Genomic DNA, 112,375 nt, shown 5'->3' with positions numbered 1-112,375 from the left:
CTGCTTTTTCTTATCGTGAGCACAGTTGCCATCGCATCGGCGCAGACGACCGGCCAATATAATATTAATTTTGTTCCATCCCAGATCCAATGGTATGTCGTCGGGGCCGCCATCATCGCCGTGATGATGTATTTTGATCCCGAGCAGTACAAAAAGGCGGCCTGGATCATCTACGGAGGCGGGGTTTTCCTCCTGTTCATGCTCTTTATCCTGCCCGAAGGGATGGAACTTGTCGCACGGCGGAATAACGCGAAAAGCTGGTTCCACCTGCCGGGACTCGGCAGCATCCAGCCCGCGGAATTCATGAAGACCTTCTATATCATCGGGGCTGCACGTCTCATCACGATGCACAACGAAAACAACCTGAACCGCACACCGCAGACTGACCTGTTACTGCTCGCCAAGATCATGGGCCTCCTGATCGTTCCGCTGTTCTTCATCATGAAACAGCCGGACCTCGGGACCGCCCTCGTCTTTATCGCGATTACCGCAGCGCTCATCCTCGTTTCCGGCATCACCTGGAAAATCATCGTCCCCCTGTATGCGGGAACCGCTGCATTCGGCGCGATCCTGATCTGGATGGCCGTCTACATGCAGGATTTTCTCGTGAAGACGTTCGGATTCAGCGCGTACCAGTTTGCCAGGATCTACTCCTGGCTGGATCCGTACGCCTATCCGTCCGATGAAGGCCGCCACCTGATCACATCACTGAATGCGATCGGTTCCGGCATGATCGGAGGAAAGGGCTTCCAGGGCCGTGAAGTGTACGTCCCGGAAGCCCATACGGATTTTATCTTCGCAATCATCGGCGAGGACTGGGGATTCATCGGTGCAAGCCTCGTCATCAGTCTGTACTTTGTCCTGATCTACCACCTGACCCGGACGACACTCCAGCTGAAGGACCCGTTTTCTACTTATGTGTGTACGGGCATCATTGCCATGATCACGTTCCACGTGTTCCAAAACGTCGGCATGACGATCCAGCTTCTGCCTATCACAGGAATTCCGCTTCCGCTCATCAGTTATGGCGGGAGTTCCATCATGGGCAACATGCTCGCCCTGGGACTCGTCTTCAGCATGAAGTTCCACCACAGGACTTATATGTTCTCGGCTGACCCGGAAGAATAAGGTACAAAAAGCTCCCGCCTCTCATCACTGAGGCGGGAGCTTTTATGAAGCTTAGGTCGTGGGTGCCTGGGAGCCAGAGGGCGGCGCAAGAGCTTTCAGCAAATCGAGGCGCGACTTGGTCAGCGTCACGGGTATGCCTAATGCTGTAATCCGCTCTGCAATCGTCTTGACGTCCTGTTTCTGGGCCATCCGTTCCACCTCTTCCTTCCTTCAATATGACGCGGCAACCGGGGGAAAGTTGCTTTAAAAATGGATGATGCCGAACGTTCTATATACACATCCTTACTATACCACCGGCCCACTGTCTCAAATCTTTCAATCCTGTTACAATTGTTGCCATCAAGTAAATATTTTATTCTGAATAAACGGAGTTCAAATTGTTTGTCCGCATACCCCTTATTGGTATAATAAAAACAGCAAAGGAGGCGGTGCCCATTGACGACCGAGCCAATGGAAATTCCAGTTCAGGACGAGTCCTGCCGGAAAAGCCACCAGACGCCGGAGGTAAAGAAAAACCTCGCCACCCGGCTTAACCGGATCGAAGGCCAGGTGCGCGGCATCCGCGGGATGATCGAGCGGGATGTGTACTGCGACGATGTAATCACCCAGCTCGCGGCGACCCAGTCTGCGCTCAACAGCGTCGCACGGATCCTCCTTGACGGACACCTGAAAGGGTGTGTCCGCGACCGGCTGCTTGAAGGCGACGACGAAGTGCTTGATGAACTGACCGTCACCATCCAAAAACTGATGAGAAAATAAGGAGGAGATCCATAATGGCAACCAATCTTGTACTGCAGGTGGAAGGCATGAGCTGCAACCACTGTGTCAACTCTGTTGAAAATGCGGTCCGCGCACTAAACGGCGCGGATACTGTAAAGGTCAACCTTGAAGCGGGCACCGTGGAAGTCGCCTATAATGAAGACATTGTAAACGACCAGCAGATCAAGGATGCAATCGAAGAACAGGGCTACGACGTAAAGTAACAAACGGTTTAGGGACTGGATGAAATGCAAAGCCGCTCTCCGATTGGAGGGTGGCTTTTTTGAGGTACGCAGGGACGTCGTTCATGCAACCCACTCTCTCCCTCTGATTCATCACTTTCAGCACTCCATTCGTCACTTTCAAAATTCCAATTATCACATTCGCCAATCTATGCGCCGATGCCGCCTTTATTTGTCACTCCCCCACTCTGCGGAGTAGAATGGACGCATCACATGTTTTTCCTGAAAGCGGGTCATCTTGATGAAAAAATCAATTCTCCTACTCATGTCCGTCCAGTTTTTCGTCTATCTGGGATTCGGAATCATCATCCCGGTGCTGCCCGAGGTTGTCGTGGCGCAGGGTTTTGATGAGATGCATGTCGGCGGTCTCCTGACCGTCTATGCGCTGGCATCTTTTTTTACCGCTCCGCTTTGGGGGGCATATTCCGACCGGACCGGCCGCAAGAAGCTGATTGCAATCGGGCTCGCCGGCTTCAGCCTGAGCTTTTTCCTGTTTGCGGCGTTTACCGATTCCCTTGCGCTGATGTACCTGTCCAGAGTGATCGGCGGACTGTTCTCTGGTGCGCTTTACACTGCAGTCACCGGCTTTGTCGCTGACCTGACAGATGAGGAGAACCGCAACAAGTACATGGGACTCCTCGGCATGTCGATCGGCCTCGGCTTTATCTTTGGTCCGGCAATCGGCGGAATCCTTGGTGACATCCGCCTGTCGCTTCCATTTACCGCTTCGGGCATCCTTGTCCTGATCCTGCTCGTTTACGCCATGGCTGTCCTGAAGGAGCCGGAACGAAAGGGCGAAGCGAAAAAGCGCGCGATTGTTCCAGAAGGGGCAAGCCGGCTTTGGGGCTACCGCGTACGCTACCTGTTCCTGATGTCGTTCATGGTGACCTTCCTCCTCGCCGGCATCGAAGCGACGTTCCAGCTTTTCCAGATTCACAAGATCGAAATCACACCGAAACAGATCGGTTACTTGTTCCTCTTTAGCGGTCTGGTCGATGCGGCTATCCAGGGAGGCGTCGTCCGCCGGGTCAAGGACGGCATGGAAACAAAGGTCATCATGATTGCCCAGATCATTACCGCTGCAGGGCTTGTCCTTCTGGTATTCACAGGCAGCCTGTTCTGGGCGGGGCTCTCCCTCTGTGTGTTCACGGCCGGGAATGCACTTGCGCGCACGGTCCTTGTGTCACTCACCACGAAGGAATCTGGCGGCCGATACGGTACCGCCGCCGGCATGAGCTACTCCATGGATAACGTGGGACGCATCGCGGGACCGCTCCTTTTCACTTGGCTGTTCACTCAGATGCCGGACGGCGTCTACTGGATTTCTGCCGCACTTGCCGTACTCTCAGTGGCGCTGATCGTCCTTTACAGGAAATCAGGGAAATCATTGCGGGAATCTGCCGCCTGATATTTGAAAGCCGCTCCGGATTTTTCCGGAGCGGCTTTTTCTGATTGTGGCTGCGTTGCGCCGGACTATCGGACTCTCGCTATAATTGCTTGGACTCCCATTAGTTCCACTTGGACACTCGTTGCCGCTGCCTGGCCTTTCGGCAACCTGGCCTGGTCTTTCGTTGCCGGACAGCTCTCACTCCACAATCCGGTACCGGTTCGGGCCTTCCTGCTTGGCCTCGTACATGGACCGGTCTGCGAGCTTCAGCAGAACATCGGTGGTGGTGCGGCCCGGAGCGGCAAAGGCGATGCCGATGCTGGTGCTGACAGGAATCACATGCCCGCCGGCGACGATCGGCTCCTTGAGGGCAGCGATGATGCGGCCGGCAAGCATTTCGGCTTGCGCGTGGGTCGAGCAGTCCGCAATGAGGATGACAAACTCGTCACCGCCGAAGCGGGCCGCCAGGACATGGTCTGCCGCATCTTCAATGCGGTGGCTAAATGCACGGATCACATCATCCCCGACGCTGTGGCCCCAAGTGTCGTTGACCTTCTTGAAGCGGTCAAGGTCCATCAGGGCGACGGCGAATGGACGGCCCGTCCGGTGATACTCGTTCACCCGATCCTCCAACCGGTTCAGGAACAGTCGCCGGTTCGGCAGGCCGGTCAGCTGGTCATGATAAGCATAATGCTCGAGGCGCTCTTCCTCCGCTTTCTGCCTGCTGATGTCCCGGACGACGATGACCATATGCAGGAATTCACCGTCCGGTCCGCGGACGGGGGACGCATTGAGTTCGGACCAAATCCAATCCCCGTTCTTATGGAGAACCCGGAGACGAATGCGGAAGATATGACGGCCTTCAAGAATTTCTTTATATCCCCTGACCAAATCCGGGAAGTCATCCGGATGGATCAGATCCTCCGTAGCTTTTCCGACGACATCGTCCACTTCGTAACCGTATTGGGGCTTTGCGGACGGCGAGGCGTACAACAGCCGCCAACTGCCGTCGATTGTGACGATGACGTCTCTCACGTTATCGGCAATAATCTTAAACTGGTTCTGGCTTTCCAGATAAAGATCAGCCAATTTGTCGAGTTCACGCATATCCTTCAAGTTTGCATAATAGCCGATCGGCTTTCCATCACGGTCAATCGGTGTGAACTTCAGCAGGCAGCCCACTAGCCCGCCATTTTCGGTCATGACATTGACCCGCACATCCTGAAGCCGGCCATCTGCCGCCAGACTAAAAGCCGCTTCTGCCATGCAGCGATCCTGCTCCGGAATAAGACCGGAAAATAATTTGCCGTCAAGGGCTTCGCTTGAAAGCCCTAAAAGTCGGAGAGCTGCCGTATTTGCCTCAATGATCACACCTGCCGGATCAAGTTCCAGTACGGCGTCGCCATTATTCTCGAATAGTGCCCGGAAGCGGGAAGTGCTTTCCTCAAGGCGGCGGATCATCCCCCGCCGCATGAACTCCCCTTGTTTCCTGCCCGTGATATCCTTGGCGAGCACAGCGATATAACGAACATCCCTTTCTTCGGGTAGCGGCGTCAATGTCACTTCCGTAAACCATTCAGCTCCGTCCGGAGTATAAAAGTGATCTTCATAGACCGCCTGCCCTCCGCTCTCGGCAACTTCCCTATAACGCTCTGTGAGAAGCCCACCGACTTGATCGCCAAGCACGTCACGGACATTGCTGCCGATAGCCTCTTCTCCGAAGCCAAAGTTTTCACGGGCGGGTCGATTGATCCACTCAAACTTGAACTCTCCGTTGCGCTTCCCGCTTACAACAAACAGCATCTCGCCGAGCCCATCCGATAATACCCGTTCCAGTAAGCCAAGGCCTTCCATCTTCATTGATGATCCCCCATCCGAGTCACTTCTTTGGGTTCATTATAGAGGAAAATCTTGCTAGTAAGAAACCGGACGGGCTTCATCACCCGTCCGGCACTCTGATTCGTGTCTATTTTGTTGCAGGGGCCGGGTTCTTCGGACCTCCGGGGCGCTTCCGGACAAGTTCAGGATGCGCTTTCCGCACCACAGACGGACGCGCCAGGGTCAAGACAACAACGATCAGCACGGCCGCTGACACCATGAGGATCCACTCTGCCGGAAGCAGATCGTACAGAAAACCGTACAGTACAGTCCCGAGTGGCATAAGGGCCATCGCCATCGTTTCCAGGATGGCGAAAACCCGACCTTTGTAGTCGTCATCCACACGCTTTTGCATCATGACCTGGATCGGTGTGTTGACGAGAATCATGACCAGCCCGAAAGCGAACATGACCGTCGCATAGAAAATGAAAAGCGCCATATACGGGAGGCTTACCATCAGCGGAAGAGCGACTGACGCCATAATCAGCCCCATCGTGACAATGCCCCACTTGGAGACGAGAAGCGGATACTTCACTTCTTTCCTGACACTCAGGTATACCGACATGAGGAGCATTCCGACCGCAAAAGCCCCTTCCGTCAGGCCGAAGTGCTCTGAAGCCATTTTCATCTTTTCGATGAGGATGTAAGAATAGCCGACCTGAAAAGCTCCGAACAGGAAGTTGATGAACAGCGAGATCCAGATGATGGACATGATGATCGGCTGTGTCTTCAAGTAGTCCAGGCCGGCCTTCATGCTCTGCAGGAGCTTCTCATTCACATGGCCTTCTCCGGTCTCCTCCCCGGCATCCGCCTTGCGGTTAAACAGGCGGAAATTCATCGTCGCCTCCAAAAGGAGCGCTACGGCTTCCGCCGCCATGAAAAGGATGAGGAACAGGTTCATCGAAACCGTACCGTACAGCAGCCCGCCCACCGCAGGCGCTCCGATGGCGGCAATTGAAATCGACATCTGGTTCAGCGACATCGCTTTCTGGATACGCGCCTCATCGACCAGTCCGGTGATCGCCGCGGAAAACGCGACTCCGGAAAACGATGCCGCCAGCGAGATGACGGCAGTCGTAGCATAGATTGCGGGAAGCGAAAGTCCATATGTCATGCTGACCGCAAGCAATCCACCGACAGACAGCACAATTGCCCCCTGGGCCGTCAGGACGATTGTTTTCTTCGGCCAGCGGTCTGCGGCATAGCCGGCAAACGGTGCTGCGATCGTACGCGGAAGGATGCTGCAAATCAGGTTCATCGCAAAGCTCGTCGCAGATCCTGTGAGCTGGAGGATGTAAAAACTGATGGCAAACGTATAGACCTGGGCACCAAATGCCGATATCAGCTTACTCGCCATGAACGTCCAGATGTGATAGGTAGCGCGGCGGAGTTTCACTGCCTGTTCCATAATTTTCGCTCCTCACTATAATCATTAACTAAATCATAGCACCACGTTTTTCCTGAAACAAGAAAAAGTTAAATCTAATTAAACTTACACAACAAAAAAATAAACTTACATCCAACGTCGTGGTTTCAACACTTCCGCACCTGACTTATCCATCTCATAGTAGGACGGTTTGATTACGGGTTTTACATATGTGTTTTGCTGTCCGGATGTTAAAATGAATTTGCTTGCAAGAACCCTTAAGAAAAGTGAAGTTGCCTGGCGCAGACTCATGGAATGTTCTATGCTGTTCTCCTCCTTGTTTAATCTTATTAAACAAAATATAACATGCCTCCTCTTCACAAGCAAGCATTTGTTTAATACAATTAAACTATGCACGATGATTGGAGGTGTTCCCTTTTTGGATACATTGGGTGAACGAATTCGCCGGCTGCGAAAAAACCGTAAGATGACCCTGCAGGAACTGGCCGGCGACAAAATGTCGAAGGGGATGCTTTCCCTGATTGAAAACAACAAGGCCAAGCCCTCGATGGAGAGCCTGACACATATTGCTGCCCAGCTGAACGTATCCCCCTCCGACCTGCTTGAGGAAAGCAGCCGTGAAGAACTGAAGGGGCTGTTGGACCAGGCAGAGGAATATGCTTCGGTCAGGCTGATTGATGAGGGGGCGAAGGAAGCCAGACAACGCCTCGTAAATCTCGTCAGACCACATATCGGCCAAATGGGAGAAGGATACGAATCCGGCAGGCTGCTGGAAATGTACGGGCGGTCCCTCCATTACCTGGAGGAAGACGGATGGGAAGAACCGATCGACCGGGCAGCCGCCATCTATGATTCGCTGAACATCATCCCAAGACGCGCCGCAATCGGAATGTTCCGCGCCCAGGTGCACTTTACGGAGCGTGACTATGATCGTGCGCTCGGGGTGATGCTCAAAGAACGGAAAGCCATCGAAGAAAGGAGACTGTTCATCGAACCGATGACCCGTCTTGACTTTGATTACCTCCAGGCCGTCCTTCTATATGCAGTCGGCCAAACGGAAGAAGCGATGTCGGTCATGGAAAGCGCCCTTGCGTTTTCCCGGGAAAATGATCTCTACTACCATATGAGTGACTGGTACCGCCTGGCTTCGGTCCATGCGCTGATGGCAGGCATGGATGATGAATATGGACACTACCGAAAAAAGCTTCGCCAATACGCAGAGTTTGCTGATGATAAGGAAGCCGGCGGTTTTCTGGCGTTTCTCGATGTTCATGAACTGAACTCTTTCCGTAACGACCATGCCTCAGCACACCTTCAAATCATGGATTGGCCGGAGGATAAGGTTGCCGCCCTGTCGGACCCTCTCCACTCGCCTTATCTTTCACTTGAAGTCGGAAAGGCACTATCCGGACTAGGCCACCACCAGGAAGCGCTCGAGGCGTTTGAACGTGCACTCGTCCCGCGGGAGTACATCCATCACCCGATCGACCTGTCGATTTTCATGGAGGGGGAAGCCTATAAAGCAGAATCCCTCTGGGCAACAGGTAAAACGGGTGAAGCGCTGGACCTGATCCGTGATGTCCATGAGCGTATCGCTTCCCTTCCCGGGACTCCATACAAAGACCGGGTGGAGCAGATACATAAAAAGCTGAACAGCCTATAAAAAAGATGCCGCCCCTTTAAACGGGACGGCATTTTCTTCGGTTTAAGCATCAATTGGCTGTGTGCGGATATCACCGTTATAAACGTCCCGATCGACTTCCTTGTTCACGGATGCAGCGGTGACGCCTGCCGTCATTGAACCGCTGACGTTAAGGGCAGTGCGGCCCATGTCGATGAGCGGTTCAACAGAGATGAGCACACCGGCCAGAGCGACAGGCAGGTTCATGGCCGAGAGGACGAGTATGGCGGCAAAGGTCGCGCCTCCGCCTACGCCTGCCACACCAAACGAGCTGATCGCGACTACGACAATCAGTGTCGCGATGAAGCCCGGATCAAGCGGATTAATGCCGACGGACGGCGCGATCATGACCGCCAGCATAGCAGGATAAATGCCCGCGCAGCCGTTTTGGCCGATTGACAGCCCGAACGATCCGGCAAAGTTTGCGGTCGCGTCCGGAAGGCCCAGGCGGTCCGTCTGTGTTTTGATGTTGAGCGGCAGCGTACCCGCGCTGGAACGGGAAGTGAACGCGAAAAGAAGCGTCTCCGATGTTTTTTTCAGGTACGTGATCGGGTTCAGGCCGTTGAGTGTGATGATCACCAGATGAATCAGGAACATGATGATCAGCGCCACGTAAGAAGCAATGACGAACTTACCCAGGTTGGCGATCGCACCAAAATCAGAGGTGGCAACCGTGCGCGCCATGATCGCCAGGATGCCGTACGGTGTCAGGCGAAGGATCAGTTTCACGACACGCATGACAAGCGCATAGATTGCATCGATCCCCTTTTTCACCATCGCCGCATTTTCAGGCTCTTTTCTTCCGATTCCGAGATAGGCGACACCTAGGAATGCGGCGAAAATGACGACTCCGATTGTCGAAGTCGGACGTGCACCCGTCAGGTCAAGAAACGGGTTGGCCGGGATCAGCTCGGTAATCTGCCGGGGAAGGGTCTTGTCGGCCACTTCCGCCGAACGCTCCTCAAGCGCAGCTCCGCGCTCCATTTCCGCCGTGCCCTGGACGAGCTCGGACGCATCCAGATTAAAGGCAACTGCAGAACCGATGCCGATCGCTGCGGCAAGCGCAGTCGTTCCGACCAGCATACCGAGGATAAGCCCCGCGTTTTTTCCGAAGTTTTTACCGGTCGACACTTTAGTGAATGCGGCAAGAATTGAGATAAAGACAAGCGGCATGACAATCATCTGCAGAAAGCGGACATATCCCGAGCCGATGATGTTGAACCAGTCAACGGAATCGGCCAGCACTCCGGATTCCGTACCGTAGATAAGATTGAGTGCCAGACCGAACAAAATCCCAAGACCGAGACCCGCAAAAACACGGTTCGAGAACGAGACATGCCGGCGCTGCATATAAAACAGGACCCCGACGAGAACGAGCAAGGCGGCGACATTGATGACAACCAGCCAGGTATTCATGATCATTCCTCCATTATGATGATTTCCTCCGGAGAGGAACGGTTTGATTTGAAAAAACACAAGCAACAGAATATAACCTTTAAACCTATAAGTCAAGTAGGTATTATCAGTATCACCCCCCCTCTATTCGTGTTTTCGGCAGGCTAACGGTATACTGTCCTTAGACAGATCATACGCAACTGGAGGTTTTCATGGCACAGTTCATCACGTACACGACGGTCGCGATCTTTATCCTGAACATCTTCCTCGCGATTGCCCTGATCTTCCTTGAGCGGCGCGATGCGACATCAACCTGGGCATGGCTGCTGGTCCTGTTCTTCATTCCTGTCTTAGGATTCTTCATTTACCTGACGTTCGGCAGGCAGCTGCGAAAAAAACAGCTGTTCCGCTGGGAAGACAGGAACAAAATCGGGATCGAGCAACTCGTCAATTACCAGATCGAGGCGATTGAAGACGGCACCTTCGACTTCAGGCTGGATGATACCGCCCACTATCAAGATATGGTCTACCTACACTTGCGGAACAACCATGCCCTCCTGACCCAGGACAACAATATGGAAATCTTCAACGACGGGGGCAAGAAATTCGAAGCGTTGCTGGATGACCTGGAAAACGCCAAAGACCACATCCATATCCAATACTATATTTTCCGGCTCGATAATCTGGGACAGCGTATTTTGGATATTCTCATCCGGAAAGCGAAAAGCGGTGTCAGGGTACGGGTGCTCTTCGATGATATCGGTTCACGCGGATTGAGGAAGCGCCACTTCCGGGAGCTGACCGCAGCCGGCGGTGAGGTCGAAGCGTTTTTCCCGGCAATCCTTCCGCTCATCAATCCCCGGATGAACTACCGGAATCACCGGAAAATCGCCATCATTGACGGGCGCGTCGGCTATGTGGGCGGATTCAACGTCGGTGATGAATACCTCGGCCTCAACCGCAGATTCGGCTACTGGCGTGACACACACCTGCGGATCGAAGGCAGCGCCGTCCATCCTCTCCAGACACGCTTTATCCTGGACTGGAACCAGGCATCCGCCTCCCACGACATCGAGTATCACGAGCGCTATTTCCCGGCCATTCCCCGGAAAGGTTCCGTCGGGATGCAGATCGTCTCGAGCGGCCCGGACGAACAGTGGGAGCAGATTAAGGACGGCTACTTGAAGATGATCCATCTGGCGAAAAAGTACATCTATATCCAGACTCCTTATTTCATACCTGATGCCAGCTTCCTCGATGCACTGCGGATCGCCTGTTTGTCGGGCATCGATGTACGCATCATGATTCCGAACAAGCCGGACCACATGTTTGTCTATTGGGCGACGTATTCCCATGTGGGCATCCTTCTGCGGGCAGGGGCAAAAGTCTATATTTATGAAAATGGGTTCATCCATGCCAAAATGATCGTCGTCGACGACGAAGTGGCGACGGTCGGCACCGCCAACATCGACGTCCGCAGCTTCAAGCTGAATTTTGAAATCAACGCTTTCATCTATGACCGGGAAAAATCCCATGAGCTGGCGGAGCTGTTTGAACAGGATATGCGGCTTTCAACGGAATTGACCTTGGAAGCCTACCAGAACCGGACCACCAATATCCGATTCAAGGAGTCCGTCTCCCGGCTCCTGTCCCCGATCTTATGAACCAATGAAAAAGCCCTCCCGCACGGAGAAAAACGTGCGGGAGGGCTTTCGATTATAATGAGATTTTCCATTCGGGCCGCAGTACTCCAATTCGCACCCTCTTACTCCAAGTCGGACGGCCGCCCTTATTTCTCGGGCTCCGATGGTTCACCGTGGCTGTCCGGAACGAGCAGGTATTCCTCCAAGGTGATGCCCCTCGAGTGGATTCTGCCGGCAACTTCTTTCCCGACATAGCGGTAGTGCCACGATTCGTGCATATAGCCGGTGATGTCTTCCTTGCCTTCCGGATAGCGGAGGATGAAGCCGAACCTGTGTGCATTGGCAAGCAGCCACTGCCCGGCAGGTGTATCCCCAAAGGATTCACGGGCGTAGTGCTCAGGCTGCGTCGCCTCTCCGATATCGAAAGCAAACCCTGTCTGATGTTCTGAATAGCCGGGGCGCGCGCTGTAGCGGTCCGCCGCCTCTGCTCCGTCTCGTTCCACGTACCGATCATACAATTCCTGCTGCCGTTCATAGGTCCTGAATGTACTGAAGGCGTCCAGATCAAAACCTTCCACGAACGCCGCCGCAGCCATTTCTTCGAATGCTTCACGCGCATCCGGATTTTCACCGGGCGCGAAGTCGGCCGGAAGCGGGTACTTTTTGTTGGCCAGCAGGATGCCGCCGATATAGGTCGGCTCCGCTGGCAGCTCCAGCCCTTCCACATATTCGCCGATGCCGGCAAGCGGGTCGGCTTGAGGTTCCGGCGTGCCGCCTGCAGGCAGCGGATCGGCCTCTGGGTTCTCTTCTTCGGCTGCGTTCCCTCCGCCGGCCGGTTCTTCCGTCCCGGCCGGGCCCGCCTCCTCATCCTGTACAGGCGTTTCTCCGCCAAGTGCCCCTTTGATCCGCTCTGCATCCCATCCGTTCATGCCGGCAAAGACTACCGCTCCTCCGACCAGCAGAGCGACTGCAGCGAGAACGGCGATCCAGACGCCTTTCCCTTCACGCTTCTGCTTCCGTGCATTCATTCTGCCCATTCTTGGTGACCCTTCTTTCATGAAAATTCCATTGGTCTATCGTACCATACCAACCCGCATTCCGCGCCTTTATCCGGTGTGCTATGATTCTTTTGTGACAAATCTATTACGTGCGGAGGAACCCAATATGAACTCACGCTGGCTATCCCTGAATTTCTTCGCGTTCTTCTTCACGTGGGGCATTTTCCTTCCCTATTGGACGGGCTGGCTCGTTTCCGAAAAGGGCCTGACCGTCTTTGAAGCTGGCGCGGTTATGGGGGCAGGAATGTTCATCCGGGCGTTTTCAACCCTTTTCCTGTTCCCCGCAGCAGCGAAGCGCTTCCCGATCACCGGTGTGATGAAAGCGGGTGTCGTCCTTTCCTTTATCATCGCTCTGCTTTACATCCCGTCCGGATCCTACACGGCGATCCTCATCATTACCTGCATGTTTAATGTTGTGTATCCGAATCTGCTTCCCGCAATGGAAACCAGCGCTTCCGTCCTGATCCAAAAAGACAACATCAACTACAGCCGCAGCCGGGCTTTCGGCTCTGCAGGCTATATGGTTGCCGTGCTCATCATCGGCGCGGTCACCGCCCTGTTCGGCAATGAAGCAATTCTCTGGACGATGTTCGCCGGACTTTTGTTCATGTTCGCCGCCCAATACACAGCTGTCCCTGCATCTCTCGGCCGCGATGAACCCGGGAAGCCGGCGGAAAAGCGGTCAGGCGCTTTCCGTGAACTGATCCGCGATCGAGGCTTCCTGACGGTCCTGATCGTCTCAGTTCTGTTGCAGGGGTCCCACGCGGCCTACTATAACTATGGCTTCGTCTATCTGGAGGATCTTGGTGTCGCAAGCTTTACAATCGGCCTCGTGCTGAATGTCGCCATCCTTTTCGAAATCCTGTTCTTCGGCGTCGCGGACCGCCTGTTCGGAAAAATGACCGCGTCACGGATGTTCCTGCTGGCCGCAGCAGGCTCGACACTCCGCTGGGTGCTGATCTTCCTTGTGCCGACGGTATGGATGTTCACACTTACCCAGGCCCTGCACGCCGCTTCGTTCGGCATAGCTCACGTTGCCTTTATCAGGTACATTTCCGGGAAGCTTCCGACCCGTCTGATTGCGCCTGCACAGGCATTATATGCGGCATTTGCAATGAGCCTGAGCACTGCATTTCTGACCCTTCTCGGCGGGGCGCTGTACGAGGTGAAGCCGGGCCTGTCATTCCTCAGCATGGTCATCTGTACGATTCCGGCCGCCCTGATTGTTTATGCAACCAGAAAGAGGCACGCTTATTAAGGCACCGGGAGTCGGCATTAGATCTCCCCGAAACCGGCAGGCGCCGATTATTAATCATTCCAGTTGATTCTAAAGTACTATTTTTGTGAAATACGGACAAATGCCCAGGCAATTGTCCGTATAGTTTTGCAAACGAGGACAAAGGGGCATACATATGAAACCAATCTCGATCCAGGACATTCTTCAACTCATGGAAAAGCTGGATGCTTTGCTTGCAGAACGGGAAAACCTTGTCCATAAGATAGGCATAAAAGCAGAAAACGCGCTCGGTCAGAAATGACCGGCGCGTTTTTTCATGACCGGTCAAATAAAGAGCATGACCGCCAGAACGATGAACAGGAGACCGAAAAAACCGGCAAGCAGGTTCATCCACTTCGCTTCTCTCATCATGCCCCGCTCCCTGAACCCCGCAGCGCGCGCTGTATTGGTCAGGACAAACAGGAGCGCCATCGACAGCGCCGCGGCATGCATTGCCTGTCGTACAATAAAGACCAAAGCCAGTATAAAGACTACCGCGATGCCGATTCCAAATAACCACCGCTTATTCTTGGACATCCCCCTCATCCCCTTTTCCTCTGTTTGAATCATAAGCAGAAAAACGGCAGTGCCCAGGCCTCGTATGAGTCCCGGGCCACTGCCGTTTGTTCTGATAGCCGGATGGTTACCCGGTTTATTGCTCCACTGCCTTTTCCGGATTTTCATAGTAGAACTTCCGCCCGATATAGGTCTGGATCACAAGGATTGCACCGCTGACCGCCCAGTAGAGAGGCAGTGCGGACATCGCCGTGAAGGAGATGAACGTGATCATGATCGGGGACATGTAGATGAACATCTTCATCTGCTTTTGCTGCTGTTCAGGCATCGTCCAGAGAGAGACGCGTGCCTGCAGGAGATAGACGACCCCTGCAATCAGGGCCATGATCATGTCAGGAGAGCCGAGATTAAACCAGAGGAACTGGTGTGACTTGACGTCGTCCGAATACAGGATCGCGAAGTAGAGGCCCATGATGATCGGCATCTGGATGAGAACCGGCAGACAGCCCATGTTCAGCGGGTTGACGCCGTGCTTCTGGTAAAGTCCCATCATTTCCTGCTGGAGCTTCATCTGCTCGTCCTTGTCCTTTGTTTCCTTGATGCGCTTCTGGATATCTTCCATCTCAGGGCGGAGAGCATCCATCTTCACCTTCATCGCCTGCTGGGTTTTGTAGTTCTTCAGCATGAGCGGCATGAGGATCAGACGGATGATGACTGTAATGGCGATGATCGCCAGTCCGTAGTTGCCGTTGAAGAATGTCCCGAGAAATTCCAGGGACCAGTCCATCGGCCGGACGAATAGATTATAGAACGTGCCTTCCTTGTTCTCGATGCTGGAGCATCCGCCAAGGAGCAACGCTGCGGCTACCAGTGTAAGGATCAGCCCGATGCGCTTATTCAATCGATTCACCTACAACTTTTTTAGACTATAGAGTAGTATACACCACCCGTTGCAGGCTTTTCAATTTATGTTCGGGCCGCTTCTCCGCTTCCAGGCAAGACTGAGGAGAAGTAATCGATGTCTTTGCGCTCCCTGAACTGCTTCGGCGTCACATTTGTATACTTTTTGAACGTCCTCGTGAAGTAGCTCTGATTGCAGAAGCTGAAGCGGTCCGATACCTCTGCGATCTTCAAATCGGTGTTGCGGAGATAGAATTGGGATTCTTCTATTTTCCGCATGTTGATGTAGTCGATCAGCGTCAGGCCTGCGTGTTCGCGGAAGATTCGTGACAGATGGCTCGTGCTGATGCCGGCCCGCTTCGCTAGCTGCTCGACTGTAATCGGATCCTCGATCGAGGCATCAATGAACTGGATAATATCGTTGACGACCGGATGCGAAAGTTCCGGCTTGTCCCGGCCCTCAAGGACGTGTATGAAGAATTCAACGAGGTCATTGGTCGTTTCTACGATGTCTTTCCTGTCCGCTTTCCGGTCGACGATCCTCATCGCGGTAATGTTTGTCGCGACTGCCCATTCCGGAGAAAACTTCGGGACCATCAGGAAGCGGGCAGTGAGCGCGGCGAAGATAACATAGTAATTCGCGACGTCTTTAACCCACCGGTCCCCCGCGATATCCTTCACCATCGTGACAATCTGGTTTAGTCTGTCCTTCGCTCTGGCTCGGTCCCCTTCTGCCATCGCTTCCAGCAGATCTTTCTCAAGATGATAGAAATCTTCGCTTCGCTCATATGACTTCAGGACTTCCACACGGTCCATGAACAGATTCGTCATGTATTGAAGACCTGATTCTCTCATCCTCCTGCACCTTTTCCACGCATGGTCATTCTCCTTCCTTTATTTCCGGAGCCAGTATATTCAGGTGACCGCGCAGGACCTCGATCGAGACCGGAGTCGTCCCGCATTCGTCACCGTCAATGTTGCAGGCGATCGGCTCATCCGTTTCGATTTTTGCACGGGTTGTCCGGAGTGTTTCGACCGCTCCGTCCTCCTGCAGTTTCCCAAGAAGCAATGCGGCGGACATTTTCAGGAGACTCGGAAGCTTCGTCTGTTTGATCACAGTCAGATGAAGCAGTCCGTCGTCTGTCTTGGCATCCGGGTTCATCTTCTCGAAACCGCCCGTCGAGTTTGTCATAGCCGCCAGAACAAGTGATGCCTGCCCGGTCCATGTACCGCTGTCGTGGGTGATAGTGAATCGGTTCCCATCGTCCGTTATCAGCTTCTGGAGGCCATGTGCCGCGTAGGCTAGCGGGCCAAATTTCGTCTTTTCCTCGACCGGCACATCCATTACCCCTTCAGCCAGGCTTCCGACCGCCAAAATGTTCATAAAGTAGTGGTCACCGGCCAGGCCGATATCCGTCGGCCTCACGACAAAATCCGGCAGTCCGCGTATGGCTTCCCCGGGGTCAAGCGGAATGGAAAGAGCACGCGCAAAATCGTTCACCGTGCCCAGCGGGATAAAGGCAAAGTCCGGCCGTCTCTTTTCTCCTGCCAGGCCATTGACGGCTTCATTCACCGTACCGTCGCCGCCCATCGCGACAACAAGGGGACATCCCGCTCTCGCAGCGTCGCGTGCGAAGTCAGATGCGTCCCCCTGCTTCTCCGTGGCTCGGACCGTGACTGTGTAGCCCATTCCCTCCAGCACCTCTATACAGAGTTCCCGGTATGATTCCGCCTCTTCCTTCCCCGAAGAAGGATTTAGGATAAATACCGCCTCCTGTTTCTCCATAACGCACGTCCTTCCGGATTTCTTATGTACTAATTCTATACCCTTCAGCATTCGTTTTTCACACATTTATGCAAAAAAGATGCCCATCCTGTCATGGATGGGCATCTTTGCCGCTCTAGTATTACAACTTATCCGTATTGATGCGGTTTTCCGTCGTGACTGAATCCGTGTCTTCGTTAAGCTGTTCAGCCGTGTCATCATTGCTTCCGAGGCTGGCTTTTTGCTGGCCTGCCGGCTCGCCGGTTTCTTTTTTGTGATAGAGTCCGTCCTCATCAGGATTCTTTTTCTTGTTCTTCTTGTCCTCCACTTCCTGGTTGTAGTAGTGGACGCTAGTCTGGGCGCCTTCCGCCACCATGTCATTATCCTGGAAGTCATACGGATCGGAATGGCCCGCTTTCGTATCCTCGTAGTTACGGTTCACCTTCTGGGACTCCATGAAGGAATCCACTTTCGTCTTCACGTTATTGAAGGCGACCATCGCCTTGTCGCGGTTCTCCTTTTTGCTGAAATACGCATAAGCTCCTGCCGCGAGACCAGCCAGTAAGAGATTCTTATTTTTGCCTGCCATATCCATCATCCTCCAGTTCGATTTCGGTCGTGATTGGCTTCATAGTGCAGTATACCCCCTCACTCCCAGGCGGAAACCAACAGCAGCATATCCACATGGGGAATCCCGTCTTCATCATATGGCTCGGAAACCGTACGGAATCCGCATGACGCATAGAAGTCTTCCAGATGATGCTGGGCTGATAGGTGCACAGGGAACTCGCCATAACGCGCCGTGACGACCTGCTTTGCCTTTTCGACAAGTTCGCGGGCAATCCCTTTTCCCCGGTGGGATTTCCTGACGATCACCCGGCCGATTGCCGGATGCTCATGCACGTCTCCCGGTTTGAGCACCCTCGCACAAGCCGCAATCGTATCCCCCTCCATGCCGATCAGATGGAGGGCATCCCGGTCGTTTCCATCGATTTCCGGGTAGGGACAAGCCTGCTCCACTACAAACACGTCGACCCTCAGCCTGAGGATTTCATATAGCTCGTCCACCGTCAGTTCCGAAAAGCTTTTGACACTCCAGTTCATAGTCCCACTTCTTTCATTTCATTTTGATTACATTATTCCACAATGTGTATCGGAAGGCTGATTTATTTGTTATAGTTGATGGAAATCATTTGGCGAGGTGACCTTTTCCATGATCCGTTTGATGACACGACATGATATCGAGACCGTCCGGCAGATTGCGGCGGTCAGTTACGATGACACGTATGAAGGCATCCTCCCGGAAGAGGTACAGGAGTCCTTCCTCACACGCGCCTACGCTGCACCGATGATGATGAAACGGCTGGAAAAGACCACGATGCTGATCGCGGAGCATGAGGGCCGGCCGGTCGGATTTGCCAACTTCACCCGTGTGGACGAAGACGGCGATGCAGAGCTGACCGACATGTACCTGCTCCCGGAATATCAGGGAATGGGACTTGGCTCGGCACTGCTCGAAGCCGGCCTCTCTTCACTGGAAGACGGCCGCCAACTGTTCGTCTACGTCGACTGCCTGAATGAAGGCGCCCGCACATTTTATGAAAAGCAAGGTTTCGAGCTTCTTGAAGAATTCGACGAACTGTTCGAAGGCTATCCGACAGTCACAGCTCAATATGTCTATTATCTCAAAGCGCCTGCTCTCGTATGAGCCGGTGCTTTTTTTTGCACATTTGACCTTTTTTTAATCCCTATTTATATCAGCCACTGATTCTCCACTACCACTCCCACATAAATAGAAAAAGCCCCGGCATAGGCCGGGGCAGGGTCGGTCACAGCGGACGCATTGTGTCATTTCCATAGACCGATTCCTCTTCTACAGGCGGCTTGCGCACGAAGCACATGATACCGGCGATGTAGAGCAGGATGGATGTCAGGGAAATAATTCCGGCAAGCACGCCGGCGACGATGAATAGGATTCCGCTCAGTTTGGAGTTCTTACTAAGGTTGATAAGTGCAATCACGATCAGGATCGAACTGATGACCAGGGCAGCGATGAAGAACCAGCCGAAGCTGACTATCCAGTCCATCCCCATATACATCATGTCCACGATGGCCTGCGCATCCGACTCAGTGAGCGTCGGGTCATTCCAGATTTCCGCTTCGAATTCCTGCTGGAATTGCGGATCGTTCGTCAGCGACTTCATCAGGCTGTTCACGACTAGTGTCATAATCACACCGAGAATGTTAAAAACCAGGCCGACGATTCCGAGGACGCGTTCCCCGGTCCGTTTAAAAGGACGGTTAAAGGAGTTCTGTTCCATTTGGCGACACCTCTTTTGATTTTCTTTTATTCTACCTTTCTTCTTACGGATGAAACCACACACGGTTTCAACTTTTTTAGAAGGCTGTAAAATGGAAGGTTTACCCACCTATTTCAAGGGGTACTTTCATAGCATCACACATTTTACAAAGGGGGAGACGAACCCATGGAAAAAAAACTCATCTTTAGTCAGTCCGATGCGATGTATGCCATTGCCGGATCGTCTGTTCTCACGGCAATTCTGATTTTCTTCACATTCTGAGGGAGGACTTTATGACGATCAGCCACTATCAAACATAAAAGCAATCCGCCCGATCAAATCGGAACGGATTGCTTTTTTCGTGTGTTTATTTGGCTTTTACATCTTCATATTCATCGTAGCGGTCAAATGCGGTCACGACATAAGAGCAGACCGCTTCCATCTTATAATTGTTTTCACGTGCATAGTCAGCTGCACGATCAAGCAACTTTTTCGCTACGCCGCCTCCGCGGAGTGAAGGGTCTACGAATGTATGGTCCATGACCATCACATCCCCCATCTTCGTCCAAGTGATCTCCGCATCCCTCTTGCCGTTTTCCTCATGCACGAATGCATAGGCATCGCTGCCCAGTTCTTTCAGTTCAAATTCCATGATCCAACTCCCCTTTCCCCATTTGTGTACCCAAAACGGCGATCAGTCAAGCTCCAAAGGACTGAGTGACGCCTCGATTTCCTGTCGGCGCGGCTCAAGGAAAGGCGGAAGTGCCAGCGTCTCGCCAAGCGAGTCCATCGGCTCATCAGAGTCAAAGCCGGGTTCGTCCGTTGCAAGTTCGAACAAAATACCATTCGGCTCACGGAAATAGATCGACCGGAAATAGTACCGGTCCACTTTGCCGCTTGTCTGGAAACCTGCCCGCTCGAGGTGCTCAAGCCATCTGTCATACTCCTCGAAAGTCGAAACGCGGAAGGCGACGTGATGAACGCTGCCCCTGCCCGGCCGCTCCAGCGGCAGGTCCGGACGCGTCTCGAGGTGCACTTCCGCTCCCGCTCCGCCCTCACCGGTTTCGTAGACGATATAGTCAGGCATGCCGGGCACGTCAGATGGGTAGGTCCCCGCCCTCCTGAAATTCAGCACTTCAGTCAGGACCGTTTCCGTCCGTTCCGGGTGACGTACCGTCAATTTTACAGGACCGAGCCCGACAATCGCAAATTCTTCAGGAATATCAAACTTTTTCCAAGGAACCCCGTACGGAACGCCCGATCCGTCATCTGCAATGAGCATCAGCCTTGAACCTTCATGATCGGTAAAGGCCAGCGTCTTCCGGCCGTTGCGCTCCCTGATCTCTTCGTGGTCCACACCCAATTCATCAAACCGCCGGATCCAGAACGCAAGCGCTTCTTCAGACTTGACCCGAAAACCGGTGCTGCTGATGGAAGAAACGCCAGGATAGGTGCGGCCCGCCATCGGGATTTCAAAATACGTCATATCCGTTCCCGGCGTGCCGACCGCATCGGCATAAAACAGGTGGTACATCGAGGTGCTATCCTGATTGACCGTCTTCTTGACGAGCCGCATGCCGAGTACCCTGGTGAAAAAGTCATGGTTTTTTGCTCCGCTGGCCGTGATGGCCGAGACATGGTGAATTCCTCCGAGTTGCATGTCCGTTCGCTCCTTTTTATCTTGATTTCAAGATACTTTACTTAATCATATACGTCTACTTGCGCTTTTGCAATCTCCAGGCATCCCCGATACACTTGAAAAACGATACCCGATTGGAAAGGAAAAAAATCATGTCACTCATCTTTTGGACCCAGGTGTTCCTGATTGCCCTGTTCGCACTGTTTGCCTACATCATCCTGAAACGCCGCTCCTATATGCTTATTTCCGGATTCGCCACACGCTCCGAAGAAGAGCAACAGCAGCTGATTGAGAACGGCTATCCGCAGGGCGTCGGCCGGATATTCTTCCTTATCGCAGCGGGGCTGCTTCTCCTCATGCCACTCGGCCTTACCGGTTTCCGCTATACATTTGAAGTGCAGATGGCCTTCATGATGCTGGTGCTGTTTGGGGGGCTGATCATCCTGTCCCGCCGCGAAGTCCCGCATAAGAGGAAGCGTTCCCTTCTCATCTCGGTGATCATGACAGTCGTGGTGATTGGCGGGACTGCGGTCCTACTCTTTATCGGGGCCAAACAGCCGGATGTCACATTCGGCGAGTCGGCGATTGAGGTTTCAGGCATGTATGGTGAAAGGATCCTCTACCAGGATATCCGTTCCGCGGAACTGCTCGACACGATGCCGACAGTCCGCTACAAGGAAAACGGATTCGGCTTTGCCGACTACGCTAAAGGCCGGTTTTCCGTCGAAGGCCATGGCTCTTCGCTGTTGTTCGTCGATACAGAGCAGTCCCCTATCCTTCTGATCGAGACAACTGATCGACCGGTTTTCATTACGGGCGGCAATCCGGAAGAAACCGAGTCATGGTACAGGGAGCTGGGACAGCGGATCCGATGACGGCCGGACTGCGGAACGCCTGAGAATAACTCGGGAGGGATTCGTCACTCGAGAAGGGCGAATCGTCACTTTCGAAGGCGGATTCGTCACTTTCGTCGCGACCCTTGCCTTTTAAAAAGCAAAAACGGATGCGCCGGCAAATTTGCCGGGCATCCGTTTTCTATCAGTTGGCGCTGAACAGCGAGCGGACCGAGTCAATCAGGCTGTTGAAGAAGTCTTTGACTTTTTGCCAGAAGCCTTCGTCATTCACCGTCTCGCGGATCTTGTCGCCGTATTTGTCATTGAAATCCTGCGCAAACTGTCCGAGCTGATCTGACCATTGGCCAAAGTCGATATCAAGCTGGCGGATGCGGTCCATCAGATCGATGAGCAGCTGGCGGTCTTCCGGGCTCAGCTCGATCTGGAGCTTGTCGAGCTGCTCGGAAACGATGCGCTCGACATCTTCCTTTGTCGCCGGATTCTGCTCGGCGATCTGCTGTTTAAGCTCGGTGAGGAGCTCCGTTACCTTCTGTTCATCGACGCCCGACTTTTCGGCGAGCTCTGTCGCCACGGTCAGCTCGTCGTTTGCGACATCGGTCCGCTCCGTGTCGAGCGTGCCGCCGCTTGCCTCATAGGCCTTGTAGATCCCCGCAAGCGCCGAATGGCCGGTGACCGGCTTCGGTGCGGCAACGTCCACGTCAGCATCTTCAATTCCCGCTGTCAGCATTGCGTTCGCATACATGTCCGACGTGACCTGCGTGATGTTGTCCGGCGTGACAATCTGGATGACCAGGCCGCTGCCCGGCTCGGTCACGGTGATTTTCGCGGATGAATACATGCGTGCCCGCGGGTTGGAACCCTCGATGTACTTTCCGAGGTCCTGTCCGGAAACAGTGATTTCCTCGACTTCCGCTTCCTCCGCAACTTTTAGGCTCGACTTGACGCTTTCCTTCTGGTCGGCGGTCAGGTCTGCGCCGTATACGACAATCGGAATCCCGAGCCGCTCATCGACCGCAGGCGCAGCAGATATGGCCGGGCCCGCCACCAGCGAAAGGATTAATGCTATGATTGCGGGCAATGCCCATCTCTTCTTCTTGATCATGAGGTTTTCCCCTTTCCTGAATACAAAAGCAACTCCCTACCCATATAACGGGCAGGGAGGGTAAAAAGTTTCATGAATCCCGCTGGGCATCCTTCAAATAAGTCCAGCCGTCTTCCTGTACGATTTTCCGTTCTTTCAGAAGCTTTCCGAGCGCGCGCTTGAACGAGGCCTTGCTCATATCGAACATCTCCTCGATTTCCTCCGGTCTCGACTTGTCGGTGAACGGCATTTTGCCGCCCGCTCCGTTCAGGTATCGAAGGACAGTTTCCGCGTCATCACCGATCCGCTCTTCCTTCCGGGGCAGGAGTGACCCATTAAGCGAGCCGTCATCCCGGATGCCGATGACCCGCACTTCGACTTCCTGTCCGAGTCTGGGCTCAAACTTCATCTCGCTGTGATGGACGAAGATCCTATATTTCTGCGGCTCGCTCAGCATGAACGCCCCGACCGGCAACAGACGGTATGCCCTCGCCTTCAGATTCTTGTTGAAGAGGGATGCGGGTGCGTCCACATATTCTTCTTTGATGCGCTCTTCGGTAATGAGCCGGCCGAACAGATTGCCCCCTTTATCCGTACGAAGCGTCATGTAGAGGCAGTCGCCCGGCTCCGGCCAAAGTTCCTTGAGCTGCGGCATGTCTTTCGGGTTCACGATGACCTCGACGGATGAGCCGATGTCTGTCCGGATACCATCGCGCCCATCTATATCGATCACTTCAGCCCAGCCGTACGAACCGGCCTCTATGCGTGGCAGCCGGCTCGTCGCAACGAGGTTGCCGCGGCGGTCCGGGTGGAGGAAAACTTTCAGCCGGTCTCCTTCATTCAGGTCTTCCGGTGCTTCCGACGCATTCATATTGAAATCCTGTCCGTCACAGGACAGGACCCAGCGGGACCCTTCCCGCCTTTCCGCGAGCGCCTCGATGATTCGCCCGGATTCGGCCTTTGTCATAGTTATCTCTCCCTTTCTTCGTCTGCACGGTCCGCGGCGCGGTTCCGCTCCAGCTGGTCCAGCGTCGCAGGGTTGGCCTCGAGGACACGCACAAGATCGGTGATGCGGTCAATCGCGTCCCAGCTCAGGTGATGCTCGATCCCTTCGACGTCGTTGTAGACATGCTTTTCGTCTACGCCGATCAGCCGGAGAAAGCGTTCGAGCAGCTCATGGCGCCCGGCCAGCTTCCGGCCGAATACTTCACCCTTTGAAGTTAATATTAACCCTTTATAGCGTTCATAAACTAAATAGCCTTCCCGGTCAAGCTTCCTCGCCATCTTCGTCACGGATGACGGAAGGACTTCCAGCGCCTCTGCGATGTCGGAAACACGCGCTTCCCCGGTTGCCGCCGACTTCAGCCAGATCTGCTCCAGATAGTCTTCCATGCTCGGCGTCGCCATATCAGATCCGCCCCTTCCATTGCCTGTCCGTCCATTATAGCACGGACGCCACGGCGCCCGGGCCGGTTTATCCGCGCTGTGCGAGGGGTAGGATTTGATTAACAGACAAGACGGAAAGCGGGTGACCTCATGGGCAAAATCGTTTGGTGGATCATCCTGATCCTGATCGCCTTCTGGCTGATCGGCTTCCTGCTCGACATTTTCGGCGGGCTGATCCACATCGTCCTTATCATCGCCGGTATCATTTTCATCTTCCAGCTGATCACCGGCAGGAACAAACATTGAATAAAGGGATGCCGCACACATATGGCGGCATCCCTTTATGTTTGATCTGAAAGCATTGATCGCGGTTTGCTAAACATTTGCCAATAATCCCGGCGCTGCTCCGCCAAAACCGGCGGCCTTCATTCAGGGACCGCCGTCTAATGCTCTAGTTCACTTTTGCATAAACACTGGTGTCGCGGAGACTGCCGTCTGATGCTACAGCGTCGTTTTTCAGGACACCTTCAAGCTCAAAGCCAAGCTTTTCCGGGATGGCACGGCTCTTTTCATTTTTCGTATCGCACCGGATCTCAACGCGTCGCGCGCCAAGCGTTTCCACGGCGAACTGCGTGATCCGCTCAACGGCTTCCGTAATGTAGCCATGGCCCGTGTAGCGGGTATCAATCCAGTAACCGATCTCGAATTTCGGGACGTCCCAGTTGATGCGATGCAGGCCGGAAGAACCGATAAACGCGCCGTCTTCCAAACGGTAAAGGTGCAGTCTCAGATCTTTCCGTGTGATAAAATCGGCCACCGCTCCCCTCAGACTGTCTTCCACGCCTTCGAGCGTCGGCTTGTCCTTGGCGAACGGAAGCCATTCCTTCAGCTCCGGGTGGGAATAGGTGAGCGCATCATATACATCGGCGGCATCCTCCAGGCGCGGAGCACGTATCAGGAGCCGCTCCGACCGGAACTCATCCGCAAAGCCCGGCGGACGGCCGTGCTCATCTGTTGCCGCGGCGCTTTCCCGGTCGTTCCACTCCACCGGGGTCGTCTTGCCGCTCTCGAAATCCTCCCGCGTGATGCCGTACGTGACGGCATCATAGTAGGAGTCCTCTTTCGGGGAATACCATGATTTCCGGAGATGGCCTTCCTTCACAAAGCCCGCCCGCTCGAACGTCTTCCGCATCGCGGCGTTGTCCTGGCGGGTATGGCCTTCCAGCCGGATCTTCTTGTCCGGCAGGCTGAACACATAGTCACAGATGAGGCGCAGCGCCCTCGGTCCGAAGCCCCTGCCCCGCGCCCGCTCCGCGATTCTCAGATCAAACATCGGAATCTCGTCCTGCATGTCATACAGCTTGACGATGCCGATCTTTTCCCTGTCATCCGTTTCCACCCAGAACGTTTTTACCTCGTCGGATTCATAGCCGCCGTCGTCGATCGCCTTCTCGATCATCTTCCGCGCGGGATGCGGGATGCCATGGTACGGCCAGCTGTTTTCCGTCATGAAGTGGATGAGCTCTTCTTGTTCCTGCATCGTCCATTCCGTCAGTTTCATGCGTGTCCCCCCTGCCGCGCACTGCTCCCGGATTTGCAGGAGGCAGAGCGGCAATTTTATGTCCTAATGAAAACATAATCGTTTTTTTCAATTTACACAACGTTTTCCGGCTTTACTGATGCTCAAAAGCCGCGACGACCCCATTGTATGACCGGCTGTTACAGGAATCAAGGTCAATCAAAACGTTGTTTGATTGTTTTTTCTTTTGGTGCAAAAGGTTTTTCTGCGGCATGGAGGGAATATAGTATTAATATAGAGAACGTTTCCCCGCGTCCGGATGACCGGACGACGGCGGGCGGCTCCCAGCTGCCCATTCCGGAAACCGAAGGAGGATACCGGACTCATGTACGAGAAAATCATTATTGCCGTGGATGGCTCCGCCCATTCCAGACGCGCGGCCAAGCACGGCGCCACCATCGCGGAGGCCACCGGTGCAGCCGCCGACCTGCTCTACGTGGTCGACCATGACCGCTCCCGTCCGCAGGAACTCGAAAACGTCACAAAGGAAGAATTGGATGCGCGCATCCGCGACCAGCTGTCCGAGGTTTTCGCCATTTTCAGTGACAAGGGTATCCGGCCCGGACTTCAGATCGAGTTCGGCGAACCCGGCCCTGCAATTGTCAAATTCATTAATTCGGCCGGCTACGACCTGGCCATAGTCGGCAGCCGCGGTCTGAACGCTTTCCAGGAGATGGTACTCGGCAGTGTCAGCCATAAAGTTGCCAAGCGAGCCGAATGCCCCGTCCTGCTTGTGAAGTGAACCGCTCCCAAAAGGGGGGCGGTTTTTTTATGCACCCATTTGTAATTGAACTTTGAGATAATGGGAGGCAGATCAGGCTCGCAAGGGGGAAAAGCAATGAGAAAAGGAAAGTGGAATGCCATCACGGACGTCGCAGGAGTGTCGGTCGGCCATGTCACGCTTGACCGGCCCTGGGATGGGGATGATTATTTTTGCACAGGGGTGACGGCCATCCTGCCGCACAGGGGCAACTGGTTCGAGGAAAAGCCCGCAGCTGCCTCATTTGTCCTAAATGGTTTCGGCAAGACAGCCGGGCTCGTCCAGGTTGAGGAATTGGGCGTGCTGGAATCACCGATCATGCTGACAAACACATTCAGCGTTGGCGCAGTGCTTGAAGGCACGCTCCAATACATGCTCGATGAGAATCCGGCGATCGGGGACTCCACCAGCTCGCTCAATATCGTGGTCGGTGAGTGCAACGACAGCTACCTGAACTCGATGCGGAAAATGGCCGTGCGGCCGGAAGACGCCGTCCGCGCGATTCGAGAAGCTTCCGGTGGGGAACTGGCGCAGGGCGCGGTCGGCGCAGGCAAGGGCATGATCTGCTACGGGGCAAAAGGCGGCATCGGCAGTTCGTCACGGATCGTCGAGGCAGGCAGCCGGTCATTTACCGTCGGCACGCTCGTACTCACCAACTTCGGCCGGGGCCATGAGTGCCGCTTCCCGGGATGGGTATCGCCGGAAGAGCCGGCCCCCGAAACACCGGTTGCCGATGATGAAAAGCGCCCGGACGGCTCGGTCATCATCGTGGTCGCGACCGATGCTCCTTTGGACGCCCGCCAGCTAAAACGCATTGCCAAGCGCGCCGCAATCGGGCTCGGCCGGACAGGCACCCACATCCACAACGGGAGCGGTGACATCATCATCGCCTTTTCCAACGGGCTGCTGACCCGGCACGGCGGCGAGGACATAACCGTCACCCGGGAAATCATCAAAGACGACCACCCGGTCATGAACGACCTGTTCGAAGCGGCAATCGCCTCGACCGAGGAAGCTGTCCTGCAGTCGCTTCTGCACGCGGAAACGACGACCGGCAGAAAAGGAAGGGTTGTCAGGAAAGCGGAATTCCGGTGATTTTGCGACCTAAGTAAAAAGAGAACTTCCAGATTTGTGGAAGTTCTCTTTTCTTCGCCTCAGAAACCGGTCACGCTATCAAACGGCCGCTGCTCCCCGTTCACCCTGACTTCGATCGTGTCTTGTTTGGCGTCAGTTGTCAGTTCGTAAACGTGGGTGTCTGTACCCGCGCCCTGCGTGCTTACGGTTTCTTCCAGCTTGATGATGACCATATTGTCTTTGATTTCGTAGTCTGCCTCCACAGCCTGCTCGGATTGAAAGACGATGTAGGACTTGTCTTTCGAATTAAGCATCTGAAGGGACAAGGCGGGATCAACCTGTTCCCACGCTTTACCCGGCAACTGATTGACTTCACTGAAACTCGTGACTTCCGGGTCGCTGCAGCCTGCCGCAATGAGACCTGCAACAATCAGCCAACTGAATAAAATCCCCCTCATTCCTTCCCCTCTCTCCGTATAATCTGTCGTCTTACCTTAAGCAGGGCATTCTTATTGCAAGTGCACAAGCCTTATTTCAAATCTGCAGTCCTTGTTGCAATTCCAAGCACCTTATCCCAACTCCACTCTTTACGGCACAAACTTCAGCTCGTCGCCTTCTGCGGTTCCGTCGATCCGTGTTTCGTGATAGTCGCCTTTTACCCAGTCGTCCACCTGGTCATGGAACCAGTCGGATTTGACATGGCCGCTTTGTCCGGGGCCGACGATGTGCCACGTGCCGGACAGGTCGGACAGGTCGGCGACAAACCGCCAGGATGCGCCGTGGTCGGCGGTTCCGTCGTAGTTGAATCCGGCTGCCTGAACGGTGACGTGTGAGCCGGAGACCGGCGTGCGCGGAGGGTTCAGGAATCGCTCAAGGATCGGTGATGCGCCTCCGACCGGGTGTGGAAAGACGAGCTGGTGATAGTCGCCCCATTTCCAGTTGTCCGCATCGTCCCCGTAGGCGTCCGCGATCGACATGACCGCACGCTTGAACGAATCGGTGACCCATGCATCGACTCCACCGTAACCCGTCACCCAGGCACCCGGGTTTCCGGCGTAAGCCTGGCGCATCATTTCATCGGTGATGTGGTTCTTGCCCGGCATGAGAGCATACACATCTCCCGGCATGGAGGGGCGCAGCATCGTCCTCGGCAACTGCTGGATCCACCTGTGGAAGATCAGCGGCGCGCCAAGGTCCTTATCATCCTCGAGGTTCCAGTCTTCAAGCATCCGTACGGCGGATGCGTATTCTTCCGCCGCGCCTGTCGCCTTTAGCGAGCCGATCATGTCATCCAGGAATTCCCGGGCATACAGGTTCTTCACATCCATCTGCAACGCCATCATGTCCTCCGGTGTCAGGTCATCCCCTTCCCGGAGCACTTCTGCAATCCGCTCGTAACGGTAAGGCTGCGCCCAGAATTCTGTGATGTGGTACGGATAGTCCTCCCCGATGACCTGGTTATTCGCGGTGGCGATAAACCCTTCTTCCGGGTTCACGGCACGCGGCAATTCGTCATACGGGATATAACCCTCCCAGCCATACTCCGTCGAATCGCCCGGTACCGGCAGCTGCCCGTCCCCTTTTTTGCGGATCGGGATGTTGCCGTTCGCCTTGTAGGCGATGGTGCCGTCCTTTGCAGCGAAGACGAAGTTCTGCGCCGGCGCGTTAAAGTTTTCCAATGCTTCCTCGAACTCTTCCCAGTCAGATGCCTTATTGTACGTCAGGACGGCCTCAAGCTCCCGGGTCGGCTCAAGCGCCGTCCACTGCATCGACAGCACCGCACCCGGCCCTGTTTCTTCCAACATCAGGTTCGAGATGATCGGCCCCCTCCGTGTGGTGACTGTGTGGTAATCGATGGTTTCCCCGTCCTTCACACGGATCGGCTCATCCCGCACCTCTGCCTGCTCCCACTTTCCGTCATAGAGGAACTGCGTCGGATCATCCGGGTTCGGCTGTTCGATATACAGATCCTGCACATCCGGCCCGACATTCGTCACGCCCCAGGCGATCTCCTCGTTGTGGCCGAGGATGATGCCCGGGATACCGCCGAAGATGACACCGGCGACATTCTGCTCCGGCGATTCCAGATGCATCTCGTACCAGATGGACGGCGTCGTCAGTCCCAGGTGCGGGTCATCCGCGAGAAGCGGCTTGCCGGACGCCGTCTTGTCACCTGAGACAACCCAGTTGTTGCTGCCGTTGAACTCCGGCGGTATCAGCGATGCATCAAACGCACCCGCGACCCGGACCGGGTTTGTGCGGTTCGCTTCAATGATGGAAGGTGCATCCTCCGGATAATGGATAAACAGCTCCTCCATCTTTTCACCGTCAAAGTTATTTACCGCCCAGTGCCGGAATGCCAGCGCCTGCCAGTGGCCCCCAAGGTCGTAGGCCATGAATTTTCCGATTGTGAGGGAATCCAGCGGCGTCCACTCCTCCGGCTCGTACCCGAGCAGGCTGAATTCATACGGCAGGTTGCCGTCTTCATTCGCTTCGTCGATATAGGCGTTCACCCCTTCGGCGAACCACCCAAGCACCTGCCTTGCCTCCTCCCCGTAGCCCTCGTGCGACTGCTCAGCCGCATGCCGGAGGCTGAATGTGCGGAACAGCTTGTCGGAAGGCACCGCCGCCTCCCCGACCACCTCCGCCAGCCTGCCGGAGGCCTGCCTTCTGGCCAGGTCCATCTGGAACATCCTGTCCTGCGCCTGGACATACCCTTGCGCCCTGTATAGGTCGGCATCGGATTCCGCACGGATATGCGGCACGCCCTTTTCGTCACGTACAACCGTGACCTCTGAATCCAGCACCGGCACGCGGAGCTCACCTTCCGTGACTGGAGCGGATCTTCCTATGTAAACGTTTACGAAAATCAGTGCGGCAACACCCAATACCACAACCGCCCCCGCCGCATACAAGGCGAAGCGCAGCCACCTCGGCCACTTGCTCATTCCATCATCCCCCCTGACCAAGAGATTCTCCCTTTACCTGTAAAATCCTTCTCGCCCCTCATGAAGCACTCACCAGAAAAAGCAGATCCGGACGGCCGTCAGCCATCAGATCTGCTTTCATTTTCCTTTTCGGGTTTTCTCTTTGCTTCCTTCTCTTTCCTGGCTTCCTTTGCTTCCTCCAGCTCATCGCCTTGAGAGATGTCGGCCAGCCTGACGCCCGACCTGTGCGCGGCACGGATGATGACGTGCCCGGCTACAGGAGCCGTCAGAAAGACGAATATGATCCCGAGCAGGAGTCGGACACTGATGAATCGGTCGACCGCCCAAAAATAAAGGAATGCACCGAGCAAAGAAAGCAGGACGGCAAGCGTCGAGCTTTTCGTCGCCGCATGGGATCGTGTGTACACATCGGGCAAACGGATGATGCCGATCGCACTGACGACACTCATTATCCCGCCCGTGACCATGAGGATCGCCGCAACGTATTCAACGATTGTGTCTGCGTTCAACGATGATCCCCCTCTCTATGTACTTCGAGAAAGCAATTGTCCCGATAAAGCTCAGGATGCCTAGGATCAGGATCACTTCCATGAAAGCCTTTGTCAGGAGGATGCAGGACACGACCGCAATGGATGCCAGCAGATTCACACCGATCATATCAAGCGCGATGACGCGGTCCGGCTTCGACGGACCCTTGATGATCCGATAGACTGCGATCAGGATCGTGAACGAAAACAGCACCAGCGAGATGAGCATGAGGATTTTCACCATTATCGCGTCACCTCCATGATCGCTTTTTCAAAATTCTTCAACTGGCTGATGAGCGCTTCCTTCGAGGTATCAAGATCCATCGCATGGATGTAGAGTCCCTGCCCGTCTTCCGTCACTTCCATGACGACCGATCCCGGTGTGAGTGTCAGAAGCAGGGAGAGCATGGTGACTTCCACATCACTCTCGAGAATCGTGTCATACCGGAAAATACCCGGCCGGATCTTTAATGTCGGGCTCAGGATCTGCGTGATGACGGACATGCTCGACAAGACAAGCTCCCGGATAAAGATCAGGATGAGCTTAATGATGGCGAACAGCTTGCGCAGGTAGAACTGCGTGCCGAAGAACCGATGCATAAAGAACACGATAAAGATCCCGACGATAAATCCGGCGATGAACGTCGTCGCCCGGAACTGATCCTCATCGAGAAGCAGCATCCAGAGAAACGCGATGAACAGGTTCAGGAGGAACTGGGCAGCTGTCGCCCCGAATCCCTCGTCTCCGGCAAACTTGTTCATGATTCCACCTCCCCAAGGACAGCGTCAATGTAGAGGTCAGGGTTTGCCATCACGCGGGCCGCATCGGAGACGAACGGCTCCAGTGCCTGCGCACCGACTCCGATGCCGATTGTCAGGACCCCGAGAATCGCGATCGGAATCAGCCGCCTCGCAGGATAAAGACGCTGGTCTTCCCGGTTGATAATCGTCTCGCCCCAGAAGCAGTTCATGAAGATCCGGAGCATCGAATACAGCACGATAAGGCTCGAGGCGAATCCGATGAATAGAAGGAAGTAATTACCGCCCTCGACTGCACCGAGGCCGACATACATCTTGCCGATGAATCCGCTGAGCGGCGGAATTCCGGCCAGGCCGAGCGTGGTGAGGAAAAGCAGCCAGCCGAGCACCGGATAATTCCGGATCAGGCCGCTCATCTCGGTGATTTTCGTTTTGCCGGTCAGGTAGACCATCGCCCCGACGATCAGGAAGAGGATCCCTTTGATGACCATGTCATGAATGAGGTAGAAAACGGAACCCTTAAATGCTTCTTCATTAAAGACAGCCAGGCCAAGGACCATGAATCCGACCGCGATGATGACGTTGTACGAAGCAATCTGGCGGATGTCGGTATAGGCGACCGCGCCAAGGCAGCCGGCTATGATCGTCACGACCGCCATCGTGCCGATGATGGTACCCATGATGAAGTCATCATGATAGAACATGAGTGTGAACGTCCTGAACATTGCATACACGCCGACTTTCGTGAGGAGTGCCGCGAACAGCGCGGCAATCGGGCCCGGCGGTGAGCTGTACGAACCCGGCAGCCAGAAGTACAGGAAAAGCCCCGCCTTCAGCGCGAAGACGATCAGGAACACGACCGCCACAGCGCTGAGCAGCGGACCCTGCCCGGCTTCCGCCACGCGGACGGAAACGTGGGCCATGTTGAGCGTACCGACCGTCCCGTAAAGGAATGCGAGTGCGACGAGGAAAAACCAGGACGCCACTACGTTGATCGCGACGTACTTCATCGATTCCGCCAGGCGGACCTTGCCGCCTCCGAGCGTAATAAGTACGTACGAAGCAAGCAACATGACTTCAAAACAGACGAACAGGTTGAACATATCCCCTGTCAGGAACGAACCATTGACACCCGCGACAAGGAAGAAGGCAAAGGGATAAAAGAACATGTTCTCCATCCTGCGCTCCGTCGCGGTGAAGGAATAGGCGATGATCAGGGCGGAGACCACAGAGGCCGTGAGCACCAGGAGCGCGGAGAAGGAATCTCCGACGAACAAAATGCCGAACGGCGGCGCCCACCCGCCGAAATCGAGCCTAAGGATACCTTCATCACTGATCCGGTAAAGGATCCGGCCGGCGATAGCGACCAAAGCCAGGAGAGACAGGAGACTTACAATTTTCTGCGCTTTTACGGAAGGCCGCAGGAAAAACAGCACAAATCCGGTGAGCAGCGGAAGCAGCATCGGGAGGACTAAGATATTATTCACGGTCAATCCTCCTGATGGTGTTCATGTTGTCGGATCCGCTTTCCTCGTACGTCCGGTAAGCCAGCACGAGCAGGAACGCGGTCGTCGCAAAGCTGATGACGATCGCCGTCAGGATCAGTGCCTGCGGCAGTGCATCGGCGTACGGCCCGTCGGACTCCCGGAGGAGCGGGACGCCGCCTTCCCCCGCTCCGCCCATCGTGATGAGGAGGAGGTGTACGGCGTGCGACAGGACTGCCGTGCCGAGGATGATGCGGATCATATTGCGGGACAGCAGCAGATAGACCGCTACGGTCACGAGAATGCCCACCAGAATAATCATATGGAATTCCATCTGCTACACGTCCTTACTGATACTCAAGATAATGGTGACCACCGTGCCGATGACCGTGAGCGCGACACCCGCTTCGAAGATCGTCACCGTAGCGAGTTCGGTCAGTCCGAAGATCGGCAAGTCAAAATAGCCGAAGCCCTGCGTCAGGAACGGTTTGCCCAACACGGCTGCCCCGGTCCCCGACAGGAGGGATATGACGGCGCCGAAAGCCGCAATCTTGCGGAAGTCGAATGGCACACCCTGATGGACGGTTTCGATATCGAAGACTACATATAGAAGGACGAGCGCTGAAGACAGCACAAGTCCACCGACAAAGCCGCCGCCGGGATTGTGGTGCCCCGATAAAAACAGTTCCACTCCGAAAGTCAGAATGATAAAGACGACTGCGCGGGTGACGGTCCGGAGAATCACATCATTTTCCTTCAACGTCATCCCCTCCTTTCTTCGGCTTGAGGGCGATCAGCGTATAGACGCCGATGCCCGCGATAAAGAGGACCACGACTTCCAGCATCGTATCGAACGCACGGAAGTCGCCGAGGATGGCGTTGACGATGTTGCTGCCGCCTGCAAGCTTGTAGGAATCCTCGAAATAGCCCGATATCGATTCGTAGACGTCATACCCTTGGACGGTCAGGCCAAATGCGGTGACCAGCGTACCGGCGCCGACCGCGATGATCCCGTTGACAACTTTGGTCCGGAGCGGAGAATCCTCCGGCTTCCATTCGGGAAGAAAGTGGAAGCACAGGAGGAACAGCACCGTCGTCACCGTTTCAATGACCGTTTGCGTAAGTGCAAGGTCCGGCGCCCGGAAAAAGACGAAAAAGATGGCGACAGAGTAACCGAGCACCCCGTTCAGAAGGGTCGCCGTAATACGCGACCGGACAAACAGCATCGCAATTGCTGCAAACGCCATGATGATGACAAATGATATCTCGAAGATTCCGACCGGTCCCCTGGTGAAGTCAGGATCGAAAGCCCCGGTCAGGAAAAGCATTCCGCCTACAGTAACGAGGAAGAACAGATAGATGAAGGCAAAATAGTCACGGCTTCTTCCGGTCATATATAGATCGGTGAGGATCGTGGAACCTGCCTCCCCGGCCCCGAGCATGCTTCGGTATATGGAGTCCATCGTCCAGCGAAACGGCGCGACACGGTAAACCTTCTTCCAGTGGCGGAACGTAATGAACAGCAGCAGGCCAAGAGCGATGACTCCGAATGTCATAAGAAGCGGCAAGTTGAATCCATGCCATGCCTCTATTTTCGGAACAAGATCCGCCTGGCGGGAGAGTTCCGGGAACATGACGGACATTGCGGGACCGATCACATATTTGCCGACCACATTCGGGAAAAAGAAGATCACGATGACCAGCGCAGCAAGGATGCCGGGAGCGACCAGCATCCCCTTAGGCGCCTCGTGCGGTACACGGTCGATCTTCTCGGGCTGTGATGGGCCCAGGAATGTCCGGTAGACGATGATCGTGCAGTAGACGAACGTAAAGACACTCGCGAGCCAGCCGACAACCGGGAAGAGCACCTCGGCTCCGCCGGCAAACGGCTGGCCGGACGCGACGTCCACAGCTGCCCCGAAGAACATCTCCTTGCTCAGGAATCCGTTAAACGGCGGCAAACCGGCCATCGAGAAGCTGCCGATCACGGCAAAGGTGAACGTCACCGGCATAAAGGACATGAGACCGCCGAGACGGCGGATGTCCCGCGTCCCGATTTCATGGTCGACAATCCCCACGACCATGAAAAGGAGCCCCTTGAAGGTCGAATGATTGAGCAGATAGAAAAATGCTGCAAAGCCGGCGGCCGCGTAGGCCGTCGGATCACCCGCGGCAGACTCAGACAACGCCACGGACCCGAAACCGAGCAGGCTCATGATCAGTCCGAGCTGGCTGATCGTGGAATAAGCGAGCAAGGCCTTCAGATCGTTTTGCTTCATCGCATTGAACGCGCCCCACAGCAGCGTAACGATCCCGGCAATGCTCAGTGACCAGAACCAGGATTCAAGGCCGCCGAACAGAGGCGTGAACAATGCGACCAGGTAAATCCCCGCCTTGACCATCGTGGCAGAGTGCAGATAGGCGCTGACCGGTGTCGGCGCTTCCATCGCGTCGGGCAGCCAGATATGGAAAGGAAACTGGACCGACTTGGTGAACGCCCCCAGGAGAATGAGCACCATCGCAGGAATAAGCAGCGGCGCCCCGGAAAGCGATTCCCGCATCCCGATGATTTCACTGATGCTGAACGTCCCTGTCATGAAGTAGAGCATGAGGAAGCCGGCGAGCATTGACACGCCTCCCATGACCGTGATGAGCATCGCCTTCTGGGCCCCGTAACGGGAACCTTTCCGGTGATACCAGAACGCGATCAGAAGAAACGACGAAATGCTCGTCAGCTCCCAGAACGTATAAAGAAGCATCAGATTATCTGAAAAGACGACGCCGAGCATGGCGCCCATGAATAAGAGCAGGTAGACATAGAAGTGACCGAGTGATTCCCTCGGTGAGAGGTAATAAATAGAATAGAGGGCGACCAGCGTGCCGACCCCGGTGATGAGGAGTGCAAAAATCATGCCGAGACCGTCAATCCGGACGGCCAGATCGATTCCGGCATCCGGAATCCAGGCATAGGAAGCGGAGACGATCTCTCCATCCGCAATCCTCGGGATAAGCCGGACAAGGGCGGCAAAGAGAATAAGCGGCACCGCCATGACATACCAGCCGATCAGGCGATCGCCGATCAGACGGTGGACCGGCGGCAGGAGCGCTGCCATAATGAATGGGAGAAAGATGACAAATACAGCGTACATGGGAACCTCCAATCAGGTCGTGAGCACCTTCCGGGCAAGCCGCCTTGACGTAACGGCCGGCAGGGCGCATAATATGGTGCAACAGCGTCCGGAACCCTTCCGGGAGTCACGGGCTGCAGTTATGTATAAAGGGCATGCGAAACACAGCTGCCGCATTTCTGCGGCACTGATTTCCCACTTAAAAGTATACAGGAAATCTGCCCTATTCGCACTTCATGTCCCCTGTCAGCCGGTCAGGTTGTGTTTTTCTCTGGGATGTCTTATAATGTCTTGGCTTTCGAAGTAGGCGCCGGGCACTATCCCGGCAGCCCAGTTATTATGAACAAGAGGTGACTCACCGCCATGTTGAAAAAGCCGGGAATGGATGAGTGCATTCTCGTTTGTGTCTATTATGGCCCGAACGGCGAGCGGCTGATCCGGAGAGGCCATAAAATGGCCAGCATGCTCAATTGCCCGTTTTATATCCTGACGGTCGACCCCCTGCCGTTCGACCAGTTTGACGCCGACAAGTCCGAATACGTGGAGCGATGGCAGGAACTCTCGGAGGAACTCGGCGCACAGGCGTTCATCCTCCGGGACAGCGAGCGGCTCCCTTCCGCCAAGGTCATCAAGGAAGTGGCCTATGACAAGAATGTCACCCAGATCGTCATCGGCCAGACCGCACAGAGCCGGTGGGAGGAAATCACCAAGGGGTCGTTCATCAACGTCCTGCTCCGTGAAATTCCGTTCGCCGACCTGCATGTCGTCTCCGTCGCCAGGACCATCAAGTCCGTGGAAGAGGACATGTATGAAAAAGGCGTCCGCGCGTACCTGATCAAGGACGGCGAAGACTACCGCGTCAGCTTCACCCAGTCGAAAGGCTGCGAATTCGAAGGGATCTTCTTCAAGGAGATCGGGACCGATTTCAATAACGGCATCTTCAAATTCATGCATGACCACAAGATGTGCCAGGTGCATGTGGATGATGACCGGATTGAAGAATCACGTACCGTCGAACGCATGGCGGAGGAAAAACACGTTCAATAAAGAAAGCGGCTGTCCATGTCGGGCAGCCGCTTTTTTATATGGCACCCGTGCACTGGGTACGCCTTTAAAACAGGGAGCGCGGACCGGTGTCCGCGCTCCCTTGCTGTCTATCATTCTTCCCCGACAATCTTTACTTCGAGCTCGAGGTCGACACCAAAATTGTCTTTGACCGCTTCGCGGACCATCTCGATCGTGCGAATGTAGTCGGTCGCCGTGGCATCATTTTTATTGACGATGAATCCGGCATGCTTGGTCGATACTTCCGCCCCCCCGAAGCCTTTGCCCTGCAAGCCGGAATCCTGGATCAGCTTGCCGGCAAAATAGCCCGGAGGACGCTTGAACACACTGCCCGCGGAAGGAAACTCGAGCGGCTGCTTGGATTCGCGCTGGTGCGTAAGATCCGCGACCTTCGCATTGATCTCTTCCTGCTCGCCTTCCTCAAGCAGGAATTCCGCGGACAGGACATAATATCCTTTTTTCGCGATCACACTGGTCCGGTAGCCGAGTTCCAGCTCCTCCTTGGAGAGCACCAAACGTTCTCCTTCAGGCGTCAGGACCGTACAGCGGTGGATAATATCCTTGATCTCGCCGCCATAGGCACCGGCGTTCATGACCATCGCGCCGCCGACAGAACCCGGAATCCCACAGGCAAATTCAAAACCGGTGAGGCCAAGAGCCGCAGACTGCCGGGAGACATCCTTGATGTCCGCCCCGCTCTCCGCGTACACAGACTTGCCGTCAAAGCGGATCTCATTCAGTTCCGACAGGTTCAGCACGATGCCGCGGACGCCACCATCCCGGACGACCATATTCGAACCGTTCCCGAGCAGAAGTACCGGGATCCCTTTTTCGTGCGCATAGCGGACGACCGCCTGAACGCCTTCTTCCGTATTCGGGTCACAGAACAGGTCCGCTCGCCCGCCCATCCGGGTCATCGTATGAAGGGAAAGAGATTCATCTATTTTCACGTGTGCATCGCCGATGATCTGCTTTAAGTCATCAGCCCATTGCTGTTTGCTCATTGGATAGCCATTCCTTTCAGAGGCTCTCCGCCTTGCCGCGGCGGGTCTCTTACTCTCTAATCGTCATTCACAATTATATAGTATGCTGTCTGCCCGGCGTTTTGACAAGTCGAACCCGTCAGCCCCAAAAGCCGAATCGCTTCGGTTGACTTGTTCGGAAAATTTCCTTAAATTCGAATTATTACGGTACCACTTAAAGGAGGAGTTCCATTGGCAAATACGAAATGGCAGATTGACGCGGCGCATTCTCATGTAACATTTACGGTAAAGCACATGATGATCTCAAAGGTCCGGGGATCGTTCGGCAAGTTTAACGCAGAGGTCGAGGCGGATCCTGAGGATCTGTCCAGCGCTTCTCTCAAGTTCACGATTGATGTGAACTCGATCGACACGGACAGCGAGGACCGCGACAATCACCTCCGCTCAGCAGACTTCTTCGATACGGAGAACCATCCGGAGATCACTTTCGTCTCGACCGACATCCAGTCCGACGGAGACGACGAATACAAAGTGACCGGTGACCTGACGATCAAGGGAGAAACAAAGTCCGTCACGCTTGAAGCCGAGTATGAAGGCCGGGCAAAGAACCCTTGGGGCCAGGAAGTCGTCGCATTTTCCGTGGATGGGAAGATCAATCGCAAAGACTTCGGCCTGACTTGGAACCAGGCGCTCGAAACCGGGGGCGTCCTCGTCGGTGAAGACGTGAAGATTCATCTTGACCTGGAAGCGACCGAGGAACAGCCTCAGACAGAAGAAGCAGAAGAAGAAAGCCTCGAATCCTAATTGTTCAAAACGGCTGCCCGTAAATGGGCGGCCGTTTTTTGCATTAGAAAAGCCGCATCCATTCATTAGGATGCGGCAGGTCCGGCATTTCATGACTCTTCTTCGGCAACTTGCCTGAGCGCCTGCTCAAACACTTCATCTGGCTGGGCACCGGAAATCGCGTATTTGCGGTTGATTACGAAAAACGGAACGCCCTGCACACCGAGCTGACGAGCTTCTTCGATATCCGCCCGAACGTCTTTTTCATAGCGTTCAGACTTCAGGACTGCCTCTGCCTCGGCACGCCCCAGCCCCGTCTCTTCAGCGATATCCGCAAGAACTTCTTTTAGTCCAATTTCCCGGTTTTCGATAAAGTAAGCGCGAAGCAGATTTTCCGAAATCTCGTCCGCCTTCCCCTGCTCTTCAGCCCATTTTGCCAGCCTGTGGGCGCTGAAGGTATTGGCCGGGCGCATTTTGGAGAAGTTGTACTCGAGACCGACTTCTTTGGCAGCGGCTGTGACATTGGCCGTCATGTCTTCCGCCTGGGCCTCGGTCGTGCCATATTTACCGGCCAGCACGGAAACCATCGACTGATCGGATGTTTCCGGAGAATTCGGGTCCAGCTCATAGCTTTTGAAAATGACCTCCGCTCCGGTACCCAAGCCCGTCTTCTCGAGGGCTTGTTCCAGTTTCCGTTTGCCGATATAGCAGAACGGGCAAACATAATCAGACCATACTTCTATTTTCACGTCACCGATCCCCTTCCGTTTTGTCTGTCTTCATTGTAGGGGGATGCTGAGCACGGGACAAGGAATCCGCCCGGCAGAACGCAGGGCAGAACGACAAGTGATTGGAGGATTTACCATTGAATGAACCACTTTGGCTCGACACGGGGTATCCGCGCGATCAGTATCCGGAAGCAGCCGGCTCGCTCCGCTGTGATGTATGCATCATTGGCGGTGGTATCGGAGGAATTGCTGCGGCCGAGCAGCTCGCGAAGGCCGGAAAGGATGTCATCGTCCTGGAAAAGGACCGCATCTTCGGCTCCACGACAAGCCACTCGACAGGAAAAGTGACCGCCCAGCATGACATCATCTATTCCAAGCTGATCAAGCAGTTTGACCTGGAAACGGCACGGACCTATTACCGGGCGAATGAGCACGCCGTGCGCAGGGCACGGGAGATTGCCAGGGATGACGAAGCCCGCCCTCTTGACTCCATCCTCTATGCCCGCACCCCTCTCGGCACCGAAAACCTCCGAAAGGAATGGGAAGCCTACAAGGAGATCGGCATCCAGGGCGCGTTCGTCAATGAGACGGAACTGCCATTCACCGTTGAGAGCGCGCTGTCGATGCATGATGAACTGCAGATTCATCCTCTCCGCTTCGGCCAGCGCCTCGCACGGATGGCAGCGGATGCGGGTGCCCGCATCTATGAAAAATCTGCCGTCAGGAAGATGAACTTCAAGAAGCGGTTCGTGGAGCTTGAAAACGGAGCTGACGTCACCTTCAGCGAACTGATCATATGCACCCACTATCCGCTCGTCGGATTCCAGAACCTGAACATCATGAAACTCCAGGTCAATCGCTCCTATATAGCCGCCGCCAAGGTATCCAAGGAGCTGAAAAACCAGTATCTCGGCGTGGACGCCGATTCCTTGTCGATTCGGACTGCGGGAATCGACGGCCAGGCCTACCTTATGGTCTCTGGCAGCAGCCACCTGGCCGGCATGAAGGAGGACACCGGCGAAAACTACGGTGAACTCTCCGAGCATCTCAGGAAACAGTTCGGTGTGACCGAGGTCTCCCACCGCTGGTCGGCCCAGGACCCGCAGACACCAGATTATGTTCCGTACGTCGGCCGGATCACGGAAGACCTGCCCCACATCTATATCAGCACCGGCTTCCGGAAGTGGGGCCTGTCCGGTTCGCTCGCAGGATCCGAAGTGCTCCGCGACCTGATCATCGGCCGGCCAAACGAAGCGACTCAATTGTACAGCCCCGGCCGGACCGGCTTCGGCGCGAAACTTCTTCAGGGCATCAAGGTATCCGGTCTTGTCACCGGCGAGTTGGCGGCAGGCTACACGGTCCGGCTGGATACGCCGACCTGCACACATATGGGCTGCAAAACCAGGTGGAACGAGGGCGACCGCACGTGGGACTGCCCATGCCACGGCTCCAGATTCCGGGAAGACGGCTCGGTGCTGGAAGGCCCCGCAACGAGACCCCTCAAACTGTAAATGGATCTCGCCTCCGGCATGTCCGGAGGCTTTTTTTCGGGATGCGCCGTTGCACCCATTTCTGCTAGAGTGATAGGAAAAGGGGGTGCCGATGATGATTCTGAAACAGATCCGTTTAAAAAAGCCAATGCCGGCTGCAGACCGGTTTCCGTTTGGGCTCCCGGTTGTCAGGGAATTCGACTCTTTCACGTTCCGCTCACCGGTCACGATCATTGCCGGCGACAATGGCACAGGAAAAACGACACTCCTTGAAGGCATCGCCGCTGCGGCGGACAGCATCCTGATCAGCCGCGAGCCGATCGAAGGGAACCCGGCCCTTGAACACGCAAGAGAAATTGCGGACCATCTCACGCTCAGCTGGTCGATCAAATCTCGCAAGGGCTTTTTCTTCCGGGCGTTGGACTTCGTCACCTACACGATCGCTGTTTCCCGGATGCGCGAAGATGCCCGGGAGACACTGGAAGAAATCAAGAGCCGGAACCCTCATAGCCTTGAAGCACAACCTTATGCCAGAACGTACGCAGAGCTGCGGAATCTGTATGGTGAAGGGCTTGAGTTCCGCTCCCACGGCGAAAGCTTCCTGGACCTGTTCACTGCCCGTTTCCGGCCGGATGGTTTTTACATTCTGGATGAGCCTGAGGCCCCCCTTTCTCCTTCCAAGCAGCTGACCCTTCTCGCGATGCTGCATGAGATGGTGGAAGAAGGCGCCCAGTTCCTGATCTCCACCCATTCTCCGATCATCATGGCCTATCCCGGCGCCGACCTTTACGAAATCCGCGGTGGCCGTCTTGAGCCGGTATCATTCGATGAGATCGAGCACGTCCGGATGACGAAAGACTTTCTGAATGCGCCGGAACGGTACCTGAGGCATCTGTTCGGCTGATCATATTGAAAATCACCCGGCCCTGAGTAAAGGGGCCGGGTGACTCTATTAATGGACCGGTGTCTTGAAGTTGCTTCCGGAGATTTCGCTGACACGCTGAACGATGACAAATGCTTCCGGGTCCGCTTCGCGGATCGCCGTCCGTACATCCGCCATCTCGAGCCGGTCCACCACGACGTAGATCACTTTCTTCGAATCGTTGGTAAACGCGCCCTCCCCGTTCAGGAACGTGACACCCCGGCCAACATTTTCAATCAGACTCTTCGCCAACTCCTCTGCATGTTCGGAAATGACCATGACCGACAGGGACTCTTCCGTCCCTTCGACAACCATATCGATCACCTTCGAGGCGATAAAGTAAGTGATCATCGAATAGAACGTCGTCTCCCAGGTGAATACGAGCAGACCCGCCAGGATAAAGATGAAGACGTTCATGATCATGACCGTCTGCCCCACGGATATCGGACGACGCTTGCTGATCAGGATCGCCAGGATCTCAGTGCCGTCCAGCGCCCCGCCCATCCGCATGACGAGTCCGACTCCGAATCCCAGGATGACCGCACCAATCACTGTCGCAAGGAACAGGTCATCCGTCACCACGTCAAACCGATGCAGGTAGCCGGTCGCAAAGGACAGCACGATGATGCCATAAAGCGCATTGACCGTGAACCGCATCCCCATCCGCTTGTATCCGAGGATAATGAACGGAATGTTCAGGATGATGATGAACAGGCTCAGCGAAAGCGGCGTCAGATTGGACAGGATGATCGACAGTCCGATCACCCCGCCGTCCAGGATATCATTCGGGACCAGGAAAAGCTCCAGCCCGATTGCGGCAATGATGGCACCAGCCGTGATCAGCAACAGCTGGACCGGAATGGATTCAGAGAGAAACTTCCGTTTTGATTCTGACATCTAGTAAACTCCTCTTTCTGAGGCAGTTGCCCTTGTTAAATTATGTGGATAAGACATACCGTGATGCAACCTATTTTCCCATTCTTTCACAATGACAGCAAAAGCCCCGGTATGCCGGGGCTTTAATTCTCTTCTTATTTAGACAGGGCTTCTGTCAGAACCGGGACAATCTGCTTTTTGCGGGATACGATTCCCTTCAGCAGGGCCAGATTGTCTTCCAGCGGTACATTGAATGCAGCGCATGCCGCCTGGGATTCGCTGCCGAGAACAAGCACGGTCGAATCGTTATTCAGGATATCCGTGATCGCCAACATGTAAAGGCCCAGTTCACGCTCCGCGATGACGCGGTAGAGCAGATCTTCCAGCTCTTTTTTACGGCCGAGGACGTCATTGATGTCGACAGTGTTGACCTGGGCGATGACGACTTTCTTGCCGCCCATCTCGAATTCCTTCGCATCCATGTTGACGAGCTCTTCAAGTGTCTTCCTGCTGAGGTCTGCTCCAGCCTTCAGCATCGCGAGCCCGTACTCTTCTGCATCAACACCGGCGATTTCGGCAAGCTCATCAGCCGCTTTGCGGTCTTCGCCGGTGAATGTCGGGGACTTGAAGAGCAGCGAGTCGGAGATGATCGCCGACAGCATCAGTCCTGCGATGTCTGCAGGGATTTCGACTCCATTTTCTTTGTATAGCTTGTTCAGGATTGTCGCCGTGCAGCCCACAGGCTCTGCACGGTAGTAGAGCGGATCCGCCGTTTCGAAGTTCGCGATCCGGTGATGGTCGACAACTTCGAGAATTTTCACGTCCGCGATATCATCCGCGCTTTGCTGGAACTCGTTGTGGTCGACGAGGATAACGCCATCCACTTCCCCCGCGACGTTCGTGACGGAACGCGGCGCCTCGAAGCCGAACTTCTCAAGTGCGTAAGCCGTCTCATCATTCACATCGCCGAGGCGAACCGCTTCCGCGTCCAGACCAAGCTCCTTCTTCAGATGCGCGTAGGCGATTGCCGACGTGATCGAGTCCGTATCCGGATTCTTATGTCCGAAAACCAGTACTTTAGACATTGATGATTCACTCCTGACCGTCTAGTTCAAATTTTCCTTCCTTATTCTATCACATCTCCCGGCTTGATAATAACGCACCGAGATCTTCTTTATTGATGATAAAATCGGCGAGCGTATGTTGGTCAAGCACCGCCAGATACGCCAGCAGCGCCTGATTCAGCGTACTCCGAAGACCGCAGACCGGACTGAGAACACACCGGTTAGCCGTAGAGCTGAAGCATTCGACAATATTGAAATCATCCTCGGTCTGGCGTACGACTGTCCCGATGTTGATTTCTTCCGGCGGCACGGCAAGTCTCACTCCACCGCCACGGCCGCGGACAGTTTCCACATACCCCAATTGGCCGAGTTTGTGTGTGACTTTCATCAAATGGTTCTTTGAAATTCCGTAAGCATCCGAAATGCCCTGAATTGTAGACAACTCACCGTCTTTTTTTGCACCGAGATACATGAGGACACGCAGCGCGTAATCCGTGTACATCGTCATTCTCATGCATAGTCACTCGCCTTTCCATCCATATTATAAGCGCTTGCCGCCAATCCATGAAAGGAATAGGCTTTCAGTTAATTTTGACGGTTTCTTGAATGGAATGTGACTGAATTCTGACAGCTTTTTAAACATGTATTTTATATATTGCTTTTAAATCTTTACGGGAATATGATTGAGACAGATCAAGAGCAACCATTCCAAACAACCGAAAGGGAGTTGTAAACATGCTTTCCCAACAGACAATCGACATCGTAAAATCTACCGTCCCTGTACTTGAACAACACGGCAAGACGATTACTACAGTTTTCTATAAGAACATGTTTGAAGCCCATCCTGAACTCCTGAACATCTTCAACCACGCCAACCAATCACGGGGCCGCCAGCAAACGGCACTCGCCAACACGGTGCTTGCCGCAGCAAAATATATCGACAATCTTGAAGTGATCGTTCCCGCTGTGGTCCAGATTGCCCACAAGCACCGCGGACTCGACGTCCGCCCGGAACATTACCCGATTGTCGGCCATCATCTTCTCGGCGCGATCAAGGAAGTGCTCGGCGATGCAGCCACACCTGAGATCCTCAATGCTTGGGGCGAAGCTTACAGTGTGATCGCCGATGCCTTCATCGGGGTTGAGAAGTCCATGTACGACGAAGCCGCGAATGCAGAAAACGGCTGGGACGGCTTCAAGGACTTTACTGTCGCGAAGAAAGTCGAAGAAAGCGACGTCATCACTTCCTTCTATCTGAAACCTGCAGACGGCAAGGGTGTACCAACTTACAAGCCCGGCCAATACCTGACAATCCGCGTGACGATCCCTGGCGAGAAGTACATGATGATCCGCCAATACAGCCTGTCCCGTGCGCCGCAGGAAGACATGTTCCGCATCTCCGTCAAGCGTGAAGACGAGTGCAATCCGGAAGGCAAGGTGTCGACATTCCTGCACCGGAGCGTCAATGTCGGTGATACAATCGAAGTAAGCGCCCCTGCGGGTGACTTCTTCCTCGACACGGAATCGACAACTCCTGTCACGCTGATCAGCGGCGGTGTCGGCCTCACACCAATGATGGCCATGTTCGACCAGATCACCCGCAATCAGCCTGAGCGCAAAGCGGCATTTATCCACTCCGCGCGCAACCCGCAACTCCAGGCGTTTGACGGCGACCTCCGCGAAATGGCGGCTGGCAACGACAATGCCTCTTACTCGGTGCGTTACTCCGACACCGAAGGCTTCCTGGACCGTGACTACCTCGCAAGCCGTGTAGTCGAGGGCAGCGACGTCTACCTGTGCGGCCCGGCACCATTCATGAACGCCATGATCCACGAACTAAAAGCGATCGGCGTGCCTGTCGGCAAGATCCACTACGAATTCTTCGGCCCTGCAGCAGAACTGGAAGCCATCACGGCGTAATGTAAGCATTGCAAAACCCCGACCGGAAATCCCGGTCGGGGTTTATTTCTGCATGGTATATGGGATTATGCTTAACAGTCAGCCGGCCACCCCGCCTTCGAGGTTAAGCCACGCCTGGCACGGACTCCATTTCCCGTATATACCGGATCGAATGGTGATTGAACTCATCCGGCTGGTCAATATTACAGACATGTCCTGAGTTCTTGATCGTAATCAGCCGGAACTTCTCGCTGCGGCCGACCACTTCTTCGACGGGCGGGATAAACAAATAGTCTTCTTCCCCCATCAAAAACAGAGTCGGCACACAGGTCGTCGTCGACTGCAGACGCGCAAGATATGGGTTAATGAGCTTTGTGAGCGAAAACCACTTCACAAACTCCTTCTGGCACATCTTTTTTGCTTGGTTAACGAAGGCGAGCCGGGATTCCTCGTGTTCTTTCTTCGGCATGATGATGTAAGCAAAGAGCTTATATAGGAGCATATAAGGGACGAACCGTTTAAATGTATTCCCCGCCCAAAGCAGGAGCTTGGTCCGAATATCAAGCCCGATGACCGCGCCGCCCAGGATCAGTGACTTGACCCGATCCGGATGCCTCTCCGCCAATGTCTGCGCAACAATGGTCCCGAGTGACATGCCGATCATATGCGACCTGCTGATGCCAAGCTTGTCCATCACCTCTACGACATCATCCGCCACTTCGCGGAACGAATCTCCCTTTTTCCACCGGCCCCTCTCAGAGCGACCATGGCCACGGAGGTCGAGGAGCAGGCCGTTATGCGCTTTCCGGAATTCCTTGATCTGCTTGAACCAGACGGACGAACTGCCGCCCGCTCCGTGGATGAAAGTCACCCACGGATGATTGTCCCCTTTGATGTAGGTCTTGTAGTGGAGCATGGAGATCTTCCCTTCAATACGGTTGCTATCATTAAAACATGTCTGCCAATACTTTTCATTGGATAACAATCTTTAATTGGATGTTATTTCAAGAACGTTGAATATTCATTGACAATTTTCTTTGACTCTTCTTTACTACCCCGTGTCTCCACAAGAAAAACCGGGGCTTAATAAAACTCCTCTTGCTCACTTGCCGCATTTTCACCGGCCGCCACCTCTATATCTGGAATAACTTCGCTGACGGAGTTTGAAAGACATAAAAAATGCGCCCCGAAAGGCGCACTTTCATTTTATTGAAGGACGTTTCCCCTCAATCAAGCACTTCCAGCCATAGATATAGGCCGGTCAGCGTGATGAATAGGACAGGGATCGTCAGAACGATTCCGACTTTGAAATAATAGCCCCAAGAGATTTTGACGCCCTTCAGCGACAAGACATGCAGCCAAAGAAGCGTCGCAAGCGATCCGATCGGCGTCATCTTCGGGCCCAAGTCGGACCCGATCACATTCGCGTAGATGAGCGCTTCCCTTACGCGTTCGGGCACATTTGCATTCTGGATGGCCAATGCGTCAATCATGACGGTCGGCATATTGTTCATGACCGAAGACAAAATCGCCGCGATAAAGCCCATGCCGACAGTGGCCGCGTACAGGCCATGGCTCGCCGTCCATTCAATGAGGGACGCAAGCACATCCGTGAGACCTGCGTTACGCAGTCCGTAAACGACGACATACATTCCGATCGAGAAGAAGACGATCGCCCATGGGGCTCCCTTCACGACGGCTTTTTCATCCACCGCTTTGCTAGGCGCGGAAATGGCCAGGAACAGGATGGCGACAATTCCCGCGATGATTGAAACCGGCATGCCGAGCGCCTCGCTCAAGAAGTAGCCGGCGAGTAGCACCGCGATGACCGCCCAGGAAAGGCGGAACAGCTTCATGTCACGGATAGCCGAGCGGGGTTCCGCCAATTTGGAAGCATCAAACCGCTTCGGGATGCTTTTTCCGAAGTACAGATAAAGCACAATCATGCTCGCTCCCACACTGAACAAGTTCGGCACGAGCATGCGGGAGGCATACTCTGAGAATCCGATGCCGAAAAAGTCGGCCGAGACGATGTTCACCAGGTTTGAGATGACGAGCGGCAACGACGCGGTATCGGCGATGAATCCCGAAGCCATGATGAACGGCAAAATGAGTTTGTCCTTGAAGTCGAGCGCCCGCATCATCGCCAGCACAATCGGCGTGATGATCAGTGCCGCTCCGTCATTGGCGAACAGTGCCGCAACGATTGCACCCAACAGCGTGACGAGGAAGAACATCCGGAGCCCGCTCCCTTTAGCGAAACGCGCCATATGAAGCGCCGCCCATTCAAAGAAGCCGATCTCATCGAGGATGAGTGAAATCAGGATCAGCGCGACGAAGGTGAGCGTCGCATTCCAGACGATGCCCGTCACATCCCACACATCCTGCAGGCTGACGACGCCGGCCAGGAGTGCGACGATTGCTCCGGCAATCGCAGACCAGCCGATCGACAGTCCCTTCGGCTGCCAGATCACGAATACGAGCGTGACAAGGAAAATGAGTGCTGCAAGCCAGGCCATCATACCCCGCAGCATCCTTTCTCACCGGCTGCTTCAAGGTCGGCGACCGTCCGCCCGGGTGCCGGCACCCTGGATAGCAGACCGACCATGATATCGTGCAGCGGATGCAACTGATCAAGCGACCAGAATGTCCAGCGGCCACGCTTTTCTCCGGTTACGATACCGGCATCCTTCAGCCGCTTCAGATGCTGGCTCACCGCCGGCTGCGTCAGCCCGACAAGCGGCGTCAGGTCACAGACACACACCGGACCGGAAGTGAGCTGCTGTAATATTTTCAGCCGTGAGCCGTCGCCCGCAGCTTTCAAGAATGTTTCCAGTTCCGTCAGTTCCACCGGAATCCCTCCAATAAAAGAATACCGGTTTATTGTATTGGTTAGCAGATGCATAAGTCAATGCTTATATGATATCAATTATGAGCGCACATAGATTTCTATGTGCGCTTCCGGCAGTTCTATGTGCGCTCAGCGAGGTTCTATGTGCGCTTATCGAAGTCCTATGAGCGCTTCTGGCGATTCTATGCGCGCTTTCCGCAATCCTATGCGCGCTCAGACGAGTCCTAAGTGCGCTCCCGCTTTTCACCCACCAAAAAAGCGCGCCACGGAGGGCGCGCTTCATAATCAGATCTTATTTTCCTTCCAGCACCCGCAGAGACTCGCGGTTAAATGCCGGAATATCATCCGGGTTGCGGCTCGTGACGAGCTGGTCCTGGCAAACGACGACTTCGGAGTCCTCGAAGTTCACGCCGGCATACTTCATGTCCTGCGCAATCGATGTGTAGCCGGTCGCCTTGCGACCTTCCAGCGCCTTCGCCGTAATCAGGAGCTGCGGTCCATGGCAGATGGCCAGTACCGGTTTCTTGGCGTCCATGAACTCTTTTGCAAAGCTGACAAAACGCTCGTCCGCACGGAGCTGGTCGGGTGAGAATCCGCCGGGGATGAAGAGCGCGTCGTAATCGGAAGCGCTGACTTCACCGATTCCCTTGTCGACAGTGACCTTTGCCTGGCCCTGCTTGCCTTCTACAGTCTTGCCGGCTTCCTTCTCGATCGTGACCACTTCATGGCCCGCGTCCTTGAACGCTTTCGCCGGGTCCGTGTACTCGCTGTCCTCAAACATGTCTGTGATGACCGTTGCAATCTTAGCCAATCTGATCACTCCTTTATGAATGTCCCTTTCTACTCTTCCCGTCTCATCCTCACTTAAACATCAGCGATACTTCGAGACGAACGTATTTCCCTTTTCGAAAAAACGCCAAGGATAGTGGACGGCTTCCCCCGAGTTCCCGATACCGACCCTCGGGCCTGCCTGCAATTCTCCGCCAAGGCCCGGCCCGGGCGCGATAAAAAGCGGTTCCTCGTACCAGAGGCCGCCGTATGACTCCATCGTGACGCCGAGCGCCTTCGACAGCTTGCCCGGTCCGTTCGTGAGATCAGAAATCTTCAGATGCCACCCCCGCCGGTCCTGCATGAGCTCAAGCCCTTCGACGGGCTCCGCTCCGCGGATCAGGACCGCATGCGGGGTCCCCTCCTCCCCAGCCACTACATTCATGAGCGTATGGGTGTGCATCTGGTACGTATAAATGCGGCCGGGGTCCGCAAACATCACATCCGTCCGCTTTGTCCGGCGGTTGTTGAAGCTGTGGGCCGCACGGTCTTCCGGTCCGTGGTAGGCCTCCGTCTCAACGATCCGCGCGGCAACAAGGCCCTCCGGCGTCTCGTGAACGATGTACTGTCCGAGCAGCGCGGGCGCCAGTTCCAGAACAGGCTGGTTGAAAAAATCCGGATCGATCGGCCTGTACATTTGTCACCCTTCCTTTCATGAAAACGAAACATTCTTCCATTCATTGTCTACCCGATTTCGGTTATACTCAAATCAAACAGATTTAGGGGGAAACATCCACCATGAAGACACTCACCGAGGAGATCCTCGACTTCAATAAAGCCCGCGGCTGGACGGACGGCAACCGTGATGCACGGAACCTTGCCATCTCCGTCGCGCTTGAGGCATCCGAACTTCTGGAACATTTCCAGTGGCTGCCGGGCAAGCAGGCTGTCGAACAAAACCGCGATGGCATCATGGAAGAAGCGGCAGATGTCTATATCTACCTGCTGCAGCTGGCAGATGTCGCAGGCTTTGACCTGGACGGTGCCGCGCGTGAGAAACTCCAAAAAAACGCACTCAAGTACCCGGTCCCGGCGGGTGGGCACGAATGAAACAGGTCAAGTTCTTTTTGCTGCTGGCCGCAGCGGGCGTGCTCCTGCTCCTATTCCGGCCGGAAGGAAAAGGCGGCAAGGCATCTGCCGACGTCGTAAAGGTCGAATCGGTCGACCCGCTGAAAAACCCTGGCCAGCCTGTCGCGGATTATCTTGTTTTCCGTGCGCTCACGACCGGTGAAGCACGCATGGCCGTCACCGGCAGCAGTGTCACGAAAGGTTCCGGCGCTTCCAACCAGTCCAAAACATGGCGTGCGCTTACACAGGCACACCTGCGCACAGCCTATCCGTCACTAAAGACCCTAAAAATTGAAAACCACGGACACTCGGGCTACACCTCCGTCAGGATTCTGGAAGACGAAGTGACCGGTCCGATTATCGCAGGACGTCCGGATGTCCTCATTATCGAAACGTCCGTCATCAACAATCATAATAAGAATGTCTCACTTGAAGACACCTATGCATCACTGGAACAGCTGCACGCCCTTTACTCGGAGGCGCTGCCTGAAGCACGGATCCTCTTCATCTCGCCGAACCCGATCACCGAAAACAAATTCGGCCCGCCGGTGAACGCACTTGGCCTTCGCTTCACCGACTATATCTATGGCACGCAAACCTTCATCGGGGAAAAAGGCTGGGCATACATTAACATTCATGATGAAATGCTCTCGCTTATGGAGCAGCGGGGGATCGAGCTGCCGGAAACATTGAAAGATGGTATTCATCCTAACGATCTCGGATATTCACTCTGGGCGGAAGTCATCTGGCCTCATCTCACTGCCAAGTAAGGATTTTGGGGGAAATCACACTGGGGGGATTTATGATGGATCTGCAATCGCTGAAGCAAGATCTTGCACTGCGCAACAAAAACGGGCTGCCGTTCCTGCTTTCCGGAATCGTTGTCTGGACGCTGATCACTGCCGCCTTTTTATTGCCGATCGAGCTCCGGCTCCAGAACATTGCCCTTCTCGCGCTGACCGGCCTCCTGTTTCCGGTAGCCATCGGACTAGCCGGCCTGCTGAAAGCCGACTGGAAATCAGAAGACAACCCTCTCGGCAGCCTCGGACTGGTGTGCAACCTTGCCCAGTTCGCCTATTTCCCGCTCGTCTTCTGGGCTCTCGGAAGCCGTCCTGAAGCGATGGTGTTTGTCTTTGCCGTGATAGCCGGGGCGCACTTCCTCCCGTACGGCTGGCTGTATGACACAAAAGCCTATTACATTATGGCCCCGGTCATGGCGATTGTATCCACCCTTGTAGGTTGGGCAGCCGCGCCGGACAGCCTGTGGACTGTCCCCCTCGCTTTCCTAATCCTTCTGGCCGCGCTGAACGTATGGCTGCTCGCAGATTATAAAAAGAAATCCGGCATTGCCGGAATGGAGAAAAGAGCCGCTTGAATCGGACAATAATAAAGCACGCCGGGATCCTTTCCCCGGCGTGCTTTATTTGCTGCTGATGGAGATGAACATGGAAGCATCACGGTTCATGAAGATGCGTTCTCCATGATGGAAAGTGCGGATCTCAAGCGGATGAAAGCCTGCATGAGATAATCGGTTCTTCAGCTCCTCATGCTTGAATCCGTTATGGACTTTCGGGTGGCTGACTTCATCATGCTTGTCAAAATCCACGATGATCAGTTGGCCGCCTTCATTCAGCACTTCATGCATCTCACGGAGGATCTTGTCCGTATCGGGGATGTGCAGGAGGACAAGCGACATCATAACGATGTCCGCTTTGAGTTTGGGGGTTTCTTGGGTAAAGTCCGAATAGAGGACGTCGGCATTGGCGATGTCCCGGCGCTCAATTTTACCCTTTGCGATTTTCAGCATCTGCTCTGAGGAATCCACGAGCAGCACAGACTTCACCAGGTCCGTTAACTCCAGACTCACCAGCCCCGTCCCGCTCCCGTAATCAATCAACGATTCGGATCGGCTATCCCCCAATACCTCACGCACCTCTTTTGCGATGACCTGCGCAAGCGCGATTCTTTCTTCGGTGTCATACCTGCTTGCCATTTGTTCGAACACGCTCTCTTCCATACGCCACTCCTCTAAGTCCGATTCCTTTAACGAAAGTCCGAAATTCGGGATCTAAGTCTGAAGCTGACATTCTAAGTCCGAAGCCACAATCCTAAGTGTCCGAATCGGATACCCTCAAGTCCATTTTCCTTCTTTTCAGATCCGAACTCCAGTGTGCCGCTCAAACCCGATACTGCTCCAGTACTTCTTCCGCTTTTCCTGAAAAGCTCGCGCCCGCACCCCAGTCGAACTTCATGAATGCGCCGCTTCCGCCGCCGGATCCTGTCAGCCGTACCTTCGTACGGCCCTCGCCGTCAAAGTTGTCCGCAATCATCGTGAGGGTGGCGCGGTTGCTTGTTCTCATGAAATATTTCTCCATGATCAGGACGACCATTTCCCGGCCATCCGCACTTCTTGTATATTGGTCGACGATCCGGCCGCTTACCGAACCGACGGTCAAGGCATCGATGACAACATCCGCCGCACGCGACGGGCTGACCGACACAAAGAGATCTCTCGTCTCCATCTGAAAACCCCCTTTCCGCTCTTTACGGAAAAGGGGCTGTTGCGGTTTCATTCCAATTCGATCTGTTTGGTCTCGGTGCCGAGGATCAGCACGGCCGCAGCCCCAATCAGAACAGCGCCGGTGAAGATGCTGAAGATCAGGCCAAGTCCGACGCCGGCTCCGGCAAGCGAACCGACAAGCAACGGCCCGAATATGCCCCCGACCCGCCCGACAGCGGCAGCCGTCCCCGTACCGGTTCCGCGGATAATGGTCGGATACTGCTCAGGCGAGTAGGCGTACAGTGCGCCCCACGCTCCCAGATTAAAGAAGCTGAGAAACGCGCCGGCTGTGAGCAGCAGCCAAGTCGTGTCCGCGTTCCCGAACACGAGGGCACTGATCGCCGTGCCGATCATGAAGACGCTCAGGACAAACTTGCGGCCGACCTTTTCGATCAGCCAGGCAGCGGTAAAGTATCCCGGCAACTGCGCCATCGTCATGAGGAGGACGTAACCGAAGCTATGGATCAGGTCGAAGCCTTTCATGACCATCACGCTCGGCAGCCAGAGGAACATGCCGTAATAGGAGAAGACGACCGTAAACCAGACAATCCAGAGCATGACAGTCGCCCTGCGGTATTTCGCCGAGAATAGCGCCTTCATGTTAGAGGCGATGCTCCCCCGCTTTTCCTTTTTCGCCGTGAATTCCGGTGAGTCCGGAAGGTGGATGCGCAGATAAATCGCATACAGGGCAGGAAGTGCCGTGAGGATGAGCGCGATACGCCAGCCGTAATCCGGAATGACAAAGTATGAAATCAGAGCTGCGATCAGCCATCCTGCCGCCCAGAAGCTTTCAAGCAGGACGACCACACGCCCCCGCTCTTTCGCGCCGACACTTTCCGAAACAAGTGTGGAAGCGACCGGAAGTTCTCCGCCCAGCCCCGCCCCCACGACAAATCGCAGGACGAGGAAAGCGGCGAGTCCCGTGGTTGCGGCCGACAGACCGCTCGCCAGAGAAAACAGGACCAATGTCAGGATAAAGACCTTCTTGCGTCCGATCCGGTCGGCCAGGATGCCGAATGCAAAGGCCCCGACAGCCATACCGATCGAGTTGACACTGCCGATCCATCCCATTTCTCCCGGCGTCAGCGCCCAGTCGACGGCGAGTGCAGCAATGACAAATGACAGTATGCCGACATCCATCGCGTCGAACATCCAGGCCAGCCCGGCGGTGCCGAGCAGTTTATTGCGTGAAATGGCAGGCTGTGCCGCCTGCCGGTCTGTATGAGCAGCCACTTACATTCACCTGTCTTTACAGTTGTATAGTTTTACGGACTCCATAACTATACATTGTGCATTGCCGTTTGACAATATCCATCATGTAATGAGTACGAGGCTGATGGCCATGACGGCCATGCCCGCAATCAGGCCATAGATGGAGATGTGCGCCTCGTCGAATTTCTGTGCGGCGGGCAGCAGTTCATCCAGTGAGATGAACACCATGATTCCCGCGACAGCCGCAAAGATGACGCCGAACATGATGCCGTTCAAAAACGGCATGAGGATCAGAAAGGCGATTACCGCACCGGCCGGCTCAGCAAGTCCTGACAGGAAGCTCAGTTTGAACGCCTGCTTCCTGTCCCCTGTCGCAAAGTACATCGGAACGGATACCGCGATGCCTTCCGGTATATTATGAATCGCGACCGCAATGGCGATCGCCACTCCGAGCGCCGGGTCTTGCATGGCGGAGGTAAATGTGGCGATCCCCTCCGGGAAGTTGTGGATGGCAATCGCCAGTGCAGTGAAAACCCCCATCTTCTTCAATTTCGCATATTCATCGTTTGTGGGTCCCGTCCCGATGTCCTCGACACTCTTCACATCATGCGGGTTGCCGGTAGACGGAATAAAGTGGTCAATCAGAGCAATCAGCAGCATTCCTCCGAAAAATCCCGCAAGTGTCGCCCAGTAACCCGGTGTAGCGCCGAGCTCATAGGTTAATTCGTCTTTTGCCTTGACGAAGATCTCGACAAGCGAGACATAAATCATCACTCCTGCTGAAAACCCGAGCGAAGCTGACAGGAATTTCGTGTTTGTCCGGGAAGTGAAAAATGCAAGCAAGCTTCCGATGCCCGTTGCCAGTCCCGCAAACAGGGTCAGGCCGAATGCGATCCATATGTTTCCTTCCATTCAACCATCCGCTTTCTGTTTAAGATGATGCTATTATATGTCAGAAAGTTTCCCTTGTGCAACTTATATGATGAAAAATTTCTGAATACCGCTAAAATGACCGACATGGAACGATCTTGTCCACGCAAAAAAACCGCGCACATGGCGCGGAACAATCTGCTCAGCAAGACAGCGAGGTATTCATATACTTTTCTTCGAATTGCTGTGGCGGGAGTGGTGCGTCAAAGTAATAACCCTGGATGCCCCGGCAGCCGATCTCAAGCAGAAACTGGAGCTGTTCTTCGGTCTCCACGCCTTCAGCGATCAATTCGCAACCCAGTCCTTCCGCCAGCGACACAATTGATTTGAGAATCGCTTCCGATTTGCTGATCATGCCGATGCCGGCGACGAAAAAGCGGTCGATCTTGATTTTGTCGACCGGAAAATTCGTCAGATAGGACAGCCCGGAAAAGCCGGTGCCGAAGTCATCAATGGCAACAGAAATCCCTTGGCTGCGGCATTTCCTCAAGTTGGACAGGACAAGGTCCGAGTTGAGGATCTCTTTCCACTCCGTGATTTCGATTTCAAACCGGTCAGGCGGTATTTTCCACTTTCGGAGCATTCTCATCACGGTACCGTAGAAGGCCTTGTCATCCAGGAGATGGGACGTCACGTTGACGGCGAGCCGCGGAAAGCCGCCGTATTTATCTGTCCAGCGTTTCCCTTCAGAAAAGACAAGGTTGAGAAGGTGAATCGTCATCTCCCTGATTTTCCCGCTCTCCTCCGCGATCGGGATGAACTCATAAGGTGACAGGGCACCGAGCTCGGGATGGTTCCACCTCGACAATGTCTCGATCCCGATCAGCCGGCCGTTTGTTCCATCAAGCTGGGGCTGCAAAACACAATGGAATCCTTTTTTCATGAAATCACCCGAAAAGAGATCATCCTCAATCACTCGTTTGCGTTCGATTCTGGTCTTCATCTCATCATGGAAAAGCAGGTAGCAGCTGCCCCTTTTCATTTTGGACTCGTGCATTGCGGTATCCGCCATACTGAGAATCTCGGCTGATGTCGTTCCATCCTCCGGGAAGCGACTGATTCCTATGCTAGCAGAGGCAGAGAAGCTCACATTGCCGCTGATCCGTACGGAAGTTTCGGTCTGCCGGAACATTTCCCGGACCCACTGGTGCAGGTCATCCGGATCTCTCCGCTTTGTCAGGAAGAGAAACTCATCCCCTCCGACACGGGTAATCACATCCTCTTCCTGCATCGTGCCGAGTAACCGATCCGCGATCTTCCGGATATAGTGGTCCCCTGCTTCATGTCCGTGAAGGTCATTCAGCTGGCGGAAGCTGTCGATGTCGAAGAGCACGACGGAAAACGGCTTTCCGGCCTGAATATTTTCTTCTATCATTTCAATTGCGGAACGGCGGTTCGGAAGGCCGGTCAGGTCGTCCCTGAAAGCGAGCACCTCCAGCCGGGCCTCCGCTTCCTTGTACCGGCTGATGTCACGGAACAAAACAGCAATCCGCCCGCCCCCGATTTCCTGGGCATCCACCTGCAGCCAGAGCCCGGCCGGTTGATAATAAATTTCTGCTGTCTCAGCAATCCCTGTTTTACGAATCCGGTCGTACATCTCCTTGAGGCCTTCAGAAACAACTTCAGGAAATTCCGTCCAGGCGTTTTTCCCCACAAGACTTTCGCCTTCCCTGCCCAGGATCCGGGAAGCCATTTCATTGATATAAACGAAATTCGACTCCCCGTCCAGCACATAAAAAGCACCGGCCAGCCCGCTCATGATGCGGACAGCGTCCTGCTCATCCAAAGGACCTCCTGCCGGACCCTGCCCCGGCCCTTCATTGCCGTGCTTCCTCATCATCTTCCACCTCCTTCACAAGATGTCCGGATCATCTCCAGTATGCTCCTGCAGCGTCCTGCCGATCAACAGCCAATCTTGCTCCACCTTTTCGCGCAACGAAGGGTTATAGAACACCGATGCCGGGTGGAATGTCGGAATGATTGTCCTGACATCCCGTGTCAGGCTATAAAGGGTGTCATCCGGGTCCGCAAGATACTGAACCGGCGCCTCAATCAGCTGACCGTGCACATCCGATACTTTATAGCTTTTGCCAAGCAGGCGCTGCAGTCCGATGTTGCCGAGCGTGACGATCAGTTTCGGCCTCACATCCCGCATTTCCGCATCCAGGAGCGGGGCATGGGCAAGAATCTCCTTTGCCGTCGGAGCCCGGTTATATTTGCGCTCAGTGAGTGTACCGTCGCGCTCCTTTTTCGTGCCCCAACGGTATGGCCGGCTGCGCACGGCACTTGTAATATAGACATCTTCGCGGCGCAGTCCGATCGAGGCGAGTGATTTCATGAGCTCTTTCCCCGCACGGCCGATAAAGGGAATACCGTCCACAAGTTCAAACTCCCCCGGTGCCTCACCGACGAGCATGAGTTCCGGCGTTTCAGGTCCCTGCCCATAAACGAACCCTTCGACCGGCGCGTCTCCCATCCGCTCTCGCCCTAGTTCCGCGAGCTCTTCGCTGATTCTGTACATCCATCCATCACTTCTTTCCTGCTATCCCTTATCTATACCACATGCACGGAATCCTTAACAATCAGGGATTCCACGGATTATGATCTGGAACGGTCCTTTTCCCAGAAAGAAAACAGGATCAACAGCAGAGACAGATAAGCCGTGCCGGCTGCCCAGCCCGCCAGCACATCTGTCGCATAATGTCGCCCGAGTGCGATTCGGGACAATCCCATGCCTGCGATGAGCAAAGCAGCAACTGAAATCAGCAGCCCGCGCCAGTGGCGTTCCCGGATCCGCCTTACGGCAATGATCGCGATAGAACTTACATAGAGCAGTCCCATCTGCGCATGGCCCGATGGAAAGCTATAGCTTTCCAGCTGTCCCGGCCTGTCCGGCCGCGGTCTTGCAAACCATTCTTTGAGCCCTTCATTAAGAGCGTACCCCAAACCCGCCGCCAGGACGATAAACAGCGCATCACGCGGCGAACGCCTGATCAGCAGCAGGACGATGACAACCAGACAAACCGTCACAATCGTTGACGGATTGCCGAGGAAACTGAAAGGTTTAAACCAAGTTATGCCACCAAGCCATCCGTCCATTGCGCGGTCGAACGCCTGCATCAAAGGGGCATTATGATAAATCGCCAACAGGACGAAAAGAGCCGCTGCGGCAACCATGACTCCGATTTTCCATCTGTTGTTTCCCAACCTAATTCCTCCAAGCCGTGAAGTCTCTTCCTCCATTTTATCACGTGAGGTATTCTCAATACCCGCAGGATCAGAAGAGATGCCTGAAAATCCACAGTTTTTCGGCGCAAAAAACACCCTGCGCTTGGCAGGGTGCTTGTGCGGAACCGATCAGAGGCTTCCTTCGATTTCGGAGATCATCTCTTTCATCGATTGGAGGCCGCCTCCGGAGAGGTACCAGTATTCACCGTTCAGATAATGGATCTTGTCATTCTTGTAGGCATTTGTCTTTTGTACAAGGTCGTTCTCAAATGATTCTTTTACGCTTGAATCCTCGCCGATTGCAGCGTCCCGGTCGATGACGTACAGAATATCAGGGTTTGTGTCGAGGATATACTCAAAAGTGATGTTCTGGCCGTGCGTCGAGGATTCGATGCCTTCGTCAGCCGGCTTCACGCCGAAGACGTCGTGGATCAGGCCGAATCGGGATGCCGGGCCATATGCGCTGACCTTGCTCTGTGTGCCAAGGACGATCAGTCCTTTTTCTTCAGATGCGGAAGTCTTTTCCTGAATATCAGCAATGCGGCTGTCGATATCTTCAAGTTCCTTGTTCATTTCATCTTCTTTGCCGAAGATTTCTGCGACCGTGTTCATGTTTTCTTTGAAGGATTCTACGTAGTTTGTCGTGTCAATCGGGATATAGACAGTCGGTGCAATTTCAGCGAATTGGTCATACAGCTGAGCCTGGCGGCCGGAGATAAAGATAACATCCGGCTGGAGTGCGTGGATCGCTTCGAAGTCCGGCTCTTTCAGGCTGCCGGTGTTCGTGTAGTCATCCGATGCGTACTGCTCAAGGTAACCCGGTACACTTGCCTGAGGAAGGCCTGCAACGTCTACGCCGAGCTCATCGAGTGTATCCAAGATGCCGAAGTCAAAGACGACGACTTTCTCAGGAGTGCCTTCGATTGTTGCTTCACCGAGCTCATGCTCGATTGTCACGGATTTGCTGTCTTCGGTTGTTTCCTCGGTTGCTTCACCGGATGTGCCGCTGTTTTCTTCTGCTTTTTCTGCGTTGTCGCTGCCGCAGGCACCCAAGATCAGAATAAACGCCATCAGCATGGCAAGAAATGTGAACTTCTTCATATAGAATCCCTCATCTTTCCTATTCGGCTAATTATGTGTTTTTCAGGAATTAAAGTATACGCAGATCCGGCAGTTGCTCATCTGCTTGATCGGAATGTCCATGTCATAGATTTCTTTGAGCGACTCGGAGTTGATGATGTCTTCGGTCGGACCGTCCTTGACGACCCGTCCGTCCTTCAGCGCCACGATCCGGTCGGAATAAACCGATGCGAAGTTGATGTCATGCAGGACGATAATGACAGTCTTGCCGAGTTCATCCACGAGACGTCGCAGGATTTTCATGATCTGGACGGAGTGCTTCATGTCGAGGTTGTTGAGCGGTTCATCGAGAAGGACATATTCGGTATCCTGCGCGATGACCATCGAAATGAATGCGCGCTGACGCTGGCCTCCGGACAGTTCATCCAGATAACTGTCTTCCATATCACCAAGCTCCATATACTCGATCGCCTGGTCGACGATACGGACATCTTCCTCGTTCAGACGGCCCTTGGAATGCGGGAAGCGTCCAAAAGAGACAAGTTCCCGTACCGTCAGTCGGACATTCATGAAGTTCGATTGTTTCAGGATCGATACACGTTTGGCGAAATCGTTGGATTTCATCTTGCGAACGTCATCCTTGTCGACAAGCACTTCTCCTGTGTCTGCATCAAGCAGGCGGCTTACCATGGAGAGCAGGGTCGACTTGCCCGCCCCGTTCGGTCCGATGAACGAAGTGATCTGACCGCGCTGAATATTGACCGATACCTTTTCGACGACGGCTTTTTTTCCATAAAACTTGGACAGCTCACGAACTTGAATCATGCGGATCGACTCTCCTTAAGTAGTAGATAGATGAAATATACGCCGCCGGCGAAGTTGATGATGACACTCAGAGTGGTCGAGAAGGTGAAGATGCGCTCGACGACCCACTGTCCCCCGATGAGGAGGATCAGACTCAGGCCGGCTGCACCCGCAAGCGTAACCGAGTGCTTATAGGACTTCAGGAACTGGTAGCTCAGGTTCGCGACGATCAGCCCAAAGAACGTGATCGGGCCGACAAGCGCCGTGGAGACGGCGATCAGCACCGACGACAGGATCAGGGTGCCGCGCACCATTCTGTCATACGGTACGCCCAGGTTGATGGAGATATCCCGGCCGAGCGAAATGACGTCCATGATTCTGAGCTGACGCCAGCCGATGACGATGCAGACGCCGACCACCGCGATGGAGAGCCAGACCAGATCTGAATTGACATTGTTGAAGCTGGCAAACATCGCATCCTGGACGGTCAGGAACTCGTTCGGATCGATCAGCACCTGAAGGAATGTCGAGATGCTTCCGAAAAAGGTTCCGACGATGATTCCGACCAGAAGCAGGAAATACACCGGCCGATTCCCCTTCTTGAAGAGGAGCTGGTAGAGCAGCAGCGCGAAGATGATCATCGCTGCGACCGACAGCAGGAAGTTGACCTGCTTATTGACGACCGTCACATGGGTGGAGCCCAGGAAGAAGATGATGAGCGTCTGGATCAGCATGTAGAGCGAATCCAGCCCCATGATGCTCGGCGTCAGGATACGGTTCTGGGTGATCGTCTGGAAGACGACCGTGGCGTATGCGATAGCGACACCGGTCACGGCCATGGCCGCAACTTTCACACCCCTTCTCGGAAGGGCGTAATCGTAGCTGCCGTTCAGATCATGGAAGAGATACAGACCGACAGAGAGCGCCGCCAGCGCATACAGAATGATGAGTTTTGTAGAATCACGCATAAGCTTTCCTCCTGAACAGCAGGTAGAGGAAGATGCCGCTGCCGATGACCCCGACCATCAAGCTGATGGAAATTTCATATGGATAAATCAGCACACGCCCGAGAATGTCACAGATAAGCAGGAATATTGCTCCCATGAGTGCCGTGTGCGGCAAAGTCTTCTCAAGATTGTCCCCTTTCATGATGGAGACGATGTTGGGGATGATGAGTCCGAGAAACGGAATCATGCCGACCGTGAGGACGACAGTTACCGTCACCAAAGCGACGAGAATCAGCCCGAAGTTAACGACGAACTTGTAGTTGAGCCCGAGGTTCCTGGAGAAATCCTCGCCCATGCCTGCAACCGTAAATCGGTTTGCATAAACGTAGGCCAAAACCAGGATCGGGACGCTGATGTACAGAAGCTCATAGCGCCCTGACATGATCATGGAGAAATCTCCCTGCAGCCAGGAGGACATGTTCTGGATCACATTCGACCGATAGGCGAAGAATGTCGTCAGTGACGACAATATGTTCCCGAACATGAGCCCGACCAGCGGGATGAAAATCGCATCTTTGAACTTGATGCGGTCCAAGATCTGCATAAACAAGAGTGTACCGGCAAGGGCGAATGCAAACGAGATGGCCATCTGCTCGAGCAACGTTGCATTCGTGAACAGGAGCATGGAAACGAGAATCCCCAGTCGGGTCGCATCCAGTGTTCCTGCTGTTGTCGGCGAAACAAACTTGTTCCGGCTCAACTGTTGCATGATCATGCCGGCGACACTCATGCCCGCCCCAGCCAACAGGATGGCTACGAGCCGAGGAACACGGCTGATCAAAAATATTTGGGTTTCTTCGGAACTCCAATCCAAGAGGTCCATTGGTGTGATGCTGCTCACTCCGACGAACAATGATGTGAACGACAGGAGAATGAGTCCCGCAATCAAGTAACGTGTCTTCATGGCTATCCCCGATGCACTGCGATTTGAAAGGCGATTGAGAATGTTCTGTTGAAAATCATTCTCACCACCCTTGCAATTGCTATTATAGCACGCGTTAATGGGAAGTCAAAGCTTAAATGAAAATGATTATCAGTTAGATTAGAATGATTATTAATTAGATTTCAGGTGAAGGAAGTGCGATTTTTCGGACAACATTCATTTCTGCTTGTTCAGGCGGAATTACAGTGCTTAAATCTCACAATCATAAGAAAAACCGCAGCACCCGGCTGCGGTTTTTCTTGTGATTATTGCTGTGGGAGTTCGACTGCGGAGTCGATGATTTCCTGAGGAATCTCGATTTTCTCGATTCCATTGATGTTCGAGTAGGTTGTCTTTGAATCCATATCGATGTTGAGTTCCTCACCCTGCTCTTCCATCGTCATCGCCATGACCATGTTCATCGCTGTCATGTTGAAAGTTTCCTTGTCAACGTACATTTCGTACTCCAGTTCATTGATGCTCATGTTCTCTAGTGCGTTCTGCTCTTCTTCGCCCATCTGCTCGAGCGCTTCAGGCGGAAGCTGCTCCTGGAGTGTCTGCTTGATCAGATCATTGAACTTCTCACCGTCAGCCGTGAGCTTCAGGATGTACTCGTTCTCGTTTTGCTCGAACTTCATGTCTTTTGCATATTCCTGAAGCTGTTCAAGCTGCTCAGATGGATCCGGCTGATTCTGGGTCAGTTGGTCAAGCTCAGGAATCGCTCCGGTCATCTTCATCCACTGGCCAGCCTGCGGATCGAGCAAGTACATTGTTCCGTCTTCAGTCATATAGGCTTCGATTTCCATCGACATCTCTTCACCGCCTGCGGCGCTCATGGCCATCGTGCCTTTCTGATGCAGTGCCATCGGATCCAGCGTCATTTCCATATCCAAGTTGGTGTTCGTGTTCATCTCCACTTCCTGGGAAGGTATTGAGATCTTCTGATCCATTTCGAGCGCCACCTCGGTGCTCTTCATTTCCTGGGAAGCGGTCAGCGCTTTCTCGTATACTTCCTCCGCCGTCAGGTCGCTCTGCTTATCTTCCGGGGTTCCTTCCGTCGGTTCGGCCGTTTCGCCGCACGCCGCCAGACCAAGTGTCAGAGTTCCGGCCGCCATGGCCATCAAGAGTTTCTTCATATAGAATTACCGCCTCTCTGGATTGTGTACAGTCCGTAATACGGCGACACCCCGGCGAAAGTTCCGCCTTTTCGCTGAAACCCGACAAAAGTCCCAACGCCTTCCGGAATCTTTCTGCTTCGGCTATAATGACGGAAGCCGAAGTATCCGAATGGAGGATCCCCATGCTCAAGCAATTCTTTTCCTATTATAAACCGCATAAGCGGCTGTTCATGATTGACTTCTCAAGCGCAGTTTTTGTCGCATTGCTCGAGCTTGCATTTCCAGTCGCCGTGCAGTGGTTCATCGATGAGCTGCTGCCGACAGGGGACTGGGGACGGATTGTCTGGGTCAGCCTTCTGCTGCTCGGTGTCTATCTTCTCAGTACATTCCTGCAGTTCATCGTCGCTTACCTTGGCCACAAGCTCGGGATCAATATTGAGACAGACATGCGCCAGCAGCTGTTCAACCATGTGCAGCGGCAGTCGTTCCGGTTTTTCGATAACACGAAGACCGGACACATCATGAGCCGCATCACCAACGACCTGTTCGACATCGGCGAACTTGCCCACCACGGTCCTGAGGACATCTTCATCGCCATCATGACCATCATCGGGGCCTTCTCGATCATGTACACGATCAATCCGGAGCTTGCGCTGATCACGATCATCATGATCCCGTTCCTCGTCGCGGTCATCACATTCTGTAATACGAAGATGAACAAAGCGTGGCGCAACATGTACAGCCGCATCGCCGATGTAAATGCCCGGGTTGAGGACAGCGTCTCCGGGGTCCGCGTCGTGCAGTCATTTACGAACGAATCATTCGAGATGTCCCGCTTCCGCAGTGACAACGGCCGTTTCCGGCACGCGAAGGTTGCCGCCTACAAAGTCATGGCCTGGACGCATTCCAGCATGTACATGATGACCCGCCTCGTTACGCTGCTTGTCCTTGTGGTAGGCGCCTGGTTTACCTTTAATGACCGCCTGTCCTACGGAGAGCTTGTCAGCTTCGTTCTGTTCGTCAACGTTCTGATCAAGCCGGTGGACAAGATCGCTGCACTTCTCGAAATGTACCCGAAAGGAATGGCCGGATTCCGGCGATTCCGCGAGTTGCTGGATGAAGAACCCGAAGTGCTTGACCGCCCCGATGCGGTAGAAGTTTCCCATCTGAACGGCAATATCCGATTTGACCGGGTCGCATTCGCCTATGACGGCTCGAAGTCCGTCCTGAATGACATCAGCCTGTCGATCCGGGCGGGGCAGACCGTCGCATTCGTCGGCCCTTCGGGTGCAGGGAAGACGACAATCTGCTCGCTTATTCCGCGTTTCTATGATGTCGACAGCGGCTCGATTTCCATCGACGGCATGGATGTCCGCGACATGACGATGCGCTCGCTCCGTTCCCAGATCGGAATCGTACAGCAGGATGTGTTCCTCTTCACCGGTACCATTTTTGAGAACATTGCCTACGGAAAGCTGGGCGCAACCGATGAGGAAGTTTATGAAGCCGCACGCAAAGCCCATCTTGAAGAATTCGTCACGGAGCTTCCGGACGGCTATGAAACTCAGATCGGCGAGCGCGGGCTAAAGCTTTCCGGCGGCCAGAAGCAGCGGCTGGCCATCGCCCGCATGTTCCTGAAAAACCCTCCGATCCTGATCCTGGATGAAGCCACTTCCGCGCTGGACACCGAGACGGAGCGAATCATCCAGCAATCCCTAGAGGAACTGTCCGAAAACCGTACGACCCTTGTGATCGCCCATCGCCTGGCCACGATCCGGAACGCCGACCGTGTTGTCGTCGTGACAAAGGACGGAATCGCAGAAGACGGAGAATACGAAGAACTCGTCCAAAAAGGCGGTGTCTTCGCCAACCTGCACAACATTCAGTTCCAGGAAGCATGATGGATCCCCCCGCTTAAAATGCGGGGGATTTTCATTCTCGCTATGAAGAATCCGGATTAAAGTGGTATACTATTCCGGTTATCATTTTTAGGAGGTCCTGACCTTGAACACCACTGCTCCGTCCGACAGAAAACGGACGATTTTATATGTAGCCATCTTCCTGCTCGTCGCCATTATCGGGCTTGCTTATGTGAAATGGATTCCATACGTAGACAAAAGCATCACCGCCATCACGACACAGTCGATCGGTGATTCCATCCTCGGGGACCCGGCAGAAGCCGGGACATTCTCCTGGGAAAGCACATGGTCGTACACCGTCACTTACTTTCTCGCCGTCTGGAAAGCAGCCGTTCTCGGGATTGTCCTCGGCTCCCTTGTCCAAGTACTGATTCCGGCAGACTGGCTTCTTCGCACACTCGGTAAGACATCATTCGGCAGCACCGCAATCGGCGGCCTCACAAGCCTGCCCGGCATGATGTGCACGTGCTGCGCGGCGCCCGTCGCAGCGGGGCTCCGGAAAAAGAATGTCTCGATCGGAGCGGCACTTGCCTTCTGGCTCGGTAACCCGGTGCTGAATCCGGCGGTCCTCATTTTCATGACGTTCGTCCTGTCCTGGGAATTCACCCTGCTGCGTGCTGTCTTCGGCATCCTGCTCGTGTTCGGCATCAGCTACCTGGCGAACCGTTTCGCTCCGCAGCCGGCGCCTGAAGAACTCGCCCGGAAAGTTGAAGAAACAGAAGCGGCGGCCGCTCCCGAAGAAGGCAGCTTCCTTTCCCGCTGGCTGAAAAGCATGGGCCGTATGGCGCTGTTCATCATCCCGGCCTACTTCCTGTCCGTCCTGCTGATCGCGGCAATCCGCCCGTGGCTTTTCCCGTTGCTCGAAGGCGCATCAGGAAATTCGCTGCTCATGATCCTGCTCTTCGCGATCGGCGGCATGCTGTTCGTCATCCCGACAGCGGCCGAAATCCCGATCATCCAGGCATTCATGTCTGCCGGGCTCGGCACAGGCCCTGCCGCTGCCCTGCTCATCACCCTGCCGGCCATCAGCCTGCCATCGCTGATCCTCGTCGCGGGTGCGTTCCCGAGGAAAGTCCTCTGGTTCGTCGGCGCAGCCGTCATCTTGCTCGGCGTCCTCTGCGGCCTCGTCGGCATGTGGGTCTTGTAATCAGTGTTTTTGAGCCCCCGCTCCGGGTGACGGAGCGGGGATTTTTGATTGGCGGAATTTATTGCTGTACGTCCGTTTCGTATGTTGCAGGTCCGGGCTCTCTATCCAATTTCCTTGTTTCAATTTCACTGCCCATACTTCAACTCCTCACCCCTTGTTGCAACTCTCCTTCTTCCCAAAAGAAAACCCGCTGCCTTTCCGGCAGCGGGTTTGGATCCTTAGAAGGATGCAGTTTCCATATAGTTCGGTTTGAGCTGGCCGCTTTCGATCTCTTCGACGAAATGGCAGGCAGCTTCGTGGCCTTCGCGCATACCGTCATGCACCTTGAGTTCAGGAACATCTGTCCGGCATTTGTCCTGGGCGAACGGGCAGCGGGTATGGAAGCGGCAGCCCGTCGGCGGATCGATCGGGGAAGGCACGTCTCCGCGGAGAACGATATGTTCCCGTTCGCGATCCGGATCCGGCACAGGGATCGCCGACAGCAGCGCTTTCGTATACGGGTGTTTCGGGTTATCAAAAATCGACTTTTTGTCCCCGATCTCCATGATCTTCCCGAGGTACATGACGATGACGCGGTCCGAAATGTGGCGGACGACGCCGAGGTCATGGGAGATGAACAGATAAGTGAGACCATACTCTTCCTGCAGCTCGTCCAGCAGGTTCAGCACCTGCGCCTGGATTGAAACGTCAAGTGCCGATACGGCTTCGTCACAGATGATGAGCTTAGGGTTTACAGATAGCGCGCGGGCAATGCCGATCCGCTGGCGCTGCCCTCCGGAGAATTCATGCGGGAAACGGTCTGCCTGGCTGCCATTGAGCCCGACTGTTTCAAGCAGTTCGATGATTCGCTTGCGCCGTTCTTTTCTCGGAAGCACATTCTGGATTTCCATGGCTTCATTGAGGACATCCGAAACCGCCTGGCGCGGGTTGATTGAGGCATACGGATCCTGGAAGATGATCTGGAGATCCTTCCGGTGTTTCCGCATTTCCGACTTTGACAGTGAAGCGAGGTCGGTGCCTTCAAAATAGACCTTGCCATCTGATGGCTCCTCAAGTCGGAGGATGGCACGTCCGGTTGTGGACTTACCGCATCCGGACTCGCCGACGATACTGACCGTCTCCCCTTCATATACCGTGAAGCTGATGTCGTCGACCGCCTTGACGTGGTTGACCGTACGTCCGAAGAAGCCCCCTTTGATCGGGAAATACTGCTTCAGTCCCTCAACCTTTAGCAATTCTTTCTTCTCCAAAGACATCCACCTCCTTTGGCCCCGGCCATTCTTCATCGTAGATCCAGCAGCGGACCTGGTTGCCTTCCCCGTCATCGAACAGGTCAGGCAGTTTTTCGCGGCACAGATCCGTCGCCGCCGGACAGCGAGGCGCAAACCGGCAGCCTGTCGGCATCTTGAACGGTGACGGGACCATGCCGTGGATCGGGACAAGTTTTTCCTGATCCGCGTCAGGCCGCGGCAACGATTTCAGCAGCCCGATCGTATACGGGTGTCGCGGCCGGCGGAATAGTGTCCGTACATCACTATATTCGACGACCTGGCCTGCGTACATGACCGCCACATAGTCGCAAGTTTCCGCAACGACACCAAGGTCGTGGGTAATGAAAATCACAGACATGCCGAGACGGTTCTGGAGATCCTTGATCAGGCCGAGGATCTGTGCTTGGATCGTCACGTCGAGCGCGGTTGTCGGCTCGTCCGCGACGAGGATTTCAGGGTTGCAGGCAAGCGCCATGGCGATCATGACACGCTGACGCATACCACCTGACAGTTCATAAGGATATTGCGTAACTCGCTTTTCAGGAGACGGGATACCGACCAGCTTCAGCAGGTCGACAGATTTTGCCATCGCCTGTTTTTTGTTCATGCCCTGGTGGGTAGTAAGAGATTCCGAAATTTGCTGGCCGACCGTGAAGACCGGGTTCAGCGAGGTCATCGGTTCCTGGAATATCATCGAGATTTTGTTTCCCCGCAGCCCACGCATTTGCTTTTCGGAGTAGTCGAGGATGTTCTCCCCCTTGAAGAGGACTTCCCCGTCGACCACTTTGCCATTTTCCGCGAGAAGCCGGAGGATCGACAAAGAGGTGATACTTTTGCCGGAGCCCGACTCGCCCACGATTCCTATTGTTTTACCTTTCGGGACGGAGAAGCTCACGCCGTCGACGGCCTTGACTTCCCCCTCGTCCGTGAAGAAAGAGGTGCGCAATCCGCGCACATCCAATATCGTTTCTTCCAATGATCTTTCCTCCTTGGGCCGTTGGCCGGGACCGATCAGTTCAGGTCGATCCGCTTGTTGAGCAGCTTATATGAGATATCGACTATCAAGTTAACGAAGACGAACAGGACAGACAGAACGAGCACCGCACCCTGAACAATCGGGAAGTCCCGCTGGGTGATGGCCTGCACTGTGAGGCGGCCCATGCCGTTGATGGCAAAGATCGTCTCTGTCAGGACCGCTCCGCCAAGGAAACCGCCGAACTCGAGACCGACTACGGTGACAACCGGAATAAGCGCGTTCTTCAGCGCGTGCCGGTACGTGACGATACGGTCGGTGAGTCCTTTGGCGCGTGCTGTCCGGATATAGTCTTGGTTAATGACTTCAAGCATCGAAGAGCGCGTCATCCGGGCGATGATCGCCGCTCCGCCGGTTCCCAGCGTGATCACCGGAAGAATCACCTGCCGCCAGCTGTCGCCCCAGCCGGACGGACGCAGTTTCGCCCATTCCGGCAGCCAGCCCGCCCCGACGGCGAACCAGTCAATCAGTACGAGTCCGAGCCAGAAGTTCGGCATGGATAACCCGAACAGGGCGATAACCATGATGGCCGTATCGGCTACGGTATAGCGCCGTACCGCCGATATGATCCCCGCCATCAGCCCGATAAAGACGGCGAGGATTGTGGCATAGAATGATAATTCCACCGTGACCCAGAACCGGGCCCCGATCTCATCGGAAACGGCACGGCCGCTCCGGACGGAATTTCCGAGGTCGCCCTGAAGGACGCCGCTCATATAGTTGAAGTATTGAATATGGATCGGGTCATTCAGGCCGAGGCGTTCCTCGATCTGCCTGACTGTCTGTTCCGAAGCGCCTTCCCCTGCGATGATCTGGGCCGGGTTGCCCGGGATCAGGTGCATCAGGGAGAAGACGAGAATGGAGACACCGATCAGTACCGGAATGGTCTGGAGGACCCGCCGGATGATGTATTTTAGCATTTCGCTTCCCCCTCCTTATTTGTTCGCTTTCGGGTCAAGCGCATCGCGCAGCCCGTCACCGAAGATATTGAATGCAAGAACGACGAGGACGATGGCAATCCCCGGAATTAGAATCATGTGCGGCGACTCCGCCATGTACGAACGTCCGGCAGAAAGCATGGCGCCCCACTCAGGTGTCGGCGGCTGCGCACCGAGGCCGAGGAACGACAGGCCGGCTGCAGTCAGGACCGCGGTCGCGATCCTGAGCGTCGCCTGGACAATGATCGGCGACAGGACGTTAGGCAGGACATGCTTGAAGATGATCCGGAAGTCGGATGCACCGAGCGCCCTCATGGCGTCGATGTACTCAAGGCGGCGGACAGACAAGGTCGATCCGCGAACGATCCGGGCAAATGCCGGGATCGAGAAAATCCCGATCGCGATGATCATATTCTGGATACTGCCGCCCAGGACACTCACAATCGCAAGAGCGAGGAGAATCCCCGGGAAGGCGAGAAGAATGTCCATGATACGCATAATAATCGTATCGATCCTGCCGCCGTAATAGCCGGCGACAATCCCGAACAGGACACCGATGATTCCGCCGATCATGACAGAGACAAACCCGACGATCAGGGTAAGGCCTGTCCCGTGGATAATCCGCGAGAAAATATCACGACCGTAGTTATCCGTTCCGAACCAGTTTTCCGCGGATGGAGGCTGCAGCTTATTGGTGATATCCGTGGCGTTCGGGTCGGTGCTGACCAGCATCGGCCCGAAAATGGCCAGGAAAATGAAAAACAGCACAACAATTCCGCCAACAAGAGCCGATTTGTTCTTTTTGAATCGCTTCCAAAAGCCTTTATAAAGTTCGAGGCGAGGATTGTAAGCCCTTTCACTCTTGGAGGCTCCGGCTGTTTGCTCAGACATATTGATCCCTCTTTCCCCAGGACGGCATTCGGATGCCGCCTTTTTCTCAATTACACTAATCGATAGTTTAACATGAATAATGCAAATTCGACACTTTATATTTAATGACGGAAAAGTATAAAAAGAAAGGCAAATTGGTATACTTTCAAATTGTCTTTTTTGCACTATCAGAGTGAAGCATCGGCGGCACTGTACATGTATGGCACGAACCTTCAGCGTTTTCTTAGAACAACTATTGTCTTCAACAATTTGGTATGGTATATTCTTTCTGAATATTGCGGTCGATTGCGCAATATCAAAAACATAATAGGGGGAGAAATTACATGAAGAATAAGCGCAGCTCTTTGTTGCTCTTGATCTTGCTGCTCGTCGTCTCCATGTTCCTCGCGGCATGTGCCGGCGGCGGAGATGATAGCGCTTCCGACAGCGACAGCGGCAAAGACGATGGCAACCAAGGCGAAGAAGGCACCACTGATGGTGGCGGCGAAGGCGGAGACCTGATCCTTGCTGTCCTTTCCGATGCTTCTTCTCTTGACCCGGCAGGATCGAACGATGTTCCGTCCTCTAACATCCAGGCCAATATTTTCGAAACACTCGTCAACCGTAACGACGACAACGAAATCGAGCCTGGCCTCGCGACGGAATGGAACGCAATCGACGATACAACTTGGGAATTCAAACTCCAGGAAGGCGTTACCTTCCATGACGGTGAAGCATTCACCGCTGATGCAGTCAAGAAAAGCCTTGACCGCGTACGCGATCCTGAAATCGCATCGCCTCGCTTCTTCCTCTTTGAAATGATCGAGAGCGTGGATGTTGTGGATGACTACACTGTCCAGATCAAGACAGCGTATCCGTTCGCACCACTCCTTGCTCACCTGTCCCATAATGGCGGCAGCATCATCAGCCCTAAGTCCATCGATGAGGACTATGCGGCAATGGAGAACGGCGAAGAGCCTGGCTCCGTCATCTCCGAGAACCCAGTAGGCACCGGCTACTTCAAGTTTGAAAGCTGGAACCCGGGCTCTGAGATCAAGCTCACGAAGAACGAAGACTACTGGAACGAACCGGCTAAGGTCGACTCAGTCACATTCAAGGTCGTCCCTGAAGCGGCGACTCGTGTGGCAGAGCTCGAAACGGGCAACGCTCACATCATCGACCCGGTTCAGCCGAACGAAGTTCAGCAGATCAATGACTCCGGCAACGGAACGGTACACCAGAAGCCATCCTCGAGCCTCTCGTACATCGGCTTCAACACAGAAAAAGAGCCATTCAACGACGTCCGCGTACGTCAGGCGATCTCGATGCTTGTAAACAAGGATGACATCATCTCCGGTGTTTACGAAGGATTCGGTATCCCGGCAAAAGGCCCTCTGGCGCCTGGTATCTTCGGTTACAATGAAGACGCAAAGCCACTTGAGTACAACGTTGAAGAAGCGAAAAAGCTGCTTGAAGAAGCAGGCTATGCTGACGGCTTCTCCACAACTATCTGGACAAACGACAACCCGCAGCGTGTCGACGCAGCAGTCCTTCTCCAGCAGGAGCTGAAAGCGGTAGGCATCGATGTCCAGATTGAACAGATGGAATTCGGTACGTACCTCGACCAGACGGCTGCAGGCGAACATGACATGTTCATCCTCGGATGGTCCAACCCGACAGGCGACGCGGACTACGGCATGTATGCCCTCTTCCACTCGTCCCAGAAGGGCGACCCGGGCAACCGCTCGTTCTACGAGAACCCTGAAGTCGACAAACTTCTTGACGAAGGCCGTCAGGAAACCGATCCTGATGCCCGTACTGAGATCTACAACAAGGTCCAGGAGCATCTGATCGAAGACGCGCCAATGGTTTATATCCACCACCAGGAGTACCTGACAGGTCTTGCTAACGGCGTCGAAGGCTTCGATATCGACACATCCGGTATCTACCAGCTGAAGAACGTTACACTGTCCGAGTAATCCGGACGAGAGCCCTCCCACTTTTGCGGGAGGGCTCTTTTGTGTTTGTAATTTTTTAAAAAGGAAGAAGCCAGACTCTTTATAGCTTTGAAAACGCTGTCCATATTTTCAGGAATTTTTAGCTGTTGAATCTCTATTGTTCCCGTCAGGTTTGTGTGATATATTTCAGAAATATCGCATTTAACGATAAAAAGCGATGACAAAGGGGGAAACAACATGAGAAAAAACACAAAACTGCTCCTGATCCTCACCCTCGTGCTGTCCATGTTCCTTGCAGCATGTGCCGGCGGCAGCCAAGATGACGCCGGTGATGACAGCAGCTCAGGAGAAGGCGGCACGGCAGCCGGCGGAGACCTGATTCTGGCGGTTCTGTCGGATGCCTCGACACTGGATCCTCAGGGCTCGAACGATGTTCCGTCCAACAATATCCATAACAATCTTTTCGACACGCTTGTCGAACTGAACGACGAAAATGAAATCGTTCCAAGCCTGGCGACAGAGTGGAAAACGATCGATGAGACGACGTGGGAGTTCAAGCTCCGTGAAGGAGTGAAATTCCACGACGGAACAGATTTCACCGCTGAAGCGGTCAAGAAGACCTTCGACCGTGTACGCGACCCGAAAGTGGCATCCGGGAAAGCCTATCTGTATGAAATGCTTGAGAGTGTGGAAGTCATCGATGACCACACTGTACAGATCAAAACGGCTTATCCGTTCTCGCCGCTCCTCTCCCACCTGTCCCACTCCGGCGGTGCCATCATCAGCCCTAAACTGATCGATGAGGACTATGCCGCGATGGAAAATGGTGAAGAGCCGGGCTCTGCCATTAACCAACACCCGGTCGGCACCGGTTTCTTCAAATTCGAAAGCTGGGATCCGGGTGTTGCCGTCAAACTCGCGAAAAACGAAGACTACTGGAACGACGCGCCTAAAGTGGACTCCGTTACATTCAAGGTCATTCCGGAAAGCGCGACACGCCTTGCAGAACTCGAAACCGGCAATGCCCATATTATCGACCCGCTCCAGCCGAACGAAGTGGCACAGATTGAAGGCGGCGATTACGGAACCGTCAACAAGCAGCTTTCCCGCGCCTTGTCGTTTGTCGGATTCAACACAGAAAAAGAACCGTTCAACGATGTCCGCGTCCGTCAGGCCATCTCGATGATGATCGACAACGAAGAGATCGTAAACGGCATCTATGAAGGTTATGGCGTTCCTGCCCACGGTCCGCTATCCCCTGGCACCTTCGCTTATGATAAAAACATCAAAGGCCTCGGATACAATCCGGAAGAAGCGAAAAAACTCCTTGAAGAAGCCGGATACGGCGACGGCTTCGAGACGACCATCATCACCAATGATAACCCGCAGCGGATCGATATCGCTGTCCTCCTCCAGCAGAAGCTCAAGGAACTGAACATCGACGTCAAAGTCGAGCAGATGGAGTTCGGCTCCTATCTGGAGACCCTGACAGCCGGAGACCAGGACATGTACCAGCTGGGCTGGTCCAACGCGACCGGTGACGCTGACAACGGACTCTACTCCCTCTTCCATTCGACACAAAAAGGAACAGGAGCAAACAAGGCATTCTACGGCAATCCTGAAGTCGACAAGCTTCTGGATGCCGGCCGCGCAGAAATCGATGAAGCGAAGCGCAAAGAGATCTACGACCAGCTACAGCAGATCCTGATTGAAGAAACTCCGATCTCCTACATTCACCACCAGGAGTACCTGACCGGTGTTGCCAACAATGTTGAAGGGTTCAGCGTCGATGCCAGCGGCTACTATCAGCTGAAAGACGTGACCCTTTCAGAGTAATCCCTGAAAAAACTCCCTTCCGCCTTTGCGGCAGGGAGTTTTTTGTTGATGAAGATATCGAGAATCATTCTGCCGTCTCTGGCGGAGCGATGAATTCACTAAAGCGTTCCCGGTCGGCTTCCCTCAGTTCTACATCGATGAGAGTGCCATCTTCCGTGTACTCGGTTTCCTTCACATCTGCATGCTCATTCAGATAAGAGACGATATCCCCCCGGCCAAATGGGATCAGCAGGTTGACCCGTACCTGGTCACCGAATATTTTTGAAGCGATCATTTCCAATAACACTGAGATATCATCAGATTGCTTGGCCGAGATCCAGATGCCGTCCCCCTGCTTTCGGGGATGCTCCAGGCCTGCCAGGTCGGACTTATTGTAAACCTGGATTTCCGGTATACCTTCGATGCCGATGTCCGCAAGCGTGTCCTCGGTGACGTCCATCATGTAGCGGTGCTCCGGGTGGGACACATCGACGACATGCAGGAGCACGTCGGCATCCGCCGCCTCCTCGAGTGTCGAACGGAAAGCCTTCACGAGATGATGGGGCAGTTTGCCGACGAATCCGACTGTATCAGTCAGAAGGAACTCACGGTTATCCTGCAGCTGGATATTCCTAACCGAGGTATCCAGCGTTGCAAACAGCATGTCCTGCTCGAGCACATGCCTGCCCGCCCCGTCCCCGATGCCGGCAAGCATGGCGTTCATGATCGTCGATTTGCCCGCATTCGTGTAGCCGACAAGCGAGACGACCGGCACATCACGCTTTACCCGCCGCTTCCGCTGCGTCTCCCGGTGGCTCTTCACCGATTCCAGTTCACGGCGGAGGCGTGCAATCTGATCCTCGATTCTCCGGCGGTCAAGTTCAAGCTTCGTCTCACCGGGACCCCGCGTCGCCACGCCGCCGCCTGTCGAACCCGCCTGCCGGCTGAGCGAGGCCCGGAGGCCGACAAGTCGCGGAAGCATGTACTGCAGCTGAGCCAGCTCAACCTGCAATTGCGCTTCCCGTGTCTTCGCCCTTCTCGCAAAAATATCCAGGATCAGCATCGTCCGGTCGATCACCTTAGTATCGAGCTCCGTTTCGAGGTTGCGGATCTGCGATGGAGACAGTTCATCATTGAAGATGACAAGATTGGAATCCGTCTCATCATGGAACATGAGGATCTCCTTCACCTTCCCCGATCCGATATAGTGGCTCGGATTCGGACGCTCGAGATTTTGGGTGACCGTGCCCGACACTTCTACGCCGCAGGCCTGTGCCAGGCTGGCCAGTTCCTCCATCGAATAATCAAATTGCCCATCGTCGTCGAGACGGACGCCGACCAGCACCGCGCGTTCTATTCTTTGTTCCATAAAAACCCCTCCAGTAATTGCTGCCTGCTCTAAGTATACCCGTCCTGGAGCACTTCAGTGCATGCCGTCGCGTGAGATGCGGACATCCGAGAGCCGTTCCGGCCCTTCGCCCAGTGTAAAGACAATTTCTGCATTCCCGAGTGTAAGCCGGTTGTTCTCCGGCCGGCTGGTTCCGAGCATCTCTGCCCATCGGAGTGCGGTTGCTTGCGGATCCCGGACGCTGAAAACAACTTCTTCCAGGCAATGCGACAGGTTTTCCTCCGGCATCGTGCCTGCATCAAGCAGTTGCTGCATACGCACCTCATCCTCCATGCCCCAGTCGATAAAGAATGGATTCGGCAGAGCATCACCGATCTCCTCGTCGATGAAGAGCAGTTTCCATTCGAGCAGGCTGCCCGAAGCAGTCCGCCTGGATGCCTCCTGCACGCCTGTCGTCTTGTATCCACGCTCATTTAATCGCTTTTCAAACTGATACAAATTACCCGGGCGCAGACAGATTGTTCCCCAGCCGGGTCCATAATGCTTCATGTCATGGGTCAGCAGTCGCGCCAAGGGCTGAAGGGTCGTCTGTGCGATTTCCGGCTTCTCAACGGACAACGCTTCAATATAGGCATTCCGCACGTAGTAAAGCGCATTCTGAGTTCCCCACTGCTCATGACTTCCGCCCGGAGCACCGTTCATCCCCCGCTCCTTCCATGCTCTTGCATCCTCTTCGGGCGTCTGATTGCTGAAATAAACTGCATGGTCAAGTTTCAATTTAACCTCTCCTTTCTATTTTTTCCGAAAACACCTAGTCAATTAGACCTAACTTTTCCGTCAATTTCCGTTTTAGCCTTGAAGACCCCGTTCATCTTCGTTACCCTCGGGTATACATCTATTATGTCGATAATACATAATAAAACAATTTCTGAAGGAGAGGAACATGGACAGATCAAATTGGAAAAATCCAGTGTTTGTTGTATCTGCATTATTTATTCTTGCTCTGGTTGTCATCGGAGCCGTCGTGCCGGATGGATTTGCATCGGTCGCCACCGTGATCTACGATTTCACCATTGATACATTCAGCTGGTTCTATCTGCTGGCCGTCTTTATCTTTATCGTATTCTTATTGGGAATCGCAATCAGTAAATACGGCAGTATCCGTCTCGGTGCAGAAGATGAAAAACCCGAGTTCTCATTTTTCACCTGGACTGCCATGCTGTTTTCGGCCGGCTTTGGTGCCGGGCTTGTCTTCTGGGGCGTAGCCGAGCCGATGAGCCATATGTTCAATCCGGCTTTTGAAGACCTGGAACCGATGACTGAAGAAACCGCCCGCAATGCCATGGGCTACTCAATGTTCCACTGGGGCATGCATCAGTGGGTCATGTTTACGCTCACCGGACTTGTTATCGCTTTCCTCCAGTTCCGCAAGAAGAAAACCGGTCTTATCTCAACTGCCCTAGAGCCGATTGTCGGATCGTCGAAACCGGTCAAGAACACGATTGACATCCTTGCCGTGATTGCGACAATCATGGGGATGGCTACATCAATCGGATTGGGTGTACTCCAGATGAACGGCGGACTAAACGCTGTCGCCGGCATTGAGATTTCTCCATATGTCCAGCTCGGCATCATCGCGGTCATGATGGTCGCTTATCTGTTGTCATCGACGACCGGATTGCACAAAGGTATCCGTTATCTCAGCAACCTCAACCTAGGGCTTGCCCTTGGCCTCCTGCTGTTCACCTTCTTTGCAGGACCGACTGTCTTTATCCTTGAAACCTTTGTTGTCGGGCTCGGTGACTACATCACGAACTTTGTTCAGTACAGCCTGCGGCTTGAGCCTTATAAGGACAGGCTTTGGGTCCAGGAATGGACCGTATTCTACTGGGCATGGGTTATGGCCTGGTCGCCGTTCATCGGTGCATTTGTCGCACGTGTGTCGCGTGGCCGGACTATCAGGGAATTCATTATCGGCACACTGATCATCCCGCCTGCCATCGCTATGTTCTGGATGGCGGTGTTCGGGGGCACAGCAATCTACAGTGACCTGAACAACGGAACGAACATCGCGGAGATGGTCAACCAGGACGTGACATCTGCCCTGTTTACGACGTTCGAGCAGACTCTGCCGTTCTCAGGCCTTCTTTCAGTCCTTGCCATCCTGCTGATTTTCACCTTCATCGTGACATCTGCCGACTCCGCTACATACATCCTGGCGAGCATGACTTCCGGCGGTTCACTGAATCCAAAGATGCCTGCCAAGCTGATCTGGGGCGTTCTGATGGGCTCCATCGCAGGCGTACTCCTCTTCACAGGAGGTATCAATGGACTGGAGACCGCATCGCTCGCCTCGGCTCTGCCATTCGGTATCATCCTCATCATGCTGATGTTCTCGATGATCATTTTGCTGAAAAGAGAACCTTTGCCGATTCGCAAGCGGGACCTTAACCGGTTCCAGAGACTTGAGAACCTGTCGAAAAAAGAAAAAGTGGAGCGCTCCAAAAAATAAAGTGAAACCGATCCGGCCGATTGCCGGATCGGTTTTTTGTTTCACATTAAAAGATCCGGGAAACCAATGGCTCCCCGGATACTTGCTTATTTCTGATCACGCTCAAGTGTCTCGAGCGTTTCGTTGAATTCACGCTCAATTTCTTCATTCGGCCGGTAGGTCGCATTGCTCGCCAGAACAGCCACCAGAAGGCTTAAGATGAAGCCCGGCACAATCTCATAAAGCATACCCGTCAGCGCATCGACATTGCCCCAGATCATGACGACGATGGCTCCGGTGATCATGCCCCACAGCGCTCCCTGGGCAGTCAACTTGCGCCAGTAAAGCGATAGCAGAATAATCGGACCAAACGCCGCACCAAAACCTGCCCATGCAAATGATACGAGCTTAAGAATGGTGTCATTCTGTTCCCATGAAAGGATGAACGCGATAACTGCAGTTAATAGTACGGCGATGCGTCCATACCATACATATCGCTGCTCAGGCGCATCGGACCTGAAGACCGCTTTATAGATATCTTCGACAAGAGCAGAAGACGTGACCAGCAGCTGTGAGGATATCGTACTCATGATCGCTGCCAATACAGCTGCCAGAATGACACCTGCAATAAACGGGTGGAAAATAATCTGGCCGAGATCAATGAAAACAGCTTCTGGATCCGTGAGTGACACGTTCGGATTCTGCTGGAAATACGCGACGCCAACCAGAGCAGTCGCTGTCGCCCCAAGCAGGCTGAGAAGCATCCACCCGATGCCGATCCGCCGGGCCGAGCGGGTTTCTTTCACTGTCCGGATGGCCATGAAGCGGACAATAATATGCGGCTGGCCAAAGTAACCAAGTCCCCAGGCTATGGAAGAAATGATCCCGGCTGCAGTAGTTCCCGCAATCAGGCTCAAATGATCAGGACTGGCTTCCCGGATACTCGACAGCGTCTCTGCCGGTCCACCGGTGATAAAGACACCGACAACCGGCACCAGAATAAGTGCTGCAAACATGATGAGCCCCTGTACAAAGTCCGTATAGCTGACTGCCAGGAACCCGCCAAAGAGCGTATAAGCCAGGACGACTGCAGAAACGACAATCAGACCTGTATGATAGCTGAGTCCAAACGAGCTCTGGAAAAAGACGCCCCCTGCAACCATGCCCGATGACACGTAAAAGGTGAAGAAGGCCAGAATAATGATACCCGAGGCGATCCGAAGAAGTGACGAGCGGTCTTTAAGCCGGCTCTGCAGATAACTTGGAATGGTGATGGAATCCGCAGATACCTGGGTATACACCCGAAGTCTTGGTGCCACGTAAAGCCAATTCAGATATGCCCCGATCGTCAGGCCAATTCCGATCCAAGCCTCCCCCAGGCCTGACAGGTAAATCGCACCCGGGAATCCCATCAGGAGCCATCCTGACATGTCTGAAGCACCGGCGCTCAGCGCACTGACGGCCGGACCGAGCTGGCGTCCACCCAACATATAATCGGACAGATTCGCTGTTTTCCGGTAACCGTACCAGCCGATGAACAGCATTAGCGCCAAGTAAATTAGTATGGCAATGAGTTTGAACGTTGTATCTGTCATCTTATCCCCCCTTACCTGCTATCCTATCATATGTCCTATGACAACATGCCTGCTTTTTCGGAGAATTGGCGGAGTGTATTGCAGATAATCGCAGACTGTCGAACCGGAGTACGATGAAATCGGATGACATTGAATATTTCCCGGGAAATCGACCGGCAATGACATAAGGCATGTCGGATAATGATCCATGGGCAGTTGCCGTAAAAGTATCGCGAATGGCGGTGGAAACTGTCTGCATATGAGGAGCCCGGTCATGTATGCCGGAAAGGTTTAGGTTAATCCTCGCGGGGAATTTCCTTATGTATAAGGAGGCGATCCGGTATGCCATGGAACAAACAGGATTATCCGGACTCGTTCAAAAATCTGGACGAGCCGGTCAAGGACAAAGCGATTGAAATTGCCAATGCCCTTGTGCGCGACGGATACGAAGATGACCGCGCCATCCCGATTGCGATGGACCAGGCCCGTGAATACGTGCACGGGGACGGGGACGATGATGGCGGGCGGACGGTGTATGAAGTCAGGGAAGACGGCGATGAGTGGGTGCTTCGTAAAAAGGGCAACGACCGCGCCATTCTGCGAGAGGATACGAAAGATGATCTTCTCGAAAAAGCCAAGCCGCGCGTCAATGATCAAAACGGCGTATTGAAGATCTATAAGGGCGACGGAGAACTCGAAGATACGCTGTATGAAGGGTGAAGACCGCACGGGGTGCGGTCTTTTTTCATAGGTTCAGATGATTTTGAGTGAAACGTTGATGATCTTTATTAAGACCTTGCGATAAAGGACTGAAACGTTGACATAGCCAACGCTCCGCGTCAAAAAGCCGTCCCGGCATCATACCGGGACGGCTTCCTCATTATTTCGCCCCGATGCCGGTGCGTTCCTCGGACATCTCTCGGAGCTTGAATTTCTGGATTTTGCCCGAAGCGGTCATCGGGTACTCGTCGGTGAACTCGATATAGCGCGGGATTTTGTGATAGGAGATTTTCCCTTTGCAGAATTCACGGACCGACTCGGCCGTTTCTTCAGCGCCCGGCTTCAGAATAATCCAGGCCATGAGTTCCTCGCCGTATTTCGGATCCGGCACGCCAATCACCTGGACATCGCTCACTGACGGATGCGTGTAGAGGAACTCCTCGATTTCACGCGGATAGATGTTCTCGCCGCCCCGGATGACCATGTCTTTGATGCGGCCCGTGATGTCTAGATAGCCGTCTTCATCCATGACTGCGATGTCGCCGGTATGGAGCCAGCCATCCTCATCGATCGCCTTGCGAGTAGCTTCTTCATTATTATAGTAGCCTTTCATCACGTGGTAGCCCCGTGTGCACAGCTCACCTGGCTCGCCCTTCGGGACTTCCTTGCCGGTCGCCGGGTCGATGATCTTTACTTCGACATACGGATGCGGCTTGCCGACGGTCGCTACGCGCTTCTCGATCGGGTCATTCGTCGTGGTCTGCGTGATGACGGGCGACGACTCCGTCTGGCCGTAGCAGATGGTGATTTCATCGGCACCCATTTCGTTGATGACCTGCTTCATCACCTCGATCGGACATGTGGAGCCGGCCATGATGCCCGTCCGGAGAGAGGACGTATCGAAGTTCTTGAACTCCGGATGCTGGAGCTCCGCGATGAACATCGTCGGAACCCCATTGAGCGCTGTGCATTTCTCATCCTGCACGGCTTTCAGCACAGTAAGCGGATTAAACTGCTCAATAATCACCGAAGTCGACGCGTGCGTGACAGCCGTCAGTGTGCTGAGCACGCAGCCGAAGCAGTGGAAAAACGGCACAGGGATGCACAGCCGGTCCTTCTCCGTCAGCTTCATCCGGTCTCCGATCAGCTGTGCGTTGTTGACGATGTTATTATGCGTCAGCATGACGCCCTTCGGGAAGCCGGTCGTGCCTGATGTGTACTGCATGTTGATGGCGTCCTCCGGATCAAGTGACCGGAACACGGCCTCTAATTCTTCATCCGTGACACTGTCGGCCTTCGCCTCAAACTCGGACCACTTGAACATCCCCCGCTCGTCCCGTTCCGTCATGAGAATGATGCGTTTCAGATGCGGGAGATTCTTGCACGAGATCTCACCCTTTTCCGAGACCTCGGCCTCCGGGCATACCTGTCGGATGATGTCGATATAGCTCGTCCCCTTGAACCCCTCATCCAGGATGAGCGTCGTCGACTCGGACTGCTTTAGCAGGTACTCGAGTTCCGCTGCCTGATAGTTGGTATTCACCGTCACGAGCACGGCCCCCATCTTGCCTGTCGCGAACTGGCTCAGGAACCACTGGCGCTTGTTGTCACTCCAAATGGCGACATGTTCCCCTTTTTTGATCCCCATCCCGAGATAGGCTTTCGCCAGACGGTCCGTCTCTTCATCAAACTCCCGGTAGGTTTTCCGGATTCCATGCTCCGGATAAACGTAGGCTTCCACATCCGGGAATTGCCTCGCCTTCTCCCGGACCACCTCTCCGACAGTTTTGTTGAGCAGTGCCATCCAAACGCCCCCTTTTGAAATCGTTTTCAACAGTATGTTACCACATTTTTCTGAGGGTTTCGAAAGTTTATTGGAAGCTGTTTGGATAAATGAACACGCCGCCCTGGGGGGGCGGCGTGCCAATTGATTATTGCGCGCGCAGATGTTCATCATGACCTTGCACCGGATAGGCGCGGCCCCGTTCGTCCAGATAAACGAGATGAGTGCGGTCCAGCTTGGTCGGAGAATCGAGTCCGGCTGCCGCAGCAATGCGGAATAGCCCCTCGCGCATCGTCAGGATATAGTTTGTGACGCGGTACTTTTTCTCGTCTACGACCAATGCACGCTGAAGGTCCTCATCAGTCGTCGCGACACCTGCCGGGCATTCGTTCGTATGGCACTTCAGCGCCATGATGCACCCGACGGAAATCATGAAGCCGCGGGCCACCTGGACCAGGTCCGCTCCGAGTGCGAGCGCAACAGCCGCCTTGTCAGGTGTCGTGATCTTGCCTGAGGCGATGATCTTCACCCTGTCGCGCACGCCATGCTCGCGGAGTGAGTCATCGAGGATGGTGAGCGCCGTTTTTATCGGCAGGCCGAGACTGTCTGCCAGGTCCTGATAGGTCGCGCCTGAACCGCCTTCCGATCCGTCAACCGAGATAAAGTCCGGCCCTTTTCCGGTTTTCTTCATCCAACCCGCCAGTTCATCGGCTTCGCTTTTACTGCCGATGACCACCTTGATGCCGACGGGCTTCCCGCCGGCCTCACGGATCTGCCCGATAAATTCGAACATCGACGGATAGTCGTCAAATTCCCGGAATCGGTTCGGGCTGTTGATCGTCGTATACGGTTCGACGGTCCGGATTTTGGCGATCTCCTCCGTCACCTTCTCGCCTTCCACGTGGCCGCCGCGCATCTTTGCGCCTTGGGCAAGCTTCAGTTCAAACGCACGCACATTCGGGATGGCGGCCTTTTCCTTCACCTTTTCGATATCGAACTCCCCGTCCGGCGTCCGGTAGCCGAACAGGCCGGAACTGATCTGCGCGATGATTTCCGGGCCGCCGGCCAAGTGATAATCCGACAGGCCGCCCTCGCCCGTGTTCATCCAGGCGCCTTTCGCCATCCCGATTCCCTTGGACAGCGCAGTGATGGCGTTTTTGCCGAGAGATCCAAAGCTCATCGCCGACTGTCCGAGCAGGCTGCGCACATGAAACGGTTCCCGGCAATCAGGTCCGATCACGACTGCATCATCCGGCGGCAACAGCCACGGCAGAGCCGGAGCATCTTCCATATGCTCGCGGCGCGTAAACAGACCTTCGTCGTCAATCACATAGTGGCGGGTATCAACAAGATCAGAATTGTCGACGCGCATCTCTTCATTCTGTTTTGTGAACATCGCATTTCGGATATAGTAGCCGGGTTCTTCGAAATCCCGCTTAGAACCAAAGCCGATCAGAGAGCTTTTATACTTTCCGGGCAACACCATATGCAGGTACTCCTCCCGGCTGAATGGCTTTCCGCTATTGTCGTCGGAGAACAGATACTGTCTGAACTCGGGACCCGTCTGCTCGAGAAAATAGCGGACCCGTCCGAGGATCGGGAAATTCCGCAGGATCGAGTGCTGCTTCTGGCCGCGGTCATAGAAAAACAGCCAGACCAGTGTCACGGCAGGAACGACGACGAGCAGGATAAACAAAATCATGGCTGTGAGTGAGACGTTCTCAAAAAAAGTATTCATCTTCTCTTTCTCCCCTTTCCATATGTATTTCTGATTGTGCAGACCTCGAAAATTGTTTACCCTAAAACTCTTTTGATAAGCTATGGAGTGATGCATACACATAAAAACCTGAAAGGGGTCTTTTATCAATGGTCCTTGATCTGCTTAACTCGCACTCCTCGGTGCGCGATTATGAGGATGTCACGCTCAGCCGGGAAACGGTGGAGCGGCTCGTCAGCGCCGGACAGCATGCGGCGAGCTCACACTTTGTCCAGGCGTATTCGGTTATCCATGTGACTGATCCGGCAAAGCGCGAAGCACTCGCTGAACTCTCAAAAAACCCGAAGCAGTTTCTGACGGCCGGTGCGGCTCTCGTATTCTGCATGGATTTCCGCCGGCTGGAAGCGGCGGCAGCCCTCCAAGACGAGAAGATCGTCTACTCGAACGCCGAGGCGCTCGTTGTCGGTGTCACAGACACAGCCCTGCTCGCCCAGAATGTCGCGATTGCTGCGGAATCGGAAGGCTACGGCATCTGCTATATCGGCGGTGTGCGCAATGCGCCAGAAGAAATCAGCCAAGTTCTCGGCCTGCCGGAAGGGGTCGCGCCGCTTTACGGCATGACCATCGGCGTTCCGAAATTCCGCAACGAAGTAAAACCTCGCCTACCGGTCACTTCCATCCTGCATGAGAACGAGTACGACAGTAAAAAGTATGAAGAACAGCTGCCGGAATACGACCGGACGATGAACGACTACTATCTGAGCCGCGGCAGCAACCGGAAAGACGCCACATGGTCAGGCGACATGGCAGAGTTCCTTAAAGCTCCACGCCGTCTGCATCTGAAAGAATTCTTAGCCAAGCAGGGATTCAAGTTCGAGTAATGTGAAATCGATACGCACTACCTCAACCAGAAAGGAGGATAGCCAATGGAATTTGAAGAGATGATCGATGCGCTTGCCTCCCGCATGGCGAACGGCACGCTGGCCAAGGCGACAATCAGCCAGCCCAGGTCGAAGTCGGAAGGGCTGCAGCGCATCAAACTGAAGCCAGTCGAGCTCCGAGGAGAACTCCATATCCAGTTCGAATACCAATACGAGCGTGTCCTGAAGCACGAAAACGTACCGGCCGGAGAAGTGCACCCTGTTCTGGACGGCCTCCTCCGGGAGTTCCGCCAGATGCAGGCATCGTTTATCGGCGAAGAAGTGCAGATCCGCCTTTCAAAAAAGCTGAAGGTGTCCTGGAAAACCGAACAGTCCGAGACGACTGCGGCACCGAACCTCTCCCACAACCGGAAAAAGCAGTACATCCTCGAGGAAGGGACACCGTATCCGTTTCTCGTGCGGCTCGGCGTGCAGACCGAGGACGGGAAAGTGAAAAAGGGCAAGATGGACAAGTTCCGGCAGATTAACCGGTTCACCGAGTACATTGCCGACAGCCTCGCCCATCTGCCGACGGACCGGACGATCCGCATTCTAGACTTTGGATCCGGCAAGTCGTATCTGACGTTTGCCCTCTACCACTACCTGAGGATAGAAAAGGAGCTCGACGTCAGGGTGACCGGCCTCGACCTGAAGAAGGAAGTCATCGAGGATTGTCGGCAAATCTCAAACGACCTCGGCTACGGGGACGACCTTGAGTTCCTTGTCGGCGACATCAACGATTATAATGACGAGACAGCGGTCGACATGGTGGTGACACTCCATGCATGCGATGTTGCGACTGATATGGCGCTTGCGCGTGCGGTTCGTTGGGACGCGGATGTCATCCTGAGTGTTCCATGCTGCCAGCACGAGCTGTTCGGCCAGCTGGATGCCCCTGAACTCGGCGTCATGCTCCAGCACGGGCTCATCAAGGAACGCTTCGCCTCACTGGCAACCGACTCGATCCGGGCGGAGCTGCTGAGCCTGCTCGGGTACGACGCGCAGCTGCTGGAATTCATCGATATGGCGCACACACCGAAAAACATCATGATCCGCGCCTACAAAACCGGACGCACAGCCGATGACGTGCGGGTGGCCCGGTACAAAGCCTTCCGGGACATGCTTGGCGCGGAACCGTTCATGGAGCGGGAGCTTAAAAAAGAACTCGCCCCGGTCCTCGGCTGAGGATTCCGGATTTGTCCGCGCGGGTATTAATACTGTATGAAATGGGCTGCTTGTGCCGCCCTTACAAAGAGGAGAGATTCAGATGGACCTGTTCCACAAGATTTGGGAAGCCACATCATTTATCAAAGACAAGACGGACCATCAGCCGACAGTCGGCCTGATCCTCGGCTCCGGCCTCGGGTCGCTGGCCGATGAGATTGAAGATGCCGTCAGTATCCCCTATGCGGACATTCCGCATTTCGCTACATCATCCGCCGTCGGACATGCAAACGAGTTCGTCATCGGCAAGCTGAACGGCAGAACCGTAGCGGCAATGAAGGGCCGCTACCACTATTACGAGGGCTATTCGCTCGAAGATGTCACGTTCCCGGTCCGCGTCATGAAGGCGCTCGGCATCAATGACCTCATCATCACGAACGCCTGTGGCTCGGTGAACAAGGAATTCAGCCCAGGGGATCTCATGCTGATCACCGATCACCTGAACCTGACGGGCACCAACCCGCTGATCGGGCCGAACCACGATGAGCTCGGCACCCGCTTCCCGGATCTGACACAGGTGTACAGCAAGGAATTGCAGACAAAGGCATTCAGTGTGGCAGACAGCCTCGGCTTCAGTCTCCGCGAAGGCGTCTACGCGTGGTGGAGCGGCCCGACGTATGAAACGCCTGCAGAAATTCGCATGATCCGCACGCTCGGCGCGGACGCGGTCGGCATGTCGACCGTGCCGGAAGTGATCGTTGCGGCGCACGGCGGTATGAACGTCCTCGGCATCTCCTGCCTCACCAACATGGCAGCGGGCATCCTTGACCAGCCGCTCAGCCATGACGAAGTGATTGAAGTTGCCGCACAAGTCCGGACTAAATTTGCCGGCCTTGTAAAAGGTGTTCTCAAAGAAATCTGATAGTCCGACAAAAAACGACAGCCCTTTGAGGGTTGTCGTTTTATTTTTTCTGCAATATATGATATGCTGTCAAAGGAATTCAAATTTTCTAATTTTTATTGACAGAAAGGTGTTAGCATTGAACGAAACCCTCACATTCGGCGAGCGGCTAAAAGCCCTCCGGATCCAGCACGGCGTATCCCCTGATCAGTTGGCAGAGACGATTGGCGTCGCCAAAAGCCTGATCTGGACGTTCGAGCTCGATAAGAAACTGCCGACCTACCCTCAATTGATTGCCCTTGCAGACCACTTCCATGTGACCACTGACTATCTTCTGAACCGCGAACCCGTTTCTGTGGATATTAAAAAGGCGGCCGACGACATGCTCCAAAATTATGAGCTGAGTCTGGACGGCCGACGGTTGTCGAAGGATGAACTATTGGATGCGATGACCTTCATCCGGACACAGCGGACTGTCCGTCCCAAGGACTATACAGTCGTCTGACTGACCACCGAAAAAGCGCCGATCATCGGTGCTTTTTTATTTTGCTTTCATCCGGACTGTTGCTCCAGCAGGCGGCGCACTTCTTCTTCGCCTTTGGCATCCCCGGCTTTCTTGAAGGCGGCGATGCTTTGCTCGTAGGCAGGCCCGGGGTCGTGACCATACCATGAACTCGTCTGTCCGATTCCCCTCCAGGCACAGGCGATACAGATGTCGTCTCCCGCCTTTTTTCCTTCACGGAGTGCCAAGCGGAAGGCCCCGATCGCTTCTTCGAGATTCCCTTCCAGAAGTGCTGCTTCGCCGAATTCGTAGGCGTTGGCGGAGTGGCCGGCGTGATCATCTGGGAGACGGTCACGGCGGAGGTTCCGCTCCCGTTCCAGCCACTTTCTCGCGATCGGTGCGTTCCCTTCCATCCGGCAGACCATTGCGAGCTGGTGCATCGCGATGGAGGCGGCTTCATCGTTTTCGTGCTGTTCCGCCCTACCGAGCAACTCTTCGTAGAGGGCGCGTGCCCCGTCGTATTCCTTCTTCATCGCCAGGGTGAACGCGAGCATATGCATCGCGTTCTCTTTTTGTTCCGGGTCGGCAAGCTGTGTGCGGTAAAGCCGCTCCGCCCCGTCCCAGTCTTCCCTCTCGAATGCTTCAAACGCCTCTTTCATTTTGCCAGCTCCATTCGTGCAAATGAATAGCCATCCCGTTTCAGGTGGGCGGTCTGATTGAGGCGGAGCGGATAAGTAAAGATGGGGCCGTCCGTCACGAGCGTATGGAACTCGCCGGCCTCCCCGCACGGGTCGATTCCGCGGCTTTCCATGTCTGTGATTAATTCTTGGTCGAATGCGCGCCCGACCCATTTGGACGGGAATCTCTCATCGTGTCCGACGACGACGGTCGCCCGGAAACCGGCATCCAGAAAGGCGCGGACCACTTCTGTCCGTTCCATGCCCCAGAGCGGATGAACCGCTTCGATGCTTCTCTCCGCACATGTGTCGGCCACCCACTTCCGGTGATCATCCAGGTCGATGTCCCCGAACACGCCTGTCGTGATGCCCGCCGCCTTCATCTCATTCAGCCCCGAGAGGAATTGCTCCTTATAATCCGTCCAACCGGCGCGCCGGATCACAAGCGGGATCCCGATCGCGTTAGCCTGCGCCCGAATGATCGCCTCGCTCACCGCATGCGACTTTGACCGGTCCCCTTCGCTGTCGAACATCGTCAGAAGGCGCTCCGGCCTGCCGCCATTTTGAATTGCCCGGTGCAGGGCAAGCGCCGAATCCTTGCCCCCGCTCCATGAGGAAAAAAATGATTGCTTGTCCATCAAGTAAGCCCCCTTTAGGGAGAGTGTAGCATATGAGGTTGCCGGGAGTGATTTCGTAGCGGCAAGTGCGGATTTCGGAGCGGCAACGTGCAGGCTCCAGACCGCAACGTGTTTTACTCAATCTAAAAAAGCGGGGCGCATCCGCGCCCCGCTTCCCTCTTATGCCGGCATCGGCGTAGGAGTCGGCTCTGCATAGCCTTCGTTATAAGTCTCGTCGATCGCCTCGCGGATTTCCTTGAGCGACTTTCCGTCCTGCGCCATCTTCACCGATTCCACTGCGATTTCCAGGCAGACGAGGCAGCGCGTGCCATGATCATCCCAGACAACCGAACCGTCTTCGCGGACTTCCGAGATGAAGCAGTTCATGTTGCTTTTATGCCCGGCACTATCCCCGCAGCCGCAGTAGCATGGCATCCATTCCAGGATCTCAGTTGCGGAGCCCGCGACACGATAAACCAGCTGCATGTCTTCCGGCTTGTCGTCGAGGAACGAAGGCAGCTCCTCCGCCGAAGCGGTCACTTCCTGGAGGTCGCCATTCGGCAGCACCGTCTGGCCTTCCTTCACTTCCCGCTCGGCCGGAGCCGCATGGTCATGCTCTTCATGGGAGGTCTCATCCTCATGGGTATCCGTCTCGCCAGCTGCGTCATTGCCGCATGCGGACAAAACAAGACCGAGCGCGGTGAGTATATAGATGAACCGTTTCTTCACGTGGGATCACTCCTTTGCGTACAACTATACCGCAAGATGCGGCAAGATGCTGTGAGCAAAAAGTGACATCCGTATTCGCTCTGGCAAGGTTCTGGGATGGAATTGTCCGGTTTCGTCATTCGTTGGTTTAATTTCGTCATTCGCGTCTCCGATTTCGTCATTCGCGTCTCCGATTTCGTCATTCGCGTATGTCCCGATGATGAATGACGAGACTGAAGGTCTGAATGACGAGATTCCGGCCACGAATGACGAAATTACCGGTCTGAATGACGAAACCGCCCTCCACTCATCACGAAAAATCTCCATATAAAAACAGCCGGGGACCCGAGTCCCCGGCTGCTTCAATTAATTATCGTCCGATCATTTTCGACGGAACGACCCATTCATTAAACTGCTCTTCTGTCAGGAGTCCGGACTTGATGGCCGCTTCTTTCAGAGTGGAGCCTTCCGCGTGGGCGGTCTTCGCGATCTTCGCCGCGTTTTCGTAGCCGATGTGCGGGTTCAGGGCTGTGACGAGCATGAGCGAGTTGTCCAGGAGCTCCTGGATTTTCTCGTGGTTCGGCTCGATGCCGACCGCACAGTTGTCGTTGAAGCTGATGATTCCGTCAGTCAGCAGGCGTACCGACTGGAGGAAGTTGTAGGCGATGACCGGCTTGAAGACGTTCAGTTCGAAGTTGCCCTGGCTAGCGGCAAATCCGATTGTCGCGTCGTTGCCCATGACCTGAGCAACAACCATTGTCAGTGCTTCGCTCTGTGTCGGGTTGACTTTGCCCGGCATGATCGAGCTGCCCGGCTCGTTGGCAGGGATCGTGATCTCGCCGATGCCGGAACGCGGGCCGCTAGCGAGCCAGCGAACATCGTTTGCGATCTTCATGAGGTCAGCTGCGAGTGCCTTAATGGCGCCGTGTGTGAAGACGGCTTCATCATAGCTCGTGAGCGCGTGGAACTTGTTCTCCGCGGATGTGAAATCGATGCCGACCTGCTTGGAGATCTGTGCAGCGACTTTGTCGCCGAATCCTGCAGGCGCGTTCAGGCCTGTACCGACTGCTGTGCCGCCGATTGCAAGTTCTTTCATTTGTTCGACTGCAGTTTCGATCATGACGCGGTCTTTTTCAAGCATGCGCACCCAGCCGCTGATTTCCTGGCCGAGTGTGAGCGGTGTCGCGTCCTGCAGGTGTGTACGGCCGATCTTGATGATATCGTCGAATTGCTTGGCTTTCTCATCAAGCGTCGCTTTCAGCTTGTCGATTGCCGGAAGAAGGTCATTCAGAACGGCAACGACTGCGGATACGTGGAGCGCCGTCGGGTATGTATCGTTCGACGACTGCGACTTGTTGATGTCATCGTTCGGGTGGAGGCGGTCTTCCTCGCCCCACTCTTCAAGCAGCTGGTTGCCGCGGTGAGCAAGCACTTCGTTCATGTTCATGTTCGACTGCGTGCCCGAACCGGTCTGCCATACAACGAGCGGGAAGTTATCGTCGAGCTTGCCTTCGATCACTTCGTCGGCTGCTGCTGCAATTGCCTTTGCCTTTGCGTCAGACAGGTTGCCGAGCTCATTGCTCGTGATTGCTGCCGCCTTTTTCAGGTTGGCGAATGCACGGACGACTTCCATCGGCATTTTCTCCCAGCCGATTTTGAAGTTCTGCTTGCTTCGCTGTGTCTGAGCACCCCAAAGCTTGTCCGCAGGCACCTGGATCTCGCCGATCGTATCGCGTTCAATGCGGTATTCCATCATTCCTCATCCTTTCGGGTCTGCTGAAATTCAATCCTTCTCTATTTTGCTACATTTCCGGTTGAGAAACAATAGAGGGTGTGCCAAGAGGACCGGCCTGGTGATTTCCTTGCCGGGAAGTCAGAGCTGCTTTTTCATAAACCGATGAGGACGCATCGCGGCCGCCGTTTCCGAATAGGATATAACAGGCCGCCCGACCGGCAACGGCGGGCAGGCTCTTACATAGGAAAAGGCATCCGAAAAAGCTCGGATGCCTGTTTCATTTACCGGGTAATCACTTACTTCTCAAAGCTCATGCCGCAGTGCACCAATGACGTCCGTCTTGGTCGCTTTGCGCGCCGGGCGCCAACCGGAGATCATTGCGACGCTCAATGAGATCGCCGAGGCGATCAGGACAAGCTGCCATGGGATGACGGAGAACGTCACTTCGAACGAGTCGCCTGTTTCGCCGCCGAGCGCTGCGTCTACAACAATTGGGAGAATGGCATTGGCCGCAAAACTCACGCCGTAGGAGATCACGACCGCGATGACCGTGCCGACAATTCCGATCCAGGCGCTTTCCATAAGGAACAGCCTCTGTATCAGTTTCGGTCCGGCGCCGAGCGCTTTCATGACGCCGATTTCACGCGTCCTTTCCGTGACAGCCATCGTCATCGTGTTGAAGATGCCGATCGACGCAATGAGGATCGCGATCGTTCCGACAAAGATGAGTCCGGCCTTGAGCGCGAGGAAGAACACATCAATCTGCTCGATCTCCTCGGATACGGAATACACCGAGTACCCGTCGTCCTTCAGAGTCTGGGTGATGGCCTTTACGTTGGCCAGGTCATCCGCATACACATTCACCTGGCTGCTCGTGAACGGCATGTCTTCCTCTTCGGGCAGGTCTGCGGACGTTGCCGCGTAAGCCGTTTCCATTTCCCCGATCAGTGACTGGTCGACGTAGAGATAACCGTCGAACGCCCAGTCCTTGCCCGGCTCCTCTTTAATACCGACAATTGTGAGCGGGACTGTTTCCGCTCCATCCTCAGATTCGGAAAACGACAGGTTCACTGTCTTGCCGATCAGTTCCCCCTCAAAGTAAGCAGGCTCTTCGTCTTCAGCGGTTTCCACACTTTCATCGACGAGTTGCTCTGCGAATTTCGAGCCGACGATCGCTTCACCCTGATTTTCCGGGAACCGGCCCTCCGCAAGCTTGAAGCCGGATGCCTGTTCATCGCCAAAATTTGTGAAGTGCGTGTTCATGCTGCCGGTGTGGCCCTCCACTTCGCCCATCACCACCGGAACGAGCTGCTTGCGGTAGACGACCGCCTCGACGTGATCGATCTCCTTCATCGCATCAGTCTTCGCGTCGGTCATGTCCTCGCTGTACACTTCAATCTGGGTCACCATCTGGTTCGACAGGATATCATCCTTGATCGTCTTCTGGAGCCCGAAACCGACCGACGCGAGGACGATCAGGAACGCCGTGCCCATCGTCGCGGCAAGCACCGTCATGAACACCCGGAGCCGGTTCCGCCGGATATGCTGGCGGACAAACCCGATCTGATCCTTAAACGACATGGCGGAGGCCCCCTTCCGTTAGTTCGCCATCGTGCATCCGGTACTGGCGGTTCGCGATGGCCGCGACCTCGTCGTCATGCGTAATGATGACGAACGTGATGCCGTATTTCCGGTTGAGGGACAAAATCAGGTTCAGGATGTCCTGCTCGGTCTCGGAGTCGAGGCTTCCCGTCGGTTCATCCGCGAAGATGACCGGCGGCTCGGTGATGAGAGCCCGTGCGATGCCGACCCGCTGCTGCTGGCCACCTGACAGTTCGTTCGGATAATGGCCCCGGATTTCCGTGAGGCCGGTGCTTTCCAGCAACTCCTCCACTTTCCGCTTGCGCTCCGCCGCCGGCACACCCTTCAGCGTCAGCGGCAGTTCGATGTTCTCGAATGCCGTCAGTCCGGGCATCAGCTGGAAATTCTGAAAGACGAACCCGAAACGCTCCAGCCTGAATGCCGCGCGCTGTGCTTCATTCATTGCAGTGAGGTCCGTGCCGTCCACAAGCACCCGTCCGGTATCCGGCTGCAGGAATCCCGCGAGGATATGAAGAAGCGTCGACTTCCCCGACCCGCTCCGCCCGACAATCGATACGATTTCTCCGTCCCGCGCCTTCAATGACAGTTCTTTTAAGACGGGCACTTCCGTCTCCTTTCCCTTCTTGCCGACCCGGAACGAGTGGGACAGCTCCTTCACTTCGATCATGTTCATTCCTCCAATAAGTAGTTGGTGGTTTCAGTATAGGGGGAGAATCTGAAGGAATACGGAGGAGGAAAATGAAGATTTTCTTAAGGTGGGAAGGCGAGTGTTTACATTGGCCGGCCGAGACTGCACAATCAGCCCGTGAGATTACACATTGACGTTGGGAAATTACACATTCCTGCTCCGATTCACCCGGCTTCCCTACGGGTATGAGACTATAAAAAGGAGGTGCGGCCATGAAGAAAATCCAGAAAGAGACGTACCGCACCTTCAGCTGGTTCACCCTGTCGGCCGTCGCCTCATTCGCCATCGACATCGGCCTGTTCTGGGTGTTCTCGAGGTGGCTCGAGGAAGACTCTCCGGTCATGTACATCACGTTTGCAACGGTGATCGCCCGTACGATGTCCGCAGTATTCAACTATACCGTCAACCGGCGGCTCGTCTTTAAATCAGGGTCGAAAAACTCATTCCTGAAGTATGCGGCGCTTGTCCTCTTCAACATGGCGGCATCCGCAGCGCTCGTCACCGGAATCCATTTCCTGTTCCGGTTCATCAATGAAACGCTCCTGAAAGTCTTCGTCGACTTCGGCCTGTTCATCGCGGGATTCCTTATACAGCGGGCCTGGGTGTTTGCAGAAAAGCGCGGCCGCCGGGGAACCGATAAAAGCTACTCTCATAACACACAAAAAACCCCTGCCCGGAAATGATTCTTTCTGAGCAGGGGTAGTGTTCTGTTTTAAATATTACAAACCCGAAATCCATGCACATGCGGCACAGACTCCGGGTTCGTTCACTTAATCATACTTCCACCTTTTCCACATCTTCCGTCGGTGACTCCTCATCGGATCCGTCCGATGTTTCCTTTTCCCGCTTCTCCTTCATTTCAAAAGCGATGTCATCGAGGCTCGGCCGCAGATTATGCTTGCCGGAGTAGTTTTCGAGCATTTCCTTCACGTCGATGCCTGAGCTAGCCTTGAGTGATTCCTGCAGGCTTGTCATGAGGCCTGTTGCGTAGCCCGCGACACGGTTGGCTCCTCCGCCTTCCCCGCCGCCTGTGTCAACGACGGTGAGTTTATCGATGTTGCTGAGCGGTGTCGCGACGTTTTTCGCGTATTCCGGCAGCATCCGGACGATCATGTCGAGCACCGCTGCCTGGCCGTACTGCTCGAATGCTTCGGCAATCTTGCGTTTGGCTTCCGCCTCGGCAAGACCTTTCAGGCGGATGACATCGGCTTCCGATTCACCCTGCGCGCGCTCGGATTCGGCTTTGGCGATCCCGTCGAGACGGATCTTTTCGGCATCTGCCTTCGCGCGTGCTTCGATTCGGTATTTCTCGGCATCGGCTTCGGCAAGCTGCTTGGCCTTGTCGGCGGCAGCGCTCTGCTCGACTGCGTAACGGTCGGCGTCGGCCTTTTTCTTGACCTCGGAATCGTACTGGCGCTCCCGGCGCTGGATTTCCTTTTCTTCGAGCTCGATCTGCTTCTGGCGCTCGATGATGCGCACCTGCATCTCCTGCTCGGTGACTTCCTGCTTGGCGCGGGCGGATTCCAGCTCGTACGCCTGGTCGGCGCGCGCTTTCGCGACGTCCTGCTCTCGGCGGTATTCCGCGACTTTCAGCTGGTTATCCTTCTCGGATTCCGCGATTTCGGTCGACCGGAATATTTCGGCCTGCTTGGCTTCCTTGTCGGCCTCAGCGCGCTTGATGCGTGTTTCCTTTTCCGCTTCCGCCGTCGCGATATCGGCATCGCGTTTGACCTGGGCGATCCGCGGCTTCCCGAGCGAGTCAAGGTAGCCGTTTTTATCGCGTACATCTTTAATAGTAAAGGAAACAATCACGAGGCCCATTTTCGCGAGGTCATGCGAGGCGACGCGCTGCACTTCCTGGGAGAACTTGTCGCGGTTCTTATAGATTTCTTCTACAGTCATCGAACCGAGAATCGAGCGGAGATGCCCTTCCAGTACTTCCTTCGCTTCATTCTCCCGGTCTTCCTTGGCCTTGCCGAGAAACTGCTCGGCTGCCGTCGCGATCTCGGAGATCGAACCGCCGATCTTGATGATCGCCGTGCCGTCTGCCATGACAGGCACACCCTGCTCGGTGTACACTTCCGGCGTCGTCACTTCGAGCTTGCTCGATAGCAAGCTAAGCGGTTCCGCCTGCTGGAACACCGGCAGGACGAACGTTCCGCCGCCGCGGATGATCTTGATTTTGTTGCCCGCTTCATCCGTGTGCACAGTTTTCGAACCGAGATAGCTTCCCGTGACGATCAGCGCCTCGTCCGGCCCCGCGGTGCGGTAGCGCGTCACATAGACACCGATGATGGCCAGAAGCACAAATGCTGCAATACCGACTGCAATCCAAACCATATGTGTTGCCCCCTTTTATCAGATATAAGCAGAACAGCTAGAGGAGATGTTCATGACAATTCCCTGAACCGGAGCGGCTCGTATTCCTTGACGATAAGCGTGCCATCGCTGATTTCGATGATCAGCACTTCCCTGTCATAATCGATTGCGGTATTTTCCAGGCCAGCCGCGCGCTTCGAGATAAGACCGTTTACCGTCTCGATGACGATTTCCCCGAACCCATCTTCGGGAACCGGCGTGATTACGCGCCCGACCTGGCCGAGGAGCGATTCTTCGGTGTAGGCGGTCGACGCCTCGGCTGACTTGAGCGGCAGAAGAACAAAGAAATAAAGAAGAAACGACAGTACTGCCGAGATGCCCGCTGACACGCCCAAGATCACTCCGCTCCCAAGCTCTGTCACATTCTCGAAGATAAATCCTGAAGCCGACAAAAATGTAATGAATGCCAGGATGACCGCCGGATTCAGGAAAGGCAGCGCCTCCCCGGCACCGTCCGCCACATCCCCGAAAAACAGATAAAGTACGGTTGCCAGCCCTGCGGTGACCAAGACAATCAGGTACAGCTGCTCCACCGGCAGCCCGAATACACTCATCCTCCCCACCCCCTCTGTTTGCTTACCTTCTATACGTCATAAGGATTTGAATGGTTTCAATAATTTCTCAAAAATCGAATGAAGAAGACAGAGGTCTGTCTTCTCAAAAGTCTCAATCATTTCCCTTGCAATGATCTGGATAGGCTGTTATGATGTAGAAGAATTATTTTTGTTCGGCAATGACGTTCGGATGGATTTCGGTTCATCCTGACACATCAAGACTTGAGCAAGGATAGTAACACATGTGTGTCGAACGGCACCAAGGAGGAAACAAACATGGAACAAGGTAAAGTAAAATGGTTTAACGCAGAAAAAGGCTTCGGTTTCATCGAGCGCGAAGATGGCGACGATGTATTCGTACACTTCTCCGCTATCCAGCAAGACGGCTTCAAGTCCCTTGATGAAGGTCAGGAAGTAGAATTCGAAATCGAAGAAGGCCCACGCGGACTTCAAGCTGCGAACGTCTCCAAGATCTAATCTGAGACTTCCATTCCAAAACGCCGTCTCCCCCGGGAGACGGCGTTTTTTTGTATTCAATAAGGATTGGCGAGCAGGAAGCCCATCAGCAGCAATGCTACGATCAGGAGGTTCCATCCCCGCTTTTCCCCTTCCTTCGGTCGGATGACCCGGTAGACGAAGGCGATCGCAAATGCGAGGAACATGAACCTGAACAGCTCGCGGTTGAATATGGAAGCCACCAGGATCACCAAAGCAATCCCGAAAAGGATCTTCTCGGCCAATGACAGATTCCTCAATCGGATTCCCTCCCGCATATTGACTCTTACCTTACGATTCCCTTTTCTTCAGTTCCCAATCCACCGCCAGGATTTCCTTAAGCGCCGCAACACTGTCGGCCCCGATCGCCTCGGCGATTTTCTCTTCCAGTTCCGATTTCAGCTGTTCATTCTTCCTATAGCACTCGTGCCCAAGCCCGGTCAGCCGGACGCGCTTCACTTTTTTATTCCGTTCATCATCAGCTACTTCGACAAGCCCCTTTTCCGACATTTTGCGGATCAGCTTGTGGGTTGCCTGGCGGGTGATATCCACCTGCCGGCTCACCTCGGCGATGGTCGGTTCTCCTCCATCGATCCTCGCCATGAGGAACCATTCCGAATTGGAAATGGGAAGGTCTCCCCGTTTGTTCCAGCGTTCCTCCGCGAGCCGGCGAAGCTGGAAGTGCCGCTCCCCCAATAAATCGATCAAATCCAGGCGGCGCATGTCCGACATATCAACATTCCTCTCTTCGGCCAATCATTAACGGGTTTATCATGACAAGCATGGCGCACATTGTCAACTAAATTGACAAATCCCGCAAGCTGGCGTATACTGAATGTAAACTAGGTTGACGAAATACCATAAGGAGGCCATGCGGATGTTTGAGATTGGTGATGTTGTTATCTACGCAGAGCACGGACTATGCAGAATCGATGACATTTGTGAAAAGGATCTGTTTGGCGAGAAACGGCTGTATTATGTGATCCATCCCCTTTCCGAGACGTCGCTAAAGATCAGCACGCCGGTGGATGCGAAAAAGAAAAAAGTCATAAGGACAATGGACCGCTCCGAAGCCAAAGATCTGCTCGAGGTGTTCGGAAGAGGGGACATCGAGTGGATCGACGACGCAAAGCAGCGGGCACGCACCTATCATAACCTTGTCCAAACGGGCGAGAGGGAAAAGATCGCTGCCGTGGCCGGCGCCCTTATGGACAAAAAACTCAACACTGACCAGAAAATGTACGATCAGGACCGCAAAATCCTGAACACTGTCCAAAGTCTCCTGTTCAGGGAGATGGCCATGTCCCTCGGCACCACCGTGGATGATGTGGCAGAACAGGTGGAAGAGCGACTCTTAGATGGCGTCCTTCAATAACATGCAACGATGCGCATCCCGGAAACGGGGTGCGTTTTTTGTTGTGGGGAGAGCCACGCACCCGCGCGGGCTTGATGTACTTTCGCGCAAGCTTGGTATACTTTCGCATCGGCTTAGTGTACTTTCGCGCCCTCTTACTGTACTTTCACACTGGCTTGGTGTACTTTCACGCAACCTTAATGTACTTTCACCTCAATCCCCCCTCTTTATCGCCACGCCCTTCCCGCACGACAAATCCTCTTCCTCTCATGTAAACTATTGGAGAAAAACAATCTATGATTGACCTGAAAGGAAGAAGCCTTTTGCGCACGTTAGCGAATTTCGTCATCCGGTTCCCGAAGTGGATCATTGCGGTCTGGATCCTGATCGCAGGGTTCATGGCCTACCAGGCAGTTCAGCTGCCTGGCGTCCTCGAGGGGGACGGGTTCCGGATGGACGGGGAATATGAACAAGTGGCCGACCGCCTGACGGATGAATTCGGCCTGCCGGCGGAGACGATGTTCCTCGTCTTCGAAAACATGACTGATGAGGAAATCGAGACGGCCGTCTCGGATGTGGAGGATCTGGGACTCGCAGAGGAGATCGTTTCTCCACTGGAAGACGACTCCCTCTACACAAAGGAACTGTCCTACGCCCTTCTTCATTTTGAAGAAAACGCGGATATGAGTGAAGCGGTCTCCTCCATCCAGGAAACCGCCGATCATGACGGCGCCGTCCTTACCGGCGGCACCGCGATCAGCGAAGACATCAACAAAGCGAGCCAGCGCGACCTGGTCAAAGCGGAAGCGATCGGCCTGCCAATCGCCCTTGTCGTCTTGCTGCTCGCGTTCGGTTCGGTCGTCGCGGCACTTGTGCCGTTCTTTGTCGGGATCGCCACGATCATCACGACATTCGGCACGATGACTTTGATCGGCCAGTCGATGGACCTGTCGATCTTCATGCTGAATATCGTGCCGATGCTCGGACTTGCACTGAGCATCGACTTCTCGCTCCTGTTCATCAACCGGTACCGCGAGGAGCGGAAAAAGCAGTCGGTCGAGGGAGCAGTCCGGACGACGATCCTCACTGCGGGACGATCTGTCCTGTTTTCGGCGTTCTGTGTGTTTATCGGACTGGGTGCCCTGTTCATCATCCAGATCGACCTGTTCAAGAACATCGGCGTCGGCGGCATGGCGGTCGTCTCGCTTGCCGTCCTGTCGTCGCTCACCCTGCTTCCGGCCGTTCTGCTCGTTCTCGGCGACCGGCTGAACAAGTGGACCATCCTTAAGGTGAAAGAGGAAGGCGCGAGCGGCTGGCGCAAGTTTGCGGAACGTGTCATCAAGCGTCCCGTTCTTGTCACAATCGGTGCCCTCCTTATCCTCGGGGTCTTCATGATTCCGGTAAAGGATATGGAACTGACCATTCCAGAGATGGACTCCCTCCCGGCTTCCAATGACACCCGCCAGGCGTTCGAGAAGATCGAAGATGAATTCGGCCTGTCGAACTCCACGGCCTACCTCATTGCAGAGCGCGAGGGCGGTTGGGAAGACGAAGATGGCATCCGCGAAATCGAGAAACTGCAGGACGCTCTTCTCGATGACAGCCGCACCGATGAAGTCTCCACTATCTTCACCGAAGGCGAGATTGAAGATGCCGACACCTGGCTGCAGGCCACCCAGATGCCGGAGACTGCAGCCGCCGTCGAGCCGCTCCTTGATTCCTTTATCGAAGGCGACTCGCTCCTCGTCCCGGTCACCCTGAAGCCGGAAGGCGCGTCGGCCGAGGCCCAGGAGTGGGCGCGCGACTGGGCAGAGAAAGATACCGAATGGAACCTGTCGGTCGGAGGTTATCCGAAGTTCAACCAGGAAATCTTTGATGAGATCTGGGACAAGATCGTCTATGTACTCGCGATCATCATCGTCTCGACTTACATCATCCTGATGATCGCGTTCCGCTCCGTCCTGATTCCGCTGAAGGCGATCATCATGAACGTCATCGGCCTGTCCGCGGCATTCGGAGCGCTCGTCTACATTTTCCAGTACGGCCACTTCGGCCTGGAAGCGGGCACGATTGCGCTGATCATCCCGGTACTCGTCTTCAGCCTCGTCTTCGGACTCAGCATGGACTACGAAGTGTTCCTCATCTCGCGTATCCAGGAAGAGTACACGAAGGACTATGACAATGACCGCGCGACGGTCGAAGGACTTGCCGCGACAAGCAAAATCATCACGTCCGCGGCACTGATCATGATCGTCCTCACCGGCGCATTTGCGTTCACCGAAGTCATGCCGGTCAAGCAGATCGGCGTCGGCATCGCGATTGCCGTCGCCATCGACGCGACAATCATCCGACTCCTCCTCGTGCCGAGCCTCATGAAACTGTTCGGCAAGTGGAACTGGTGGATGCCGTTCCGGAAAGGGCCTTATAAGGGCGGGAATTGGCATTAAGTTAACATGACAGAAGCGGCTTGCCCGATTACGGAGCAGCCGCTTTTATTTTTATATCGCCAATTTATAGATAATTAGAATTACTCTTGTAGTATAATTAATGAAATAATTCCTTTTACATACAGGGGTGTTTCTTCTTGATCAAAACCATCTCACTCCGGACAGCCGTCTGGCTTTTCTCATTCGTGATTCTTGTCTTGCTTCTTCTGATCCCGATGGACACCGTTTTTGAGGAGGGACGAGGCGGCTCGTTCATGGGTGCCACTTATGACTACCAAATCCAGAACCACGTCGCCAATATCCAATCCTTCTTCACGTACATTTACGAAACCGGAGGGCTGGGCACGGATGAAGCAGGCCGCCCGATCATGGACCAGGTCACATCCGTCTTTTTGCGGAGTATGCTCATTTTCATGCCGGCCATCCTCATCGGATTCTTCGTTGGCATCGCCAAAGGAATTTTCGATTTCAACGTAAGGAAAACACAGGCGAAGTTCATCGGACAGCCGGCCACCATCGGCTTCTTGTCTGTGCCGGATATCGCTATCATCATTTTTATTCAGCTGATGGTGCTCCTCCTTCAAAGCTACGGCCTGGTCGAGATCGATCTGTTCGGTCACGATAAAATCGATAATGTCCTGATGAATATCCTTTACCTGTCGATTTATCCGGTCATGTTCATCGCGAATATCACATTCAAGACACTTGAGACCGAGCAGGGCCTGGACTATATCCGCACCGCGCGTTCAAAAGGGACCGGAGAACTGAAAATCTTGTATCGGCACATGCTGAAAAACGGCCTGCCGAAAATACTGGCGTACTCCAACACCATGGTCCTCTACACCCTTTCGAACCTGTTTATCGTTGAAGTGTTCACGGAATACAGGGGAGCGGCCTTTTACATGTATCATACGCTTGGCAGTTCAACCAATTTTTATGTCGGCGCGCTCGTCTCCCCGAATATCATTTCGCAAATCGGCTATATCTTCATGTTCACCCTTGTGATTCTGGCATTCAACATCGTTTCAGGGGTAGCGCGTTCAGCCATTTCGCCACTGGAGGATGAACGATGAACCGGACATTATGGATCGGATCCGTCATGATCGGAACCGTACTGATCATGATCTTATTCGGCCCTTATCTGCCATTGGTGGATGGCTCAATGGACCGGACGCTCGTTTTGAGGGATTCGGATGGCACGCTGCTCGCTCCTCCCATCCCGCCGTCCGACGATTTCCTCATCGGAACGGACCGGAAAGGAGTGGATCTCTGGTCCAAGGTGATTATTGGGGCCAGGGAGACTTTCTACATACTCGTCGTGATTGTGGCAGTTCGCATAGTGGCAGCCCTTCTCATTTCAATAGGCGCGTTTTACTTGAAGAGCCTGCGCTTCCTGATGAATCTGTGGAACTCCTTCTTTTCATTTATGCCGACGATCTTCATCATCTGCATTTTGCTGGCGATTCCCGGCGTGATGTTCTCCGATCACCGGTCCTTTTGGGTGCTCGTCATCATCTCGGCCGTCGAGGTCGGGAGGTTGGCCATGGTGTTTTACGAAAACCTGCAACAACAGCGGAAACAGACCTACATGGAAGCCGCCATCACAAACGGAGGCAGCAGATGGACGCTATTCAAGAATTACTACTGGCCGTCCCTGGTGAGGGAACTCGCTATTACGACTCCGATGGAAGCGGGCCGGGCGATGATCCTGCTTGTCCAATTGGGCGTCATCGGCATCTACGTCAATCAGCAATTCTTCTCGCAAATGGACAGGAGTTACCGGGCCGTCGAAACATCCGATTCTTGGCCTGTTCTTTTAAGCAATCTTCAGCAGGACATCTATTCGGCCCAGTGGATTCCGATTGCCGCGCTGGTCGCGATGACGTTTTCCATCATCGGCTTTTACCTGTTGGCAGAAGGCCTGAAAAAGCTTCAGGCCAGGAAGGTACGGCGTGAAATCTAAATTGCAGCAAATGAAAAGCAGCCGACCCGTGACGGTCAGCTGCTTTCCTTTTTTTCCGGGATGAACAGGCCCGCAATGTAAAAGCAGCCGATGCCCAAAAGGATTTTCAACAGTGTTCCGATGATCCCAATCCCATCAATCGTCAGAACGAAGATAAAGGAGCCAATCAGGATAAATAAGCATCCCATTGCCGACCTCATGATGCAGCCCCCTTTACACCCGCCTATGCATCAGGATTGCCGGCTCTGTTCCCATGGACTCGGTTTGTTAGCCCACTCCCAGATTGCCAGGATTACGAAGGCGGCCAGGGCCACGCCCAGATTATCGGCAAGCCGAATCTCACCCGGCCCCACCGATTGCCAGATGCATGCGACCACAAATAACATCATCGGAAATCTGATCAGTTTCATTAATTCCATTTAGCCCTTCCCCCCTGTTTACCACCATCCGAAAAGATTTGAAAACAACAGGACCCCGAGCAGGAACCCGGCCCCGAACAAAAGGAATCGAATGATGTTTTTCCGCTTGTCCATCTGACCCACCTCCTGCTTTACAGCCTCTTTATTCCATCCTAGCATAATTTCCCTGCAACATCCGCTACTCCGCTGCGGGTTTCTTGCTGAACGCCATAAAGACAATCATGGCGATGATGGCAGCCGTCCCGGCCCATTGGAACCCGCCGAACGGCTCGTTCAGCCAGAAAACCGTCGTCAGTACGGCGGCAAGCGGTTCGAGGCTTCCCAGAAGACTGGTTTCCTTCGGCAGCAGGCTCTGCAGGCTCTCGATGTAAAACCAGAAAGCGATCATCGTGCCGAAGATGATGACAAATGCGATGTAGCCGAACGCTTCCGCCGTCAGACCCGACAGATCGATCCGCCAGGGCGGATGGATAAAGCTCAGCGCAACCCCGCCGATGACCATCGCCCAGCCGACAATGACCAAAGAGTCGTACCTCGCGAGAAGCGGGATGGCATACAGCGTGTAGAAAGCCAGGGAGACCCCTGAGAGAACGCCCCAGATAATGGCCGGAGCCGGCACGGAAAGACCTGAGAGCGAGCCGTTGGTCAACAAAAGAAAACAGCCACCCAGCGCAAGGACAACCGTAACCAGATCCTGCCGGCCGAATACAGTCTGCCGGCGGATGACCAGGTAGAAAATGATCATGACCGGCGCCAGGTATTGGAGCAATGTGGCCACCGCGGCATTGCCGTGCCGGATAGAGGCCATATATGTATATTGGACCGCCAGCATGCCGAGAAGTCCGAAAACGACGAGTTGAGCGCCGGTCCGTTTTTCTTTCCAGACACCCAGGACCTGGGAGCGGTCTTTCAGGAAAAACTGGATGCCGAGCAAAAGCACCCCGGCGATCAGCAGCCGCGTCGAAACCAGCCAATTGACCTCAATCCCATACTCCTGAAAAAGTTTTTGGGCGACCGTGCCGCCGACGCCCCATAAAGTGGCGCCGATAATCACAAGCAGGAATCCTGTTCTTCTTGCAGCATCCCCCATCACACTTCACCTTCCATTTCCCCGGTCAAACAATAAGACGCTTCCGTTTCAGGAAAGCGCCTCTCTTTATGATGTCATCGCTGATCTGCCGGTCCGGACCGTCTGTTGTCCCGGCTTTTCAGCCAATGCCGGATCCCTTTTCCCGCAAACGGTTCGTCTTCAAATCTCGGAATGACATGCAGGTGAGCATGCATGATATGCTGGCCGCCGGACTTCCCGGCATTCCAGCCGACATTGTAACCGGATGGCGAAAACTTGCGGTCCAGAAGCTCCTTGGCTTCCGCCAACAGCTCCTGCGTCGCCCCCCATTCCTCGGGAGTGAGGTCGAACACCGTCTCCCGGTGCGCGACCGGCACGATAACGCCGGAGCCTTGCAGCACTTCTTGCGGCGTCTGGAGAAAAAGGCACAGTCTGTTCTCCAAGATGACCTGCTGGCCATCCATCATTTCCAAATCGCAGAACGGGCAGACTGCCTCGCTCACTGATCCACCTCGTAGAATACCCAGAAACTCAGCAGGACGCCGATAATGACGAGGATAAAGATGGCGATGAACGCCATCACAAACTTTTTCCCGTCCATTTAACGGGCGCCTCCCGATTGCAGGCGGAAACCTTCTTCATTCAGATAGACATGGGCTTCCTTCGCAGAGCCGAACCCTTCCTCGAGGTTTTCTTTAAAGTACAGATTGAAGTAGCCGTTCTCTTCCTTCAGGTGGAGTTGAGTGCCTTCACGGTTCACCCAAACCTCGTCGACTGGCTCTCCTGCAGGATCACTCGAAAGATAGCGGATCGCTTCCGCAAGCACTTCTTCCATTTCCTCCACCGAGAAATCCCGGATGTTGATGAAGCCTTTTTTGTCAGCCTCATACTGCGGAAGCTTGCCGACATAAACGAATCCATTGCCGTTTTCGTGCAGGTGACGCACGACAATTTTCTTCTCATGAAGCGATTCTTCGAAATGATAATTCACGCGCCCCATTGATACTTCCTTCCGGGTCAGTTCCGGAAATTTTGCAATGATGGCTTCTTTTTCTTGAAAACTGAGCATGCTAAAACACCTTCCTTATCTTTTCCTGTATTGATGGAATGCAGTTCCTTCGGATTCGCCGGGCACTCGCCCTCTTTTAACTCCGCCAGAAAGTCTTGCAGTCCGCTTTGTCTTCAATGTTGAACTCGATGAACTTACGGAGCAGTCCGTAATCCATCTCTTTTTTCCATGGCATGCGTACCAGTTCCTTCGTATGTGCAAATCCTGCAGCCCCGATGTCATCACCGAACTCGATCATCGCTGCCTGTTCGGGGGCGACGGACAAGTGGTTTTTTGCGACGCTGAAGCCGATGATATACGTTCCGTGATCCGTGAACATCGGCTGGTTCCATTTGATCACCGGCTCAAGGCGGGGGAAGGTATCGGCAACCCAACGGAGCACTTCCTCCGTCCGGTCCCGGTGATCCTGATTGTCGATGCCTTTCAGAAATCCGGCAAACGCCTCCATAGGTGCACCTCCTGTCTCTTAATCTTCTTCCACGACCAGCCCGAATGTCCGGGCAAATCCGATCGCCTGCTCACGTGTCACTTTGCATCCCGGGAGCTTCGACGGCGTAACCGTGATCCGGCTGAACTCCGCTTTCGTCAGGTCGATGCCGTCAAGCGAGGTATCGAGGAAACTGATGTCATTAAGCCGGTTTCTTCCGAATTCCACGCCCTTCATGGAGCAGTCGACGAAGTCCGCAGATTCCAGCTCGCATCCTTCAAAGACCACTTGGCGCAACTTGGAAAAGTTGAAGCTCGAGTAGCGACCGCCGCAGTCCGTAAATTTTACGTCCCGAAGCATCGATTCACTGAAGATAGCACCGGTCAGCTTGGTCCCGCGGAACTCGCAGCGGTGCAGCGAAGAGCGGGAAAAGTCCGCATTCGACAGGTCACACCCTTCGAATACGACATCCAGCAATTCTGAAGCGGGTGCGCGAAAACCGCGGAAGTCGGTTTTCCGGAACAGGACACCATCGAAAATAACACGGCCGTCGGAGGTTGCCTGCCCGCCTTCCACACACACCGCTCTGACGGAAGCATCCTCTTCTTCAAATGACTCTTCCCACACGGATTCCGGCAGTAACTTATTTATTTTTGGTACCCGGACCTTTATGCCGGTCATCTTGTCCACCACTCAGAAAGGATGATGAACAGGATTACCACGCAGATTGCGAGTACGTAAAACCACATCGGCACACTGTCCATTCCGAAAATCATGCGCTCTCCTCCAGGCCCGCCGATTGCGGGTTTTCATGTTCCAAGTATACCTGTCCGTCCGCTCCGGCGCATCCCAGGCGTTTATCCGGCATGGAAACCGGAAACTTATGAAGGAGACACCTTAAAGGAGGAGTTTGTTCAATGAGAGCCGTCACTTTCCAGGGTACCAAGGACATCCAGGTCAAGAATGTGGAAGCACCGAAGATCGAGAAAGACGATGACATCATCATCCGCATCACCTCCACAGCCATCTGCGGCTCAGATCTGCACATCTACGCCGGTTCCATCATGACACGTCCGGGATATGTCATCGGACACGAGCCGATGGGCATCGTTGAAGAAGTCGGCCCCGCCGTGACAAAAGTGAAAAAGGGTGACAGGGTCGTCATCCCGTTCAACGTGGCCTGCGGTGAATGCTGGTACTGCACGCATGACATGGAGAGCCAATGTGACCACCCCGATACGAATCCGACACCGGGCACCGACTTCGGCGGCTATTTCGGCTACACGGAAATGTTCGGCAACCACCCGGGCGGACAGGCCGAGTACATGCGCGTGCCATTCGGAAACTTTCTGCCGTTTGTCATCCCGGAATCGGCCGAAGTACCGGATGAAGCTGTCCTCTTCATGTCTGACGTCCTCCCGACCGCCTACTGGAGCGTACTCCACTCCGGCGTGAAAAAGGGAGACACGGTCATCGTGCTTGGATGCGGCCCGATCGGCCTCATGACCCAGAAGTTCGCCTGGATGATGGGCGCCAAGCGGGTCATCGGTGTCGATAACGTCCCTTACCGCCTGGCAAAAGCAAGGGAGATGAACAAAGTCGAGACGGTCACCTATCGCGACCCGGAAGAGACCGGCAACTATCTCAAGGAACTTACATCCGGCGGCGCCGATGTCGTCATCGACTGCGTTGGCATGGACGGCGAGAAGACCGCTCCCGAGAAAGTGCAGCAGAAGCTGAAGGTCCACGGTGGCTCGCTCACCGCGCTCCGTACCGCACACCGCGCCGTGCGCCGCTTCGGCACTGTCCAGCTTACCGGCGTTTACGGCCTGTGGTACAACGCATTCCCTCTTGGGCGCTTCTTTGAGCGCAACGTCACGATCAAGTCCGGGCAGGCACCTGTCCCGCACCTGATGCCGGAGCTGTTCAAGATGATCACGGAACACAAGCTTGATCCGACCGAGATCATCTCCCATATTGTCCCGCTCGAAGAAGCTCCGGTTGCCTACAAGACCTTTTTCGAGCATGGTGATGAATGCACCAAAGTCATCCTGAAACCGTAACCGTCTCTGAAAAGGGCTTTCCGATTTACCGGGAAGCCTTTTTTGTATGCCGGAAAAAAGTGTTCCGGGCGGAAATAATTGTACAATCCTCGGGATATTAAAATCCATTCCGCCTTTGCCGGAATTGTCACAAAGCCTGCACCCACGCATGCTTTTGTCATTTTCCCTCCCTTTTCAAGGGAATCAATGGTATACTTGACGAATTAATAGGGGGGTCACCCGAACCATATAAATAACGGGTGGCCAAAAAATAGAAGGGCTGATTTACATCCATGAATACGCGAATGAAGCGGCCGGGCTGGCCTGCATGGACCATTTTGGCTGTGCTGGCCCTGTTCACGGTGTTCGGATTCGCCTTCTCGCAGACCGACGAACCGGCTGCGATCGGTGAAGATTCAGGCATTGCGGACGCGGCCGTCACGGAGGCCCGGGATACAATCGGGGGCCTCCGCCTTCAGACGGTAATAGAAGAGACGAAATGGTACACAATGGACATCAATACGGTGTCGGCGGACCACTCCAACGTGGAGAAGCCGATCACCAAGTGGATCGACGAGCAAAAAGCCCTCTTTGAAGGCAGCGTCGATAAATATAAAGAACAACTCGAAAACGGGGAGCGTGCCCATCTGAAGCTTACGGCAGAGGAATTGCCCCATGCCGGGGCGCTCTACAGCCTGCTTTACACCTCCTACCAGTACACCGGGGGCACGAACGGCATTACGAAAATCAAGCCGTTCAACATCGATCCGGTACAAGGCCAGATTGTCGAACTGTCGGATCTGTTTGATCTGACGGCTGATGGCGAGGCGATCCAGAAACTGGTGCGGGCCGAAATCCTCTCCCAGGAGCCGCTGGAAGAAAATCTTTTCGAAGATCTTCTCACCATGGCACTAAATGACCCGTCCTCCTGGAAATGGGCCATTCGAGAGGACCGGATCTCCGTTTATTTCGATGAATATGAAGTCGCTGCCGGTGCCGTAGGAATCGTCCGTGCGGACATACCGCTCGATCAACTGCGCGGTTTCCTGAAAGAGGAATACGCCGGACGGCTGTGACCCGGCTAATCCAAGACCCCAAGACGGGTCTTTTTTTTCTTTCCTTTTCATACAGTATGCCCGTCAACTTCCATGCGGCGGTGGCGCCGTTCGATCACTTTGCCGAAAACAGCCGCCAGCACCTGTTGGAACAGCATGCCGCAGACCACCGGCAGCGCGACTTTCGCCGGGAAGTAGACGGTCGCGATGACGACCCCGAGGGCGATATTTCGCATGCCTCCGTTAAAGACGAACATGACAGAGATGTCCGGGCTGTGTTTCCAAACTTTCTCTCCGACCAGCAGCGCAAACGCATATCCGGATGCGGCAAGCAGCAGGACACCCCCTAAAACTTTAAGCAGTTCCAGGTCGAAATCCTTCAGATAAGGCGCGATCACACTGCTGTTGATGAGCACGATTGCGAAGATTGACAGCTTTGATACCGGTGAAAGCCTGGGGCCGAGCCGCTTTCCCGCCCCGCCTTTGGTCCACTCGTTCAGCAAGAGTCCCGCGAGCGAAGGCAGGACGACCATCAGCAGCAGATCCAGGACAAGCGCACCTCCATCCACCGATACCCCCTGTCCCGCCACCACAAAAAGCGTGGCCGGGATAATAAGCGGCGCGAGCATGGTGTCGATGAGGATGATCGACAGGCAGAGCGCCAGGTTCCCCCGGTAGATGCTGACCCAAATGATGCTTGAGACCCCTGTCGGCACGGCCGCCGACAGGACAAACCCGATGGTCAGCAGGTGATCATCGAAAACCAGCACTGAAAACAGGTAGGCCCAGGCCGGGATGAGCAAATGAAGAAAGGCGAGGCTCAACAAGGCGGCCAGCGGATGGCGCACCGCATTCTTCAGATCCATTACCCGCATCCCAAGGCTGCCCGCAAACGTCATGAGGGCGAATATCCATGGGACGAGGCCCAGGAGCCGGCTTCCCATATCTGCAAGCAGCACGCCGGCAACCAGACAGAGCGGCGTGATGACCGGCATCCCCTTTTTCAGGAAGCCGTCGAAACGTTCCAGCATGCGTGATTCCTTCTCTCTCTGTATCGTTGGAGACCATTATACCCCTGGAACCTGCAGCTTTCGAACAGGCGGATGCATGAATGTCCGATGTTGGTGGTAAAATGGAAAGATAAAGGAGGTGATTGTGCATGGTGAAACGGTTATTCGGATTGATCCTGCTGGCCGTCATCGTTTTCATTGCCCGGCCGCTCTGGGAAGAGCCGCTTTCCCGCGTCGTCGATCTGTCATTTCTGGACCGGGTGGATGCGCTGATAGCAGATATTGGCGGACAGCCCGCGTTCGACCAGGCCCTCGGCAAGCTGAATCAAGGGGCCAATTCTCTTTATGCCAAGCTGGAGCAATCCGTTAAGGACGAACGCGCGCGGCAGACTTCCGGCGGAGAGGCGGAGAAGCCAGAGCTTGAGCAGCCCGAATCCGTCCCGGTCACCGTGCACAATATCGGGATCGGTGACAACCGGGAAGTCGTCCAGGCAGAACTCGGTGAACCCGCCCGCTCCACGATGAACGAATACGGCGTCGAATGGCACGCCTACCATGACGGCTATCAAAACTTTGCGATGGTGTCGTTCGACCCGGAAGGACGCGTCAACGGGCTATATACCAACCAGGACATCATCGCTTCAGCGAGCGGCATCGCCTACGGCTCCCAGAAAGCGTCGGTCCGCGCGGAATACGGGCGCCCGCTCGACCGGATCGTAAAGGGGCGCAGCGCTTTCCTTATCCAGAGCAACGGCGAGTATGACGTGTTCGAGCTGGACGGCAGCTATGTGACCATCTTCTATGACCTCCACCGGAACGATACTGTGACGGCCGTCCAGATCATAGAAAAGGAACTTGAGCAATCGCAGGATGCATTGTACGGAGCCGCCGATGCGGATCTGAAGGAAGGCTTCGAGCGGCAGCTGTTCGATCTGACGAACGCCGCGCGCGTGGCACACGGCTATGGCGCCCTCGACTGGGACGGGCGCACCGCCTCCACTGCTGTGCGGCACAGCGAGGACATGGCTGTGAACGACTACTTCGCCCACGAAAACCAGCAGGGCCAGTCACCGTTTGACCGCATGGCGGAAGACGGCATCCAGTTCCGCGGCGCAGGCGAAAACCTCGCCTACGGACAGCCGAGCAGCATCTTCGCCCACGAAGGCCTCATGAACTCGCTTGGCCACCGGAAAAATATCCTGAACGAAGACTTCCGCATGCTCGGGGTGGGGGTGGCCTTCAATGGCGAAGACCAGCCTTACTATACGGAAAACTTCCTGTTTAAATGAACAGAGGAAAACCGCACGCCGGACGCGTGCGGTTTTTTGTGTTCCTCATTTTTTATTGAATGCGGCGCAGGCGATACGGTCGCCGGAATTCCCGGCCGGATCCGTCTTGTAGTCATCCGGCCCTGCATGGACAACGACTGCGCTGCCGTCTTCATCCAGCACATAGCCGGGATGTCCCTCCTTCAGGGAAAGATACTCCGACACCGTCTCAAGGTCCACCTTGCCCTCTTCGTCCACTTCAATGTTCGGAAGATCGCCGGCATGGAAACCTTTCGGATTATCAAATCCATGCTCCTTCTGATCCGGATTGTAGTGAGCACCGGCGGACTTGAAGTCAGGCGGTGTGCACTCACCCTTCTCATGGATATGGATCGCCTTCACTCCGGGTTCCAGCCCCTCCGCGGTGATGCGGATGCCGGTCCCCTGCTTGCCTCCCGTGAGAAGTACCGTCCCGACCGTCTCACCTTCTGTATTGATCAGGTCCGATTCAACGGCGGTCGTCACCCCTTCGCTCATAACCGGAATCTTCTCTTCCTTCCCCATCTGCATCCCGCATCCGGAAAGGATTACGGCTGCGGCAGCCGCTCCGTATATCCACTTTTTCATTTGTTTCCTCCTCCTTCCTTTGGAGGATGGTCAAGGCGGAGAAAAGGTATTCATCGGTCGGGCACTGCGGCGACGGCGGCAGTGAAATTTGGAGTATGGAGCGCACGGTTGGAGTATGGCGGCAGCATTTGGAGTATGGGACGCACG

The 112,375-nt window shown here is 54.6% G+C and carries 117 protein-coding genes (1 of these 117 only partly in view); 40 read left to right on the top strand and 77 right to left on the bottom strand.

The features are described 5' to 3' along the window. Positions 1 to 1,128, top strand: partial view of an FtsW/RodA/SpoVE family cell cycle protein gene (locus BMX91_RS13640; RefSeq protein WP_092055414.1) — the 3' portion only. The gene continues 57 nt to the left of window position 1, outside the view; only the last 1,128 of its 1,185 coding nucleotides appear in the window; its start codon lies off the left edge, out of view; it ends in the stop codon at positions 1,126 to 1,128. Positions 1,129 to 1,179: 51 nt separating this feature from the next. Here BMX91_RS13640 and BMX91_RS15815 read toward each other — a convergent pair whose 3' ends face one another. Then, entirely contained in the window at positions 1,180 to 1,317 is a 138-nt protein-coding gene (locus tag BMX91_RS15815; protein WP_177168400.1) for an Lmo0850 family protein, read from the bottom strand. 261 nt (positions 1,318 to 1,578) lie between these two features. On the opposite strand from BMX91_RS15815, the gene BMX91_RS13635 reads away from it, so the two are divergent. The 3 genes from BMX91_RS13635 to BMX91_RS13625 all read left to right on the top strand — a co-directional run bounded on the left by BMX91_RS13635 (position 1,579) and on the right by BMX91_RS13625 (position 3,537). Further along, complete coding sequence (locus tag BMX91_RS13635; protein WP_092055483.1) at positions 1,579 to 1,887, top strand: metal-sensitive transcriptional regulator; 309 nt, start codon at positions 1,579 to 1,581, stop codon at positions 1,885 to 1,887. Positions 1,888 to 1,901: 14 nt separating this feature from the next. Then, positions 1,902 to 2,111 carry a copper chaperone CopZ gene (gene copZ, locus BMX91_RS13630; RefSeq protein WP_092055411.1) on the top strand — a complete coding sequence of 70 codons (210 nt, stop codon included), beginning with the start codon at positions 1,902 to 1,904 and terminating at the stop codon, positions 2,109 to 2,111. 259 nt (positions 2,112 to 2,370) lie between these two features. Beyond that, positions 2,371 to 3,537: an MFS transporter gene (locus tag BMX91_RS13625; RefSeq protein ID WP_092055408.1), complete on the top strand. Its 1,167-nt coding sequence runs from the start codon at positions 2,371 to 2,373 to the stop codon at positions 3,535 to 3,537. A 177-nt stretch (positions 3,538 to 3,714) separates the two neighbouring features. Here the strand turns inward: BMX91_RS13625 and BMX91_RS13620 are convergent, their stop codons facing one another. Next, positions 3,715 to 5,376, bottom strand: a complete 1,662-nt coding sequence (locus tag BMX91_RS13620) for a sensor domain-containing protein (RefSeq protein ID WP_092055406.1) — start codon at positions 5,374 to 5,376, stop codon at positions 3,715 to 3,717. A gap of 106 nt (positions 5,377 to 5,482) precedes the next feature. Beyond that, on the bottom strand, positions 5,483 to 6,802 hold the full coding sequence (locus BMX91_RS13615; protein WP_092055404.1) for an MFS transporter: 1,320 nt from the start codon (positions 6,800 to 6,802) through the stop codon (positions 5,483 to 5,485). Positions 6,803 to 7,199: 397 nt separating this feature from the next. Here BMX91_RS13615 and BMX91_RS13610 point away from each other — a divergent pair, with 397 nt between their 5' ends. Continuing rightward, positions 7,200 to 8,444, top strand: a complete 1,245-nt coding sequence (locus BMX91_RS13610; RefSeq protein WP_177168399.1) for a helix-turn-helix domain-containing protein — start codon at positions 7,200 to 7,202, stop codon at positions 8,442 to 8,444. Positions 8,445 to 8,486: 42 nt separating this feature from the next. Here the strand turns inward: BMX91_RS13610 and BMX91_RS13605 are convergent, their stop codons facing one another. Next, positions 8,487 to 9,878, bottom strand: a complete 1,392-nt coding sequence (locus BMX91_RS13605; RefSeq protein ID WP_092055400.1) for an L-cystine transporter — start codon at positions 9,876 to 9,878, stop codon at positions 8,487 to 8,489. Positions 9,879 to 10,069: 191 nt separating this feature from the next. Between BMX91_RS13605 and cls the strand changes: the two genes are divergently transcribed. Next, a complete protein-coding gene (gene cls, locus BMX91_RS13600; RefSeq protein ID WP_092055397.1) occupies positions 10,070 to 11,521 on the top strand; it encodes a cardiolipin synthase in 1,452 nt (483 codons plus the stop codon). Positions 11,522 to 11,646: 125 nt separating this feature from the next. Here the strand turns inward: cls and BMX91_RS13595 are convergent, their stop codons facing one another. Further along, positions 11,647 to 12,537 (bottom strand): M15 family metallopeptidase, encoded by an 891-nt coding sequence (locus BMX91_RS13595; RefSeq protein WP_092055395.1) that lies wholly within the window; start codon positions 12,535 to 12,537, stop codon positions 11,647 to 11,649. A gap of 127 nt (positions 12,538 to 12,664) precedes the next feature. Between BMX91_RS13595 and BMX91_RS13590 the strand changes: the two genes are divergently transcribed. Beyond that, complete coding sequence (locus tag BMX91_RS13590; protein WP_092055393.1) at positions 12,665 to 13,816, top strand: MFS transporter; 1,152 nt, start codon at positions 12,665 to 12,667, stop codon at positions 13,814 to 13,816. Positions 13,817 to 13,970: 154 nt separating this feature from the next. Next, positions 13,971 to 14,096, top strand: coding sequence for a hypothetical protein (locus BMX91_RS15980; protein ID WP_281242841.1), 126 nt, complete (start codon positions 13,971 to 13,973; stop codon positions 14,094 to 14,096). A gap of 23 nt (positions 14,097 to 14,119) precedes the next feature. On the opposite strand, the gene BMX91_RS15660 is transcribed toward BMX91_RS15980, so the two are convergent. From BMX91_RS15660 to BMX91_RS13560, 6 genes are all read right to left on the bottom strand, one after another. Beyond that, positions 14,120 to 14,371 carry a hypothetical protein gene (locus BMX91_RS15660; protein WP_143059392.1) on the bottom strand — a complete coding sequence of 84 codons (252 nt, stop codon included), beginning with the start codon at positions 14,369 to 14,371 and terminating at the stop codon, positions 14,120 to 14,122. 115 nt (positions 14,372 to 14,486) lie between these two features. Continuing rightward, positions 14,487 to 15,239, bottom strand: coding sequence for a membrane protein insertase YidC (gene yidC, locus BMX91_RS13580; RefSeq protein WP_407640882.1), 753 nt, complete (start codon positions 15,237 to 15,239; stop codon positions 14,487 to 14,489). A gap of 77 nt (positions 15,240 to 15,316) precedes the next feature. Further along, on the bottom strand, positions 15,317 to 16,105 hold the full coding sequence (locus tag BMX91_RS13575) for an AraC family transcriptional regulator (protein ID WP_092055387.1): 789 nt from the start codon (positions 16,103 to 16,105) through the stop codon (positions 15,317 to 15,319). A 25-nt stretch (positions 16,106 to 16,130) separates the two neighbouring features. Further along, complete coding sequence (locus BMX91_RS13570; protein WP_092055384.1) at positions 16,131 to 17,036, bottom strand: diacylglycerol/lipid kinase family protein; 906 nt, start codon at positions 17,034 to 17,036, stop codon at positions 16,131 to 16,133. Between the two features lie 121 nt (positions 17,037 to 17,157). After that, positions 17,158 to 17,604: a hypothetical protein gene (locus tag BMX91_RS13565; RefSeq protein WP_092055382.1), complete on the bottom strand. Its 447-nt coding sequence runs from the start codon at positions 17,602 to 17,604 to the stop codon at positions 17,158 to 17,160. Positions 17,605 to 17,663: 59 nt separating this feature from the next. After that, positions 17,664 to 18,119, bottom strand: coding sequence for a GNAT family N-acetyltransferase (locus BMX91_RS13560; protein WP_092055379.1), 456 nt, complete (start codon positions 18,117 to 18,119; stop codon positions 17,664 to 17,666). Between the two features lie 109 nt (positions 18,120 to 18,228). Between BMX91_RS13560 and BMX91_RS13555 the strand changes: the two genes are divergently transcribed. Next, positions 18,229 to 18,723 carry a GNAT family N-acetyltransferase gene (locus tag BMX91_RS13555; RefSeq protein WP_092055377.1) on the top strand — a complete coding sequence of 165 codons (495 nt, stop codon included), beginning with the start codon at positions 18,229 to 18,231 and terminating at the stop codon, positions 18,721 to 18,723. 121 nt (positions 18,724 to 18,844) lie between these two features. On the opposite strand, the gene BMX91_RS13550 is transcribed toward BMX91_RS13555, so the two are convergent. The 3 genes from BMX91_RS13550 to BMX91_RS13540 form a co-directional block, all read right to left on the bottom strand. Then, complete coding sequence (locus BMX91_RS13550; protein WP_092055375.1) at positions 18,845 to 19,336, bottom strand: DUF4064 domain-containing protein; 492 nt, start codon at positions 19,334 to 19,336, stop codon at positions 18,845 to 18,847. 346 nt (positions 19,337 to 19,682) lie between these two features. Then, entirely contained in the window at positions 19,683 to 19,967 is a 285-nt protein-coding gene (locus BMX91_RS13545) for a GNAT family N-acetyltransferase (RefSeq protein WP_092055373.1), read from the bottom strand. A gap of 42 nt (positions 19,968 to 20,009) precedes the next feature. Continuing rightward, positions 20,010 to 20,975: a ring-cleaving dioxygenase gene (locus BMX91_RS13540; protein WP_092055371.1), complete on the bottom strand. Its 966-nt coding sequence runs from the start codon at positions 20,973 to 20,975 to the stop codon at positions 20,010 to 20,012. Positions 20,976 to 21,106: 131 nt separating this feature from the next. Between BMX91_RS13540 and BMX91_RS13535 the strand changes: the two genes are divergently transcribed. Continuing rightward, a complete protein-coding gene (locus BMX91_RS13535) occupies positions 21,107 to 21,829 on the top strand; it encodes a DUF3784 domain-containing protein (RefSeq protein WP_092055368.1) in 723 nt (240 codons plus the stop codon). Positions 21,830 to 21,992: 163 nt separating this feature from the next. On the opposite strand, the gene BMX91_RS13530 is transcribed toward BMX91_RS13535, so the two are convergent. From BMX91_RS13530 to mntR, 3 genes are all read right to left on the bottom strand, one after another. After that, the gene (locus tag BMX91_RS13530) at positions 21,993 to 22,910 is read right to left on the bottom strand and encodes a DUF1002 domain-containing protein (protein WP_092055366.1); all 918 of its coding nucleotides are present in this window, start codon (positions 22,908 to 22,910) and stop codon (positions 21,993 to 21,995) included. 70 nt (positions 22,911 to 22,980) lie between these two features. Further along, the gene (locus BMX91_RS13525; protein ID WP_092055364.1) at positions 22,981 to 23,856 is read right to left on the bottom strand and encodes a CvfB family protein; all 876 of its coding nucleotides are present in this window, start codon (positions 23,854 to 23,856) and stop codon (positions 22,981 to 22,983) included. Between the two features lie 2 nt (positions 23,857 to 23,858). Next, a complete protein-coding gene (mntR, locus tag BMX91_RS13520; RefSeq protein WP_092055362.1) occupies positions 23,859 to 24,296 on the bottom strand; it encodes a transcriptional regulator MntR in 438 nt (145 codons plus the stop codon). 129 nt (positions 24,297 to 24,425) lie between these two features. Here mntR and BMX91_RS15655 point away from each other — a divergent pair, with 129 nt between their 5' ends. Next, positions 24,426 to 24,581, top strand: coding sequence for a lmo0937 family membrane protein (locus BMX91_RS15655; RefSeq protein ID WP_143059391.1), 156 nt, complete (start codon positions 24,426 to 24,428; stop codon positions 24,579 to 24,581). Positions 24,582 to 24,726: 145 nt separating this feature from the next. Here the strand turns inward: BMX91_RS15655 and BMX91_RS13515 are convergent, their stop codons facing one another. Further along, complete coding sequence (locus BMX91_RS13515) at positions 24,727 to 25,836, bottom strand: GNAT family N-acetyltransferase (protein ID WP_092055359.1); 1,110 nt, start codon at positions 25,834 to 25,836, stop codon at positions 24,727 to 24,729. Positions 25,837 to 26,179: 343 nt separating this feature from the next. Between BMX91_RS13515 and BMX91_RS13510 the strand changes: the two genes are divergently transcribed. Beyond that, positions 26,180 to 26,596, top strand: a complete 417-nt coding sequence (locus BMX91_RS13510; RefSeq protein WP_092055357.1) for a universal stress protein — start codon at positions 26,180 to 26,182, stop codon at positions 26,594 to 26,596. Positions 26,597 to 26,692: 96 nt separating this feature from the next. Then, the gene (locus tag BMX91_RS13505) at positions 26,693 to 27,709 is read left to right on the top strand and encodes a DmpA family aminopeptidase (RefSeq protein WP_092055354.1); all 1,017 of its coding nucleotides are present in this window, start codon (positions 26,693 to 26,695) and stop codon (positions 27,707 to 27,709) included. 59 nt (positions 27,710 to 27,768) lie between these two features. Here the strand turns inward: BMX91_RS13505 and BMX91_RS13500 are convergent, their stop codons facing one another. From BMX91_RS13500 to BMX91_RS13460, 9 genes are all read right to left on the bottom strand, one after another. Further along, positions 27,769 to 28,146, bottom strand: coding sequence for a hypothetical protein (locus BMX91_RS13500; protein WP_092055352.1), 378 nt, complete (start codon positions 28,144 to 28,146; stop codon positions 27,769 to 27,771). A gap of 129 nt (positions 28,147 to 28,275) precedes the next feature. After that, on the bottom strand, positions 28,276 to 30,636 hold the full coding sequence (locus BMX91_RS13495) for a penicillin acylase family protein (RefSeq protein WP_092055350.1): 2,361 nt from the start codon (positions 30,634 to 30,636) through the stop codon (positions 28,276 to 28,278). Positions 30,637 to 30,734: 98 nt separating this feature from the next. Further along, complete coding sequence (locus BMX91_RS13490; RefSeq protein WP_092055348.1) at positions 30,735 to 31,145, bottom strand: Na+/H+ antiporter subunit G; 411 nt, start codon at positions 31,143 to 31,145, stop codon at positions 30,735 to 30,737. After that, the gene (locus BMX91_RS13485) at positions 31,123 to 31,407 is read right to left on the bottom strand and encodes a Na(+)/H(+) antiporter subunit F1 (protein WP_092055346.1); all 285 of its coding nucleotides are present in this window, start codon (positions 31,405 to 31,407) and stop codon (positions 31,123 to 31,125) included. The genes BMX91_RS13490 and BMX91_RS13485 overlap by 23 nt, the downstream gene beginning before the upstream one ends. Next, positions 31,407 to 31,925, bottom strand: a complete 519-nt coding sequence (locus BMX91_RS13480; protein ID WP_092055344.1) for a Na+/H+ antiporter subunit E — start codon at positions 31,923 to 31,925, stop codon at positions 31,407 to 31,409. The genes BMX91_RS13485 and BMX91_RS13480 overlap by 1 nt, the downstream gene beginning before the upstream one ends. Beyond that, positions 31,922 to 33,409, bottom strand: a complete 1,488-nt coding sequence (locus BMX91_RS13475; RefSeq protein ID WP_092055342.1) for a Na+/H+ antiporter subunit D — start codon at positions 33,407 to 33,409, stop codon at positions 31,922 to 31,924. The genes BMX91_RS13480 and BMX91_RS13475 overlap by 4 nt, the downstream gene beginning before the upstream one ends. Continuing rightward, positions 33,402 to 33,740: a Na(+)/H(+) antiporter subunit C gene (locus BMX91_RS13470; protein WP_092055340.1), complete on the bottom strand. Its 339-nt coding sequence runs from the start codon at positions 33,738 to 33,740 to the stop codon at positions 33,402 to 33,404. The genes BMX91_RS13475 and BMX91_RS13470 overlap by 8 nt, the downstream gene beginning before the upstream one ends. A gap of 3 nt (positions 33,741 to 33,743) precedes the next feature. Next, positions 33,744 to 34,166, bottom strand: coding sequence for a Na(+)/H(+) antiporter subunit B (locus tag BMX91_RS13465; protein WP_092055338.1), 423 nt, complete (start codon positions 34,164 to 34,166; stop codon positions 33,744 to 33,746). Continuing rightward, the gene (locus BMX91_RS13460; RefSeq protein ID WP_092055336.1) at positions 34,153 to 36,555 is read right to left on the bottom strand and encodes a Na+/H+ antiporter subunit A; all 2,403 of its coding nucleotides are present in this window, start codon (positions 36,553 to 36,555) and stop codon (positions 34,153 to 34,155) included. The genes BMX91_RS13465 and BMX91_RS13460 overlap by 14 nt, the downstream gene beginning before the upstream one ends. 342 nt (positions 36,556 to 36,897) lie before the next feature. On the opposite strand from BMX91_RS13460, the gene BMX91_RS13455 reads away from it, so the two are divergent. Next, positions 36,898 to 37,581, top strand: coding sequence for an adenine nucleotide alpha hydrolase family protein (locus BMX91_RS13455; RefSeq protein WP_092055333.1), 684 nt, complete (start codon positions 36,898 to 36,900; stop codon positions 37,579 to 37,581). Between the two features lie 110 nt (positions 37,582 to 37,691). Here the strand turns inward: BMX91_RS13455 and murB are convergent, their stop codons facing one another. Further along, positions 37,692 to 38,603, bottom strand: coding sequence for a UDP-N-acetylmuramate dehydrogenase (gene murB, locus BMX91_RS13450; RefSeq protein WP_092055332.1), 912 nt, complete (start codon positions 38,601 to 38,603; stop codon positions 37,692 to 37,694). Between the two features lie 210 nt (positions 38,604 to 38,813). On the opposite strand from murB, the gene BMX91_RS13445 reads away from it, so the two are divergent. After that, positions 38,814 to 39,386 (top strand): YceI family protein, encoded by a 573-nt coding sequence (locus tag BMX91_RS13445; RefSeq protein ID WP_092055329.1) that lies wholly within the window; start codon positions 38,814 to 38,816, stop codon positions 39,384 to 39,386. An 89-nt stretch (positions 39,387 to 39,475) separates the two neighbouring features. Here BMX91_RS13445 and BMX91_RS13440 read toward each other — a convergent pair whose 3' ends face one another. Beyond that, positions 39,476 to 40,114 carry a DsbA family oxidoreductase gene (locus BMX91_RS13440; protein WP_092055326.1) on the bottom strand — a complete coding sequence of 213 codons (639 nt, stop codon included), beginning with the start codon at positions 40,112 to 40,114 and terminating at the stop codon, positions 39,476 to 39,478. 116 nt (positions 40,115 to 40,230) lie between these two features. Here BMX91_RS13440 and BMX91_RS13435 point away from each other — a divergent pair, with 116 nt between their 5' ends. Together BMX91_RS13435 and BMX91_RS13430 are read left to right on the top strand one after the other, a co-directional pair. Next, a complete protein-coding gene (locus BMX91_RS13435; protein WP_092055324.1) occupies positions 40,231 to 41,604 on the top strand; it encodes an FAD-dependent oxidoreductase in 1,374 nt (457 codons plus the stop codon). Positions 41,605 to 41,698: 94 nt separating this feature from the next. Next, on the top strand, positions 41,699 to 42,487 hold the full coding sequence (locus BMX91_RS13430) for an AAA family ATPase (protein WP_092055322.1): 789 nt from the start codon (positions 41,699 to 41,701) through the stop codon (positions 42,485 to 42,487). Positions 42,488 to 42,535: 48 nt separating this feature from the next. Here the strand turns inward: BMX91_RS13430 and BMX91_RS13425 are convergent, their stop codons facing one another. The 3 genes from BMX91_RS13425 to BMX91_RS13415 all read right to left on the bottom strand — a co-directional run bounded on the left by BMX91_RS13425 (position 42,536) and on the right by BMX91_RS13415 (position 44,959). Next, entirely contained in the window at positions 42,536 to 43,402 is an 867-nt protein-coding gene (locus BMX91_RS13425) for a YitT family protein (RefSeq protein ID WP_092055320.1), read from the bottom strand. 134 nt (positions 43,403 to 43,536) lie between these two features. Continuing rightward, entirely contained in the window at positions 43,537 to 44,466 is a 930-nt protein-coding gene (locus BMX91_RS13420; RefSeq protein ID WP_092055319.1) for a manganese-dependent inorganic pyrophosphatase, read from the bottom strand. 49 nt (positions 44,467 to 44,515) lie between these two features. Beyond that, positions 44,516 to 44,959 carry an RrF2 family transcriptional regulator gene (locus BMX91_RS13415; RefSeq protein WP_092055316.1) on the bottom strand — a complete coding sequence of 148 codons (444 nt, stop codon included), beginning with the start codon at positions 44,957 to 44,959 and terminating at the stop codon, positions 44,516 to 44,518. 221 nt (positions 44,960 to 45,180) lie between these two features. Here BMX91_RS13415 and hmpA point away from each other — a divergent pair, with 221 nt between their 5' ends. Next, entirely contained in the window at positions 45,181 to 46,365 is a 1,185-nt protein-coding gene (gene hmpA / locus BMX91_RS13410) for an NO-inducible flavohemoprotein (protein WP_092055314.1), read from the top strand. 103 nt (positions 46,366 to 46,468) lie between these two features. Here the strand turns inward: hmpA and BMX91_RS13405 are convergent, their stop codons facing one another. From BMX91_RS13405 to BMX91_RS13385, 5 genes are all read right to left on the bottom strand, one after another. Beyond that, entirely contained in the window at positions 46,469 to 47,260 is a 792-nt protein-coding gene (locus BMX91_RS13405; RefSeq protein WP_092055311.1) for an alpha/beta fold hydrolase, read from the bottom strand. Positions 47,261 to 47,570: 310 nt separating this feature from the next. Continuing rightward, positions 47,571 to 48,866 (bottom strand): arsenic transporter, encoded by a 1,296-nt coding sequence (locus BMX91_RS13400; RefSeq protein ID WP_092055309.1) that lies wholly within the window; start codon positions 48,864 to 48,866, stop codon positions 47,571 to 47,573. Further along, on the bottom strand, positions 48,863 to 49,195 hold the full coding sequence (locus BMX91_RS13395) for an ArsR/SmtB family transcription factor (protein WP_092055306.1): 333 nt from the start codon (positions 49,193 to 49,195) through the stop codon (positions 48,863 to 48,865). Before BMX91_RS13395 ends, BMX91_RS13400 begins: the two co-directional genes overlap by 4 nt. Positions 49,196 to 49,487: 292 nt before the next feature. Continuing rightward, a complete protein-coding gene (locus BMX91_RS13390) occupies positions 49,488 to 50,006 on the bottom strand; it encodes a type 1 glutamine amidotransferase domain-containing protein (RefSeq protein ID WP_092055304.1) in 519 nt (172 codons plus the stop codon). A 60-nt stretch (positions 50,007 to 50,066) separates the two neighbouring features. Continuing rightward, the gene (locus BMX91_RS13385; RefSeq protein WP_092055301.1) at positions 50,067 to 50,660 is read right to left on the bottom strand and encodes a DNA-3-methyladenine glycosylase; all 594 of its coding nucleotides are present in this window, start codon (positions 50,658 to 50,660) and stop codon (positions 50,067 to 50,069) included. A gap of 101 nt (positions 50,661 to 50,761) precedes the next feature. On the opposite strand from BMX91_RS13385, the gene BMX91_RS13380 reads away from it, so the two are divergent. Genes BMX91_RS13380 through BMX91_RS13370 form a run of 3 tightly spaced genes read left to right on the top strand, consistent with a single transcriptional unit; the run spans position 50,762 to position 52,466 of the window. Beyond that, positions 50,762 to 51,073 carry a nucleotide pyrophosphohydrolase gene (locus tag BMX91_RS13380; protein ID WP_092055299.1) on the top strand — a complete coding sequence of 104 codons (312 nt, stop codon included), beginning with the start codon at positions 50,762 to 50,764 and terminating at the stop codon, positions 51,071 to 51,073. Further along, positions 51,070 to 51,861 (top strand): SGNH/GDSL hydrolase family protein, encoded by a 792-nt coding sequence (locus BMX91_RS13375; RefSeq protein ID WP_092055297.1) that lies wholly within the window; start codon positions 51,070 to 51,072, stop codon positions 51,859 to 51,861. The genes BMX91_RS13380 and BMX91_RS13375 overlap by 4 nt, the downstream gene beginning before the upstream one ends. A gap of 35 nt (positions 51,862 to 51,896) precedes the next feature. Beyond that, positions 51,897 to 52,466, top strand: a complete 570-nt coding sequence (locus BMX91_RS13370) for a DUF7010 family protein (RefSeq protein ID WP_092055295.1) — start codon at positions 51,897 to 51,899, stop codon at positions 52,464 to 52,466. Between the two features lie 45 nt (positions 52,467 to 52,511). Here BMX91_RS13370 and BMX91_RS13365 read toward each other — a convergent pair whose 3' ends face one another. The 12 genes from BMX91_RS13365 to BMX91_RS13310 form a co-directional block, all read right to left on the bottom strand. Continuing rightward, the gene (locus BMX91_RS13365; protein ID WP_092055293.1) at positions 52,512 to 53,108 is read right to left on the bottom strand and encodes a class I SAM-dependent methyltransferase; all 597 of its coding nucleotides are present in this window, start codon (positions 53,106 to 53,108) and stop codon (positions 52,512 to 52,514) included. Positions 53,109 to 53,268: 160 nt separating this feature from the next. Continuing rightward, entirely contained in the window at positions 53,269 to 53,613 is a 345-nt protein-coding gene (locus BMX91_RS13360; RefSeq protein ID WP_092055291.1) for a DUF6054 family protein, read from the bottom strand. Between the two features lie 47 nt (positions 53,614 to 53,660). Then, positions 53,661 to 54,803 (bottom strand): MFS transporter, encoded by a 1,143-nt coding sequence (locus tag BMX91_RS13355; RefSeq protein ID WP_177168404.1) that lies wholly within the window; start codon positions 54,801 to 54,803, stop codon positions 53,661 to 53,663. Between the two features lie 162 nt (positions 54,804 to 54,965). Beyond that, positions 54,966 to 55,775, bottom strand: coding sequence for a zinc transporter ZupT (gene zupT, locus BMX91_RS13350; protein WP_092055286.1), 810 nt, complete (start codon positions 55,773 to 55,775; stop codon positions 54,966 to 54,968). Between the two features lie 160 nt (positions 55,776 to 55,935). Then, the gene (locus tag BMX91_RS13345) at positions 55,936 to 57,633 is read right to left on the bottom strand and encodes a putative bifunctional diguanylate cyclase/phosphodiesterase (protein WP_092055283.1); all 1,698 of its coding nucleotides are present in this window, start codon (positions 57,631 to 57,633) and stop codon (positions 55,936 to 55,938) included. Positions 57,634 to 57,645: 12 nt separating this feature from the next. Continuing rightward, positions 57,646 to 58,314: a uracil-DNA glycosylase gene (locus BMX91_RS13340; protein WP_092055280.1), complete on the bottom strand. Its 669-nt coding sequence runs from the start codon at positions 58,312 to 58,314 to the stop codon at positions 57,646 to 57,648. Positions 58,315 to 58,391: 77 nt separating this feature from the next. Further along, a complete protein-coding gene (locus tag BMX91_RS13335; RefSeq protein WP_177168398.1) occupies positions 58,392 to 59,000 on the bottom strand; it encodes a phosphatase PAP2 family protein in 609 nt (202 codons plus the stop codon). Positions 59,001 to 59,150: 150 nt separating this feature from the next. Further along, complete coding sequence (locus BMX91_RS13330; RefSeq protein ID WP_092055275.1) at positions 59,151 to 60,122, bottom strand: siderophore ABC transporter substrate-binding protein; 972 nt, start codon at positions 60,120 to 60,122, stop codon at positions 59,151 to 59,153. A 42-nt stretch (positions 60,123 to 60,164) separates the two neighbouring features. Further along, positions 60,165 to 60,926 (bottom strand): iron ABC transporter ATP-binding protein, encoded by a 762-nt coding sequence (locus BMX91_RS13325; protein WP_092055272.1) that lies wholly within the window; start codon positions 60,924 to 60,926, stop codon positions 60,165 to 60,167. Next, on the bottom strand, positions 60,923 to 61,873 hold the full coding sequence (locus BMX91_RS13320; RefSeq protein ID WP_092055270.1) for an iron chelate uptake ABC transporter family permease subunit: 951 nt from the start codon (positions 61,871 to 61,873) through the stop codon (positions 60,923 to 60,925). The genes BMX91_RS13325 and BMX91_RS13320 overlap by 4 nt, the downstream gene beginning before the upstream one ends. Further along, on the bottom strand, positions 61,866 to 62,816 hold the full coding sequence (locus tag BMX91_RS13315; protein WP_092055267.1) for an ABC transporter permease: 951 nt from the start codon (positions 62,814 to 62,816) through the stop codon (positions 61,866 to 61,868). Before BMX91_RS13315 ends, BMX91_RS13320 begins: the two co-directional genes overlap by 8 nt. 284 nt (positions 62,817 to 63,100) lie before the next feature. Then, complete coding sequence (locus BMX91_RS13310) at positions 63,101 to 63,970, bottom strand: DUF6612 family protein (RefSeq protein WP_092055264.1); 870 nt, start codon at positions 63,968 to 63,970, stop codon at positions 63,101 to 63,103. Between the two features lie 164 nt (positions 63,971 to 64,134). Between BMX91_RS13310 and BMX91_RS13305 the strand changes: the two genes are divergently transcribed. Together BMX91_RS13305 and BMX91_RS13300 are read left to right on the top strand one after the other, a co-directional pair. Further along, positions 64,135 to 65,853, top strand: coding sequence for an ABC transporter ATP-binding protein (locus BMX91_RS13305; RefSeq protein WP_092055262.1), 1,719 nt, complete (start codon positions 64,135 to 64,137; stop codon positions 65,851 to 65,853). A 103-nt stretch (positions 65,854 to 65,956) separates the two neighbouring features. After that, the gene (locus BMX91_RS13300) at positions 65,957 to 67,018 is read left to right on the top strand and encodes a permease (RefSeq protein WP_092055261.1); all 1,062 of its coding nucleotides are present in this window, start codon (positions 65,957 to 65,959) and stop codon (positions 67,016 to 67,018) included. A gap of 218 nt (positions 67,019 to 67,236) precedes the next feature. Here the strand turns inward: BMX91_RS13300 and BMX91_RS13295 are convergent, their stop codons facing one another. Genes BMX91_RS13295 through nikC form a run of 4 tightly spaced genes read right to left on the bottom strand, consistent with a single transcriptional unit; the run spans position 67,237 to position 71,151 of the window. Continuing rightward, positions 67,237 to 68,274, bottom strand: coding sequence for an ABC transporter ATP-binding protein (locus BMX91_RS13295; protein WP_092055259.1), 1,038 nt, complete (start codon positions 68,272 to 68,274; stop codon positions 67,237 to 67,239). Beyond that, positions 68,240 to 69,265 (bottom strand): ABC transporter ATP-binding protein, encoded by a 1,026-nt coding sequence (locus tag BMX91_RS13290; RefSeq protein ID WP_092055256.1) that lies wholly within the window; start codon positions 69,263 to 69,265, stop codon positions 68,240 to 68,242. Before BMX91_RS13290 ends, BMX91_RS13295 begins: the two co-directional genes overlap by 35 nt. A 35-nt stretch (positions 69,266 to 69,300) precedes the next feature. Next, a complete protein-coding gene (locus BMX91_RS13285; RefSeq protein WP_092055254.1) occupies positions 69,301 to 70,242 on the bottom strand; it encodes an ABC transporter permease in 942 nt (313 codons plus the stop codon). 15 nt (positions 70,243 to 70,257) lie between these two features. Beyond that, positions 70,258 to 71,151 carry a nickel transporter permease gene (gene nikC, locus BMX91_RS13280; RefSeq protein WP_092055252.1) on the bottom strand — a complete coding sequence of 298 codons (894 nt, stop codon included), beginning with the start codon at positions 71,149 to 71,151 and terminating at the stop codon, positions 70,258 to 70,260. Positions 71,152 to 71,474: 323 nt separating this feature from the next. Between nikC and BMX91_RS13275 the strand changes: the two genes are divergently transcribed. Both BMX91_RS13275 and BMX91_RS13270 read left to right on the top strand, forming a co-directional pair. Next, a complete protein-coding gene (locus BMX91_RS13275) occupies positions 71,475 to 73,109 on the top strand; it encodes a glutathione ABC transporter substrate-binding protein (protein ID WP_092055249.1) in 1,635 nt (544 codons plus the stop codon). A 216-nt stretch (positions 73,110 to 73,325) separates the two neighbouring features. Beyond that, positions 73,326 to 74,924: a glutathione ABC transporter substrate-binding protein gene (locus tag BMX91_RS13270; RefSeq protein ID WP_092055246.1), complete on the top strand. Its 1,599-nt coding sequence runs from the start codon at positions 73,326 to 73,328 to the stop codon at positions 74,922 to 74,924. 64 nt (positions 74,925 to 74,988) lie between these two features. On the opposite strand, the gene hflX is transcribed toward BMX91_RS13270, so the two are convergent. Further along, positions 74,989 to 76,272, bottom strand: a complete 1,284-nt coding sequence (gene hflX / locus BMX91_RS13265; RefSeq protein WP_092055243.1) for a GTPase HflX — start codon at positions 76,270 to 76,272, stop codon at positions 74,989 to 74,991. A gap of 54 nt (positions 76,273 to 76,326) precedes the next feature. After that, a complete protein-coding gene (locus BMX91_RS13260; RefSeq protein WP_092055240.1) occupies positions 76,327 to 77,028 on the bottom strand; it encodes a VOC family protein in 702 nt (233 codons plus the stop codon). A 166-nt stretch (positions 77,029 to 77,194) separates the two neighbouring features. Here BMX91_RS13260 and BMX91_RS13255 point away from each other — a divergent pair, with 166 nt between their 5' ends. After that, positions 77,195 to 78,763 carry a BCCT family transporter gene (locus BMX91_RS13255; RefSeq protein WP_092055238.1) on the top strand — a complete coding sequence of 523 codons (1,569 nt, stop codon included), beginning with the start codon at positions 77,195 to 77,197 and terminating at the stop codon, positions 78,761 to 78,763. 86 nt (positions 78,764 to 78,849) lie between these two features. Here BMX91_RS13255 and putP read toward each other — a convergent pair whose 3' ends face one another. Then, a complete protein-coding gene (gene putP, locus BMX91_RS13250) occupies positions 78,850 to 80,337 on the bottom strand; it encodes a sodium/proline symporter PutP (RefSeq protein WP_092055236.1) in 1,488 nt (495 codons plus the stop codon). Positions 80,338 to 80,658: 321 nt separating this feature from the next. Between putP and BMX91_RS13245 the strand changes: the two genes are divergently transcribed. Then, positions 80,659 to 81,036 carry a DUF2188 domain-containing protein gene (locus tag BMX91_RS13245; protein WP_092055234.1) on the top strand — a complete coding sequence of 126 codons (378 nt, stop codon included), beginning with the start codon at positions 80,659 to 80,661 and terminating at the stop codon, positions 81,034 to 81,036. 160 nt (positions 81,037 to 81,196) lie between these two features. On the opposite strand, the gene BMX91_RS13240 is transcribed toward BMX91_RS13245, so the two are convergent. Then, on the bottom strand, positions 81,197 to 82,990 hold the full coding sequence (locus BMX91_RS13240; RefSeq protein WP_281242842.1) for an AMP-binding protein: 1,794 nt from the start codon (positions 82,988 to 82,990) through the stop codon (positions 81,197 to 81,199). Then, entirely contained in the window at positions 82,968 to 84,557 is a 1,590-nt protein-coding gene (locus tag BMX91_RS13235) for an FMN-binding glutamate synthase family protein (protein WP_092055227.1), read from the bottom strand. Before BMX91_RS13235 ends, BMX91_RS13240 begins: the two co-directional genes overlap by 23 nt. Before the next feature lie 128 nt (positions 84,558 to 84,685). Here BMX91_RS13235 and nfsA point away from each other — a divergent pair, with 128 nt between their 5' ends. The 4 genes from nfsA to BMX91_RS13215 all read left to right on the top strand — a co-directional run bounded on the left by nfsA (position 84,686) and on the right by BMX91_RS13215 (position 88,026). Beyond that, entirely contained in the window at positions 84,686 to 85,417 is a 732-nt protein-coding gene (gene nfsA, locus BMX91_RS13230) for an oxygen-insensitive NADPH nitroreductase (RefSeq protein ID WP_092055224.1), read from the top strand. 45 nt (positions 85,418 to 85,462) lie between these two features. Beyond that, positions 85,463 to 86,641 (top strand): class I SAM-dependent methyltransferase, encoded by a 1,179-nt coding sequence (locus tag BMX91_RS13225; protein ID WP_092055222.1) that lies wholly within the window; start codon positions 85,463 to 85,465, stop codon positions 86,639 to 86,641. An 82-nt stretch (positions 86,642 to 86,723) separates the two neighbouring features. Further along, positions 86,724 to 87,542 carry a purine-nucleoside phosphorylase gene (locus BMX91_RS13220; protein WP_092055219.1) on the top strand — a complete coding sequence of 273 codons (819 nt, stop codon included), beginning with the start codon at positions 86,724 to 86,726 and terminating at the stop codon, positions 87,540 to 87,542. Positions 87,543 to 87,660: 118 nt separating this feature from the next. Continuing rightward, positions 87,661 to 88,026 carry a helix-turn-helix domain-containing protein gene (locus tag BMX91_RS13215; RefSeq protein ID WP_177168397.1) on the top strand — a complete coding sequence of 122 codons (366 nt, stop codon included), beginning with the start codon at positions 87,661 to 87,663 and terminating at the stop codon, positions 88,024 to 88,026. Between the two features lie 47 nt (positions 88,027 to 88,073). On the opposite strand, the gene BMX91_RS13210 is transcribed toward BMX91_RS13215, so the two are convergent. From BMX91_RS13210 to BMX91_RS13185, 6 genes are all read right to left on the bottom strand, one after another. Continuing rightward, positions 88,074 to 88,682 (bottom strand): tetratricopeptide repeat protein, encoded by a 609-nt coding sequence (locus BMX91_RS13210; RefSeq protein WP_092055215.1) that lies wholly within the window; start codon positions 88,680 to 88,682, stop codon positions 88,074 to 88,076. Beyond that, complete coding sequence (locus tag BMX91_RS13205; RefSeq protein ID WP_092055212.1) at positions 88,679 to 89,338, bottom strand: Dph6-related ATP pyrophosphatase; 660 nt, start codon at positions 89,336 to 89,338, stop codon at positions 88,679 to 88,681. Before BMX91_RS13205 ends, BMX91_RS13210 begins: the two co-directional genes overlap by 4 nt. A gap of 159 nt (positions 89,339 to 89,497) precedes the next feature. Next, a complete protein-coding gene (locus BMX91_RS13200; RefSeq protein ID WP_092055210.1) occupies positions 89,498 to 90,046 on the bottom strand; it encodes a PCYCGC motif-containing (lipo)protein in 549 nt (182 codons plus the stop codon). A gap of 349 nt (positions 90,047 to 90,395) precedes the next feature. Then, the gene (gene fumC / locus BMX91_RS13195; protein ID WP_092055206.1) at positions 90,396 to 91,778 is read right to left on the bottom strand and encodes a class II fumarate hydratase; all 1,383 of its coding nucleotides are present in this window, start codon (positions 91,776 to 91,778) and stop codon (positions 90,396 to 90,398) included. Between the two features lie 285 nt (positions 91,779 to 92,063). After that, positions 92,064 to 93,341 (bottom strand): ABC transporter permease, encoded by a 1,278-nt coding sequence (locus BMX91_RS13190; RefSeq protein WP_092055203.1) that lies wholly within the window; start codon positions 93,339 to 93,341, stop codon positions 92,064 to 92,066. Continuing rightward, positions 93,331 to 94,029 carry an ABC transporter ATP-binding protein gene (locus tag BMX91_RS13185; protein ID WP_092055202.1) on the bottom strand — a complete coding sequence of 233 codons (699 nt, stop codon included), beginning with the start codon at positions 94,027 to 94,029 and terminating at the stop codon, positions 93,331 to 93,333. Before BMX91_RS13185 ends, BMX91_RS13190 begins: the two co-directional genes overlap by 11 nt. 233 nt (positions 94,030 to 94,262) lie before the next feature. Between BMX91_RS13185 and BMX91_RS13180 the strand changes: the two genes are divergently transcribed. Continuing rightward, positions 94,263 to 94,733: a GtrA family protein gene (locus tag BMX91_RS13180; RefSeq protein WP_092055199.1), complete on the top strand. Its 471-nt coding sequence runs from the start codon at positions 94,263 to 94,265 to the stop codon at positions 94,731 to 94,733. Positions 94,734 to 94,824: 91 nt separating this feature from the next. Here BMX91_RS13180 and BMX91_RS13175 read toward each other — a convergent pair whose 3' ends face one another. Both BMX91_RS13175 and BMX91_RS13170 read right to left on the bottom strand, forming a co-directional pair. Beyond that, positions 94,825 to 96,390 carry a flotillin family protein gene (locus tag BMX91_RS13175; RefSeq protein ID WP_092055197.1) on the bottom strand — a complete coding sequence of 522 codons (1,566 nt, stop codon included), beginning with the start codon at positions 96,388 to 96,390 and terminating at the stop codon, positions 94,825 to 94,827. Positions 96,391 to 96,440: 50 nt separating this feature from the next. Then, positions 96,441 to 96,983 (bottom strand): NfeD family protein, encoded by a 543-nt coding sequence (locus BMX91_RS13170; protein WP_092055194.1) that lies wholly within the window; start codon positions 96,981 to 96,983, stop codon positions 96,441 to 96,443. 276 nt (positions 96,984 to 97,259) lie between these two features. Here BMX91_RS13170 and BMX91_RS13165 point away from each other — a divergent pair, with 276 nt between their 5' ends. Beyond that, positions 97,260 to 97,460, top strand: a complete 201-nt coding sequence (locus BMX91_RS13165) for a cold-shock protein (protein WP_092055193.1) — start codon at positions 97,260 to 97,262, stop codon at positions 97,458 to 97,460. A 56-nt stretch (positions 97,461 to 97,516) separates the two neighbouring features. Here the strand turns inward: BMX91_RS13165 and BMX91_RS13160 are convergent, their stop codons facing one another. Continuing rightward, positions 97,517 to 97,738 carry a hypothetical protein gene (locus BMX91_RS13160; RefSeq protein WP_092055191.1) on the bottom strand — a complete coding sequence of 74 codons (222 nt, stop codon included), beginning with the start codon at positions 97,736 to 97,738 and terminating at the stop codon, positions 97,517 to 97,519. Positions 97,739 to 97,769: 31 nt separating this feature from the next. Continuing rightward, complete coding sequence (locus BMX91_RS13155; protein WP_092055189.1) at positions 97,770 to 98,210, bottom strand: MarR family winged helix-turn-helix transcriptional regulator; 441 nt, start codon at positions 98,208 to 98,210, stop codon at positions 97,770 to 97,772. Between the two features lie 145 nt (positions 98,211 to 98,355). Between BMX91_RS13155 and BMX91_RS13150 the strand changes: the two genes are divergently transcribed. The 4 genes from BMX91_RS13150 (at position 98,356) to BMX91_RS13135 (ending at position 103,242) form a co-directional block, all read left to right on the top strand. Further along, on the top strand, positions 98,356 to 98,853 hold the full coding sequence (locus BMX91_RS13150; RefSeq protein ID WP_177168396.1) for a CarD family transcriptional regulator: 498 nt from the start codon (positions 98,356 to 98,358) through the stop codon (positions 98,851 to 98,853). A gap of 275 nt (positions 98,854 to 99,128) precedes the next feature. Further along, positions 99,129 to 101,279 (top strand): MMPL family transporter, encoded by a 2,151-nt coding sequence (locus tag BMX91_RS13145; RefSeq protein WP_177168395.1) that lies wholly within the window; start codon positions 99,129 to 99,131, stop codon positions 101,277 to 101,279. A 137-nt stretch (positions 101,280 to 101,416) separates the two neighbouring features. Beyond that, on the top strand, positions 101,417 to 102,352 hold the full coding sequence (locus BMX91_RS13140) for an ABC transporter permease subunit (RefSeq protein WP_092055184.1): 936 nt from the start codon (positions 101,417 to 101,419) through the stop codon (positions 102,350 to 102,352). Further along, positions 102,349 to 103,242: an ABC transporter permease subunit gene (locus tag BMX91_RS13135; RefSeq protein ID WP_092055180.1), complete on the top strand. Its 894-nt coding sequence runs from the start codon at positions 102,349 to 102,351 to the stop codon at positions 103,240 to 103,242. Before BMX91_RS13140 ends, BMX91_RS13135 begins: the two co-directional genes overlap by 4 nt. 35 nt (positions 103,243 to 103,277) lie before the next feature. On the opposite strand, the gene BMX91_RS15810 is transcribed toward BMX91_RS13135, so the two are convergent. The 7 genes from BMX91_RS15810 to BMX91_RS13105 form a co-directional block, all read right to left on the bottom strand. Then, positions 103,278 to 103,442, bottom strand: a complete 165-nt coding sequence (locus BMX91_RS15810) for a hypothetical protein (protein WP_177168394.1) — start codon at positions 103,440 to 103,442, stop codon at positions 103,278 to 103,280. A 30-nt stretch (positions 103,443 to 103,472) separates the two neighbouring features. After that, complete coding sequence (locus BMX91_RS13130) at positions 103,473 to 103,661, bottom strand: hypothetical protein (RefSeq protein ID WP_092055177.1); 189 nt, start codon at positions 103,659 to 103,661, stop codon at positions 103,473 to 103,475. A gap of 178 nt (positions 103,662 to 103,839) precedes the next feature. Next, the gene (locus BMX91_RS13125; protein WP_143059390.1) at positions 103,840 to 104,751 is read right to left on the bottom strand and encodes a DMT family transporter; all 912 of its coding nucleotides are present in this window, start codon (positions 104,749 to 104,751) and stop codon (positions 103,840 to 103,842) included. Positions 104,752 to 104,825: 74 nt separating this feature from the next. Continuing rightward, entirely contained in the window at positions 104,826 to 105,233 is a 408-nt protein-coding gene (locus BMX91_RS13120) for an HIT family protein (protein WP_407640880.1), read from the bottom strand. A 98-nt stretch (positions 105,234 to 105,331) separates the two neighbouring features. After that, positions 105,332 to 105,799: a hypothetical protein gene (locus tag BMX91_RS13115; RefSeq protein WP_092055175.1), complete on the bottom strand. Its 468-nt coding sequence runs from the start codon at positions 105,797 to 105,799 to the stop codon at positions 105,332 to 105,334. A gap of 76 nt (positions 105,800 to 105,875) precedes the next feature. Further along, a complete protein-coding gene (locus tag BMX91_RS13110) occupies positions 105,876 to 106,247 on the bottom strand; it encodes an iron chaperone (RefSeq protein ID WP_092055173.1) in 372 nt (123 codons plus the stop codon). Between the two features lie 18 nt (positions 106,248 to 106,265). After that, positions 106,266 to 106,907, bottom strand: coding sequence for a pentapeptide repeat-containing protein (locus BMX91_RS13105; protein WP_092055171.1), 642 nt, complete (start codon positions 106,905 to 106,907; stop codon positions 106,266 to 106,268). A gap of 236 nt (positions 106,908 to 107,143) precedes the next feature. Here BMX91_RS13105 and BMX91_RS13100 point away from each other — a divergent pair, with 236 nt between their 5' ends. Continuing rightward, positions 107,144 to 108,289, top strand: coding sequence for a zinc-dependent alcohol dehydrogenase (locus BMX91_RS13100; RefSeq protein ID WP_092055168.1), 1,146 nt, complete (start codon positions 107,144 to 107,146; stop codon positions 108,287 to 108,289). Between the two features lie 272 nt (positions 108,290 to 108,561). Then, on the top strand, positions 108,562 to 109,344 hold the full coding sequence (locus BMX91_RS13095) for an RsiV family protein (protein WP_092055165.1): 783 nt from the start codon (positions 108,562 to 108,564) through the stop codon (positions 109,342 to 109,344). Positions 109,345 to 109,391: 47 nt separating this feature from the next. On the opposite strand, the gene BMX91_RS13090 is transcribed toward BMX91_RS13095, so the two are convergent. Then, positions 109,392 to 110,354: a bile acid:sodium symporter family protein gene (locus BMX91_RS13090; RefSeq protein ID WP_092055162.1), complete on the bottom strand. Its 963-nt coding sequence runs from the start codon at positions 110,352 to 110,354 to the stop codon at positions 109,392 to 109,394. Positions 110,355 to 110,482: 128 nt separating this feature from the next. Between BMX91_RS13090 and BMX91_RS13085 the strand changes: the two genes are divergently transcribed. Next, positions 110,483 to 111,622, top strand: coding sequence for a CAP domain-containing protein (locus BMX91_RS13085; RefSeq protein ID WP_092055160.1), 1,140 nt, complete (start codon positions 110,483 to 110,485; stop codon positions 111,620 to 111,622). Between the two features lie 45 nt (positions 111,623 to 111,667). Here BMX91_RS13085 and BMX91_RS13080 read toward each other — a convergent pair whose 3' ends face one another. After that, entirely contained in the window at positions 111,668 to 112,228 is a 561-nt protein-coding gene (locus BMX91_RS13080; RefSeq protein WP_092055157.1) for a superoxide dismutase family protein, read from the bottom strand. Positions 112,229 to 112,375: the final 147 nt, after the last annotated feature.

The organism is Bhargavaea ginsengi, from assembly GCF_900109165.1.
In the GTDB taxonomy this organism is placed as follows: domain Bacteria; phylum Bacillota; class Bacilli; order Bacillales_A; family Planococcaceae; genus Bhargavaea; species Bhargavaea ginsengi.
Note: the sequence above shows the minus strand (reverse complement) of the source record. Positions and strands in the feature narration are given on the sequence as shown.

Excerpts from the sequence above, each read along its gene's own strand:
- BMX91_RS15815 (WP_177168400.1), bottom strand. The coding sequence starts at position 1,317 with ATGGCCCAGAAACAGGACGTCAAGACGATTGCAGAGCGGATTACAGCA.
- BMX91_RS13635 (WP_092055483.1), top strand. The coding sequence starts at position 1,579 with ATGGAAATTCCAGTTCAGGACGAGTCCTGCCGGAAAAGCCACCAGACG.
- copZ (WP_092055411.1), top strand. The coding sequence starts at position 1,902 with ATGGCAACCAATCTTGTACTGCAGGTGGAAGGCATGAGCTGCAACCAC.
- BMX91_RS13625 (WP_092055408.1), top strand. The coding sequence starts at position 2,371 with ATGAAAAAATCAATTCTCCTACTCATGTCCGTCCAGTTTTTCGTCTAT.
- BMX91_RS13620 (WP_092055406.1), bottom strand. The coding sequence starts at position 5,376 with ATGAAGATGGAAGGCCTTGGCTTACTGGAACGGGTATTATCGGATGGG.
- BMX91_RS13615 (WP_092055404.1), bottom strand. The coding sequence starts at position 6,802 with ATGGAACAGGCAGTGAAACTCCGCCGCGCTACCTATCACATCTGGACG.
- BMX91_RS13605 (WP_092055400.1), bottom strand. The coding sequence starts at position 9,878 with ATGAATACCTGGCTGGTTGTCATCAATGTCGCCGCCTTGCTCGTTCTC.
- cls (WP_092055397.1), top strand. The coding sequence starts at position 10,070 with ATGGCACAGTTCATCACGTACACGACGGTCGCGATCTTTATCCTGAAC.
- BMX91_RS13595 (WP_092055395.1), bottom strand. The coding sequence starts at position 12,537 with ATGGGCAGAATGAATGCACGGAAGCAGAAGCGTGAAGGGAAAGGCGTC.
- BMX91_RS13590 (WP_092055393.1), top strand. The coding sequence starts at position 12,665 with ATGAACTCACGCTGGCTATCCCTGAATTTCTTCGCGTTCTTCTTCACG.
- BMX91_RS15980 (WP_281242841.1), top strand. The coding sequence starts at position 13,971 with ATGAAACCAATCTCGATCCAGGACATTCTTCAACTCATGGAAAAGCTG.
- BMX91_RS15660 (WP_143059392.1), bottom strand. The coding sequence starts at position 14,371 with ATGTCCAAGAATAAGCGGTGGTTATTTGGAATCGGCATCGCGGTAGTC.
- BMX91_RS13575 (WP_092055387.1), bottom strand. The coding sequence starts at position 16,105 with ATGAGAGAATCAGGTCTTCAATACATGACGAATCTGTTCATGGACCGT.
- BMX91_RS13570 (WP_092055384.1), bottom strand. The coding sequence starts at position 17,036 with ATGGAGAAACAGGAGGCGGTATTTATCCTAAATCCTTCTTCGGGGAAG.
- BMX91_RS13565 (WP_092055382.1), bottom strand. The coding sequence starts at position 17,604 with ATGGCAGGCAAAAATAAGAATCTCTTACTGGCTGGTCTCGCGGCAGGA.
- BMX91_RS13560 (WP_092055379.1), bottom strand. The coding sequence starts at position 18,119 with ATGAACTGGAGTGTCAAAAGCTTTTCGGAACTGACGGTGGACGAGCTA.
- BMX91_RS13555 (WP_092055377.1), top strand. The coding sequence starts at position 18,229 with ATGATCCGTTTGATGACACGACATGATATCGAGACCGTCCGGCAGATT.
- BMX91_RS13550 (WP_092055375.1), bottom strand. The coding sequence starts at position 19,336 with ATGGAACAGAACTCCTTTAACCGTCCTTTTAAACGGACCGGGGAACGC.
- BMX91_RS13545 (WP_092055373.1), bottom strand. The coding sequence starts at position 19,967 with ATGGAATTTGAACTGAAAGAACTGGGCAGCGATGCCTATGCATTCGTG.
- BMX91_RS13540 (WP_092055371.1), bottom strand. The coding sequence starts at position 20,975 with ATGCAACTCGGAGGAATTCACCATGTCTCGGCCATCACGGCCAGCGGA.
- BMX91_RS13535 (WP_092055368.1), top strand. The coding sequence starts at position 21,107 with ATGTCACTCATCTTTTGGACCCAGGTGTTCCTGATTGCCCTGTTCGCA.
- BMX91_RS13530 (WP_092055366.1), bottom strand. The coding sequence starts at position 22,910 with ATGATCAAGAAGAAGAGATGGGCATTGCCCGCAATCATAGCATTAATC.
- BMX91_RS13525 (WP_092055364.1), bottom strand. The coding sequence starts at position 23,856 with ATGACAAAGGCCGAATCCGGGCGAATCATCGAGGCGCTCGCGGAAAGG.
- mntR (WP_092055362.1), bottom strand. The coding sequence starts at position 24,296 with ATGGCGACGCCGAGCATGGAAGACTATCTGGAGCAGATCTGGCTGAAG.
- BMX91_RS15655 (WP_143059391.1), top strand. The coding sequence starts at position 24,426 with ATGGGCAAAATCGTTTGGTGGATCATCCTGATCCTGATCGCCTTCTGG.
- BMX91_RS13515 (WP_092055359.1), bottom strand. The coding sequence starts at position 25,836 with ATGAAACTGACGGAATGGACGATGCAGGAACAAGAAGAGCTCATCCAC.
- BMX91_RS13510 (WP_092055357.1), top strand. The coding sequence starts at position 26,180 with ATGTACGAGAAAATCATTATTGCCGTGGATGGCTCCGCCCATTCCAGA.
- BMX91_RS13505 (WP_092055354.1), top strand. The coding sequence starts at position 26,693 with ATGAGAAAAGGAAAGTGGAATGCCATCACGGACGTCGCAGGAGTGTCG.
- BMX91_RS13500 (WP_092055352.1), bottom strand. The coding sequence starts at position 28,146 with ATGAGGGGGATTTTATTCAGTTGGCTGATTGTTGCAGGTCTCATTGCG.
- BMX91_RS13495 (WP_092055350.1), bottom strand. The coding sequence starts at position 30,636 with ATGAGCAAGTGGCCGAGGTGGCTGCGCTTCGCCTTGTATGCGGCGGGG.
- BMX91_RS13485 (WP_092055346.1), bottom strand. The coding sequence starts at position 31,407 with ATGGTGAAAATCCTCATGCTCATCTCGCTGGTGCTGTTTTCGTTCACG.
- BMX91_RS13480 (WP_092055344.1), bottom strand. The coding sequence starts at position 31,925 with ATGAACAAGTTTGCCGGAGACGAGGGATTCGGGGCGACAGCTGCCCAG.
- BMX91_RS13470 (WP_092055340.1), bottom strand. The coding sequence starts at position 33,740 with ATGGAATTCCATATGATTATTCTGGTGGGCATTCTCGTGACCGTAGCG.
- BMX91_RS13460 (WP_092055336.1), bottom strand. The coding sequence starts at position 36,555 with ATGTACGCTGTATTTGTCATCTTTCTCCCATTCATTATGGCAGCGCTC.
- BMX91_RS13455 (WP_092055333.1), top strand. The coding sequence starts at position 36,898 with ATGTTGAAAAAGCCGGGAATGGATGAGTGCATTCTCGTTTGTGTCTAT.
- murB (WP_092055332.1), bottom strand. The coding sequence starts at position 38,603 with ATGAGCAAACAGCAATGGGCTGATGACTTAAAGCAGATCATCGGCGAT.
- BMX91_RS13430 (WP_092055322.1), top strand. The coding sequence starts at position 41,699 with ATGATTCTGAAACAGATCCGTTTAAAAAAGCCAATGCCGGCTGCAGAC.
- BMX91_RS13425 (WP_092055320.1), bottom strand. The coding sequence starts at position 43,402 with ATGTCAGAATCAAAACGGAAGTTTCTCTCTGAATCCATTCCGGTCCAG.
- BMX91_RS13420 (WP_092055319.1), bottom strand. The coding sequence starts at position 44,466 with ATGTCTAAAGTACTGGTTTTCGGACATAAGAATCCGGATACGGACTCG.
- BMX91_RS13415 (WP_092055316.1), bottom strand. The coding sequence starts at position 44,959 with ATGAGAATGACGATGTACACGGATTACGCGCTGCGTGTCCTCATGTAT.
- hmpA (WP_092055314.1), top strand. The coding sequence starts at position 45,181 with ATGCTTTCCCAACAGACAATCGACATCGTAAAATCTACCGTCCCTGTA.
- BMX91_RS13405 (WP_092055311.1), bottom strand. The coding sequence starts at position 47,260 with ATGCTCCACTACAAGACCTACATCAAAGGGGACAATCATCCGTGGGTG.
- BMX91_RS13400 (WP_092055309.1), bottom strand. The coding sequence starts at position 48,866 with ATGATGGCCTGGCTTGCAGCACTCATTTTCCTTGTCACGCTCGTATTC.
- BMX91_RS13385 (WP_092055301.1), bottom strand. The coding sequence starts at position 50,660 with ATGTACAGGCCGATCGATCCGGATTTTTTCAACCAGCCTGTTCTGGAA.
- BMX91_RS13380 (WP_092055299.1), top strand. The coding sequence starts at position 50,762 with ATGAAGACACTCACCGAGGAGATCCTCGACTTCAATAAAGCCCGCGGC.
- BMX91_RS13375 (WP_092055297.1), top strand. The coding sequence starts at position 51,070 with ATGAAACAGGTCAAGTTCTTTTTGCTGCTGGCCGCAGCGGGCGTGCTC.
- BMX91_RS13370 (WP_092055295.1), top strand. The coding sequence starts at position 51,897 with ATGGATCTGCAATCGCTGAAGCAAGATCTTGCACTGCGCAACAAAAAC.
- BMX91_RS13365 (WP_092055293.1), bottom strand. The coding sequence starts at position 53,108 with ATGGAAGAGAGCGTGTTCGAACAAATGGCAAGCAGGTATGACACCGAA.
- BMX91_RS13360 (WP_092055291.1), bottom strand. The coding sequence starts at position 53,613 with ATGGAGACGAGAGATCTCTTTGTGTCGGTCAGCCCGTCGCGTGCGGCG.
- BMX91_RS13355 (WP_177168404.1), bottom strand. The coding sequence starts at position 54,803 with ATGTTCGACGCGATGGATGTCGGCATACTGTCATTTGTCATTGCTGCA.
- zupT (WP_092055286.1), bottom strand. The coding sequence starts at position 55,775 with ATGGAAGGAAACATATGGATCGCATTCGGCCTGACCCTGTTTGCGGGA.
- BMX91_RS13345 (WP_092055283.1), bottom strand. The coding sequence starts at position 57,633 with ATGATGAGGAAGCACGGCAATGAAGGGCCGGGGCAGGGTCCGGCAGGA.
- BMX91_RS13340 (WP_092055280.1), bottom strand. The coding sequence starts at position 58,314 with ATGTACAGAATCAGCGAAGAGCTCGCGGAACTAGGGCGAGAGCGGATG.
- BMX91_RS13330 (WP_092055275.1), bottom strand. The coding sequence starts at position 60,122 with ATGAAGAAGTTCACATTTCTTGCCATGCTGATGGCGTTTATTCTGATC.
- BMX91_RS13325 (WP_092055272.1), bottom strand. The coding sequence starts at position 60,926 with ATGATTCAAGTTCGTGAGCTGTCCAAGTTTTATGGAAAAAAAGCCGTC.
- BMX91_RS13320 (WP_092055270.1), bottom strand. The coding sequence starts at position 61,873 with ATGCGTGATTCTACAAAACTCATCATTCTGTATGCGCTGGCGGCGCTC.
- BMX91_RS13315 (WP_092055267.1), bottom strand. The coding sequence starts at position 62,816 with ATGAAGACACGTTACTTGATTGCGGGACTCATTCTCCTGTCGTTCACA.
- BMX91_RS13310 (WP_092055264.1), bottom strand. The coding sequence starts at position 63,970 with ATGAAGAAACTCTTGATGGCCATGGCGGCCGGAACTCTGACACTTGGT.
- BMX91_RS13305 (WP_092055262.1), top strand. The coding sequence starts at position 64,135 with ATGCTCAAGCAATTCTTTTCCTATTATAAACCGCATAAGCGGCTGTTC.
- BMX91_RS13295 (WP_092055259.1), bottom strand. The coding sequence starts at position 68,274 with ATGTCTTTGGAGAAGAAAGAATTGCTAAAGGTTGAGGGACTGAAGCAG.
- BMX91_RS13285 (WP_092055254.1), bottom strand. The coding sequence starts at position 70,242 with ATGCTAAAATACATCATCCGGCGGGTCCTCCAGACCATTCCGGTACTG.
- nikC (WP_092055252.1), bottom strand. The coding sequence starts at position 71,151 with ATGTCTGAGCAAACAGCCGGAGCCTCCAAGAGTGAAAGGGCTTACAAT.
- BMX91_RS13275 (WP_092055249.1), top strand. The coding sequence starts at position 71,475 with ATGAAGAATAAGCGCAGCTCTTTGTTGCTCTTGATCTTGCTGCTCGTC.
- BMX91_RS13270 (WP_092055246.1), top strand. The coding sequence starts at position 73,326 with ATGAGAAAAAACACAAAACTGCTCCTGATCCTCACCCTCGTGCTGTCC.
- hflX (WP_092055243.1), bottom strand. The coding sequence starts at position 76,272 with ATGGAACAAAGAATAGAACGCGCGGTGCTGGTCGGCGTCCGTCTCGAC.
- BMX91_RS13255 (WP_092055238.1), top strand. The coding sequence starts at position 77,195 with ATGGACAGATCAAATTGGAAAAATCCAGTGTTTGTTGTATCTGCATTA.
- putP (WP_092055236.1), bottom strand. The coding sequence starts at position 80,337 with ATGACAGATACAACGTTCAAACTCATTGCCATACTAATTTACTTGGCG.
- BMX91_RS13245 (WP_092055234.1), top strand. The coding sequence starts at position 80,659 with ATGCCATGGAACAAACAGGATTATCCGGACTCGTTCAAAAATCTGGAC.
- BMX91_RS13240 (WP_281242842.1), bottom strand. The coding sequence starts at position 82,990 with ATGAACATCTGCGCGCGCAATAATCAATTGGCACGCCGCCCCCCCAGG.
- BMX91_RS13235 (WP_092055227.1), bottom strand. The coding sequence starts at position 84,557 with ATGAATACTTTTTTTGAGAACGTCTCACTCACAGCCATGATTTTGTTT.
- nfsA (WP_092055224.1), top strand. The coding sequence starts at position 84,686 with ATGGTCCTTGATCTGCTTAACTCGCACTCCTCGGTGCGCGATTATGAG.
- BMX91_RS13225 (WP_092055222.1), top strand. The coding sequence starts at position 85,463 with ATGGAATTTGAAGAGATGATCGATGCGCTTGCCTCCCGCATGGCGAAC.
- BMX91_RS13220 (WP_092055219.1), top strand. The coding sequence starts at position 86,724 with ATGGACCTGTTCCACAAGATTTGGGAAGCCACATCATTTATCAAAGAC.
- BMX91_RS13210 (WP_092055215.1), bottom strand. The coding sequence starts at position 88,682 with ATGAAAGAGGCGTTTGAAGCATTCGAGAGGGAAGACTGGGACGGGGCG.
- BMX91_RS13205 (WP_092055212.1), bottom strand. The coding sequence starts at position 89,338 with ATGGACAAGCAATCATTTTTTTCCTCATGGAGCGGGGGCAAGGATTCG.
- fumC (WP_092055206.1), bottom strand. The coding sequence starts at position 91,778 with ATGGAATACCGCATTGAACGCGATACGATCGGCGAGATCCAGGTGCCT.
- BMX91_RS13190 (WP_092055203.1), bottom strand. The coding sequence starts at position 93,341 with ATGTCGTTTAAGGATCAGATCGGGTTTGTCCGCCAGCATATCCGGCGG.
- BMX91_RS13185 (WP_092055202.1), bottom strand. The coding sequence starts at position 94,029 with ATGATCGAAGTGAAGGAGCTGTCCCACTCGTTCCGGGTCGGCAAGAAG.
- BMX91_RS13180 (WP_092055199.1), top strand. The coding sequence starts at position 94,263 with ATGAAGAAAATCCAGAAAGAGACGTACCGCACCTTCAGCTGGTTCACC.
- BMX91_RS13175 (WP_092055197.1), bottom strand. The coding sequence starts at position 96,390 with ATGGTTTGGATTGCAGTCGGTATTGCAGCATTTGTGCTTCTGGCCATC.
- BMX91_RS13170 (WP_092055194.1), bottom strand. The coding sequence starts at position 96,983 with ATGAGTGTATTCGGGCTGCCGGTGGAGCAGCTGTACCTGATTGTCTTG.
- BMX91_RS13165 (WP_092055193.1), top strand. The coding sequence starts at position 97,260 with ATGGAACAAGGTAAAGTAAAATGGTTTAACGCAGAAAAAGGCTTCGGT.
- BMX91_RS13155 (WP_092055189.1), bottom strand. The coding sequence starts at position 98,210 with ATGTCGGACATGCGCCGCCTGGATTTGATCGATTTATTGGGGGAGCGG.
- BMX91_RS13150 (WP_177168396.1), top strand. The coding sequence starts at position 98,356 with ATGTTTGAGATTGGTGATGTTGTTATCTACGCAGAGCACGGACTATGC.
- BMX91_RS13145 (WP_177168395.1), top strand. The coding sequence starts at position 99,129 with ATGATTGACCTGAAAGGAAGAAGCCTTTTGCGCACGTTAGCGAATTTC.
- BMX91_RS13135 (WP_092055180.1), top strand. The coding sequence starts at position 102,349 with ATGAACCGGACATTATGGATCGGATCCGTCATGATCGGAACCGTACTG.
- BMX91_RS15810 (WP_177168394.1), bottom strand. The coding sequence starts at position 103,442 with ATGAGGTCGGCAATGGGATGCTTATTTATCCTGATTGGCTCCTTTATC.
- BMX91_RS13130 (WP_092055177.1), bottom strand. The coding sequence starts at position 103,661 with ATGGAATTAATGAAACTGATCAGATTTCCGATGATGTTATTTGTGGTC.
- BMX91_RS13125 (WP_143059390.1), bottom strand. The coding sequence starts at position 104,751 with ATGGGGGATGCTGCAAGAAGAACAGGATTCCTGCTTGTGATTATCGGC.
- BMX91_RS13115 (WP_092055175.1), bottom strand. The coding sequence starts at position 105,799 with ATGCTCAGTTTTCAAGAAAAAGAAGCCATCATTGCAAAATTTCCGGAA.
- BMX91_RS13110 (WP_092055173.1), bottom strand. The coding sequence starts at position 106,247 with ATGGAGGCGTTTGCCGGATTTCTGAAAGGCATCGACAATCAGGATCAC.
- BMX91_RS13105 (WP_092055171.1), bottom strand. The coding sequence starts at position 106,907 with ATGACCGGCATAAAGGTCCGGGTACCAAAAATAAATAAGTTACTGCCG.
- BMX91_RS13100 (WP_092055168.1), top strand. The coding sequence starts at position 107,144 with ATGAGAGCCGTCACTTTCCAGGGTACCAAGGACATCCAGGTCAAGAAT.
- BMX91_RS13095 (WP_092055165.1), top strand. The coding sequence starts at position 108,562 with ATGAATACGCGAATGAAGCGGCCGGGCTGGCCTGCATGGACCATTTTG.
- BMX91_RS13090 (WP_092055162.1), bottom strand. The coding sequence starts at position 110,354 with ATGCTGGAACGTTTCGACGGCTTCCTGAAAAAGGGGATGCCGGTCATC.
- BMX91_RS13085 (WP_092055160.1), top strand. The coding sequence starts at position 110,483 with ATGGTGAAACGGTTATTCGGATTGATCCTGCTGGCCGTCATCGTTTTC.
- BMX91_RS13080 (WP_092055157.1), bottom strand. The coding sequence starts at position 112,228 with ATGAAAAAGTGGATATACGGAGCGGCTGCCGCAGCCGTAATCCTTTCC.